This window comes from Flavobacterium suaedae (assembly GCF_014642915.1).
Classification (GTDB): domain Bacteria; phylum Bacteroidota; class Bacteroidia; order Flavobacteriales; family Flavobacteriaceae; genus Flavobacterium; species Flavobacterium suaedae.
The window spans coordinates 343,459-458,801 of record NZ_BMJE01000003.1 but is presented as its reverse complement, the minus strand read 5'-3'; the positions used below and the strand labels follow the sequence as shown (position 1 = coordinate 458,801).

The following is a 115,343-nucleotide window of genomic DNA, read 5'->3' as shown; positions in this document are numbered from 1 at the left end:
ACCTTCAAAGTAAGCTGGTAAACTATGCTGATACCACTTCTACACAAATAGTAATAGTGACTGTTGAAAGCCTTAAAGGAGAAAGCATTGGGCAATTGACTCCTGACTGGGCTCAAAAGTGGGGAATAGGGCAAAAAGGAAAAGATAATGGTGTACTGATACTATTAGCAGAGAAAGAAAGAGAAATATGGATTTCACCCGGTTATGGTTTAGATTCTAAACTTACAGCAGGTATACTGGGAGACCTTACTCGAAATGTAATAATACCTGAATTTAAAGCAGGTAGTTATTATAACGGGCTTGATAAAGGAACTGATGTTATTATTGAAATAATTAGAGGAACCTATAAAGGCGAGCGTAAATCTTCGGGTGTCCCGTTCGGTGCTATACTGTTTTTTATTATATTTTTTATAGTTATTATAGCGCTGCTTTCTCGCAGAGGTGGAGGAGGCGGTTCAGGAGGACGCAGAGGAAGAGGTGCTGACCTTGCTGATATTATTATTTTAAGCAGTTTAGGACGAGGCTTTGGCGGAGGTCATAGTTCCGGAGGCGGAGGCTTTGGCGGCGGTGGTTTCGGAGGAGGCTTCGGAGGCGGAGGCTTTAGCGGCGGCGGTGCCGGAGGAAGCTGGTAGCAAAAATTGAAATCAATTATATACGTAATAAAAAAGGCTGCAATTTGCAGCCTTTTTTATTTTTTCTATTAGTTGTTAAAACCACCAGAATGGGCTCCCGCCTTCGCGTTCTTTTTTACCGCCAAACTTTTCAAGCTTAAAGGTTAAAGAGAACATTACATAACGTTTTAATACAGTATTCTGTTGGTCATATACTGACGTTGGTGTTATACTTCTTGATGTACCAAGATTTTGGTTTAATAAGTCATATACTTTTACTTTAAACAGTAATTTATCATTAAGGAAATTATATCCTATACTGGTGTTCCATAAAAAGAAATCCTTTTTAAAGCCATCCCCTAAGTTAGAGTTATAGGTATAACCAAAATCATTACCAAATACTACATGCTTAGGCCAGTAGGAAGTAGTTTGCAGGTTTACATTATGTGTAAAGTATGACGTCTGGTCAATAGTATAATTAGTAAAATGTGTTTCGTTATAACTAAATCGGTAGGATGGATTAATTACTAATGCTTCACCATATTCCCAGGTAAAGTTTACACGTGGAGTAAGACTTATCTGGTTAGCTTCATAAAGTTCACCGTTTGTATATCCTTTATCAAGGTTAAAGCTACTGCCTATTCCCAGGTTAATTCTATAAGTATGTTCCTCCCTTTTTATAGATTTATTCCAGTAACCGCCAGCCCACATATTATAAGTATCGCTAACATTTGTAAATGATGTAACACGTTTAGCACTACTGTTTATGTCAGTTCTGCTAACTATTCTGCTGTCATATATATTACCGCCTAAATATATGTTATACCCCGAACGTGTAGCGAAGTCAAAATCTCTGAAACTCAGGTAAACATAACTTCTTTTATTTGGGTCCAGGTCAGGGTTACCTGTTCTTGTAGAAAGTGCATTACTTACATCTTCAATAGGTAATACCTGACTTGCCTGAGGGTAATCAATATTATAACGATAGTATAAACTTATTGATTTAGATTTTGAAAAACTATACCTGAAGTGTGCTCGGGCAGTAGGTAAAACATAATCTTTATTAACCGTATAGTCAATCCCTCTGTATGAGCCAAAATTGTCAAACTGAACAATATCAGTACCTGCTGAAACGCCAATGGTATAATCTTTTTTTCTTATTTCAAGTCCCATCATAGGGGTAAAGGTGTTTGTTTCGGAGGTAAGGTAATTGGTTAAAGAGTCATTACGTGTGGTAAAGTTACCGGTAGCTTCATCAAAGTTAAAACCATCACGATCATCAATACCTATTTCGTACTTATAGCCTGCACTAACATTTATGCTGATAGAGTCTGTAATTGGTTCACTATATTCAAGTTCACCATTGTATATATCGCTTATCTGTCTGTTATAGCGTACCTGATTTCTGTTATCGGTAGTGATGTCGGGTATGCCGTCTCCATTTTCATCATCTCCGTTATAGAAGGTAGTTGTAGACTGGTTGTAGTTAGCCCCGTCATTTCTGCTGTTTTCATTTTGAAACCTCAAGCTTAAGTAACGACCTTTTTTACCGAATGATTTATTAAAATCAATTTCATTTTCAAAATTATTAGTATCATTCTCGCTATATGTTGAACCACTGTTTTCATTTAGCAGTACACCATCTTGGTTCTCACTAAACTGAGATGAAGTATCACGTGATTTTGTTTTTAATTTTGAAAATTTAGGATAAAAATATAGGTTAGTAGTAGAATCTATTTCAATTTCAAAAGTGGTGTTTACGTTGTGTGCAAACTTTTCATTATCTGTTTTAGAAACAGACTCTGTAAGAATACTTCTTTCTTCATTTGCATCACCGTCATTGGTAAGGTAAGTAATTAGTTTTGTTCTGTTGTCATTCTCAGTATTAGCCTGATTGAAAAAGTAACTCACATTAGAGTCCAGTCCTTCTACCCATTCATCTGCATAATTAACTCCAACCATGTTAGACTTTGTTATCCCGTTTCCGCCACCAAAACGAATACCGTTTATACCAAAAGAGCCATCGCTGCTGGTATAGACAGAGTAGTTTCTTCCGCCTCCCATACTGTCAAATATTTCATCCATAGTAAAACCGGTGGAGTTTATATTGTTACTGGAGGCAAGTATGCTAATTCGTCTTTTGTCTTTAAAATAGTTTAGCATGGCACTGCTCTCATACCGGTCATCTGTACCGTAGCCACCCATAAACTTACCAAAGAGTCCTTTATTTTTATCTTTATCAATAGTAAGGTTTATGCTGGCATTATCACCACTTGCAGACTTACCTGTTAGTTCTTCTTTTTTTGTTTTAGTATCGGTAACCTGTACTTTATTAATTATTTCGGCAGGTAAGTTTTGTAATGCTACTTTACCGTCTTTATCAAAAAATGGCTTTCCGTTAACCAGTATTTGGTTTACTTCTTTACCATTTACAGTTATTTTACCTTCAGAGTCAATTTCTACGCCGGGTAATTGTTTTAATAGCGTTTGTACGTTAGCGTCCGGTCTTACTTTAAAAGAAGAAGCATTAAACTCCAATGTGTCCGATTTTATTCGGATGGGAGGAGCCTCACCTTCTATAACAACCTCATTAAGCTCAGTTGATTTATCAGCCATCTTTATTGCGCCAAAGTTACGATCCTCTGTTATTTTTTCAAGTTTTTGCCTATAGTCAGCAAACCCCATGTACGACGCTTTAAGAAACACAGGTTCTTCTTTGGTTCGGGTTTTTATTTCCCAGTTACCATTACTATCGGAAATAGTATATTCTAATACTGTTGAGGTAGAATCTTGTTCTGAAGTAAGATATATTGTTGCAGATTCTAAAGGAAAATCATCAGGGTCGGTTATTTTACCTTTAAGGGTAACGCTTTGGCTGAAACAAAAAGATGTAAACAGCAAAACCAGTAGGGTAAAGCCTTTTTGCATAATTGTTTTTAATTGGTTAAGTGGTGGTTATTTGTTTTACAAAAACTTTTTCCAGCTTCTGTAATGTATAATTATTTCTTCTTTAATGTGTGTTTCTAAACGATTTTATATTAAAAAAACAAACGTACAACTATTATTTTAGTTTAAAAACTATTTTTATAGTTAAATAACTAATTTAATAGTTAAAATGTAAAAAGCAACTGAGATACTACTATTAAATTTACATTGCTCATAAAAAGCTGATTAAGGTTATACCTCAGAGGAAATTATTTTCATTTTACAGCTTATTGTACTATTATCTATAAAAACAGCTAATAAACTGTTTTAGTGTGTTATATACAAATTATTTGGACTTATAAAGTATTGATATGGTGTTAATTAATTTGTAAATTGTTGATTTTTAAATTTTTATGCAGTATATTGTTAAGTGTTAAAATGTAAAAAAAGTAATACAATGAAAAGTCGTAGTATAGAACTGGTTTGGATTGCTACTATTTTTATAATTATTTTCACTGTTTTAACATATTACAGTATAAATACTGCTGTTTTACTTAGTTTAGGTATTACAGGGCAGGTATTTATTATATACATGGTTTATAAGGTGCTTACTGATAGTGTAAAAACAAATAAAACTTTTAAAGATTGGTATGAAGACCGACCGGTTAAAACATTAGAGGAATAAAAAAACCGAAGCATTTGCTTCGGTTTTTTACTATGTTATTTTTTACGGAAGTATATATCTATAGGTACACCTGAAAGATTAAAAATACTTCTCATTTTGTTTTCTATAAATCGCTTATACGGGTCTTTTACATATTGCGGTAAGTTACAGAAAAACACAAACTGCGGGGTAGGGGTAGGTAACTGCATGCAGAATTTAATTTTCACATACTTTCCTTTTAATGCAGGTGGTGGATTGTTTTCTATAATCGGCAACATAATTTCGTTTAGCTTAGATGTTGCTATACGCTGCTTTCTGTTTTCAAAGACTTCTACGGCTGTTTCCAGTGCTTTTAGTAACCTTTGCTTTGTAAGTGCCGATACGAATAGAATAGGCACATCAGTAAAAGGTTCCAGTTCTTCGCGTATACGGGCTTCGTAGTTTTTAGTAGTCATGGTATCCTTTTCTACAAGATCCCATTTGTTAACTAATATTACTACCCCTTTACGGTTTTTTTGTGCCAGCCAGAATATACTTTGGTCTTGTCCTTCAAACCCTCTGGTAGCATCAATTACCAGTATACAAATATCACTGTGCTCTATGGCTCTTACAGAGCGCATTACTGAGTAAAACTCTAAGTCTTCTTTTACTTTTGCTTTACGACGAATACCTGCGGTATCTACCAATTTAAAGTCAAAACCAAAACGGTTGTAAGTAGTATCAATAGCGTCGCGGGTAGTACCTGCAATGTCAGTAACCACAAAGCGGTCTTCTCCAATAAGCGCATTTATAAACGATGATTTACCTGCATTAGGTCTACCTACTACGGCAAAACGCGGTAAGCCATCTTCATCCTCTTCAGGGGCTTTGTCTTCAGGTAACAGTTCTACCAGTTTATCCAGTAAGTCCCCTGTTCCCGAACCATTCATCCCTGAGAAAGTATGGTAGTCGCCAAGACCTAAGTTGTAAAACTCTATAGCTTCCTTTTCACGCATGGCATTATCTACCTTGTTTACAGTAAGTAATATAGGTTTTGTAATTCTGCGTAATAACTTTGCAACCTCTTCATCCATTGGTGTAATGCCGTCTTCAACATCTACCACAAATACAATTACATCAGCTTCATCAATAGCCAGTTCTACCTGTCTGCGTATTTCTCCTTCAAATATATCGTCAGAGCCTTTTATATAACCGCCCGTATCAATAACTGAAAATTCTTTTCCGTTCCATTCGCTCTTTCCGTAATTCCTGTCGCGCGTAACACCGCTAACAGCATCTACAATAGCTTCCCTGCGCTTTATTAAACGGTTAAAAAAGGTAGATTTCCCAACATTGGGTCTACCTACTATGGCTACGATATTATTCATTAGCTTACTTTAAATTTTTTGCAAAAGTAAATATAAAAAGTGATTAGCCATTAGGTAACAGTCAATAGTTTAAATGAATATAAAAATATAACTGTTATGGCTACTGCCTTTTGCCTGTTTACTGGTAACTATTTATTATTATATCCGAAACGGCGTAACTGGTTAGCATTGCTTCGCCAGTTTTTATTCACTTTTACGTAAGTTTCTAGATGTATTTTTTTACCGAAGAATTTTTCTAAATCTTCTCTTGCTTGTATACCTACTTTTTTAAGAGCAGCGCCTTTATGCCCTATAATAATACCTTTTTGAGTATCACGCTCTACCATTATTACGGCTCTTATCCTTATTATATCATCATCTTCCAGAAATTCTTCCGTTTCAATTTCTACAGCATACGGTATTTCTTTCTGGTAATTTAGCAGTATTTTCTCTCTGATGGTTTCATTTACAAAAAAGCGTTCAGGCTTATCAGTAAGTGCATCTTTAGGGTAGAAGGGAGGAGAATCAGGTAAAAGTGCGACAATACGGTTAAATACTTCTGTAACATTAAAGTTTTCTAATGCCGATATAGGATAAAGCTCTGCGTTAGGTACTTTTTCTTTCCAAAGTTGTACTTGCTCTTCCAGTTGTTCCTGGCTGGATTTATCTATTTTATTTAATAGTAAAAGTACCGGTATTTTAGAATTGGTTATTTTTTTAAAGAAAGCTTCATCCTTAAGCTCCTTTTCTCCAATTTCTACCATATATATTAATATGTCAGCATCTTCAAAGGCAGATTTTACGAAATCCATCATGCTTGACTGGAGTTCGTATGCAGGTTTAATAATACCGGGAGTATCCGAAAGTACTACTTGGAAATCTTCACCGTTTACAATACCCAAAATCCTGTGGCGGGTTGTTTGTGCTTTTGATGTGATGATAGATAACCTTTCCCCAACAAAAGCATTCATAAGGGTTGATTTTCCTACGTTTGGGTTCCCGATAATGTTTACAAATCCTGCTTTGTGTGCCATATGCTACTGCTTATAAAATATAATAGTTTGCAAATTTACAGTTAAAAGTAATGCCATACATAATTTTGCCTATTTTTACTTTTAAAAAGTACTATTAAATATAATGAAAAAGAAAATTCTAGTTGCCTTTTTTGGCTTAAACCTTTTTGGTTTTGTTGCTTGCTTTAATTGTGAAGAATGGAAGTATATTGATTATAATGGGATTGAAGTGGAAGTGCGTAATCCTGTAGTTTCGGTAAATGATAGCCTTTCTTTCGGGTATAAAACTACCGGATCTGAATATTTGGCAATAACAAAATCTTTTTCACATTTTTCTAATACTGTCTATGCATTTGATTGTGATAAAGGCTATGGTGGAGATAAATATCCTCTGGTAAGTATATCTATTACCAGTGATACTGATTTTGATGAGACACACCCTGCAGGGACTGAGCTAAATGATATTATTTATACACGTGGAACTATTGAAGGTGAATATGGTGTTTATGGGACATTACCTGAGTTCGATCCGTCAACAATTAATACTTATTACATGTATTTAAAAGCTATACCTAATAATGACAATCCTCATAGATTTACTATCGAGATAGAAAGAGTAAATGGTGATGTTATGACTGCTACATCAGAAGAAATAGTTTGGGAATAAGCTTATGATTTTGGATTAAAGCATTTTCTCATCATTTTATAAAGTTCTGGGTGTTTTCTTTTTAATAAATGAGGGCGTTCAAAAAAGTATTCGCCTGCTACAGCAAAAAACTCAGCTTGCTTTGTCCCGGCATAAGCCCTTATGTCTGATTTATTATTGTTAATAGCTTCCATTTTTTTATGCATAAGGTCAAGCCATGGAACAGCATATTGGTGTTCCATTAATATTTCGGGAATACCGTCCACACTACCATCCATTTTATCTATTAAGTGTATGAACTCATGTATTCCGGTATTTTTTTTATCTGTTTTATTGCTAAAGCCATGGTAAAGTGCCTTTTTAGATAAAATCATTTTGTTTTCAAACCTGCCGGTACCTACAATTCCCCCTATGTTACGATTCTCGGCAGTATTAGTAAATTCCAAGTCTTTATTAAAGTAATCAGGATATAGTAATACCCCTGTAAGGTTAGTATAATGCCAGTTTTTAAAACCAAAAACAGGTATTACCGCACTCGATGCTACCAGAACTTTATCGAGATCGGTAACTTCAGTTTGCACCCCTTCAATATATACCTCGCTTAAAAACTGCATCATTTTTTTCTGAAATGAAATTTGCTTTCTTTTAGAGAGATTACGGTAAAACAGTACATTTTCAAGCAAAAGGTTATGCCATTCTTTTGGAAATGGCTGCGTCTTGCGCTTTCGGGTTTTTGTAAAAATATAAATGCCTATAAGTATAAATGCTGCCAGTGCTATATAGAAAGCCATAAAGGTAAAATTAGAGTAGTAAAAATACAATCTAGCTTTGCTTAATTATATTAATAATAACACAAAAATAGTATAAAATAAAAAAGCCTCTGATTATATCAGAGGCTTTTTACCTAGTAGCGGGAACTGGACTCGAACCAGTGACCTTCGGGTTATGAGCCCGACGAGCTACCTACTGCTCTATCCCGCGTTGTTTGTAGTGCAAATATATAACCATTATTTACAATTACAAAACATATAATAGAATTATTTTTATATAGTTTCTAGCAGCTTGAATGGTAGTATGTTGAGAGTTGTTTTTTTTAGAAAAAAGATATTTAGGGTTTAAAACAGCGTTTAAATACAATTCTTATAATGTTGTTTCTTTATATTTTAGTTATATTGTGAATAATCCGTATTAACATTTCTTTATACCTTACTATCTTTGTTAATAAATCGCAACACCAAATATTAACTTTAAATACATTTTCTATGGACAGAGTTGAAACAATTTTTTCGATGACAATGCAAGAAATAAAAGACAGCATTAACAAGTGGAAAGATATAATGGGCAACAGTGAAGCCCTGAATGAATATTTTGAGCAAGGCAATTGCTTTTTATATGACTTTCCTAAATATGCAGAGGACTCTGATTATATCCATGCGTACCCGGGGATACATGGAGATTTCCTTATTTTTATGTTTATACCCAGTAACTATGATAAGCCGGAAACAAAAGATATTCAGAGTTACGTAAAAGCAAGTTTAGCCATACAAGGGCAAAATACAGGCAGAATTACAAAAGAAGAAGCTGTAGTAAGGATATCAGATTGGGTTAACCATCATAAAACCTGGGTAAAAGAACAGGTAGACAGACCTGAAGGAATGTTTCAGGCTTTTCAAATTGACAGAGATGATTATGAATTATCAAATACAGAAAACTATTTAGGGCTTAAAAGGCACCTATTAAGCCACAAAACAGCAGACCTTATTGTGGCAAACCTTGATGGTAAAGATGAAGTGCAGTATTTTGATGATTTTTCTACACCTGTACCACCATACAGTAGTAGCTCAGCTCCTCAATCAAGTTTCTATTTATTGACATTATAGTGAATGACTTTTCTTGATTTCTCAAAAAAATTAAGCGAAGTAAGTCCTATTTTTCTTATTATAGGAATTATAGTAGGTAGTATATACTATAGAAAATTAGATACTCTGCATAAGAGTATCTTCTTTTATTTAGTATTGATGTTATTAGTGGACTTCTTAAGTAGATATTTTGGATTTATAAGTAATAAAAATAATAACCTGATTATTTTAATAGTGTATAGTTTAGTGGAAGTTATAGTGGTAAGCTATTTTTATTATAAATTTTTACTTAAAAAGGTGCACAAACTACTAAAGGCTATTTGCTTTGCTGCAATACTATACATAGCCTATGAGTTTATATATTACGCTTTCTTTGATACAAATGTTAAGAGTTTTCAGCCCTATGCCAAAGTAGCTGATAATTTTGTAATAATACTACTTGCACTAAGCTTTTTACAGGAAAAAATAGATGATTTTAAAGAGCAAAAATGGGATAATTTCAGGCTTAATATTGTGATTCTGGTTTTCTTTACATTTAATACGCTTATTTTTTTACCTATTAATTTTATAGTAAATGAAAATAGTGGTGTTAAATTCTATTTTTGGGCAGGCAATTCAATTTTGTTGTTGCTCTTTTATAGTTACTTAATAGGCAAAATATGGAAAAACGGAAAGCAGAATAAATTACAGGAAAAATAAATTATAGATATTTAATTTATAACTTATTGATTTTTAGTTTACTTTTAAGGATGTTAACCAGCTAAATATTTACTATGAATATAGATTATGTAATTGGAAGTCTTCAGAAATGGGAGCAAATACGTCAAAATAGCCCGGCATTGCTTAATTATTTAAATCAAGGTAACTGTTTTAAGTTTACTAATCATCATTATCCTGAATCATCAAATTATAGGCATGCCTATCCCGGTATCTATGAAGGAAAACTAAAAATGTTTGTAATACCTTCTGCTTATGATAATAAGTTGACTAAAGACATTGCTTCCTATATAGAAGTTTGTGATGTTTTTTATGACCCCATGCCTATTTATAATCCTATGCATAAGAATGATAGGATATCTTTTGTTACTGCCGAAAGGAGAGTGGATAGATGGGATGAAGACTATACTAAATGGGTGCCTAAAAAGGTAGCAACAAAGGAAGGGATATTTCAGGCTTTTGCAATACCCTCTCAAGATTTTGAAACTAACATAGTGAAAGTACGCTTTGGGTTACAGCAAGATAAAGGGATAGAAAATCCTGAAAATTTTAATGCTGATATGATAGTTGCTTGTGATGACGGAACCAAAGTGTATGAGGATTTTTCTACTCCTGTGCCACCTTATGGGAAAGATACTCCTGCATCCGGTTTTTATTTACTATCGCAGGCGTAAAGTTCTATATATATATAATTTTAAACAGCCAAATAGTTATAAACGTATAGCTTTTTGGCTGTTTTTGTACTTAGATGTAGACTAATATTAAACATGCTTTATCGTTATAAAGATTAGTTTTATTTCTTTTACTTTTGTGTTAAATTTATTCCTTTGTTTTTATGGAGAAATGGCAAGACCCGCAGGTAATTGCATTATGGATTGGTATAGCTTTAATGCTGTTTTTTACTATTTTAATTTTTGTGATTAAAATAGCACATGCGGGTTACAAAAAGATGACAGAGGCAAACTTACGGGAAGCACAAACTAAGTTAGAGCATCAAAAAAAGTTATTAGAAACCAACCTTAAAGCACAGGAAGAAGAGCGTATGCGTATAGCATCTGACCTTCATGATAGTTTGGTAGGAAAACTGACTACTATACGAATGCAGGGGCAGATGGGTTTACCATTAAATGAGATTGATAGACTATTAGGGGAAAGTATTACAGAGGCGAGAAGAATATCGCATGATTTAACACCACCACTATTAGAATATACCAGTTTAAGCGAGTTAATTGATGAGCAGATAACCCCGTGGCAAAAAAAGCTGGAAATTGATTATAATACAGATGTACGTGTTGAGGATAATTTGCCTGCCAATATAAAAATACAAGTTTTACGAGTATTGCAGGAGCTAATCACTAATACCATAAAACATGCCGAAGCAAATACTATATGCATTAACTTAAGGCATACAACACAGGGCTTAGCATTAATAGTAAAAGACAACGGTAAGGGGTTTGATACCACTGTTCTAAAAAAAGGTTTAGGTTTGCATAGTTTAGAAATGCGAATGCAATACTTAAACGCAACATATAAAGTTATATCGGCTCCGGGAAAAGGAACCAAAACAATAATAGCAGTGTCAACTAAAAATGTGTAAATATGGATACTAAAATACGAGTAGCAATTGTAGACGATGATGCCTTAATAACAAAGTTATTAGAGAGCTTTTTACAAAATTGTGAAGATATTGAAGTACTATTTACAGCCAATAACGGGCAGCAGCTATTAGAAAAATTACAGAATAAAAATAATATTCCTGATATTTTACTACTGGATTTAAAAATGGAAGGAATGGATGGTATTGGTATAACAGAATATTTAAAAGTAAACCATCCGGAAATAAAAGTTATAATTATTTCATCTCACTATAAAAAGTCATTTATGGGCTTTATGGTAAAAACAGGCGTTTCCGCTTTTTTACCAAAAGGAATTATGCCTAATGAACTTATAGAAATTATAAGAACAGTAAATAAACAGGGCTTCTACTTTAAAGATGATCAAATGGAAGTGCTTAGAGACCAAATAGCAGTAAAAGCACCTAAACCATCAGTAAGCGATGAGGAAAGTGCACTTTCAGAAAGAGAAACAGATGTACTACGATTAATCTGCCAGCAAAAAACAGCTAAAGAAATAGGGGAGATACTATTTATTACCCAGCGCACTGCCGAAGGTCATAAAAACAACCTATTTGTAAAAACAGGAGCTAAAAATATAGCCGGATTGGTTATATATGCTATTCAGCACGGTATAATAAAGGCGGAAGAACTTCCTCTTATTTAAGCGAAAATCACACTTTTTCAGGGTTGGTATTATTACCTGTTTTTACTAAACAGGTAATTTCTACCTGTTGCGGTATGTACAATTTGTGCAACTTTGTATCAGGATAACAGTTAATAATTGTTGTTCTGGCGTAAAAATTAAATCCTGAAAAAGAAGTCTGGCGGGAAATGTGATTCGCTTTTTATAGCCCCCCTAACGGTATATATTGCAGAGTCGCTAATAGGGAGCCCGCCTGCTTCTTTGAGAGATATAAAAGTTGAAATGAAATATGCCCCCAAGCGTAGTCCAACTAACTAAAAATTTTTACTGAACAGTGTCTATTTATTCAAATTTTTTAGATGTGTGAGTAGCGGGTTTTAATTAACTCGCTACTCTTCTTTTTTAAGTGTATTTTATATTTGATAAAAAAGAGCCCCACGTTATTACGCAGGGCTCACCCAAAATTACAATAAAACTAACTCAACTTAACTTTATGTATACCTTATTGTTTGTTTAGTTTTCTTAAGTATTCACGACTTTTTTTGCCGCTTTTCTTTAAATCACTTTCTTTCCAGTTACCTGTAGATGAAGCAGATTTTTCAAGCACACTACAGGTCTCATCTTTATCGGATACAGACCATGTAATCCAGCTTATTTTGCGGTTTTCCATCCAGTCTATCCAACGTTGCCATTCCTCTTCATTTAAAGGACCATCACCTGTAGCTTCCATTCCCGCACTTTCAGAAACAAAAACAGGTAATCCTTTTTCAATAGCTGCATCTGTACGGTCACGTAGCCATTTATCATGCGTAGCAGCATAAAAGTGTACGGTGTACATAAGGTTGTCAAATCCTGTTATAGGATCTTCGGCAGGTAAATGAATATCCTGATCCCAATGTGGGCAACCAACAAGAATTATATTATCCGGGTCATTTTTACGAATAACTTTAATAACTTCTTCACTATATGCTTTTACTTCAGACCAGCTTTCATCATCCGGCTCATTAAAAATCTCATATATAACATTAGGCTTATCGCCGTAAGTTTTAGACATTTCATCAAAAAAAATTTTAGCTTCTTCAAGATGTATGTTGTGGCTGTGAAAGTCTATAATTACATATATTCCGGCCTCTATAGCACCGTCAACTACTGTTTTTATTTTTTCTTTACTATCTTCAGGGCTTTCAATATAACAACGCTTATCAGCATCTACTCCCATAGCAGCACGTACTATGTTTACATTCCAGTCATTTTTTAGCCATTTAACGCTTTGTTTATTATAAAAGCGAGGCCAAAAGTTATGCCATCCATAGCTCATACCTCGTAGCATGGCAGCATTACCGTTTTCATCTGTTAATTGTGTACCTTCTACATGCAGTTGTCCATGTTTTTCAACAGCAGTGCTTGTTTGCGACTTTGTTTCGCAGGCAAAAGCTAGTAATACCGATGTTAATAGTATTAAGTACTTCTTCATCATCTAGTTCTTTTTAATAAGCCTAAGCGTTACTACATCGTGAGGTGCTATTTTAGATTTAAAATTCTTCTTAGTAGTACCTGCTTTTTTATCTTCCCATATATTTTTAATATTGTAAACTGTAGTATCAAAAGATGTCGAAATGTTGTTAAGCTCATCTTTTATAGCGTTTTCACTCCAGTCGAAGTTTATTTTTTTATCAGATTCGCTTCTGTTTAAAAATGTCATAGCCCAATCTCCGTTACTAAGTGGCTTAGCCCATACTTCAAGACCATCTTCCGCGCTGTAGCGGAAGCCCTGAATACCTAGCTTATCCTGATTGATAGCAATCATATCTTTATTGGTAAGTATTTCCAGTGTTTCATCAGTCATTTCACGGAAATCATTTCCTGCAATTAATGGAGAGGCAACCATACACCACATTGCAAAGTGAGAACGGTCTTCAGCTACTGTCATACCATTACCAACCTCAAGCATATCAAAATCGTTCCAGTGGTCTGGTCCTGAGTATTTACGTATTCCTTTACGCATATCTATTATCTTCATAAAGCCCCACGATGACCAGTTTTCAGGGTGTTTATGTTCACAGTCAAAACAAGGGTATATATCGCCTGATATTCTCCACATATTTCCTACAGGCTCTGCCCATTCCCAAGGGTCATTATCTCCCCATTCACATAAGCTAAACACAATTGGTCTGCCTGCTTTTTTTAGGGCATTACTCATAGTAGTGTAAGCCTCTTTTGCTGTTATTCCTTCGGTATTACACCAGTCATATTTTAGAAAATCAATACCCAGCGATGCATAAAAGCGGGCATCCTGATATTCGTAACCTCTCGTACCCGGATAACCTGCACACGTTTTTGTTCCTGCGCAATTGTATAGCCCAAACTTTAAACCTTTTGAGTGTACGTAATCTACTAAAGCTTTCATCCCATTAGGGAATTTCTCAGGGTCTGGCACTAAGTTTCCTTCTTCATCTCTTTCCCTTGTCATCCAGCCATCATCAAGTACTATATAGGTATATCCGGCATCTTTCATGCCCGATGCTACCATTATATCAGCTGTTTCTTTTACCAGTTCTTCGTCTATATCAGTTGCAAAAGTATTCCATGAGTTCCAGCCCATAGGCGGAGTCATAGCCATGCCTTCAAATTTTGTCGGCTCTTGTTTATATGTATTTCCTTGTGCTAAACCTGATACTGTATAGCCAATACAAAAAAGAGCACAAATTAATTTTTTCATGTGTTGTGATTAAATGTTGTGATTTTTAGAATAGATGCTGTTGTTAACGGTAAAAACATTCCCCAAACTTTTGGTTCGGGGAATGTTACACAAAACAACTCTATGAATTTTAAACGTGAACTTTATTCTTCAGCTACGGTAAACCCTATATTGTCAAAATAATAGTTATTGGTACTACCTGTAAATTCCTGGAAAGAAATGTTTTGTAAAGCTTCCGGCATACCACCAAGTTCTTCCCAAGTAAATGTGTACTCAGTCCATTCAGTACCTGTTTCAAAGGCAAAGTCTTCATCTCCCCAGTTAGCACCGTTAAAGATAAGTACAAGTTTGCCATCCTCATCTGAACGGGCGTAGAAGTGTATACCTGTGTACTGTGATAATTGGTCGTCCCAAGCCCAGTTTCCTTGTATATTGTCCCAACCGGCAATCTCTTTTTTAATAAAGGTAGTTCCTTGTGCTGCTTCTGCCTGATTAGTTATATATTCATGGTTATTCCAAGCTTCTATATCCCAAGGAGCATAAAATGCATCGTCATAAATTGCTGTACCTACAGCAGTTCCCCATTCAGAATCTCCTGAAATAGTTGTAACACTTACACGTTTGTACTGAGAGCCTGCAGGCATAATAGCTACAATTTCAGTTAATGTGCTTGAAACTATTTCTGCCTCAACATCTCCTACCATTACTACAGGATCTAAAAAATAAGAACCGTATATAGTAAACTCTTCACCTTCGGCAGCATTAACAGGGTTAAAGCTTGTAACTTCCGGTGCCGGTGGTGCTACTATAAAACTGTATACAGCTTCACCGCTATTAGTTACTACTCTAATTTCATCAACAGTATCTGCATACGGTGTATTTCTGTCAATAGTTACTAATATTACATCATCAGTAACAAAGGTAGAGTTGAAATAAGTATCTGTTTCATTAAAGTATATTTTTCTTGTTCCGGTAAAGTTATTACCACGTATAATATACATGTTACCTGCATAACCCTGTTCAACAAGTGAGTCGTTCTCTGCAAGACTTACACTTTCAATAACAGGGGCTGCACCACCGGAGCTATCATCATCACTGCTACAAGAAGCAGCAAACAGGATTATTGTCATTGCAGACAATACGCCTAGTATGTTTTTTACATTAAATGTTTTCATAGTAAATTTCTTTTTTAATTATTCTTCACCAAAATTATAAGGTACAGGGTCTTCTAATAAAAGAGGGTTTTTAGAAACATCGTTATCAGGATAAGGAAGTAAGAAATCAGACTCGTCCGGAGTAAAATATTCTTCAGTAAACATATTTCCTCTGTTTTGAGCTGATATAATTGCAATAGCCTGAGATCTTGGTAATCTTCCTAAGTCGAACCAGTAATCTCCTTCAAAGCAAAGTTCACGTCTTCTTTCAGTAAATAATTCGTCAAAAGTAATGCTTGTTACGGCAGACAATCCGGCTCTTGTTCTTACAGCATTAAATGATGCTAATGCAGCAGGGTCTGATGTGCTTCCGCTTCCACCCATAACAGCTTCTGCGTGTATAAGTAATAAGTCAGCATAACGCATAATGTAAGTGTTATTTTCCATCATTGCCCATGCGTCTATCGGTCCTGTTTCATTTCCGTTAACAATACCTATGCAGTATTTTTTAATAGCTGCACCGGCACCTTGTCCGCCAATTTCTTCGGCAGGAGGAACAGTAAACCCTACTTGTTCTTCATTATCAGCACCAACCAATACTTTTATTTCAGGGTATTCATCTCCGGGCAGCATTATTGTTGCTTTTCTTCTTAAATCTCCTGACGGATATAGATCTAATACATCTTGAGAAGGACCAAATACACCACCATACGAAGCGTTTGATGTAGTAACAGCAGCAGTGCTTATTCCAAACTGTGTATTACAGTTATTTGCAGAACCATAGTTACCATCTACAACCCATTGTAATGAGAAGATAGATTCCTCATTATTGTTGTTAGGGAATTTAAATAAGTCAGCAAAAGTTTTATCAGGAATTTGGTCGCCACCAAGAAGTTTAAACTCATTACTGTTTATAACCTCTTCCGCCATTGCTCTTGCTTCAGTATATTTTTCTTCGTATAAATATACTTTTGCCAGCATTGCTCTTGCAGAACCTTTTGATACTCTTGCATTTTCTGTATAATTAGAAGTTCTTGTTTTATCTTCTAATAAATCAATTGCTTTTTGATAATCACTTTCAATAAGTTGGTATATATCTTCAACTCTGTTAGTATTTATTTGTGGGTTATCAATATGGTCAAGGTTGTTTTCTATAATCGGAACAGGTCCCCATAGTCTTACTAAGTAAAAGTAAGCAGTTGCTCTCATAAAGTAAGCCTGCCCCACTGTGTTGTTTAAAACGTCTTCACTAACAGCAGGTCCAACTCTGTCAGGTAAAAAGTTTATTATAAGGTTGGCCTGTGCAACGTTAGCCCATAATGATGACCATCCGTTATTTAACTCAGGGTCACTACCGTTAAGAGAAAAATTACGCATAGCACTTACATCACTTGAACCGGAATACATATTACCAGAACCTACTTCTGCAACTGCATAAAAGAACTTGTTGTTAAATTGAAACCACGTTCTGGCATACATACCGTTGGTTGCTGATTCAACTTGTTCGTTAGTGCTGTAATAATTATCAAGACTTATCTGGTCTTCGGGAGGACGTACAGAAAACTCTTCAGAACATGAAGTTGTTAGAGCAAAGAATGCTGTAACGGCTAATATTTTATATACTCTTTTCATTTTCATTTTTTTTAGTTTAGAATTCTACATTAACACCAACAGAGTAAGTTCTTGGTGTAGGATACCTTCCGTTATCAATACCTGTAAGAAGCTGATTTTGGTTAAATGAACCAATTTCAGGGTCGTAACCGCTATAATTAGTGAATGTAAATAAGTTTTGTGCGCTTCCGTATATTCTTACTCTGGACATTTTTAGTTTTGATACTATGTCCTGCGGAAGTGAATAACCAAGTGTTACGTTTTGTATTCTTACATAAGAACCATCTTCTACATATCTTGTAGAAATTTGTATGTTGTTTGCACTTGTACTGTTTACCGGTCTTGGTACATCAGTGTTAGTGTTTTCAGGTGTCCAGTAATTTAATGCTTCGGTAAATGCATTTTGATATAGTTGTGCATTGGCGGTACCACTTCTCTTAGTAAGGTTTAAAATGTCGTTACCGTAAGACCCTTGTACAAATACAGAAAGGTCGAAGTTTTTATATTTAAAGTTGTTAGTGAAACCAAAAGTAAAGTCCGGGTGCGGGTTACCAATAAACGTTCTGTCATTAGCATCTATCACACCATCTTCATTAACATCTCTATATTTAACGTCACCTAAATATGTTTGTCCTGCACCTGTACCAACTGAATTACCAAATTGTGCAGGAGCGTTATTCAACTCGTCAAGGTCGTTAAATATACCTTCGGCAATGTAACCATAGAACATGCCAATAGGTGAACCTAACTCTGTATTAGTAACATCATACGAGATATAACCATTTAAATTTACAGGTTGTACAAGGCTTAAGTTATCTTGTATTTTAGTAAGTTCATTTTTATATTTAGAGAAAACAAGTGTTGAGTTCCAAGAGAAATCACCTGTTCCTTTTGTACCATAGTTAAGTGTAATATCTACCCCTCTGTTCTCCATTTCACCCAGGTTAGAATAAGGTGAATCAAGACCACCATACTGTCCTATACCACCTGTTAGGTAGCTTGGTAATGGTACCTGAAATAAGAAGCTGTCTGATACTTTTTTATAAAAGTCGAAGCTTGCTGATAGCCTTGAATTGAATAAAGTAAAGTCAATACCAAGGTTGGTTTGCTGCATAGATTCCCAAACAATATCAGGGTTAGGGAAGTTAGAAGGTAAGAAACCTGTACCTATACTTGAATTTTGTTGTACTAACAATGAGCTGTATCGGTTATTAGGTATTTGTTGGTTACCTGTTTCACCGTAACCAAGTCTAAACTTAATATTGTCAATATACTTACGTGTACCTTCCATAAAACTTTCGTTAGAAAGTTTCCATGATACTGCTACAGCAGGGAAGTATCCCCATTGATTATCGGTATTAGGGTCAAATTTAGAAGAACGGTCACCTCTGTATGAAGCAGAAAGTCCGTATTTGTTATCAAAATCATATATAATACGACCAAAAAGAGAGTAAAGAGATGCACTACCCTGGTAGCTTGTAACTGTACTTTGAGAAGGGTCTGCAAGGTTTAAACCATATACTGAATTGGTTTGGAAACCGGTAGCATATGCTGATATACCTTCCCAGTGATTATCATTAGCTTCTTGTCCTGCAAGAATTGTGAATGAATGCTTGCCTAAAACTTTATTATAAGTAAGTAGGTTTTTAATGTTTATAGAGTACCAGTTTTGTCTTCTTTCGTTAAGGTCTGCAGAAACATTTGTTTGTACACCCCAGTTGTATGATGGTGTAAATTCCGTATGCTCACTAAACTCAGTATTAGCACCTAATTCAACTCTGTATTTTAATCCTTTTACTATCTCAGCCTCAGCAAAAACATTTCCTAAAAAGTTTTTTCTTATTAGTTTGTTGTCTTTAGAAAGTGCTTCAGCAACAGGGTTAAAGTAAGTAGAGTTAAGTGCATTATCAGTAGGTCCTGCAAATGATCCGTCAGGGTTTCTAACAGGTATATCAGGAGCTTGTAATAAAGTGTTGCTTATTATACCGCCAAAACTTTGATTAATAGTTAGTGTCTCATTAGTAATACCGGTGTTAACATTAGCACCAACTTTCAGCCAGTCTTTAACTTGAGAGTCCAGGTTAAGACGCATTGTATATCTTTTATACCCTGAACCAAGTAATATACCTTCTTGGTCTAAGAAACCTCCTGAAAGGTAATAGTGGGTGTTTTCATCACCTCCTGAAAAAGATAATTGGTGGCTTGTTGAAACAGCAGTTCTGTATACTTCATCTTGCCAGTCTGTACCTTCTCCAAGTAATTCAGGGTTAGCGAATTCAGGTCTTAATTGGTCTTCAGAGAAACCATATGCAAGCCATAATTCATTTTGATGTTGTGCATACTGGCGTAAATTCATTACGTCTAGCTTTTTGTACAATGATTGTACTGATGTATACCCTTCGTAGCTTATTTTTCCAGTACCTTTTTTGCCTGATTTTGTAGTAATAATTACTACACCATTAGATCCGCGAGAACCGTAAATAGCTGTTGCAGAGGCATCTTTAAGTATGTCGATTGACAGGATATCGTTAGGGTTAATCATAGAAAGCGGGCTTACTGCATTATTACCTGCGCCACCGCTTGCAGAGAAATCATTCCCTGATATTGGTCTTCCGCTCATTGATTTTCCTGTAGCATCACCTGAAACAGGTACGCCATCTATAATATATAGCGGTTCGTTAGTACCTGAAATAGAAGTTGTACCACGTACTCTTATTGAAACAGCACTACCGGGCTGCCCTGAGTTGTTACTAACAGTAACCCCGGCAGCTTTACCCTGTATCATTTGGTCTACAGTGGTTTGCTTAAGGTTTTCTATGTCCTTAGTTCGTATAGTAGAAACGGCACTGTTAACATCATCTTTGCGTTGTGTACCATAACCTATTACTACAACTTCTTCAAGTGTTTGCGCATTTTCCTCAAGGGTTACATTTATAACCTCGCGTCCGTTTACTTTCACTTCCTGATTTGCAAAACCGATATAGCTGAATACTAATGTAGCTCCATCCGGTACGCTTATTGAATATTCTCCGTCTATATTGGTAGCTATGCCAGGTGCTGTACTACCTTTAATGGTAACATTTACCCCCGGGATGGTCATGCCTTGATCATCAGAGACAACCCCCGACACTGTGTTTTGCGCTTGTGCAGAGGCGAAGCTGCAAAACAACAACAGGTAAAAAAGGGTCCTTCCCTTAGTTAACCATGTAGTAAAATCATGTAGTGTGTTCCCCATAATAAATTTGTGTTTTGGTTAGTTACTAATTCCTAAATAAATGAGTTGTTAATTTTTACAATCAATAATTTTGGAGTTCATTTATTGACAAAAACAAATTTATATGAGATGTTAAGTGTTTGTTAATATTATTTTATCATTTAATGATAATATTTTCTCTAACGTTTGCGTAAATACTGTTTTGTAATCCTGTGTGTTGTGTTTTTGTCATTTTAAGGCGTTGTAAAACAGTTGTTTTTGTCGGTATTTAAATGTTGTGGTTAGAGAGGAGTTATGATATTTTTTTTACTACCCAATGCTATAAAAAGCGCTTCATTCCGTAAAATTCTTCTCTGTATTGACTGGGTGTGGTGTTTTTTATGCTTTTAAATATCCTGTTAAAGTTAGCGATGTTATTAAAACCGGACTTAAAAGCTATTTCGGAAATACTCAAATCTTTTTCAATAAGCCATCGTGCAGCATATCCTACTCTTATATCATTAAGGTAGTTTACAAATGTTTTACCTGTTCTCTTTTTTATAAACCTGTTAAAAGAAACAGGGCTCATACTGGCAACTTGCGAAACTTCATCAAGAGTTATTTTTTCAGAGAAATTTTTTTGTATGAACTCATATACAAGTTTCATTTTATCATCATCCTCAAAAGTGTCAAGGTCTACGGTATAGGTAGAAAGTAGTCTTTGGTTTCGGGAGTTTGCCATATCGTGCAGTATGGATATTATTTCTAAAAAATAATCCATACCATCCAGTTTAGATATGCTTATTAGTCTGTTAGCTAACTCTTCACCCGTTTTTTTAGAAAATAAAATGCCGTGGTTAGATCTGTTAAACATATCCTTAATAGGCATCATTATTCTTCGAGAAAGCAGTGTATCATCAAAAAGGTTATTATGAAACTGTATAGTAATTTCATGTACCTTTTTGTTTTTACAATTGTGTAATTCCCATCCGTGATGTAAATTAGGACCTACCAGCACCAGTTCTACATCGTCTATTTCTTCAATATGGTCGCCAACAATTCTTTTTACACCTTTACCGTTTAGTATAAAGTTAATTTCATATTCAGGGTGGTAATGTATGGGGAAGTCAAAACTATCTTTAACACGATCAAAAACTAAAAAACTGTCTCCTTTAGAAAGAGGGGGGACTTCTCTGTGAAAGTTTTGATTGTTCATTTTGTGTTTTTTGTTTGCAATTATAAGATATAATATTGATAAAATAATATTAACTTAAATTTAAGACTAAAATTATCTTTGACATTATCAATAAAGTACTACCAAAATTACGTACTTGAAAATTAATCACGAAATTATTTACCAATTTCACATAATATAGTTTGTTCTATATGAGATAGATGAAAATCATTATGGTTAAAAACGTTAAAATATTAATGCTGGTTGCTTTAGCAGCAATATCTTGTAAAGAAGCAGACAGCAGTAAAAAAGAAAATAAGTCTGAGGGAATAGAAGAGGTAAAAGAAATACAAAAAATAAGTTTGGCAGATAAAAATGCTACAACAGAAACACAAATTTTGTATAAAAATCTTTTTGACTTACAGGAGAAAGGTTACATGTTCGGTCATCAGGATGATTTAGCCTATGGTGTAAACTGGAAATATGAAGAGGGTAGGAGTGATATAAAAGATGTTGTAAGTGATTACCCTGCGGTATACGGATGGGATATAGGACGTATAGAAAATAAAGAAGAAAAAAATCTTGATGGAGTTCCTTTTGCTAAAATGCGCGAATATATACAGCAGGCTCACAGTAGGGGCGGGGTAAGTACTATAAGTTGGCATATAAATAACCCAATGACAGGAGGAGATTCCTGGGATAATGCCGAAGGTACAGTAGCATCTATACTGCCGGGTGGAGAATATCATGATAAATATAAAGGATGGCTGGATAATGCAGCTGACTTTTTACTTTCATTAAAAGATGATGAGGGTAAACTAATACCTATATTATATCGTCCTTACCATGAGTTTACAGGAAATTGGTTCTGGTGGTGTAAAAATACTACCAGTAAAGAGCAGTTTGTAGAATTATGGAAGTTTACAGTAAACTACTATATGGAAAAAGGAGTTCATAATCTTATATATGTTTATAACGTTTCTAACGCAAACGTTACCTCAAAAGCTGATTTTCTGGAATATTATCCGGGCGATGATATGGCGGACTATGTGAGTTTTGATATTTACCAAATGGGTGATGGAGAAAAGCAGGAACAGTTTATTAAAGATACTAAAAACCTTGTTGCTGTAATGACTGAAATAGCACAAGAGCGCAATAAGCTTTCTGCTATTGCGGAAACAGGTTATGAGCAAGTACCTGATAAAAATTGGTGGACTCAAACGCTGGATAAAGCAATAGGAGACGAAAAAATATCATTTGTTTTAGTATGGAGAAATCATGGCTGGAATGACTGGTTAAAACCCGCAAGAATGCATTACTATGCACCGTATAAAGATAATGTAAGTGTAGAGGATTTTAAAGAATTCTATAATCAGGAAAATACTTTATTCCAGAGTGATGTAACTAAGTTTAACCTTTACAGTACGGCTAAGCCTTAAACGAAATAAGCAAATGCAGGAAAAAATTAAATTAAAAGAAAAAATTGCTTACGGGTTTGGCGATGCAGCCTCATCAATGTATTGGAAAATATTCAGTATGTATTTGCTGTTTTTCTACACTGATGTATTTGGGTTGGCAGCAGCTACAGTAGGTACTATGTTTTTGGTAACCAAAGCGTGGGACTCGTTTTTTGACCCGTTTGTGGGTATATATTCTGACAGGGTACAATCACGCTGGGGGAAATTCAGACCATTTTTATTATGGATGGCTGTACCTTTCGCAGTAATAGGTATGCTTACCTTTTATACCCCTGATGTAGATACTAAAAGTAAACTGGTATACGCTTATGTAACCTATTCAATTATGATGATGGCATATTCCCTTATTAATGTGCCGTATGCATCACTTTTAGGAGTTATGACATCTAATGGTAAAGAACGTACAGCATTAGCAACTTTCCGTATGGTATTTGCTTTTGCAGGTAGTTTGGTAGCACTTGGGGCTATAGAACCATTGGTTATTTTCTTCGGTGGGAGTTTAACCTCATCAACAGGGTGGTTTTATACCCTTGTAGTATTCGGAATAGTAGCTACACTGTTGTTTTGGGGGTGTTTTGCAGGAACAAAAGAACGTATTAAACCAATTAAAGAAGAACAATCATCACTAAAACAAGATTTGTCTGACCTTATATCTAATAAAGCATGGCTTATTTTGGTAGGAGCGGGTATTGCTACTATACTTTTTAATACAATAAGAGACGGCGCTGCTATATATTATTTTAAGTATGTAGTAGGTGCTGCCGAAGATGAAAACTATTCTATTTTAGGAATAAGTATATCACTAACAGGAGTGTACTTGGTTTTAGGGCAGGCAGCTAATATTATTGGTGTAATAATCGCTACACCTGTAGCCAATACAATAGGTAAAAAGCGCACATTTTTAGGAGCAATGTTTCTTGCAGCCGTGTTGAGTGCTATATTCTACTTAATACCGCCCACAGGTATAGAAATTATAATGCTGTTTCAATTTTTAATAAGTATCTGTGCAGGATGCGTATTCCCGCTATTATGGTCTATGTATGCTGATACTGCGGATTTTGGCGAATGGAAAGATGGGCGCAGAGCTACAGGACTATTGTTCTCAGCATCATCCATGTCGCAAAAATTAGGCTGGGCAGTAGGTGGTGCCGTAACAGGTTGGTTACTTGCTTATTATGGCTTTAAAGCAAATGTTGTTCAAACAGCCTTTACCCAAACAGGCATACAGTTAATGCTGAGTTTCTTACCTGCGGCGGGAGCAGTTATATCTATGCTTTTCATGTTCTTATACCCGCTTAGCGAAGAAAAATTAAAGGTAATATCTAGAGAATTGGATGAGCGCAGAGCTACAAAAGAATCCAATTAACTAAAACAATAAGTTACACAAGAATAAAAATAAACTAATCAATGGAAGATACTACAATGGCAACGTTATTCGATACCCGTAGACAGGCAGTTCAGGCACAGCATGAAGAACTGCTAGGGAAGAAAAATACTCCGGTTGCAGAAGCAGGAAATGGTATTTTTAAACGTTATACAAATCCAGTGGTTACGGCTGCTCATACACCTTTAACCTGGAGATTTGATTTTAATGAAGAAACCAATCCGTTTTTTCAGGAACGTATAGGTATGAATGCTGCTTTTAATGCAGGTGCTATTAAGTGGAACGGAAAGTATATACTGGCTGTTCGTGTTGAAGGAGCAGACAGAAAATCATTTTTTGCAATAGCAGAAAGTCCTAACGGTGTAGATAACTTTAAGTTTTGGGAAAAACCATGTGTAATACCACAACTTGACGAGCCTGATACTAACGTATATGACATGAGGCTTACGCAGCACGAAGACGGATGGATTTATGGTGTATTTTGTACAGAGCGTAAAGACCCTAATGCTCCTGCCGGAGATACCAGCGCAGCAATTGCAAATGCAGGTATAGTACGTACTAAAGACCTTGTAAATTGGGAACGTTTACCGGATTTAATATCTAATACAGGGCAACAACGTAATGTAGTATTACATGCGGAGTTTGTAAATGGTAAATATGCTATGTATACACGTCCGCAGGATGGGTTTATTGATGTAGGTAGTGGCGGAGGGATCGGTCTTGGTTATATTGACGATATGACTAACCCGATAGTAAACGAGGAAAAAATTATTTTCGGTAAAGAATACCACACCGTATACGAACTTAAAAACGGTTTAGGTCCTGCACCTATAAAAACTGAAAAAGGTTGGTTACACCAAGCACACGGTGTACGTAATACCGCAGCAGGTTTACGTTATACTATATACCTTTTCATGACCGATTTAGAAGATATTACTAAAGTTACCCATAAACCGGCAGGTTATTTCCTTGCTCCTGAAAAAGAAGAGCGTGTAGGAGATGTATCAAACGTATTGTTTGGTAACGGTTGGATAGCTGATGAGGACGGTACAGTTTATATTTACTACGCCTCATCCGATACTCGTATGCATGTAGCAGTTTCATCAGTAGATAAATTAGTTGATTATGTTATCAACACACCTGAAGATACATTTACATCAGGAGGTTCGGTACAAACAATCATCAAACAAGTAGAAAACAACAAAAAAGTTTTATAATGGTCGGATTAAAATCGGACATGCACAGTGAGCTGCTATCTATTTTAGATTATTGGAGTGTCAATACCATTGATTTAAAAAACGGCGGTTTTATAGGCGCTATCGATTATAATGACAATAAAGATTATTCAGCAGATAAAGGTTCAGTATTAAATGCCCGCATATTGTGGGCATTTTCTGCTTCATACCCGTTTACCAAAAATCCAAAACATTTTGCAATTGCCGAAAGAGCATACAATTACATCAGGAAATTCTTTTATGATGAAGAGTATGGAGGCATCTTTTGGAGTCTTAATCATGATGGTACTCCTAAAGATACTAAGAACCAAATTTATGCTATAGCATTTGTTATATATGGCTTAGCGGAATACTATGCAATTACCAAAAGCGAAGAAGCTTTAGAGTTAGCAAAAGAGCTATATAAGGTAATAGAAGAGCATAGTTATGACCCTGAGTATAAAGGTTATTTTGAAGCCTTTACCCGTGACTGGCAGCCTATTGAGGATTTAAGACTGAGTGATAAAGATGCTAACGAAAAGAAAACCATGAACACCCACTTGCATATCGTAGAGGGGTATGCTAACCTTTATAAAGTATGGAAAGATGAAGGTTTAAAGCAAAGTATTCTTAGGCTTTTAACTACCATTGATGAGCATTTTATAAATACCGAAACGGGACATTTAAGACTGTTTTTTAGTGAAGATTGGGTAGAGAAAGAAGATGTTATTTCCTATGGGCATGATATTGAAGCTGCCTGGCTTTTATTGTGGTGTGCCGAGACAATACATGATGAAGTACTTATAGAAAAGTATAAAAAACATGCTATTAGCTTAACCAAAGGAGCAGAGGAAGGCTTTGATACAGATGGCGGGCTTTGGTATGAGTTAGAAATAGCAAACAACCACATGATTGCTGAAAAACACTGGTGGCCGCAATCAGAGTTTTTAATAGGTATGGTAAATGCCTGGCAATTAACAGGAGATAATGCCTATCTGCAAAAAGCACAGAAAAACTGGGAGTTTATACAAAACTATATTCTTGATAAAGATAATGGAGAATGGATATGGGGCGTAAACAAAGATTACTCTGAAATTGAGAAAGACAAAGCAGGATTCTGGAAATGTCCTTATCATAATTCCCGTGCATGTATAGAGTTATTACAACGCCTCTAAAAAAGTGTTGTATAATTAAAAGTTGATGACGATTATGAAAATGAAGTTTTTAAAAATAGCTGTTATAGCTATAGTAGCTACAATGATGAGTTGTTCATCATCGGATAATGGAGGAGGAAGTAATGATGACGGAGGAACTATTACAGATGATGATGGCGGAGTAGTAGTAAGCCCTGATATAGTAACACCTGAAAACGTTAGGAGTTATATGGTAGACCCTAACGCTACAGAAGAAACAGTAGCATTATTCTATAATCTGAAAAAACTGCAAAAAGAAAAGTTTTTAGTAGGACAACAGGATGCTTTTAATGCTTTTTATAATGATGCAGGAGGTGATTCTGATATTAAAAAAGCAACAGGTTACGACCCCGCTTTATTGGGTTCGGACTTTATGTTTATAACCGATGACCAGAATACGGAAGAACCGTCTAACTGGTTTTATCAGCAGGAAATTTTAATTACTGATGATGTTGAAGAAGCATACAATAAAGGAATGGTAAATGTTTTAGCCTGGCATTTTAGAGAGCCGTATGAAGGAGAACATTTCTACACATCTGAAATGACTGATTTCCAAAAATTCAATGCTTTCCCAAGCATATTACCGGGAGGTGAAAATCACGATTATTACAAAGAAAAACTGGATAAAGTAGCCGAAGTATTAAGTAATATTAAAGGAGCTAATAATGAATTGGTTCCGGTTATATTCCGCCCTTTCCATGAGTTTGACGGTAACTGGTTTTGGTGGGGTAGTGCTTACTGTACACCGGAACAATATAAAGAAGCGTGGCAGTTTACTGTAGAATACTTGCGAGACACTAAAAATGTACATAACGTTATTTACGCCTATTCGCCGGACAAGTCTTATACTACCGCTACAGCTTACCTGCAACGTTATCCTGGGGATGATTATATTGATGTTTTAAGTATGGATAATTATGGCGATTTTGACGGTAGTAGTGCTTCAGGGGTAAGTACTGCTAATGATAAATTAAAAATGGTTTCTGATTTAGCGATAGGAAAAGTTAAAGTAGCAGCACTTAGCGAAACGGGCTACAGAGTAACTGCAGATAACAGTCCTATAAGTGGCTTCTTTAATACCAATATATACAATGCCATGACTAATAATAATGTAGAGCTTGCATTTGTAATGTTTTGGTCTAATGGCGGGGGAGGTTACTATGTGCCACCAGCAGGGCAATCTAACACTCAGGATTTTGTAGACTTTACTCAAAGAGAAGAAACAGTGCTGCAAAATGATATTCCTGATATGTACACTATTTCAAAATAAAAAAAGATACGAAACAAACTATAACCAATCATGAAGACTAATAAACTATTTATATGTCTGGCAGCATTTCAAATGCTTGTTTCTTGTGGCGATAAAAAAACAAAAGAAGAAGCTACGTCTGAAGAAACTCAGCAAGACACTGTTGCTATAGAAAGAATCACTGTAAAAGGAACAGAATTTTATAAAGGCGATAAACCTTACCGTTATGTAGGTACTAACTATTGGTATGGGTCACTGTTAGGTGCTAAAGAAGGTGGAAACCGTGAGCGTTTAGCAGAAGAACTGGATATAATGAAAGCCAATGGTATTGACAACCTGAGAATAATGGTAGGGGCAGAATCAGGTGAACAAGATTATACTGTAACACCTGCTTTACAACCAAAGCAAGGCGAGTATGATGACAACTTGCTTGACGGGTTAGATTACTTACTTAATGAAATGCGTAAAAGAGATATGCACGCTGTTTTATACCTTACCAATAACTGGGAATGGAGTGGCGGTATGGCACAGTACCTTGAGTGGAATGGTAAGGGCAAACTGCCTAACCCGAACATTCCGCCAAATACATGGCCACAGTTTATGGAGTATACAAAGCAATTCCATAGTTGTGAGCCTTGTATGGAAGCATTTAATAATCATATTAAATTTATATTAAGCCGTACTAATGCATATAATGATGTAAAGTATACTGAAGATAATACCATTATGGCTTGGCAGGTAGCGAATGAACCACGTGTGTTTACTGCTGATAATGAAGAGAAGTTTACCAAATGGCTTACTGATGTAGTTGCTTTAATAGACAGTTTAGACAGCTACCACCTTATTTCAACAGGTAGTGAAGGAAAAGCAGGTTCGGCTGATGATATAGCTATTTTTGAGCGTACGCATGATAATCCTAAAATAGATCATTTAACAATGCATACATGGCCTAAAAACTGGAGTTGGTATGACCATGCTAATGCAGAAGAAACACTGCCGAAATCTATAGAAAAAGCCATTGCTTATATAGACGAACATATTGCATTAGCCGAAAAATTAAACAAACCAATAGTATTAGAAGAGTTTGGACTGCCAAGAGAAGGGGAGAGCTTAGATAAAGCATCATCTACAGCAGACAGAGATGCTTTTTATAAAGCTGTTTTTGAAAGATTGGAGCAAAGTAACAAAAACAATGAGCCATTTGCTGCGGTTAACTTTTGGGGCTTTGGCGGTACAGGTAAAAATGACCCTAGCGATGGTAAGTGGAATGAGGGAGAAGATTATACTACCGACCCACCACAAGAACCACAAGGATTAAATTCAGTGTTTGCTACAGATAAATCGACATTAGCTTTGATTAAAGAATATAACGACAAACTTGAAAATTAGAGAGTAGAGTAAGAAGAGAGAAACAAGAAAGGAGCGAAAGCTCCTTTTTTTATTTTTTAAACTATTTTAAAAGTTATATTTGGAGCTTATTAAAACATCAAAAAAATGAAAAAATTACTTTTAGCATGCATGCTAATATCAGGTTTTAACTTTTATGCGCAAAAGTCAGTAAAACTTGATATGAAATATAAAGAAAACACTGTTTATGAACAGGTTTTAACACAAACGGATAGTGTTGCAATGACCTATGGTGGTTCGAAAGATATGTTGGAGTATTTGGAATCAAGCGGTGTTGAAAACCCTACAATTCAGAAGAATATTTCTACAAGTAACTATACAATACAAATAGGTAAAAAAGAGTCAGGAAAAATGCCTATGTCAATAAAAGTGCATTTAGGTAAAGATATGACTGCTTCCGGTTTGATTCCTGAAGAACTGGTAGTATATGGAACTGTTGAAGAAGGTAAAACACCTACTTTTGAATCTATAGATGCTCCTGATATGGAACCATTGTTAAAAAATACATTTCTTTCTACAATGCAAACAATGCAAAAACAATTGTTTATCCCAAATAGGGAAGTTAAAGTGGGGGAATCATTTACACAGAATATGCCTCTGGAGATTCCTATGGGTGCAGGACAGCACTTAAAAATGGATAATGATATAACCTACAAATTGGTGAAAATAGAAAACGGAAAAGCTTATTTTGATGTATTGTATGATGTAGAAATGCAAATGGATTCTACGGAGGGAATAGCAGATGGCTCAGGCTCAGGAACAGGGACCTTTGTATATGATATTAAAAATAATTTTCCGGTTGAGGTAACAAGTAACATAACCCTTTCAATGCAAATGAAACAGGATATGTTTACTATTGAAGTAGTAAATAACAGTATATCTAGGCAGCAAGTAACTATTAAGTAAAATAGTTCAGGTTATATAATACAATTCAAAAGGGGCTTTAGCTCCTTTTTTTATTTTAAGAGCATACAGTTTTTCTGTAAATTTACCCGAGCCGTTTTTCAGGCTATAATCAGTAATCAATAATTTAATATGTATATCGACATTCTCGGGTTTGTAGTATGTGCAGCCATTATATTTTTTGCAGGTAAAAAGTTATCCTATTACGGTGACCTTTTAGCCGAACTTACCGGTATGGGCAAAGCCTGGATAGGTTTCATATTAATGTCAACGGTAACTTCACTGCCCGAGTTAATGGTAGGTATAAGTTCGGTGTCAATAGTAGGTTCTGCCGATTTAGCTGTGGGTAACATTGTAGGTAGTTGCGCCTTCAATCTTGGTATACTGTCTTTAATGGATGTATTTACACCCAAAAACAAACCACTTTTCAGTCAGGTATCGCAAAGTCACATACTGGCAGCCTCTTTTGGGGTTATTTTAATTGTTTTGGTAGGTTTGGGCTTATTCCTAGATGATATTATAATATCACCTTCTATGGGGCTTATTAGCCTTTCTTTTGGGGTTATATATTTACTTTCAGTGCGTTCTATATACAATTATCAAAAAATAAACCCTGTACAAGAGGAAGCTACAGCTATAGAACAATCACCTGAATTAACACTTCGGGGTGTAGGGTTAAAATATGGCTTTTTCGCATTGATTATAATAGCGGTAGCATTAGTAATACCATATTTCGCCGATAATATTGCAGCGCAAACAGGTTTAGGGGAATCATTTGTGGGAACATTGTTTTTAGCCACCTCAACCTCATTACCCGAAATAGCAATTTCAATGATAGCGATCCGTACAGGCTCTGCTGATATGGCGGTGGGTAATTTACTGGGGAGTAATATTTTTAACGTATTTATATTATTCTTTGGCGATATATTTTACACAAAAGGCTTGTTATTAAAAGATGCTTCCGATGCTAATTTGATTTCGGTCTTTGCAGTAGTGGTAATGACTGCTGTAGCCATAATTGGTTTTATAGCTCCGGGACGCAGCAAGAGAGTATTTTTAGCATGGGATACACTGGCTATATTTTTATTGTATGTATTGAATATGGTATTGCTTTATAAATTATCTTAATTTTACTGTAAGTGTAACAAAATACAAGAGTTTACAACTAATAAAGTATCAATCAAAAATCAATATTATATTATGACATCACACGAAATAGATTACGAGATATTTGGCGAAGAAATGCAGTACGTAGAAATAGAGCTTGACCCGCAGGAGGCTGTAGTAGCTGAAGCAGGCAGCTTTATGATGATGGATGATGGTATTAAAATGGAAACAATATTTGGAGATGGCTCGAACCAAAACCAAGGGGTAATGGGTAAACTATTCTCTGCCGGTAAAAGGTTGTTAACAGGTGAAAGCCTGTTTATGACAGCGTATTTAAACCAATTTCACGGTAAACGTAAAGTTAGTTTTGCATCACCATATCCGGGTAAAATAGTACCTATAGATTTAACCAATTACGGCGGACGTTTTATCTGCCAAAAAGATGCCTTTTTATGTGCAGCCAAAGGCGTTTCGGTAGGAATTGAGTTTTCCAGAAAACTTGGGCGCGGGTTCTTCGGAGGCGAAGGGTTTATTATGCAAAAACTGGAGGGCGACGGAATGGCATTTGTACACGCAGGGGGTACATTGGCGCGCCGGGAATTAGCAGCAGGAGAGGTGCTTAAAGTAGATACAGGTTGTATTGTAGGTTTTACTAAAGATGTAAATTATGATATAGAGTTTATAGGTGGTATAAGAAACTCACTATTTGGAGGCGAGGGATTATTCTATGCCACACTAAGAGGACCGGGGGTAGTTTACATACAATCGTTACCATTTAGCCGACTTGCCAGCAGGGTATTTGCTGCTGCTCCGCAAGGTGGCGGTAAAGACAAAGGAGAAGGAAGTGTGCTTGGCGGAATAGGTAGGCTGCTTGATGGAGATAACCGTTTTTAAAAAGACTTTAGATATAGTAACAGAAAAGACCTAATCGGGTCTTTTTCTTTTTTATAAGCGCTATACTTGTATATTTGATATATGAAATCAATACACCTTTTAAAAATCTATATCCCGATATTGTTGTTGTGCTTTGGCTGTGCTTCACAAAAAAAGCAATTAATAACTCCGAATAATCCGTTTGTAATTGAGGTTAAAAGTTTTAAAATTGATGGAGAAGCTTTTTACCAAACCCAAAAGAGTGATACGCTTAGGAATAATAGGTCGTTACCGGTTAAGTTATATGATATCTATTATTTACAGTTGGTAATTAATGAGCAAAAGGAAGAAGGTAATTCAGGTAAGGAATTGGAGTACTTGTTATATGAAACTAAAAATGGAGTTGCAACTGTTCTCTTGAAAAAGAAAATACCACTTAAAGAGAAAATAATTACTATTACTGAAAATAGTGATGAGAAAGCAAAAATACAACTTGAAATACTAGTTGAATTCAAATAAAAAGAGTGCTGATAATTTCAGCACTCTTTTCTTTTAAAGACTAGAATAGATGCGATTCGTTTTTATTTCAATTTAAATTCGGACTCCTGTACGTTATCAGAGCTTGTACCTACAAATACTTTAAATGTACCTGGTTCTACTAAATATTCACCTTCATTGTTATAGAAACCAAGTTCTTTATCGGTTAAAGTGAAAGTCACGGTTTTGGTTTCACCTTTTTTAAGTGTAACCATTTCAAATCCTTTTAATTCTTTAACAGGGCGAGAAAGGCTCGCAGCAATATCTCTTATATAAAGCTGTACAACCTCTTTACCGTCATAATTACCTGTGTTGGTAACATCTATGCTTACTTTTACAGGTTCTCCTTTTTGGTATTCTTTTTTGTCCAGTTTTATAGCACCGTATTCAAAAGTGGTATAACTTAACCCATGCCCGAACGCAAATAGAGGTGTTTTTTCTACATCAGTATAGTGTGACCAAAATACATTATCGTCAGTGTTAGTAGGTCTTCCTGTACTGTGGTGGTTGTAGTAAATAGGTGCTTGCCCAACCCTGCGAGGGAAACTCATAGGGAGCTTACCGCTTGGATTATAATCGCCATACAGCACCTGTGCTACTGCATTACCGGTTTGTGTACCCAAGTGCCAAGCCTCCACAATGGTAGGAATATTTTCGGCAGCCCAAGGTAATGCTAACGGACGCCCATTATTTAATACTAAAACAATATTAGGGTTTACTTTATATATTTCTTCTAAAAGTTCTTGTTGCAGTCCCGGTAAATCAAGTTCGGTACGGCTGCGTCCCTCACCACTTTGGAAACCATGTTCACCCAGTACCATAACTACAACATCAGCTTCTTTGGCTGCTTTTTTAGCTGCTTCAAAACCGCTTCTGTCTGTAGTATTGAAAACTAATTCATCAAGGAAGGTAGTTTTGCCTACGGTTAAGTCAGCACCTTTTTCATATACCAGTTCGTTGCCTTTGTACTTTTGCATACCTTCCAGTACTGAAACCGCTGTATTATCATCAGAGGCTATTCTCCAGCTTCCCAGCGGACTTGTTTTATCATCTGCCAAAGCACCGATAAGCGCAATTTTTTGCCCTTTTTTCTTTAATGGCAGTAATTGTGTTTCGTTTTTAAGCAATACAATAGATTTTTTAGCCATATCCAGTACCGCTTCGTTGTTTTCTTTACTGCCTATTACCTTTTTCTCGCGTTTCTCATCGCAATACTTGTAAGGGTCATCAAATAGGCCCAGTTCAAACTTAACACGTAATATACGGCGTACAGCATCATCCAGTAATGCCTCGTCAACTTTACCGTCTTGTACCAGTTGCACCAGTTCGTTTACATAAGCGTATGATTCCATATCCATATCGGCCCCTGCTTTAACTGCTTTTAAAGCAGCTTCGGCTCTGTCTTCTGCAAAGCCGTGAGGAATCATCTCTCTTATAGATGCCCAGTCAGTAATTACAAAACCGTCAAAGCCCCATCTGCCTTTTAAAATTTCACGTTGCAGGAACTCGTGCCCTGTAGCGGGAATACCGTTCAGAATGTTAAATGAGTTCATATACGTTCGTACACCTGCCTCATTAGCAGCTTTAAACGGTGGTAAAATAGTATTGAATAATGTAGCGTTACCTACATCAACAGTATTATAATCTAAACCTGCTTCGGCAAAGCCATAACCTGCAAAGTGCTTGGCACACGCAGCAATAGTTAACGGGTCGGATAAATCTTCCCCTTGGAAACCATTAACTCTTGCAATAGCTACTTGGCTGCCTAAAAATGGGTCTTCTCCTGCACCTTCCATAACACGCCCCCAACGAGCATCGCGTGATATATCTACATTAGGACCAAATGTCCAGTTAATACCCGATGCAGCAGCTTCCGATGCGGCTACTTTTGCTGAATTTTTTATAGCTTCCATATCCCAGCTGGCAGCTTCGGCCAGCGGTATAGGGCTTAGTGTTTTATAACCATGAATAACATCAAAACCAATAATAAGCGGGATACCTAATCGGGTTTCTTCCACTGCTATTTTTTGCACGGCGCGGACTTCATCTACACCTCTCACAGTAAGCATAGAACCTACAAGCCCTTTGCGAAGGTGCTCATATTTTAAGGCTGCATTACCTTCTTTTGGCGAAGGTCCTGTTACATCCCAAAACCCGTTATATTGATTCATCTGACCTACTTTTTCTTCTAAGGTCATTTTTTGAAGTAGTGCTTCTACTTTTTGTTCTATTTCTTGTTTTTTATTCATTGGTTTGCTTTTTTGTGCCTGTGCTGTACCCAGTGACAGTAAGGACAAAATCAGAATAGTTTTTTTCATATTTCAGTTATTCAATCGCTGCTTTAAATGATGAAGCAGGTAGTTTAGCTTTGTTAAAAAGATCAGCTTGTGCTGTATTATGCCATGCGTAGCGTATTTGCACCGGCTTTTTTACTTCGGGTGATGTAACAATTACTTTGTTCCCTTTTATTTTGGCTGTAGCAGAGTAAAAAGTTCCGTCTTCTCCCGCCAGTTCAAACATCTCTGATTTTTTATTGGTAAAGTATAAACCGTCATCATATTTAAAACTTACAGTAACAGACTTTCCATCAGCTTTAGCACTTTCAAAAAGCGGGCTGTCAACCAGTCCCATGTCTTTACCGTATACTTTTTTCAAAGCGATATTTCCTAAACGTACCCCAACAGGCTTTTTGTTTTGTGGGTGTATATCTTCTATAGTACTTACATCGCTAATAACAACCATATCGGTATTAGATACTTCATCAAGCATTTTGCGTTGCGCATCGCGTACGCCTACTCCCTGATAGTCGCCTCCTTCATACCTGTAAGGAGCTATTTGTACATAGTAGAAAGGAAAATCGTCATTCCATAAGGTTCTCCACGAATCTACAAGTCCGCCTAATGTTTTGTTGTAAACATCAGACCCGCAATTGCTTTCTCCCTGATACCATAGTACCCCTGCTATTTCGTAGCCTACTAATGGGTGTATCATAGCGTTATAAGTACTTCCCGGCTCTGTAGGGCACCATTCTGATTCCTGCGGAGCTTTTTTTGCAGCTTCAGTTAATACAGGGCTTAATTCGATGTATGGTTTAGGAATCCAAACCTCAGCAGCTGTACCACCCCAACTGGAATTCATAACGCCTATAGGTACATTTTTAAGTTCGTTTTTTAGTCGTTGTGCAAAAAAGTAAGCCACTGCACTAAAGTGCTTCATGGTTTCAGGAGTACATACCTGCCACTTACCTTTAAGGTCGAGCTGAGGGTACTCACTCGTCATTTTATTTACAGTAAACAGGCGTATGTTTGGGTAATTGGCAGCAGCAATTTCAGCTTCGGCATTGTCTATACCGGCACTGGGTGTCCATTCCATATTTGATTGCCCTGAGCATAACCATACTTCCCCAAGCATTACATTATTAAAGGTTACTTCGTCATATCCTTTTATGTTTATAGTGTAGGGTCCTCCTGCTTCGGTAGTAGGCACTTCTATTGCCCAGCGTCCGTTACTATTTGTTTTGGTGGTAAAGGTTTCATCTGTCCAGCTGGCAGTTAGCTTTATTTCCTCATTTGTAATTGCCCAACCCCATATTTTTACTGTGGTGTTACGCTGTAATACCATATTGTCAGTAAAGAAGGAAGGAAGCATTACATTAGCCATTACGTTATTAGTTAATAAACAAATTATTGCAATTAATAAACAGGAAAATTTATTCATTTTCATTTAAAACATTTTTAAGATAAGGGGCCAGTTGCGACGCCATTAATTTGTGGTCTTCTATATCAGGGTGATAACCACAACCGTGTGGCGTAACTGAACTGAAATGGAATATTTTAATTAGCTTATGTTGTTTGTTATTTTTAAATGCATCCTTTACACGATTAAGGCATGTATGGAACGTTTCCAGTTTTTCGCCGTTTACCATCGGGCTGTCCAGTAATACTATTTGTGTATCAGGATTATGGCTGTAAAGCATTTTTATAAAGGCTATGTAGTTGTTTACATATTTATCTTCATTAAACGGTAAGCGGGGTTTCTCGCCATCCCCATCAGAAAAGTCATTTGTACCCAATGCTATACAAGTAATGTCCGGTTGGAAACTAAAATCGTAAGGAATTGTATTTTCTCGGTTTAAGTATAAGTTTTCATATACATCAGGCATTATAGCTTCATCTTTATGCTCATCATTCCAGTTACGGTACATGCCAATACCCGAAACAGAGCTTAGCATATAGTCAACATCCAGTTTACGTGCTGTTATAGGACCATAGGCAAAGTAAGCATTGTGTTGGTCATACCATTCGGCAGTGTCACAAGGTATTTCTTCGGTGTCGTTACCCATACCGCAAGTGATTGAATCTCCTATAAATTCTATTTTTTTCTTAGAAACTACCTGGGTTGCCATAAGCTCAGCATCAACGCCGTTAAAAATAACGTTTCCGTTAGCTGCTTCGGTAGCTTTATAAACAGTAAGTGTATGGCTGTCGTTAGCATTACCTTTTACGGTTACAGGGTAAGTTCCTGCTCCGTTTTCTATACGTTGTCTGCCAATGTATTTACCATCTAAAACTAAGGAAACATAGTTATGATGTTCAAATGTATCCTGTGCTTCCAGTTTTAATACACATTTTTCACCGCTAAATGCAAATGATACTGATGAGGCTGAACCGATGAGTATAATTTTATCACCTTTTTTTTCGGTGCGACCTTTTACAACATAGGTTACTTTTTCTGAATTATCTTTCCCTGCGCAAGACAGTGATATAGCGCATGCTATAAAAAGAAGTGTGATTTTTTGTAGATAATGCATTTTAATGAACTTAAAAAAGTAAATGTATAGAAAAAGGTAATTGAGCTTTTGTATTATAATATCAAAAAGTTATAGCATTTTTTCGTTTTTACACTTTATAACTGTAGTACACCCTAATCCTTGCTAAGGTAGTGTTAAAGTAGCAGGCTTTTATTGATGGTTTTTTTAAATTTAAGTAATTGAAAATTAAACGTAATACTTAATAAAAGTAACCAAAATGAAACAGAATATAGGTAAAGCAGAAAGAATAATATCTGCATTGGGAGGTTGTTATTTGCTTTATGATTCGTTAAAGCGTAAAAAGAGCATACCTGAAATTGCAGCAGCAGGTTTTATGGTGTTTAGAGGTGTTAGTGGTTACTGTCCTGCCAGTGGTGCTATAGATTATATATCGGAAAAGAGGCATAAAACTCATAACTCTAATATAAACGTACATAACAGGCTTTTGGTAAAAAAGCCTTTAAAGGAAGTATATGAATTTTGGAGAAATTTAAGCAACCTTCCTTTGTTTATGGAGCATTTGGAAGAAGTAAGGGAAATTAGCGAAGTATATTCAGAATGGAAAGCTAAATTACCGGGAGGCTTTAAAACACTAAGTTGGAAGGCGCAAATAGTAGGAGAGGAGCCTTATCGTTATATTGGCTGGAGTTCTATGCCCAGTTCATCTGTAAGGCATTCGGGTAAAGTAGAGTTTAAAGATGCCGGAGAGCTGGGAACTTTAATTCATATAGTATTTTCTTATACTGCGCCGTTAGGTGATGCAGGTGAGGAGGTAGCAAGATTATTAAATCCTGTGTTCGAGAATATGGTACGTAAAGATGTATTAGGCTTTAAACGCTTTATAGAAACAGGCAGACCTGAAAAAATAAGTCAGGAAACACATAAAATATACAGTTAAAAAAAAACACTGCTTTAAGCAGTGTTTTTTTTTACTCTTTTTCTTCTTTACGCAGTATAGCTATAATTTTCATAAATAAAATTATTCCGCATAGCATTGCTGCTATTGCATTTGCAAAAATTATAGGAATATCCTTTTTTATTATTCCGTATACAAACCATAAAGTTAAGCCTAAAAATAACATAGAGTAAGTAACTACCGAAAGGCTTTTGGTAGACCGTGTTTTTATAACTTTTACAGCTTGCGGAACGTTGGCAATTGTGGTAAAAATTGCAGCTAACATGCCTATTATATCAATAAGGTTCATTTTTTCTTCTAAAAATTAAATTTCTATTTCCATTCAGGCAGTTGTTTAACTATTGTAATTACTACGTCATGCAATTTCCAGTGAAAGTTTTTTAAATCGTGAAGACTGTTTTCAGTATATTGTGGTAAAGGATAATTGCCATCTGCAACAATAAATATTTCACCATAATATACCTGTCCGTGTTCACGAAAGCGACTTTTTGCATCTTTAACCCATTCCCAAGATTTTACATACTCTTCAACTTTAGCTATTAATTCATCCTCTCCTGAGCTGTCAATATGCACAGGACGTCTGTCCATTAAATCTAATATAGCCGTTTTAAGATTAGTATAGCCATCTTTTAAAACAGAACCTGATATTATTATAGCAGCACAGGCATCTGCCCACCATAACCCTGCACCTATACCTATAATACCAACAATAGCTGCAAACGCAGTCATATAATCTGCTTTTTGTGCTGCAGCATCAGTATATAGTATTTTATTATGTAGTTTTTTTGCTATTGGCAGCTTCTTAAATCCTAATATCATTGCCGGTATTGCGCTATAAATAAGTACTCCTATCATTATCCACCCCATCCATATTTGCTGACCGAAAAGCATTATACTGCCAATGGAAGGATGCTCGGTATTTATTAAGCTGATAATTGAATCTACTATTAAAAAACATCCCATCCCGAATAAAGCTATTGACCCTGTTAAATAAGCAATGCTAAATACTTTATGATAGCCATATTGAAATTTATGATCCGGACCCTTGTCTGAAATTTTTAATGCAATTAAAAAGCTTATAGAAGGTACTATACCCAAAGCATCTTCCAGCCATGCCGTTTTCATCGCTTGCGATGACCCCATAACTAAATACATTAGTATAACTACACTAAGCTGGTATAGTATAGTTATATATTCCAGCCTTTTTGCCCTATTTAATTCGGGTTGTAAATGTTTTGGTAGTTCAAACTGCTTAATTTCCATCTTCTCTGTATTGGGTAAGGAAACTATCTAACTTAAACAGAAGTTTATTTTCTCCTTTGGATATTAAAAAACAGTTTTCATTATTATTGTAATTTGTGGTTAACCCGGCTTTTTCTTTCCACACGGTTTTATTATCAAAGCCACCTATTACTACATTTATATTGTAATTTTTTAGCTTTTCTACTAAGGTACTTTCAGAGCCTGATATATAATTTATTTTCAGCCCTTCTTTTTTTGTAAATCTTTCAATTAGCTTTACTTCTTTACCATAAGCTTTTCCCTCTTTATAGTATGAATAAGGAGGGTTGTTTATTACTCCCACCTTTAAGCCTTGTTCCTTTGTTTTATTAAAAGAATCTTCGGGGTCTTTTGGAAAAGAACACCCCACTACAATTAATAAAAAAAGGGTAATACGTTTCATTTTAAATTATTTTATAAATGAGACACCCAACTAACAGCATCCATGTACTCTTCCTTAGGGAAACCTTTATAATTGCCGGGAGCTAAGACGCTAAAAGCATCAACAGCTTTTTTAAGGTTTTCAGAGTCCGAAACAACAGCTACTCTGTTCCATTTTGTAAGCTCTTTAAAGCCCAAAAGCATATCTTGCAAAACTGCGCCTGCGGTATAATTTTCAATATCAGTATCCATCAGCATTAAAAAATTTACCTCATTATTTTGCTTTGCAATTTCTTTTACATGGGGCTCTATAACTGTTTTATAATCATCTTTAGTTACTTTTCCTGTAGCTCTAAATCCGGCTACATTATCAGGGGTATCTTTTAATGTCTCAATCATTTTATTTTTAGTGTTAAAGATTAATCTCTTATAAATTTAAGTATTGTCGCTCGTAATCCCTTTTAAATTAACGCTTGATTAACGCAGCAGGTTTTATTGACAGTTGTAAGCAATAAATAAAAAAAAGAGAGCGGATAGCTCTCTTTAGTAGAATTTATATTAGATTTATTTTTTACATGTAACCATACTTATCAGGATGGTTATCAGTACGTGTTATATTTCTTCCGTTCCTTACAGGTGATGTCATGTGCACATGGTGATGGTGATAGTGTGAATCACTATTACCTTTTACCTGCTTAGGAAAGGTGGCTAACTCATCTGGGTTGATGGTTGCCGGATCATCATATAGCGTATTGCTATATACTCTTTTTTGCTCCTGGCCGGGCTGACCGCTAAAGTTTTGATTGTTTTGGCGGTCATTAAATGTAAATTCAGTCATGACCTTGTAATTTAGTTTTATTAAATTTACTAAATTCTTAGCCAAGAAGCAAATATTTTATTAATTATTCAATATTAGTTCTCTTTTTAGCGATTTATAAAAAACCGTTATCATCGGGCTTAGTATCAGTATTAGTAATATTGGGTCTGTTACTTACTGATTTTGTTCTGTTAGCAAGATGGCTGCTACGCTCTTCTTCCAGGTCAGGGTTCTTTGTTTCTTTTTCTTCCGGGAATGTTGCCAATTCCACAGGATTTATTAGTGCGGGATCATCTTCAGGCACAGGTAATTCATTTTTTCTTTCTTCAGCCGCTGTTTTCTTGTCAGTTACATTTCTATTGATTTCTTTATCAATATCATCTCTTTTATTTTCATCATTAGTTATCATAGCTTTAGTTTTTATTAATTAATATTCAATTTTTCTTTTCTTCTGTAATAGCTACTTACATTTCGCCTTTTTTAACGTTAGTGCTGTCGCTTGCTGCTATTGTAGGAGCACTCATATCATTAACATTCCTTTCGTCTTCTTCTCCTTTGTCTTTATCTTCTTTTTCTTTGAGTCTGCTTATAAAAAACTGATTGTCGTGATTTCCTATATCTTCGCCTTGTATTTTATGGTTATATATTTTACCAACTTTAGCTTCTGCACGTTCTTCCATTTTTTCATGTTCACTTTTTTCGTGACACCCTGTTAAGCAAAGTGCTGAAATTATTAATGCAGAGATTCCTATAGTATGTTTTTTCATGGTTACAGTTTCTTAATTATTAGTAATATAAATTTACCAATATAAAAAAGGAATAGACAGATGTTTAACGCATGATTAACAGCATGTAACGGCTCTTCAGTGCAGCTTATCGAATAAAAATTGCTGTTTAACGTTTTTATTCGGGTACTCAATAATTAATTAATTCCTGCTTATAAATTTGTCTCATAATAACTAATTAGAATTACAAAAGGAGACAAATGAAAAAGATTTTTGCAGCATTATTTTTAGGTTTATTTTTTACATCGTGTTCTAATGATGACAGTACGATTTATGAAAATGCCGAAACAGCTCTTGAAGTAAATGAGATTGTTGCTGAAGAAATATATAGTGCCAGAGGAGTTTTTTTACCAGTACTTTATAGTAAATGTTTTGAATCAATAACAGGAACAATTCGGGCTAATGTTAGCGGAGGATTATCTAATGCCGTTTTGGAGTTTAGTGCAAATATAGGAAACGACTATTCAAGAACTAAAAAGCCTTATGTTTTAGAGTTACACATACAGCAAATTGAAGACTGCGAAGACCCGTTAAGCGATGTTGGGAACGCTGAGGTAATCCAATCTCCTGTATTTTTAAGTACAGCTTATGTACCTGTAATAAGTATACCATCAGAAAATTTACCGGATTACTGCTATAAATGGAAAGTAGTTGTCCATACACAAGATGGGTACTCGCCGTACTGTAGTTCTTCTTCACCATGGTATGAGGCACCATTATTTTAATATTTTAAGGAAATAATTGCACAGCAATATTTTTAACTAGAGGTTTAGTATTTTAAGTTTAAAACCACCGGAATTTTTCGGTGGTTTTTCTTTTTTGTTGTAACTTTAAGTTTGCTATAACAAAATCGCAGAAAACATAAAATGAAAAATATATTATTGTCTATTCCCTTTCTTTTTTGCTCGTGCAATAACACCGGGAAGTATTTAAAAGTAGTAGGGGAGTTAGATAAAAATGAAATATCCGGCATACAGTATATTACAAAAACTAATGATGTATGGGCGCTGGAAGACAGTGGTAATAAAAATGAAATATACAGGCTGGGAAAAAATGGAGGTATAGAACATACTGTTGAAATTGAAGGTGCAGAAAATGAAGACTGGGAAGACATGACTGCCGATAGTTCCGGAAACATCTACATAGGTGATTTTGGTAATAATGATAACGACAGGAAAAATTTAGTTATATATAAAGTAAACCAAGCTGATTTACGTAATGATGAGGTAAAGCCCGAGTATGAAATTACATTTAAATATGAAGATCAAAAAGAGTTTCCGCCTAAAAAATCAGAACGATATTTTGATGTAGAAGCCTTTTTTGAAAAAGACGGTTTCTTTTACCTATTTACTAAAAACAGAAGTGCAGGTTTTAATGGCGACTTTAGTGTTTATAAGTTGCCTAATAAAGCAGGGAATTATACTGCAAAACGTATTGCCACACTAAACAGTTGCGGTGCTTACCGTAAATGTGCTATTGCAGCAGCAGATATAAGCCCCGATGGTAAAACAATAGCATTACTTGGCGGTGACAAAATATGGCTTATAGAGCACTATAACGGTACTTTTATTCAAGACCGAATGCAGCAGTATGAGTTAGGGCATTATTCCGAAAAAGAGGGTATTACTTTTAAAGATAACAATACGTTGCTTATAGCCGATGAAAAGGATAAAGGAACAGGAGGACTGCTTTATGAAATTAAAATATCACAATTAAAAGCCGAACGTTAACCCAAAAGCAAACCTGCCCCCATCAGAACCATGAAAATAGGATACTTTTCCTGTAATTACTTTTATACTGTTAAACCATATACCGCCACCTACACTTTGGTGCCATTTATCTGAGTTTTCTCCATCAGCCCAAACTCTGCCATAGTCATAACCTCCTAATATACCATAGGTAATAGGAACAATATTTGTTTTTCGGTGCCCAATTGTAAACCTCAGGTCAGAACTTTGATAAAACGATTGTTTACCTGTAAAACGTTCTCTTCTGTATCCGCGAAGGTCATTATCTCCGCCAATAGTTGCTGCTTGGTAAAACTCGAAATTATTATTGAATAAAAGTCTTGATTTTAGCTTGGTATGGAATACCAATTTGTCATCAGATGTTATATTATGTACAAAATCAATAAGCCCTTCTGCATAAGGAAAATTTCTTTCCGTTTCATCAAGGCTGGCAGTCCACCCCCCTGTGAATGAAAAAGCCATACCCAGTGCCGGTAAAGAAACATTATCATAGTTGGCAAAGCTATAGGTAGCATTAATTCCTCCGTATAACCTATGCTCAAAAAGTTTAGGGTTAATAGTCCCGGGCTGTATTATAAAGCGGTTATTAGTTTCCTCTACTTCAATAGCTTCAAAAACAGATTGTATTTGTAAAAAACTACCATTTCTGCTTTCTCTGAATAATGAAGGGGCAACACTAAACGTTTGCAATTTTACCCTGTTATAATCCATACCCGTATCATCATCAAAATTAGGACTTTCATTACCAAAGCCAAAGTAATTAATACTGTAAGTGGGGCTTGTAAACCTTGCATCAAAAGCAAAGTTCCATTTAGAGGCAACATTCATAAATTCACCTCTGTATTCCAATTCCAGACCTTGTGTTGCAAAATAAAAGTTTGCTTTTACTTTGTGTTTTTGCGAGTACGGTCTGCGGTTAAAATTGTTCACAATATAGTTTAATGATGCTCCCAACTTAACACCATCATCCGGGTTATATCCCGCAGAAGGGTATACCATAGTATTATTGTACTTTGGTTTTTTTACATCATAACTATTTGTTTGGTAATCATCCGTTAAAATCAATCTTGTTTTACGGTCGGTATTAAATGTGTTTTTTTTGCTTTTAAAATCATAAACTTTAATTCGCTTACCGTTTTCTATGTTATAAATATCATGGTTTTGCCCACCTAAAAGCCTTATAAGTATTGGTTTTTCGGGTTTCCCTTTTACTACAAATTCATCATCATCATCAAGACCATAAATCCATATTTCTTTAGTTTGTTCTCTGCTATATGTTTTACTAAATAAAAATCGTTTTTTGTCTTTTTTAAGACTGTAAACTTTAATTTCAGTAATACCTTTAGGTTTTCGAGTTATTTCAAACCTTTCTTTATCATCTGTCCCTGTAATAATTACCCTTTTAAGTAGCAATTTTCTGTATGCTAAAGCATATTTTTTAAGGTCAGCACGTCGTGCTTTGAGTTTGGTTTTAATCTCTTCAGTAACGCTGTCATTAATTTCTTTAGGTAAATCCTCAAAGGCTTTATCAATAGCTTCATCAGTAAGATGTGTTTGAAGGTAAGTAACCTCATCAAGCCAGTCTTGCTCTGTAGTTTCTACTGTAAAAGCAATATCTAAAGGATTTCCTGATTTATTAAGCCATTTTATACTTTTTACCTCAGCCTCATAATTACGCATGTGGCGCAAAGCAGGTATTTTCATTAAAAAGGGTAAGAGGTTACCGCCATATTTAGCAAAAACCTGATCACGATCGCGTGGTATAGGGTGGTATATTACAGAGTCATTTTTTTCATATTTTGTCCAGCGCCACTGGTCAGAATGCCTGTCCCAGTCGCCAACCAGCATATCAAACAGTCTTGCTCTCACATACGCTTTTTGGTCAACCCTATATTTTCGGTCTTTTCTCAGGTCTTCCAGTACCTCACGCGTACTTTCAATATTTACAGCACTACCATCACTAAAATTAAGTAAGTCGCTATTTTCTTTGCTCGGGTGCTCTTCAATCATGTAAAGTTCATCGCCATAATTCTCGTTATACTCTTTCAAAGCGTTTTGCTTAGGTACGTAGAATAATTTTGGATTGGTGTGGTATATGCCAACACTTTCGGCTAAATCATCAGCTACAAAAGAGCCATATGGGTGTGATGAGGTATAGAAATCCAGCAGGAAATTTTCTGTAAAGGTATGATCTAGTTCATCGCCTATATATTGGTTTTGGAAAGCAGCTTTTTCTAGAAATTGTGTAGCACTTTTTTTAAGACCTCGCATTACGTATTGCCTCCCGTTTTTATCTTCTAAACGTAATGATTTAGACTGATGCCCGCCTCCTGCTTTTACAGGTTTAAGTCCGCCGTATAAAGTATCTATAGCAACTGTTTTAGCTTTTATAGTTGTACCGTAGTAAGAGCGGTAATGTTCTCCAAACAACCATTTATATGTTTTTCCTTTTTGGGTTAATTCTTTGGGGTATACTGATGCTTCAATATACGGAGGAAAACTATCAGGGTATTGTTTTATTACTGTATCAGGTTTTAAATCTATAGTTACATCGAACATCTTTTCTTCACCATTACCTTTAAGGGCAAAGTAATTTACTTTTGCTGTACCATCTTTATAAACATCGAGCACGGCGTAGCCTAAACCGCCATAAGAAAAATCATTAGGAAATATGGCGCGTGCGCCTTCTTCCTTAGAGCCTGCACCACTTATTACTTGATGGATATTATCATGCTCTATGTATTGCAGGTTGTGGTCGTGCCCGGATACTACTATAACATTTTCCTTACCCTGTATAAGTGCTTTAATACGATCAGTAAGTGCGCGGTAAACCCTGCTTTGTTTATCCTGTGTACTATAGCCTGAGGCTTTGCGTGCAAGACCAATTACAGAACCCAACACAGGTAACGGAATTTTATAATGCATAGGATATAGTTGCTTTTTAATAGTAAACTCACCACCGTGAGTTCCGTTAGTAAAAAGCGGGTGATGCATAGCAAGTATTACAATTTTGTCCTGGCTGTCTTTAAGTATATCCTCAAACTCAAGAAACATTGCTTCGCGTGTTTTTATATCGCAATCATCATTAATAGTGGGATAGTTATCCCAGTCTTCCAAAAACCATTCACTATCTATAGTTATCAGTACAATACTGTCGTTAACCTCAACGTCATCAATACCGCACCCATCTCCGGGTAAAAAAGAATCTTTGTCATCAAGCTTATCCGTAATATAATCTTCCTGTTCTTCCAGTCCTTTTAAACCATTGTACCAGTCGTGATTTCCCGGAATAAAATGAATTTGCCCGTTAAATAATTCAGCAAATGCTATTTGGCTGTCTAAACTTGCTTCGGCTTCTGCACGTTTCTTTTCTTTCTTTTTAGGAGGCATACCCAACGGGTAAATATTATCGCCTAAATATAAAAGTGTAGTGTTTTTGCCTGCTCCTTTAATTTTATTTTTAACTACAGATAATAGTTTTTGTGAGTTAGGCTGGCTGGCATAACCTGCATCACCTATTAAAAAGAAACGGTGGTGTAAATTATTGCTATTGAGTATGGTGTCAGTCTTATCTGCCGGGCCTGTTGCTTTTCCATACTGCGGATGAAAAGTAGCACAGGAAAATAACAACAAGGCAGTACAAACAATAAATATATACTTATTTACCCTTGCTGTACGTTTAACCCAAAAGAATTTCATAATTTGGTATAAGTTAATTTTGTTTTGTAAGATGTCAATTGTAAAAAAAGCAGAAAATTATTTATTCGGCTTATTCAAAGATAAGTTATCTCCCAGTTTTATCTACCATAATTTTAACCATACTTTACGTGTAGTTAACAGTGTTAAACTTTTAGCTGAGAAAAGCGAGGTTAATGAAGAAGATACTGAGATATTACTTTTAGCAGCTTGGTTTCACGATTCGGGTTACACTGAAGGGTGTAAAGACCATGAAGAAAAAAGCTGTTTGATAGCGGAGAAGTTTTTAAAAGAGAATAATTATCCGGAAGATAAAATAGCCAGAATTATTCAGCTTATAATGGTAACTAAGCTGGCGGCTAAACCTGATAATTTACTGGAATATATTATTCGTGATGCTGATTGCTCTCATTTTGCTGAAAAAAACTATAATAAACTTGCAGAGCTTTTGCGAGAAGAGTGGAGACTTACAATGGATAAAGAGTTTACTGATGTGGAGTGGGCTACTGCAAACAGAGACATATTGATGTATAAACATCGTTTTTATACCGATTATGCCAAAGAGAAAATGCAGCCTGTAAAGGAACGTAATATAGCAGTACTTCAGCAAACTATAAATGATATTGAAAGTTCTAAAGAAAAGACATCTAAGGATAAATTAAACAAAAAGAAACTTGAAAAATTAACCCGTCCTGACAGGGGTATTGATACCATGTTCAGGATTACGCTTAATAATCATACACGCCTTAGTCAAATCGCTGACAGTAAGGCGAATATTATGATATCGGTTAACGCAATTATTATATCAGTCGCATTAACGGCTTTAATACCAAAACTGGATAGCCCTGCTAATTCACACCTTATAGTACCTACATTGATATTAGTGCTTTTTAGCGTTACCTCAATAATATTTGCGATACTTTCTACGCGCCCAAAAGTAACAGGAGGGACTTTTACAAGAAGTGACATTGACGAAAGAAAAGTAAACCTGATGTTCTTCGGGAACTTTTACAAAATGCCTTTGGAAGAATACAACTGGGCTATGAATGAAATGATGAAAGACAGGAAATACCTGTATGACTCTTTAATTAAAGATTTATATTTCCTTGGGCTTGTATTGCATAGAAAATATAAGTTATTAAGGATAACCTATAATATTTTTATGGTGGGTATTATTATATCAGTAGCGGCATTTGTATATGCATTTAGCTTGATATAATAATAAAAAGCAAAGAGCAGGAGTTATTTACTCTCCAGCTCTTTTAATAAATCTTCGTAGCTATAGGTTTGAGATGATTCTATATTAGCATCATAAACTACAGATACCCGTAATGCTTTAAGCCCTGTAACACCTTGTAAGTCTTCAACATCAAAGTGTTCTATAACACTGCTTAGCATTTTTTTGTGTTGCAGGAACTTAATGTAACGTTTATACTCAATTTCTTCCTGCTTTTGCGTGTATACAATAGTAATTTTACCTTTCTCAGTAATGCGCTCTTTAGTATCTTTTATAAATGACTTATCGATACGTTTTTTTACTACTTCATATCGGGCATTATAAGTGCCGTCTACATCAAAACGTTTTTCATCCATCCTGAAACGTATAGAAATAGGGGAACTGAATACCAATATTAAAGAAGTTACATCAAGCTCGCATGGCAATGCAGGACGTATTTTGTAATACTCATTTTCCATTTCGCACATAGCTTGTAACTGCCATAGCCTTAAATTTTGAAGGTAAAGCGGGTTGTAAGGGTGCTTAGGAGCTATAGATGCACCTATGTACAAGTTGTGTTCTACACCATCAGTTTTAAAACGCTCATAGTAGTGCGGATAGAACTTTTGCGCTTCTGCCTGTTTTTTATCCAGTACATCGGCAAGATGTTTATTTATTATAGAAAGTGCTTCATCAAAATCTTTACGATTATCATATACCATTTTTACTCTTTCATCAAGAGTATCAAAATAGTCAGTTATGTGCTCATGTATTTTAGTATTCACAGTATCAAAATGTTCTAACACCGGATGTACTTCATGAAGAATATAGTTTTGTATTACAGCTTCAGAGTCTGCTTTAAACTCTTTTCGCACTTTAGTCTTCATATTCTTCAACTCAAACATGTGCTGCTCTATTACAGGCAATTGTTCATGTTTGTATATAAAACTGAATAAGTCCAGCAGCCTGTCTAGCTGTTTTATTAAATCCTGTTCAGTAGATTCATTCCTTGCAGTAGAAGAGCCTTTTACATCAATTTGCCCGTATAGCGGATAAATCTCTTTGAAAACAATTTCTTTATAAGCAAAGTTTTTATGGTTTCGTGCATTAATATGACGCAAGGCCTCAGCCCTAAATTTCCAGTAAACACTGTGGTGTATGGCTGTGTACTCTTTTTGTATTATGGCATCTACCTGATTTTGAAGTTCAGAATAATATCTGTCTATACTATCCGTTAAAAACGGCATTATATAGGATAGCTTATTGGCATTAATACTGTTTAGCTCTCCCGGTCTTGTTGAAACAAGCTCTATAATACCAAACAGCTTATCATTTTTAATAACTGGAGCCAGTATACAGCTTTTTATTCCCTGAGATAATAGATGTTTAGCAAAATCAGCATCTCCATGGCATTTATTAGCAAAATTCTCAATGTCCGATACTACGAAATATTTGCGTTTATCCATTAGCTTCTCTAAAGAGCCGTCACAAAATACAGAGTTACAGTTTATCTCTTTTTTTGTTTTTAAAATAAAACTCTTAACATCTTCAAAAGGAGAAAGCTGGAAAATATTATTTTCAATATTTGTTTCGGTAAAACCTATTCCTAAATCAGGGATATTATATATGGATTTAAATATATTTTCAAGACTGGACCTTGTTAGTTCGTCAAACTCATCAGTTTTTAACAAGTTCGTTTTAAGGTTAGATATAGCACTCTCGGTAGTAGCATCAAACAGCGACATAATAGCAAAACCCTTTAGCACCCAGCTTGTAGCAGGGAACTTTTCCTGCCATAGCTCAAGGTTATCAAAGCTGTCCATTAAAAGATTTACGTCTTCCTCAGTAATTTTAATAGCCTTGTCGGTAGGTATAATATCAATAAAATCGGCATTATACATTATCCTGTAATGCTTTATTACTCCCGCAGCATCAGGTATATCATAAAACATCGGACGTTTAAAATCAAAATGGTAACCGTAATACTTGTTTAATATCAGGCAACAGCAAAGTACATAAAATTCATGGTCGCTTAAGTCCCTGATGTTCATATCGAAACTATCACCGGCTTCGTCCAGTATTTCTTTAAACCTGTCAGTAAAGTTGAAGGTTATATTGTAAAAAGGTATTGTTGCAGCTTTTATTTCGTTACTGCTTAGAGCTGTTGGAAAAAGGTCTGCTAAAAGATTTTTTATTAAACTTTTATGCTTCTCCATATCAGCAGGATCAGTAATCCCTTGCCTTATTTCAGGATGTTCCGAAGCATGTTTCAATAAAGCTTTAGCATAATCAGACCTGTAGTCTATATCAGACGCAGCAATCTTTTCCAGTTTTTCCAATACTTTGTGAAAGGAAATCTGTACCTGAAACGGACTACTGTTAAACAATTGCTCAAGGTTCATTTTGTTTGTGGTGTTTTATAGAGCACAAAGTTACGAAAAATCGAATTGAACCTAAGTTACATAAAATAAACTTGAAACGAGGGTTTTTAAAAGGATTTTAGGTAATAATTATACTATTTTTGCGATAATGCTACTAATATGAACCATCTTTTAAATTTAAACCTGCCCAATAATATAAAACTTACAATTAAGCGTGAGGATTTACTACATCCGCATATATCAGGAAATAAGTTTAGAAAGCTGAAGTATAATGTTATAGAAGCTCAAAAACAGAAAGCTGATACATTACTTACGTTTGGTGGGGCATACTCAAACCATATAGCGGCAACAGCAGCAGCAGGAAAAGAGTATGGTATTGCTACCATAGGTGTTATCAGGGGAGAGGAAATAGCGGATAAAATTGATGCGAACCCTACGCTTAGCTTTGCCAGAGATTGCGGAATGCAATTTGAATTTATATCACGCGAAGCGTACAGAAATAAAACAGCACTTGACTATACAGAAACATTGCATAAACAGTTCGGAGCATTTTATTTACTGCCCGAAGGCGGAACAAACGACTTGGCAGTTAAGGGTTGCGAAGAGATATTAACAGAAGAGGATAAAGCATTTACCCATATTACCTGTGCCATAGGTACAGGAGGGACTATCTCAGGTATAATAAATAGTGCTTTGCCAAACCAAAAAATTTTAGGTTTTCCAGCACTTAAACATGCAGCTTTATCAGCTGATATTGCTAAATTTGCAAAGCAGGATAACTGGGAGCTTATTGAGGACTATCACTTTGGTGGCTACGGAAAAATAAACGAAGCACTGGTGAATTTTATAAATGAGTTTCGTGATGAAACAAATGTTCCCTTAGACCCTGTATATACTGGAAAGATGGTTTTTGGCGTTATAGATATGGTGAATAACGGGTATTTTCCCGAAAGTTCTAATATCCTGATGATTCATACCGGTGGCTTGCAGGGAATTGCAGGGATGAATCGGGAATTGAAACGAAAAAAACTACCTTTAATAAAAACCTGAAATTAATGATAAGAAAGATTTTAGCCCTTGTGGTTTTAAGTTTACTGGTAAGTTGTGGCTCTTCCTACACAAGCAGAAAGAAAAGTGGTACTAAAACAACAAATACCCGTAAGGATAGAAATACTTCGCGAAACAGAACACGTACTGCAAGTTCCGGTAATAACCGTAACGATTCAAGGAGCAAACAATCCGAAACCTTAGAATCTACTTCTAAAACAGTAGTATATGCTGATGTTGTTAAACAGTATATAATGGACTATAAAGAAGTAGCTAAAAGCAACATGGCAAACTACGGTGTGCCGGCAAGTATTACCTTGGCGCAAGGTATATTAGAGTCTGGTGCGGGTAGGGGAACACTGTGTGTTTCTGCAAATAACCATTTTGGTATAAAATGCCATACAGGATGGGAAGGCGATAAAGTATACCATGATGACGATGCTGCTCAGGAGTGTTTCAGAAAATATGATGATCCTGCGGACTCTTACAGGGATCACTCTTTATTCCTAACAGGAAGAGGAAGATATGCTTCATTATTTAAACTGGACAGAGATGATTACAAAGGCTGGGCACGCGGGCTTAAAGCTGCCGGTTACGCTACAGACCCAAGATACCCTAATAAACTTATAAGCCTTATAGAACGTTATGACCTTGCACAGTATGATGCTGAGGTGCTTGGTAAATCATATACTCCGAAACAGGATGACCCTGTAAAACAGCAGCCTGTAGCACAAACACAACAGGCAGGAGGTGCAGGTACTTATACTGTAGAAAAAGGTGATACACTTTACTCAATATCTAAAAAACATAACCTAACAGTAGATGAATTAATGCGCCTGAACAGGCTTTCAGGTACAGCATTGTCTATAGGTCAGGTTTTAAAAGTAAAATAAAATGTTATACCAAAGAAGTAGTGCCCTGTTTAAAGAGGCAGAGCAGGTAATACCCGGAGGGGTAAACTCACCTGTGCGTGCTTTTAAGGCAGTGGGCGGAACTCCTCTTTTTATTAAAGAGGCAAAAGGAGCGTATCTTTTTGATGAAGATGACAACAAATTAATAGATTACATTAACTCATGGGGACCTATGATATTAGGTCATGCATATGAACCTGTAGTTGAAGCGGTAATTGAAAGAGCTAAAAAAGGAACATCATTCGGTACACCTACTGCGTTGGAAAATAAAATAGCAGAGTTGGCAGTAAGTATGGTTCCTAATATTGATAAAATACGTTTTGTAAACTCAGGTACAGAGGCGTGTATGAGTGCTATTCGTTTAGCAAGAGGGTATACAAAGCGCGATAAAATAATAAAGTTTGCAGGCTGCTATCACGGGCACTCTGATTCATTCCTTATACAAGCCGGTAGCGGAGCCGTAACTTTTGGTACGCCTAACAGTCCCGGTGTGACCGAAGGCACAGCAAAAGATACCCTGTTAGCTACTTATAACGACCTTAAAAGCGTTGAAGATTTATTCGCTGCCAATCCTGATGGTATAGCCGCTATTATTATAGAACCTGTAGCCGGTAATATGGGGTGTATACCACCGCAGGAGGGCTTTTTAGAAGGTTTACGCAAACTTTGTGATGTTAATAATACATTGCTGATATTTGATGAGGTAATGACAGGTTTCAGGCTTGCTAAGGGCGGAGCACAGGAAGTTTTTGGCATTAAAGCTGATATTGTAACGTTTGGTAAAGTTATTGGCGGTGGGCTGCCTGTAGGTGCTTTTGCAGGACGTAGTGAAATTATGGATTATCTTGCTCCTGCAGGACCAGTATATCAGGCAGGAACATTATCCGGTAACCCGTTGGCAATGGCAGCAGGTTATGAAATGCTTAAAGCTTTAAATGCCGATGAAGAGGTATATGATAGACTGGAAAAAAAGACTGCCTACCTTGAAAAAGGTTTAAGAGAGGTACTTGAAGCTTCGGGAGTTAATTATACTGTTAATAGGAAAGGTTCTATGATTTCAATACACTTTAGTAAAACTGAAGTGAAAGATTTTAGTACAGCAGGAGAAGGTGATAATGATAACTTTAAAAAGTTCTTTCATGGTATGCTGGCAGAAGGAGTTTATATAGCACCGTCAGCTTACGAAACATGGTTTATTACAGATGCTTTAACGTATGAAGATTTAGACTTTACTATAAAAGCAGCAGAAAAAACATTACAGCAATTAAAATAACTAATTAATCTAAATAAAAAAAGCTCCCAATTTTGGGAGCTTTTTTTATTTATAAATTTTACTCTTAGTGAGTAAGTATATTCATTAACTGTGGGTTGTCATCAAGTTTAGCAACTTGGTCTTGAGGAACATTTCCTCTGATTTTAGCTTCAATAGCATCAGCAAGAATATCTTTACGCTCTTGGCTTAAGTTTTTATCAGCTAATATTCTGTGCTTATTTTCAAATAAACCTTTAAAATTTTTCTTCTGATCTTCTGATAATTCAATAAATTCAGAAAGAGCAGTAACATCTTTAAGAGCTGCTTTTTTTATAGCTGCTTCATCAACACCTTGTTGCTGTGTAGTCGTAGCTTTTGTAGCTCTCTGCTGAGCATTAGCAGCATAGCTAAAACCAAGCATAATAACGAGAATAGCAATTATTTTTTTCATGATTGTTTAATATGTGTTTAGTGTTTAATAAAATCAAATCTAATTAAATTTTAAAACAACACAAAACTTTAACATTAAAAAGTTAGCCTCTTCGGTGTTTTTTAATTTTTTTTGCTCTTTTTGTTATTTTTTCTTTGCGCTCCATTTCCATCTTTTCAAATTTTTCATATTGCTCAGGAGTTAATATTTTTTTCATTTCTCGCTTCATTGCAATCTTGTTGTCCAGTCTTTGGCTTTGCATTGCAAATCGTTCATCTTTGGTAGGTTTCTTACCGTCTTCCTTTTTTGCTTTTACAGTTGCTCTAAACGCCTCTCTTTTTTTGCTTTCTGCAAGAAGTAATTTTTTTATTTCCTTTTGCTGATTGTCATTTAGATCAAGCTCCAGTGTTAAATGCTTTACATGAAGTTCCGTTCTTTGTTCCGGGCTAAGTTGTTCTCTTCCTTCACCACCTCTTCCTTCAAAATGTTGTGCCGAAGCAGCCAAACCAAATAGCATTGCAGCTACTAAAATTAACTTTCTCATAATTCTGAATTTTTAAAGTTTATAGTGTTAAGACATGAAATAGACAAAAAGGTTTAATTTTAATTGATTATTTTATTTCATAAGTGGTTTTTGAGTGGTATTTTTGCGGTGTGAAAAAACTCATATTCATATTCGCAATATTTATGCTGGCAAAGCCTGTACTACCGGTATTGGAATATGTATTAAACTATGAGTATATAGCTACTGAACTTTGTGAAAATAAAGATGAGCCTGAACTTAAATGTAACGGTAAATGTCACTTGATGAAAGAACTTGCAAAGGCTTCTGAAGATGAAAAACCTATCTCTAAAGGTAAAACATTACATCAGGAAACAGAAGTTTTATTTTACGAGCCTATAGCCGGTTTTACTTTTGATAACTACAATTTTTTATATAATAAAAAGCAAATAAAAGGGTATAGTAACTTATATACTCACCTTGCCGAAGTTTCATTTTTTCACCCTCCCGCTTTAGTATAATTAAAATTTTTCAGATTACTTTTTTACACATAACTCAATAATTGTTAGAGGTATAGTGTAAGTTATTTATGTGCAATAATTACTCCGTAAAATAGTATTTGGAGGAGGTATTGTACCCAAAAATCAATTTTAATTTACTATAAAACAAACTAATAAAAATGAAATTTAATTATATAAAAACTGTAGCTCTTGCAGCTATAGCAACTGCTTTTATTTCTTGTTCAAGTGATGATGATGCAACCGGTGAGGTAATTGGCGATACTTATGGCGATGTGGAGTTCTATTTTGATAATGGCGCTGCCGGAAATTCACTTATATTAGGTGTTCCTTTTACTAACTCAATGGATGAGGCACTAACGGTTAATAAGCTAAACTACATTGTAAGTAATTTTGTGCTTATTGATGCAGATGGTAATGAAGTAGTATACCCTAAAGAGGAAAGTTACTTTATTACTAACCAGCAAGATGAAGTTAAAACAGTTCACCTTGAAAATGTACCTGCCGGAGATTATAAAGCGGTACGATTTGGTATTGGTGTAGATGAGCAACGTTACCTGCAAGGGGAAACTGCTCAGCAAAGTTTCTGGGATTTAGCAGCCGCTAATGACCTTACATGGACTTGGAGTACAGGTTACCGTTTTGTAGTTTTTGAAGGTACATTTACTTCTCCTGAAAATGCAGAGCCGTTACTATTTAAAGTACACCAGGGTAGTAATACCGAGACAGATAATTACAGAGAAGTTACCCTTACACTGCCTACTACTGCACGCGTACGCGAAGGAGAAACACCTAGCATTCACTTAATAACAGATGTTAACAAGTTATTGGATGGTGAAACTAAAATTTCTTTACACGATAACCTAAATCAGGCAGGTACAGCAGCAGCAATTATGGGAGGTGAAAACCTTATAAAAATTGCTGATAATTCTACTGAAATGTTTACGGTAGACCACGTTCATAACGGAGCGGGTCACCATCATGAATAATTTTTAATAATCCTGCTCTTTATATTCGTTAAGAGCAGGGTTCTAAATCAATTTTAGTATGAAAAAGATTTTCATGATAGGCTTACTGGCATTGTCTTTTATATCATGTAATAAAGATGATGGCTATGAAGCTGTAGTAAACGAAAGGTTAGATTTTGTTGTTCCGGCAAACTTTCCAGCTCCTGCACAGGATATTGAGCATAACTATCCTACACAGAAAGGTTTTGAACTGGGTAGAAAATTGTTTTACGATACTCGCCTTTCTGCTAATAATACCATTTCATGCTCTTTTTGCCATGAGCAGGAAAATGCATTTACCCACCACGGGCATACGTTTAGCCATGGTATATATGATCAGGAAGGAACACGAAATGCCCCTGCGGTACAAAATATGGCTTTCCAGTCGCAGTATTTTTATGACGGAGCATCCGATGCTATAGATATGCTTTCTATAGCGCCAATACACAACCCTGTGGAAATGGATGAAACGTTGGAGAACATAGCTGTAAAACTAAAGCAAGATAAAGAATATGTAAAGTTGTTTAATCAGGCTTTTGAGGGCGGACAAATAACATCAGGTAATATATTGAAGGCTTTAGGGCAGTTTATGACAATGATGGTATCGGCTAACTCAAAGTATGACAAATTTGTGCGTAGCGAACCGCCGGGAAATAATTTTAACCAAAAGGAAATGCAGGGGTTGGAATTATTCAGGCAAAAATGTGCGTCGTGCCATGCTACCGATATATTTACAGACAGTAGTTTCCGTAACAACGGTTTACCACCAAACCCAAACCTTAACGACTTGGGCAGGGAAACAGTAACAGGTTTTAAGCGGGACAGATACAAGTTTAAAGTGCCAAGCCTTAGAAATGTTGAGCTGACAGCGCCTTACATGCACGACGGGCGTTTTGGTTCATTAGAATCTGTATTGAACTTTTACAGGAACGGAATGACAGATTCTGAAACGCTTGATGAACAATTAAGAGCAGAAGATGGGACATTGGGGATTCCGCTTACTGATGAAGAAAAAGAAGCACTTATAGCTTTCCTGAAAACACTTACAGATGAGGAGTATATAAATAACCCGCTGTTTTACTATCAAACATAGATACAAATGAAGAAATATATAATAGTACTGGTTTTAGTATCAGTACAAAACCTGTTTGCGAGTAACCCACCGTACGATTTTAAACAATATTTAGCGATGCTTGAAGATTGTGATGCTTGCGGTTGCTCGGCAAGTGGCGGCGGAATGGGTTTTAGCTCTATGCTTAACCAAAACTTTATAGGTGTACGGTACTTTTACCAAAGCTATTCCAGTAGAGATGGGGTTTTTAATAACTCCCCCTGGATAGATGAAAACTTTAATACCGTTCAGTTATGGGGTCGTGTGCCGATAACCGAAAAGTTTCAGGTTACTGTTTTAGCACCCTATCATTTTCATAACAGAGAATTAAGCACAGGGGAACAAACTATAGACGGATTGGGCGATATAACTTTGCTGGGACTTTATACCGTTTATAAAACAGAGAAGGACTCCGCTAAATATTACCATACACTTCGTGCAGGAGGAGGGGTTAAAATGCCTACAGGAGATTATAATGGTCAAAATAACGGCAGTGTAAACCCAAGTTTTCAACTGGGAACAGGTAGTTGGGACTACCTGCTCGCAGCGGAATACATTATTACAAAAAATAATTTTGGGTTGAACACTATGCTGAATTACGCTATTAAAACGGAGAATAGCGAGGAGTATCAGTTTGGTAACCAGTGGAATTATGGCGCTACTTTGTTTTATATGGTAGAGCAACCAAAATATACCCTTGTACCGCAACTTGGATTGTCAGGCGAAGTATACGACTCCAATAAACAATATGGTGAAAACTTGCCAGATACCAAAGGGAATATACTGTTTGGTAAAGCGGGAATTGAAGCCGGAATGGGTAATTTTTCAGTTGGGCTTAATGCCATGCTACCGCTAAGTCAGGATTTAACAGGTGGTAAGGTAGAGGCCAATTATCGCTGGTCGGTTAACCTTAATTATAGTTTGTAATGATTCTTAAAAAAATAGACTCATTAAATAACATATTATAAAAAATCACATTCTGTATAGCGTTGTAAATGTAAATAATTAAAAAAGAGGTATTTAGTGAATGGTAGATGTTAAAGTAGTATTAATATTTTATAGATTTGTACGAAAGATTATTATAAATATAAACTCTTCTTACTGATGAAATCGAAATTGTTACTATTGACTTTCCTGCTTTTTGTTGTCCATGTTTTTTCGCAATCACATTTAACTGAGGACTATAAAGTATATGTATGCTTTAAAGATAACCAGTTTCATGCTACAGAGGAGTTTCAAACCTTTCTTATCTCAAATAATGCTGTAATAGAAAAGGGTATAAAAATTCCTGAAGATCATATAGAGTATTTAAAAAAACAATCTCGAAAGTTAAGGGGTAACAGCAATTCAATTGAAAAGCTGGATAGGATTTATAAAATCACTTTCTCTTACGAAGACGAGGCTTTGCTAGACAAAACATTAGAACAATTATCACATTTTGATGCAGTAGAGTATTCTGTTGAAATTACTAAGCAATCGCCAATACAGCCGCCTACAGATATTCTTCCTGTTACCCCTAGTTATTTTCTTTCACAGGAATATATACAAAGTGATCCGGGAGTAAATATGCAATATGCGTGGGATTTAGGGTACGCAGGTGAAGGAATAAGACTTTTCGATATTGAATATGGTATAAACCTTGAACATGAGGAGTTTAACTCAACTAATGCATCTGTGGCTGAGGGAATGACAGTTTCTGCCGATGTTACCCCCGCTTATTCAGAACATGGAACAGCTTCTATAGGTATAGCATATGCCGATAATGGTTTATATGGTATAACAGGAATGGCAAATGAACTTGAGGAAGTCGTTTTATTTCCCGAATGGACAGAACAAAATGGTTATGACCGCTTTTTTGCTATTGCACAGGCTATAAATAACTCGGTAGCCGGAGACATTATAATGTATGAAATGCAATCGCCGGCATTTACACAGGAGGACTTTGTACCTGCCGAATATAATCAGTTAGCATGGGATTTAACCAAAGCAGCTACTGATGCCGGTATTGTTATAGTGGCAGCAGCAGGAAACGGAAGCCAAAATTTAGACTTGGAACAATTTTCGGCATATATAGACAGAGGTGACAGTGGTGCTATTATAGTAGGAGGAGGATCTTCTGATGCTAATCATGAGCGAATGTATTTCAGTACCTATGGCAATAGAGTAGATGTGCAGGGGTGGGGACAAAATGTTATTTCTACCGGATATGGAAATTTATACTCTATAGGAGGTGATTTTAATCAAAATTATACAATGTTTAGCGGAACAAGTTCTGCAACACCTATAGTAGCATCTTGTGCAGCTGTTTTGCAGGCTTATTATCATGACAGAAGTGGAGGGGAGTACCTAACAAGCCAGCAGATAAGGGAAGTTTTAAAGCAAACAGGAGTGCCGCAGGGTATGGTTACTATACTTGAGCCTATTGGTCCACTTCCTGACATGGAAGCGGCAATACAATATATTGAGGCTAATATATTGAACAATCAGTCTTATTCAATAGCTCATAAAAAATTGAGTTTATTTCCAAACCCTGCAAATGAAAAAATTACACTTTTACTCGAGAATGTTACTGATGAATTTGAAATCAATATTTTTAATGCTTTAGGGCAGTTAGTACATGCTGAAAAGGCTGTACTTGGCAGAAAAGAAATTGATATTTCGAATATAGAAAATGGGGTTTACTTTATTGAAGTAAAAAATAATAGTACTAAACAGTATTTAAAGAAGTTTATAAAGAAATAAAAAAGGCTGCCATATGGCAGCCTTTTTTATTTTTATCCTTTATATTCTACATTTTTAGCGTCACCATTCACAATTACTTTTACAAGACCATGTTTGGTTAAGCCCTTCATAGCAGTATCCCATTTTTTACCGCTAAGCCCTGCTTCCGCTTTTAGTGCGTCTAGTGCTAAGTTATTGCTGTTTGCTTTAAGTATCTCTGCAATAGCTTTTTCCTGCTCTGTAAGTTCAGGGCCTTTCTTTTCAGGGCGCATTTGCGGGAAAAATAATACTTCCTGTATAGACTGGTTGTTAGTAAGGAACATAATAAGCCTGTCCATACCAATACCAAGCCCCGATGTAGGGGGCATACCGTATTCCAGCGCACGAAGGAAGTCGTTGTCTATAAATTCTCCTGCTTCGTCATCACCACGTTCGCTTAGTTTAAGCTGTGCTTCAAAACGCTCCCTTTGGTCTATAGGGTCATTAAGTTCGCTGTAAGCATTTGCAATTTCTTTACCACATACCATAAGTTCAAAACGCTCTGTAAGTTCCGGGTTATCACGGTGTTCTTTACATAGCGGACTCATTTCCTTAGGGTAATCAGTAATAAAGGTTGGTTGTATAAAGTTACCTTCACACTTTTCACCGAATATTTCATCTATCAGTTTACCTTTACCCATAGTATCATTTACCTCGATACCCATGCCTTTGGCAGCTTCAAATATTTCTTCTTCAGTTTTGTCTGTAATATCAAAACCTGTAAACTGCTTTATCGCATCCGTCATGGTTACTCGTGCATACGGTGCTTTAAAGTTTACTTTGTGTTCCCCAAATGTAGCTTCGGTAGTACCGTTAACTGCTACTGCACAATGCTCAAGTAGTTTTTCGGTAAACTCCATCATCCAGTTGTAGTCTTTATAGGCTACATATATTTCCATTGCGGTAAACTCAGGGTTATGCGTTCTGTCCATCCCTTCATTACGGAAGTTTTTAGAGAACTCATAAACACCATCAAAACCGCCTACAATAAGTCTTTTTAAGTATAACTCATTTGCTATCCGCATGTATAATGGTATATCAAGCGAGTTATGGTGTGTTACAAACGGTCTTGCTGCTGCACCACCCGGTATAGGTTGCAATATTGGGGTTTCAACTTCAAAATACCCTTTGTCGTTAAAAAAGTTACGCATAGCGTTAAATAGCTTAGTACGCTTTACAAATACTTCTTTAACCTGTGGGTTAACTACAAGGTCTACATAACGCATGCGGTAACGTAGCTCTTCATCAGTAAAGCCGTCGTGTACCTTACCATCAGCATCCGTTTTAGGTAATGGTAATGGGCGCAGTGCTTTACTCAGTAGTTTAAAGTCAGTTACTTTTATGGTTTTTTCCCCTACTTTGGTAGTAAAAAGTTCACCTTCTATACCTACAAAATCACCAAGGTCGGTTAGTTTTTTAAATACTTCGTTATAAAGTGTTTTGTCTTCTCCCGGGCATATTTCATCACGGTTAATATAAAGTTGTATACGTCCTTCACTATCCTGTAACTCAGCGAAAGATGCTTTACCTTGTATACGGAAAGACATTATGCGTCCTGCTACGATAACCTGTTTACCTTCAGCAAAATCATTCTTTACCTGTTTACTTGTGTGGTTTACAGGAAAGAGGTTAGCAGGATAAGGATTGATGCCTAATTTGCGTAGTGCATCCAGTTTTTCTCTACGAATGATTTCTTGTTCTGAAAGCTGCATGATTATTTAAGTTTTATAAGCCCGCAAAGATAATTGATTATTACTAAACTGACAATTATTGCTTTCTTGTAATAGAGGTAATAAATAGTTTGCTAAAATCAGTATATTTGGCAGCATATCAATAAAAATTACTTATGAAAACAAGATTATTTTTACTTGTCGTTGTAATGATGACATTTTTTACCACATCGTGCAGTTTTAAAGAAAAGATGGTACTTAAAGAAGATGGTACAGGTACTATGCATATGGAAATGGACGGCTCTATGCTTATGATGATGGCAGGGGATAAAATGGAAAAAGAGGGTGAGGGTCCTACTAAAATTGATTCTATCATTTCGTTCGGAGAGTTGTTTAAAGAGAAAAAAGATAGTATAGCGCAGTTGCCTAAAGATAAACAAGAGCTTATAAAAAATCTTGAGAAATGGGATATGCATATGCTTATGGATACAGAAACTAAAGAGATGATTATTGGGATGGAAACCAGTTTTGATGATGTATCCGGATTAGAAAATACATTAAATGCTTTTAGCGAGCTGAAAAAACTTAATGATAAAGAAGGTGCTCCGGCGCAAGGACCGGGGTTAGGAGTAGGGAATGAGAATACAGAGGTTAAGTATTTTTATAATGGTAAAACTTTTAAAAAGGAAGTTATTTATAACAAGCCTGAAACTGATGAAGAGGAGGATGATTCTATGGAAATGTATAAACAAATGTTTGCTGAATCTACTTATGTGGTAGATTATACTTTCCCTAAAAGAATAAAATCGGTTTCTAATAAAGATGCTGTTATTAGTGCAGACAGAAAAAATGTAGTTATAACATATAGCTTTATGGAGTATATAGAAAATCCTGAAATATTAAGTATGACTATAAAATTTGAATAAATATAAAAGTAAATAATATCGCAAGTAGCCACGCATTCGCGTGGCTACTTGTTTTTTAATAAATAGGAGATTGGGTAATAAGTTTTGTAAATTTGTAATTCAATTGTAGGTAAAGCGATATGAACAAAGAAGTAAGGTTAACCGATTTAGGTAAGAAAGATTATAAAGATACCTGGGATTTACAGGAACAACTTTTTAAAGGGATACTTGACTTAAAAATAAAAAACAGAAGAGAGGAAACTAATATCCCTACCCCAAATTACTTTTTATATGTAGAACACCCGCATGTATATACGCTTGGTAAAAGTGGTGATATTGAAAATCTATTACTAAATGAAAAGCAATTAACAGAAAAAGGAGCAACATTTTATAAAATAAACAGAGGGGGAGATATAACATATCATGGACCCGGACAAATTGTGGGTTATCCTATATTAGATTTGGAAAATTTCTTTACAGATATACACAAATATCTCCGTTTCCTTGAAGAAGCTATTATTCTTACTATGAAGGAATATGGTCTTTCCGCCACAAGAAGTGAAGGTGAAACCGGAGTTTGGTTAGATGTTGGTACACCTTTTGCTAGAAAAATATGTGCGATGGGCGTTAGAGCATCCCGATGGGTAACCATGCACGGTTTTGCTTTTAATGTAAATGCTGATTTAGGTTATTTTGATAATATTATACCGTGTGGTATAAGAGATAAAAGTGTTACTTCTCTAAATGTGGAGCTTGGAGTTGATAGAGTAGATGAAGAAGAAGTGAAAGAAAAAATATTGAAGCATTTCACTTCTCTATTTGAAGCAAATATAATTATTGATAAAAAAGAAGAATCAGTATAAGTTTTATTCAAAACTTATTTCAAGTTGTTCAGGCAGTAACCGGAAAGATTTACGGTGGTACTTAGTTATACCATATTTACGAATGGCTTCACGGTGTTCCTTTGTGGGGTAACCTTTATTTTTTTTCCAATTGTACATGGGGAACTCTTCATGGATTTTATTCATGTACTCATCTCTGTATGTTTTAGCTAAAACAGAGGCTGCAGCTATACTTAGATATTTGCCGTCGCCTTTTATAATACATTCGTGGGGAATATTATTAACAGGTTTAAATCGGTTACCGTCTACAATTATATATTCAGGAATAGGGTTAAGTTGCACTATGCAATCCTGCATCGCCTTTATTGATGCGTTGAGTATGTTTATGTCGTCTATAACAACTGGTTCAATATGGGTTACGTGGTAACAAATAGCTTGCTGTTCAATTATAGGACGAAGTAAATCCCGGTTTTTTTCTGTGAGTTGCTTTGAGTCGTTTAACAACTCAATTTTAAAATTTTCAGGTAATATAACAGCAGCAGCAGTTACGGGTCCTGCAAGGCACCCTCTTCCTGCTTCATCTGTTCCTGTTTCAAAAATTTTACCTGAATGATTAGATAATAACATGTAAACCAAATTATGTTAATTAACGTACAAATCTATAGGATAGGGGTTAAAATAAAAAATTAACATCTGTCAATAGATAATAATTTATATTTTTGCTAATCTTTTTTGTAGAAAATGTTATTAATTTAATTTTTCTCATTAAACTTGCTATTAACTATTAATTTATTTAAGAAATGAAAAAAAATAATGTAAGGCTATTTGCTTTGGCTTTGGCATTTAGTGGAAGTGTTTCCGCTTTTGCCCAAACCCCCGAGCAGAGAGCTGAGATTGTAAAACATTATGATCAAAAGAAAAATCAAGAGCTATATGAAAGGTTGAAGAGGCAGGAAGATGAAAGCTATAAGAAAGCACTTCAATTAGCTGAAGAAAAAGGCTGGCCTCTTGAAATAGAAAAAGAAAATGGAATTAAGTCCTTACTTGTAGGGGTTACAAAAAATAATGATCCTGTTTATATAATGCCATATAATGAAGGCGCTGCTGTTACAGCAAGAGTTACTCCTGTAAGATCAGGAGGGCCATTATTATTGGATTTAAATGGTCAGGATATGGTTATTGGTATATGGGAGCCTGGAAATGTAAGAAAAAATCATATTGACTTAACTGGCAGAGTTACCGTTATGGATGGTGCTAATTTCACTTCTCATGATAGTAATAATGGTCATGCTACACACGTGTCGGGTACTATGATTGGTTCGGGTTTAGGAGATGCAGATGCTAAAGGTTTAGCATATCAAGCCACTCTTCTTGCTCATAATTCTTTTAACGATGTATCTGAAGCTTCTGCCAGAGCAAGTAATGGTTTGCTAGTTTCTAACCATTCTTACGGGCTAGATTTTGATGTGCAACCAGAATGGGTTAAAGGGGCTTATACAGATTTTGCAGCAGCTTGGGATCAGGTCACATATAATCATGAATACTATCTTCCTGTATTTGCTGCAGGTAATGATCGTGTTGCAAATGAAAAAGATATACTTGTGGGAGATGTAGTTTCAAAAAATACGGTTGGGGTTGCAGCTACTTTACAAGTGAATAATTATATAGGACCTTCTTCTGTTCAGATTACTTCGTTTAGTAGTTATGGTCCTACAGATGATCATAGGGTTAAACCTGATATTGCAACTAAGGGTCAGGGAGTTTTCTCTTGTTATTCTGAAAGTAATACAAGTTATGCTACATTACAGGGTACTTCAATGGCTGCTCCTGGTGTTACTGCTTCTTTAGCGTTAATGCAGCAGCATCACGGAAATCTGCACGAGGGTAGTTTTATGAGAGCGGCTACACTTAAAGCGCTTATGATTCATACTGCTGATGAAGCAGGTACCTCTGATGGTCCTGATTACCGTTTTGGATGGGGGCTAATTAATACGGCTGCTGCTGTGGGGCTTTTAACTGCGGATAAAAATCAAACAACTGCAATAGTTGAAGAGAATACTTTAACTCAAAGTGGAACTTATCAAAAAACAGTAAAAGCGGGTCCCGGAGGAGAGATTAAAGTTACTATTTCTTGGACTGATCGTCCGGGTAATGTTAATAATGGAGTGGAAGATTTAGAGACTCCTGTTTTGGTTAATGATTTAGATGTTAGAGTTAGTGATGGGACCAATACTTATTTGCCTTGGAGATTAAATACTATTACCTCTATTGCTGAAAAAGGAGATAATTATGTTGATAATGTTGAGGTTATAGAGATTGATAATGCAGATCCCGGTGCTTCATACACTGTTACGGTTAGTCATAAAGGAAATCTTCAAAGTTTTGCACCTCAAAAATATTCTCTGATTATTAGCGGTATTACAGATATAAATTCTGTAAGTAATAGTGAATTTTCAAAGTTTGGTGTTTATCCAAACCCAGCTAACGATGTTTTAAATATAACTTTAGATGGTTCTTTAGAAGGACAAAGTACTAAAACTGTTCTTTATGATGTTCAGGGTAGGTTTGTGAAAAACTTTGGGGGGTCTAAAAATAACTTAGATGTTTCAGGTGTAGCTCCTGGGATATATTTACTTACTGTTGATGTTAACAATGGTGCTTACACAGAGTCTAAAAAGATTGTAATTAAATAACTTTAATTATATTTTTAAATAAAAATCAATTTTATACGCAACCTTCTTAATAATTTGTATCTACATAAAAAAGAGTTTTATATTTTGTGATAATTTATATAATAGATGTGACTATTATTCCTGTATAATGCTTGTTTTATTGATAAATTATTAAGAAGTTTGCGGTTAACTAACTCAAATTAATAAAGTATGAGATCGAAGTTTACTTGGATTATGACGCTCTTATTAGCGTTTTCATTTACGTTCTCTTATGCACAAGAGAAAACAATCACAGGTACCGTTTCAGATCCTTTGGGTCCGATTCCGGGAGCTAATGTTTTTGTTAAAGGAACACAAATAGGTGTGCAAACAGATATTGATGGAAAATATTCCATTAATGCAAGTGTAGGTGACGTTTTAGAGTTCTCCTTTGTAGGGTTTGCAACTCAAACAGTCCCTGTAGGTCAAACTAATGTTATCAATGTTACTTTGGAGGAAAAAGCCAAGGTGCTTGAAGGGGTTGTTGTGGATAAGTATAGGAATATTACTCCTGTTACTTCGGCTTCAGCAATGGCAACTGTATCTGTTGAAGAGGTAGAAGATAGAGCAAATGCTTCTATTATTCAAAACCTTCAAGGACAGGTAGCAGGTTTGAATATTGGTACAGGTTCTGGGCAACCAGGGGCGGATAGTACTATTATTCTTCGTGGTGTAGGTTCTATTAACGGTAATATTGAGCCTTTGTTCATCGTGGATGGTATTCCTGTAGATGAGGATGGTTTTAGAAGTATTAGTCAAAACGATATTGCTTCTTACAGTATTTTAAAGGATGCCGCTGCTACTTCGATATATGGTAACAGAGGTGCGAATGGTGTAATTGTAATTACTACTAAGAGAGGTAGATATAATCAGAAACTTTCTTTCAGATATACTACACAATTTGGTTACACTAAACTTCAGAATTTAAATATGGAACTTATGAATAGTAGAGAGCTACTTGAGTTCCAAAAAGCAAATGGAGTGGGGCTTGGTGCTTCACTTACTGATGCTGAACTTGATTTAAGAGCTCGTCAGGCTAACACCTCTTGGAAAGATGTGTTCTTTAGAACAGGTGTTACTAAATCTCATGATTTATCTATTACTTCAGGTTCTGAAAACAGTACTAACTTTACTTCATTAAGTTATTTTGAACAAGATGGTACTTTCTTAAATACTAATTTTAAGCGTTTTACTGTAAGGAATAACTTTGCAGGTAAATCTGACAACGAGAAGTTTAATTACTCTATGAACTTAAACATTAACTTCTCAAGATCAAACGGTATAGATGGTGCAGGCTCAAATGCAATTTTCTTTGCTCCGTTTAGAGCTGCTTTACATGGTCTTCCTTATCTATCTCCATACGATCCTGATGGAAGTATAACAAACGATGGTGGTGTTGTGCCGGGAGACCCTAATTCGGTTACTCCAAATGTAGTGCCATACGTTCTGTTAAATTCAGTTAATATGAATACAGATCAGGAAGATGAACTTAAAATATTAGGTAGTTTCTCTGCTGATTATAATTTTGCTGATAACCTTACTGCAGCAATTCAGTTAGGTGTTGATTACTCAGCTTTCAAATTGTTAGAAATACTTCACCCTAATAGTATATTAGGTCCTTTCCAAGTTGATCAGAATGCTGAATATGGTGGTATTCAAAGTGAAGATGCTACAAGAGATTTCAGATTTAACTCTACTGTTAGCTTAAACTATAATAATACATTTGCTGAAAAGCACAATATTGATGCTTCGGTATTTGTTGAATACTATAAAGCTCATTATGATGGTATTAGTTTTGATCAATTCGGTCTTGACCCTAGATTAGTAGGTACAGGTTCTGGTTTCATAGATTCAGGTATATTTGAAGATCTTGATGATAATGTAAATACACCTGATACACAGCCATATATTCCTTCAATAGGATCATTCAAGGTTGAGGAAGGTTTATTCTCGTATTTTGCAAACCTAGATTATGATTATGACAGAAGATTTGGTATTTCTGCAACAGTAAGAAGAGATGCTTCTTTCAGGTTTGTTGACGATAACCAATGGGGTACATTCTGGTCTGTAGGTGGTAGATGGAATCTTGAAGCTGAATCATTTATGGAAAACTCAAGAGATGTTGTTGATATGTTAAAGTTAAGAGCTTCTTTTGGTACATCAGGTAACCAACGTGTTAACAATGCTCAGTACTCAATTCTTAACCAATATCTTAATCTATATGGTGCAGGGAGCGGATATAATGGTACAAGTTCTACAGTTCCTACTCAAATTGCATATAGAGGTTTAAGATGGGAAGAGATGGAGCAATCAAATATCGGTATTGATTTCGGTTTTTGGGGTAATAAACTTTCAGGTAGTATAGATGTATATAAAAAGTTAACAACTGACTTGTTCCAAGATACACCAATATCTCCTATTAATGCTACTTCAAGTATTGATACTAACATTGGTGCAATGCAAAACCAAGGTTTAGAGGTTACTTTAAAGTATGTAGTATTTAAAAATGATGAATGGAGAGTTTCTGTGAATGGTAATACTTCGTATAATAAAAATGAAATAAGAGAATTACCTGCTTCTTATGACGGTATAGTGTTTGGAGGAGGTTCAAGTGCTTTAATCGAAGGATCTCAAATTAACACATTCTACGTTGTTAAATATGCAGGAGTTAATCCTTCAAATGGTAACCCATTGTTTTATACTGCTGATGGTGGTCTTACAGAAACATTATCAGATGCAGATAGAGTTGATACAGGTAAGTCAATTTATCCTGTATGGCAAGGTGGTTTCGGTACAAGCGTTAACTATAAAGGATTTGAGTTTAATACTCAATGGAGTTATTTTGCAGACCTTTACAGAAACAACTTAGACTATGCAGAATTAGAGGAAACAAATGTTGTAGATGATGGGTCTAACAGGGTAGTTTCTACAGCTAATGCATGGCAACAGCCTGGAGATATAACAAGTGTTCCTCGCGTAGGAAATCCTTTTGGAGCAGTTGATTATATTAACTCTACAGACAGATATTTAGAAGATGCTTCTTTCTTAAGATTAAGAAATATTCAGTTAGGATATACCTTTAGTGATAAAGTATTAGAAGATTTACCGATTACAGGATTAAGATTCTACGTACAGGGCGAAAACCTTTTAACTTTCAGTTCATGGAGAGGATGGGATGCTGAAGGAGGATTCAGATCTACTGATAGAGGTAATTATCCTACACCTAGAATATACACTTTAGGAGCAGTTGTTAATTTCTAAAAAAAAATGAAAATGAAAAAAATATTTAAATTTAGTTTACTTGCTTTATTTGTAGGAGCTGTTTCTTGTGATGATGCAATAGATATTAACCAAGAAAATGAGCTGACTGAGGAAAATGCATACCAAACTGTTGCAGATTTACAGACAGGTTTAAATGGGGTGTATGCTGCTTATGTTCCTGATGCTGGTTCTAATGGTACTGGGGATGTCATATTGTTTAATGATCTTTTTACTGATAACATTAAAAGAGGTCTTAGCAGTAGTGGTCAAGGTAATCAGGTATATAACTTTATTCTTCAGCCTGGTAGCCAGTTCCCTGCAACATTATGGTCTAACAGATATGCGTTAATTAATTATTCTAACAGACTTTTAAAAGCATGGGACAGGATATTCCCTACATTAGAAAGTGGTCCAGATATTGAAACTGCAAATCAAATAAAAGCTCAGGCACTTGCGTTAAGAGCGATAGGTCACTTTGAACTTCTTCAATATTTCACAGTAAATTATGAAGATCCTAGTGCTCCGTCTATAATACTTTTAGACTTTGTTCCTGAAGTAACAGATGTATTCCCTAGAAATACAGTTGGCGAGTCATTTGAGTTTATTAATAATGATTTAAATGAAGCAGCTGATTTAGTGGGTGATTTTTATGCTAAAGATGTAGCCTCTCCTTTTAACGCATACTATATAAATGGGGACGTTATAAAAGCTCTTCAGGCTAGAGTAGCTTTATTTCAAGGAGATTATACTTCTGCAGGTACTTATGTTGATGCTATAGAAGATAATTATACTTTATCAGATACTGAAACCGGTACCTATCAAGCTATGTATAACGATGATACTACGACTGAAGAGAATATATGGACGTTAGCAAGAAAAGATGGTGATAACGGAGTTGTTGCTCTATTCTATGCGAACAGTGCAGAAATAGATGGAAGCCCGTTCTTTGAAGCTTCATATGATTTATATGATAGCTTTGAGGCAAATGATTTAAGAACATCTGTTGTTTTTAATGAAGAAGATGGTGAAACAACTTCTCCTGGCGATATATTACTTATAGGTAAGTATCCTGGTGGTTCATTTGGTGTTCAGGTAAATGATGTAAAATGGATAAGATGGGCAGAAATGCTATTAATCCGTGCTGAAGTTCAGGCTCGTGCAGGTATGCTTACTGAAGCTGCAGCTACAATTGAAACATTAAGAGACTCGAGATATCAAGGTAATGCACCTTCTGTTTCTTATGGTTCACTAAATGCAGCATTAGCAGATATCTTACTAGAAAGAAGAAGAGAGCTTTGTTTTGAAGGACACAGATATTTAGACCTTAAAAGACTTGGTGCTGACATAGGAGAAGGAATTGATCGTGATGATAGAGATTGTGCATCATTCTCTGCTCCATGTAATTTACCAGCAGGTGACTATAGATTTACATTGCCTATACCTACTGTTGAAATTAATGCTAACCCTGGTATAGAGCAAAACCCGAATTATAATTAAAAAAAATGCTTATGAAAACTATTTTTAAACTATTAGCGGTAGCACTTCTTTTTGCTTCGTGTGATGATGTTGAGCCTACTATATACAATGGTAATATAGGGCAAAACGATACTTTTCTTAGTTTTTCAAGATCAGTATACCTTTTACCTGTAGTTCAGAATCAAACGGGAGAAGTTAAAGTTGTATTTAACTCGAGTACAGTTTCTGATGTAGATAGAGTTTATAATATAGAGGTTGGTTTCCCTGAGGCTTCACCTGCAAACCCTGAAACATTTACTGTTCCTGCTTCAGTAACAATACCTGCAGGAGAGTATCAAGGTTCTTTCACAATACCAGGTGTTGATAATGGTCTTGTTGATGAAGTTGTAAAAAGATTTACTTTAACTGTTACTAACCTTAGTGACAATGAGTATATGGATAATGATACAACAACTATTAACATATATGAGGTGTGTCCTTTACAAGCTGACTTTTTAGGTACTTATACTATACAGGTAGCTTCTGAACCTTTAGGTATTTCTGCTTTTGAAGCAGGAGAAGTTACTCTTGTTGAGGGAGATAGTCAATATGAGAGAGTGTTTAATGCTACTGTATACCCTGGTTATGGCGGTAATCAACAAGTAACTCTTGCATTTGCTTGTAACTTCCTAAACTTAGGTCAATCTATTGATACAAATGTAACGTGTGATGTTGAGGATGATACTAAATCATTAGTTCATGCTCCTGCAGAATTAGCTGACAGATCAGCTTACGATACAAATGATGATTCTTATTTTGAATTAACTTTTATAGAAGACTCTCAATCTGATTGCGGCTCTCCTGCAAATACTGTTCTTACTTTCACTAAAGTGGAGTAGTAGTAAATTTTAAAAAGATATATTTATGAAAAAAATATTTTATAGTTTATTAGCTCTTGCAACTCTATCTTTAGTAGGTTGTAGTGGAGATAACAATCCGAACGAAGGCAAATTTCATGCAGATCCCGAAGCTGGTTATGTGTATTTTAGTAACCCTGGTATGACAGTAAACATACCTGTTGGATGTGCAGAAGAAGCAGGTGAGGTTTCTATACCTTTCTTACTTAATGCTTATGTAAATAAAAATGGACTTAATGTTCAATATTCAATAACTGAAATTGAAGGCAGTTCTGATGTTGCTACTGTTGAGGCTATGGTTCCTGCTGGTTCTCTTGAAGGTAATATTACAGTTGCTTATCCGGCAGGTTTAACTTCTACTGTAGCTTTTGATGTAGTATTTACAGGTACTAGTAATAACAGTGTTGAAATAGGTGCTCCTGAGAGTACTGTTGAACAAAAAGTAACAGTTAGGTTAAATGTTGATACAAGGGATTTATTACTTGGTAACTACGATGTTATTGAAACAGTTGGTGGAGATCAAGAAACTCATACATCAACTATCCTTCCTGGATCAGCAGACGATGAGATTTTGATTACTGGTTTAGGGTATTTTTATGCTGCTGACTTGGATGATGCTCTTGAGAATTCTACTGTTCGTGCCTTTGTAAATGCTGACGGTACATTAAGTTTCCCTGATGCTATTGATAACTATGCATTTGACAACGAAAGTGTAGGTCCACTATATTTCGAAGGAAATTCTGGTGAATATACTGCTTGTCCGGGTGATTTAAGTATAAACTATACTTTCCGCTTTGGTGCTAATTTAGCTAGTGCTGTTAACCCAATAGATGTTGTATTGGTTAGACAATAATTTATGCAGATTATTATATATAGAAAACCCGCTCTTAGCGGGTTTTTTTTATGCTTTGTTGTTTTTAAAAATTATCTTTGTCAATTATTATACAGCTTTATATGCATAAGAAAATTGTTTATATACTATTAATTTGTTTTGTTCCGCTTTTTACATTTGCTCAGGTTCTGAAAAAAAGTAATTCAAACAAGTCTACATTAAATCAGTATTCATCTAAAAGGAGTAGTTCTGTAAGTAATCAATCTTCCACTAAAGTTTCTGACAGTATTGCTACAATTGATATGTATAAAATAATAAGTATTGACAGAGATACTACTTATGTTGATACATCACTAACTATATCGCAGCATTATAAAGCTAACTATTTGCGTAAAGATTTATTTGGTCTTCTGCCTTTTAATAATATAGGTCATACATATAATACTTTGGATTATGGCTTAACTGATTATAATCCTTTCCCCGAGTTTGGCTTTAAAGCTAAACACTTCCCATATATAGAAGTAGAGGATATTAAATATTATAATGTTGCTACACCTTATACAGACTTATTTTATAAATCAGTACTGGAACAAGGGCAAATATTAGATGCATCTATTGCTGTAAATACTTCCAAAAATTTAAGTTTTGCAATAGGTTATAAAGGTATTCGCTCGGTAGGGAAATATATTAATTCAATTACCAGTAATGGGAATTTCAGATTTATTACAAGCTATAATACGACCGATAGAAGATATAAATTAAAACTTCATTTTACAGGTCAGGACTTTTCTAACGGAGAAAATGGAGGGATAGTTAATCTTCAAAATTTCGAAAGTGGCGTGAGTCCTTATGACGAAAGAGGCAGGCTTGAAGTTTTTTTAAATGATGCTAAATCGATATTAAAAGGTAACAGATATTTTATTGATCACTCTTTTAAATTAAAAAAGGAGGCGGTAAATAACTTAGTTATTAAACATAGATTTACTTATGAGAATAAATTTTTTGAATATAACCAACCTACAATAACGGAGTATTTTGGTGATGCTTATACAACGTCATCAGTACGTGATAAAACCCGATATAATAAAATGTATAATAAGGTAGGGGTAGCTTATTCAAATAAAAATATAGGCGATTTAGAGTTTTATTTAGAAGACTACAATTACAATTATTATTATAATAGAGTTGTTCTTGATAGTGTAGGAGATATAAAAATACCAAACTCTTTAAGTGACCGGATAAATACATATGGGGTCAGTTATACTTATGAAATAGGTAAATGGAGAGCAAAAGCACTTCTTTCAAACTCTATTACAAACCAGTCTTTAGCTAATATTGATGTTTCGGCTAAGTATAAACTTAACAATAAAAATCAATTTTCATTCCGATATCAAAAGATGAATAAGTTACCGGATTTGAATTATAGACTATATCAAAGTGATTTTATTGATTATAACTGGTATGAGGAAGATTTAAAGAATGAGAAAATAAATAATTTTGAAATAGAGGCGAACACCCAGTGGCTTGCACTTTCTGCTAAGTATACAGTTCTTAATGACCTTTTATATTTTTCTAACACATCAGGTGAAGTAAATGAATATAGTGTAGAAAGTTTATTAAAAGTAGAGCCAAAGCAATATGATGGTACTATAAACTATTTCTCTGTAAAGGCAAGGAAAGAATTCAAATACTGGAATTTTGCACTCGATAATACAGTACTATATCAAAATGTTGAACAAGGTTCTAATATATTAAATGTGCCTCAGCTTGTTACTCGTAACACGCTTTATTATTCGGACTATTTCTTTAAAAAGGCATTATATCTACAGACAGGTTTCACCTTAAACTATTTTACAGATTATTATGCTAATAATTATAATCCGTTGGTAGGTGAGTTTTATATACAAAATAATAGAAAAATAGGAGGCTACCCTTTAATGGATTTCTTTATTAACGCCAAAATAGATCAGTTTAGAGTATTTATAAAAGCAGAACATTTTAATACTATGTTCACTAATACAGCCGATTACTATTCAGCTCCTAATTATCCATATCGCGACTTTACGTTTAGATTGGGGGTTATATGGGTGTTTTTTACTTAAAAATCACTTTTATTTCTTTAGTTAATAATTAACTTAAAAATCATATTTTATTTTTAAGTTATTGTTAAATATCTTTTTTTTATTAAAACACTTATGTTAATCAGAGCTGTTATTATTTTTGTGTTTTGTTGGTTTTGTAACAAAAATTTTGAGGTATGTTGTAATTTCATCGTTTAGTGGTTACTTTTATGAAAAATAATAACCTCTATTTAATAATTTATGAAAAAAAGTACCTATTGCTGTGGTTACAATAGGATAAGACAGACAAAATTGTCATCTTATTTTATTTTAGCCTTGTTTTTCTTTTTATCATTTCCTGTATTAGCTCAGGCTCCCGCAAATGATGACTGCGAAGGAGCTATTGCACTCACAGTGAATAATGATTTATTATGCGGAGTTGTAACTTCTGCAACTAATGCAGAAGCAACTGAATCAACAGTAAATGCTGATTCATGCTTAGGAACTCCCAATGACGATGTTTGGTTTTCGTTTGTTGCACAAGGACCAAACCACCAAGTTACAATCTCTAATATTGTAGCAGTATCCGGCTCTTCAACAGATATGTATATCCAAGTATTATCCGGTACTTGTGGTGATATGACTAGTCTTTTCTGTTCAGACCCTAATTCAAGAATAATATCAGGTCTTACAGCAGGAGAAACATACTATGTAAGAGTATATAGTTATGGAACAAGTTCAAGACAAACATTTGATATTTGTTTGAATACTATACCCGAAGGTCCTGCAAATGATGATTGTACTAATGCTGTTGTCCTAACACCAAGTCCTGGTGAAGATTGTGTAAGTACAACTGCAGGAACTACCGTAGGAGCTACCCAATCGATGGAAGCAGATCCTTGCAGTGGAAACCCTAATGATGATGTATGGTTTAGTTTTACAGCTACTAGTGTAGTACATACTATAACTTTATCGGATGTTGAAAGTGTAATTGGTTCATCGGTTGATATGTATTTTCAAGTGCTTTCAAGTACTTGTGGAGATATGTCAAGCATAATTTGTTCAGACCCAAATACAAATATAGCTACAGGTTTAGCAGCCGGAGAAACATACTATGTAAGAGTATATAGTTATTCTTCAACTTCAATGCAAGACTTTAATATTTGTGTAACGACACCACCAGCCCCACCTGTAAATGATGAGTGTAACGGTGCAATTGCACTTACGGTAAATCCGGATTTTTCATGTGGTAATGTAACTGCCGCTACTACGGTAAACGCGACACAGTCAGAAGGATCGGGTCCTTGTTATGGAAGTCCTGATGATGATGTTTGGTTTACTTTCGTTGCAGAACAAACAACACACAGAATATCAATAACAGATGTTGAAGCTATTGAAGGTTCTGATACGGACATGTATTTCCAAATATTTAGCGGAAACTGCGAAAGTAAAGAAAGCCTATTATGCTCAGATCCTGAATCTGATGAAATAGAAGACCTAACAGTAGGCGAAACGTACTATGTAAGAGTTTATAGCTACTACAGTTCTTCAAGACAAAATTTTAATATATGTGTAGGAACATTCCCTCCACCACCAGCAAACGATGATTGTGAAGGTGCAATAGCTCTTGCAATAAATAACGACCTTTCTTGTGACAATGTTACTGCCGGCACTACAGTAAGTGCCACAGAATCTATGGAATCAGGAGAATGTAATGGCACACCAAATGACGATGTATGGTTTAGCTTTACAGCTACTAAAACCTCTCATTTAGTTAGTATCACTGATGTAACTATAGTTAATGGTTGGAGTAGTGATATGTATTTTCAAGTATTAAGTGGTACATGTGGTGATATGGAAAGTATAAAATGTTCCGATCCTAATAGTGTAATAGTTAGTAATTTAACAGTAGGCGAAACATACTATATAAGAGTATATAGCTATTCATCAACTTCAAGACAAAACTTTAATATATGTGTTGGTACTCTTCCTGAAGCTCCTGCTAATGACGAATGTGAAAATGCAGTTGTACTTACAGTAAGTGCTAATGAAGATTGTACTGATACTACCGAAGGAACTACTTTAGGAGCAACACAATCAATGGAAGCAGAGCCATGTGAGGGAGAGTCAAATGATGATGTTTGGTATTCGTTTGTTGCAACAAGTGAATTCCATACAGTAACACTTTCTGATGTTGAAGCTGTTTTAGGAACAAGCTCTAATATGTATATGCAAATATTAGGCGGTACATGCAATAATTTAGAGAGTGTATTATGTTCTAATATTGATGTCACTTCATTTGGCAACTTAACAGTAGGCGAAACATATTATGTAAGAGTATACAGCTATTCCGATACATCAAGCCAAAACTTTAATATATGTGTAACAACACCACCTGCACCACCTGCAAATGATGAGTGTACAGGAGCAGTTGCACTTATAGTAAATCCTGATGAAGAATGTACAAATGTAACAGCAGGTTCAACGCAAAATGCTTTACAATCACCTGCACCAGATTCTTGTTCAGGCACACCAAATGACGATGTATGGTATTCTTTCGTAGCAACAGGTTCAGCACATATAGTTACACTTTCTGATGTTGAAGCTATTGAAGGATCAAGTACAGATATGTACTTCGAGGTACTGGGTGGAGAATGTGATAACTTAGAAAGCATACTATGTTCAGACCCAAATAGTAATGATGTAATAGGTTTAACAACAGGAGAAACCTATTATGTAAGAGTTTATAGTTATGGTTCAACATCACGCCAAAACTTTAATATTTGTATAGGTACGCCACCACCGCCACCTGCAAATGATGAGTGTGATGGTGCTACTGCACTTACGGTAAACCCGGACTTTTCTTGTGGCAATGTTACTGCCGGTACTACGGTAAGTGCTACAGAATCTATGGAGGCAGGAGAATGTAATGGGACACCGAATGATGATGTGTGGTTTTATTTTGTGGCTGAAAATACACAACACAGAGTTAGTATTACAGATGTAGATGCAGTGGAAGGTTGGAGTACAGATATGTATTTTCAGGTATTAAGTGGGGCGTGTGGAACTATGGAAAGCATTGTATGTTCAGACTTTAACAGTAATGATGTAACAGGGTTAACAGTCGGAGAAACATACTATGTAAGAGTATACAGTTATTCTGATACGTCAAGACAAAACTTTAATATTTGTATAGGTACGACACCGCCGCCGCCTGCAAATGATGAATGCGAAAATGCTACTGCACTTACAGTAAATACAGATCTTTCTTGTGACAATGTCACTGCCGGGACTACATTAAGTGCTACAGAATCTATGGAGGCAGGAGAGTGTAGCGGTACACCAAATGATGATGTTTGGTATTCTTTCGTAGCTCAAGATACAAGGCACCAAATTACTATTTCAGATGTAGATGCAGTTGATGGTTCGAGTACAGATATGTATTTCCAAGTATTAAGCGGTACATGCGGAACTATGGAAAACCTAGTATGTTCAGATCTAAATTCAGCAGAAGTTGAAGATTTAACAGTCGGAGAAACATACTATGTAAGAGTATACAGTTATTCTGATACGTCAAGACAAAACTTTAATATTTGTATAGGTACACTACCGCCACCACCGGCAAATGATATGTGTGCTGATGCAATAGAGTTAACAGTAGGACTTGATTTTGAAACAGCAGCAGTTGCAACTACTAATGAAGGCGGAAGTCATGATGACAGTGACCCTTTACCAAGCTGTGATGCTACAGGTTTTGCAGCACAAGGAGCAGATATATGGTTTACCGTTACTGTACCTCCTACAGGTGAGATAAGCCTTGAAACAAGAAGTAACGATAATTCTGAAATTACAGATACAGGTCTTTCTGCATATACAGGTACTTGTGGTGATTTATCGCTTATTGAGTGTGATAGTGATGATGGAGATGGAAATTTCTCTTTATTAGAATTATCAGGACTAGAACCGGGTACAATATTATATGTAAGAACTTGGGGTTATAATGGAACTACAGGTCAGTTTGATATCGCTGCTTACGCAGAACCATGTGACGTAGCAGCACCGGCAGGAGATGCAGCTCAGGAGTTAACTCTTGGTGATACATTAGAAGATTTAGATGTTGACGGTGATAACCTGACATGGTATTCAGATGCTGAATTAACTACAGAAATTGATGCTACAACAGTAGCGGTTGACGGAACTACTTATTATGTAACACAAACTGAAGTAGCATGTGTAAGTGAAGCACTAGCTATTACAGTAACAGTAACAGACCCTTGTGAAGGTGTGACTGCACCAACAGCAGAAGCAACTCAGGAATTAACTTTAGGAGACACACTTGAAGCTATAGTTGTGACTGGTATGGATGGAGCTGATTATACATGGTATTCAGATGTTGAATTAACTACAGAAATTGATGCTACAACAGTAGCAGTTGACGGAACTACATACTATGTAGTACAAACATTTGAAGACTGTGTGAGTGATGCACTAGCTATTACAGTAACAGTAACAGACCCTTGTGAAGGTGTGACTGCACCAACAGCAGAAGCAACTCAGGAATTAACTTTAGGAGATACACTTGAAGCTATAGTTGTGACGGGTATGGCAGGAGCTGACTATACATGGTATTCAGATGCTGAATTAACTACAGAAATTGATGTTACAACAGAAGCAGTTGACGGAACTACTTACTATGTAGTACAAACATTTGAAGACTGTGTGAGTGATGCACTAGCTATTACAGTAACGGTAACAGACCCTTGTGAAGGTGTAACTGCACCAACAGCAGAAGCAACTCAGGAATTAACTTTAGGTGACACACTTGAAGCTATAGTTGTGACTGGTATGGCAGGAGCTGATTACACATGGTATTCAGATGCTGAATTGACTACAGAAATAGATGCTACAACAGCAGCAGTTGACGGAACTACATACTATGTAGTACAAACATTTGAAGATTGTGTGAGTGATGCACTAGCTATTACAGTAACAGTAATAGACCCTTGTGAAGGTATTACAGCGCCTACAGGTGATGCAGTTCAAGACTTTACCGAAGGGCAAACATTAGCAGACCTTGAAGTAACAGGTGACAACCTGACTTGGTATTCGGATGCTGAATTAACTACAGAAATTGACGCTACTACAGTATTAACTGATGAAGCTACTTACTATGTAACACAAACTATAGGTGAGTGTACCAGTGAAGCTCTAGCAGTAACTGTTAACCAAGTTGCTAATACAGATGTATTTGGTAAAAATAACTTTACTTATTACCCTAACCCTGTAACTGATGTATTTACACTATCAGCTCAGGAAGAAATTAAGAAAGTAACAATATTTAATATGCTTGGCCAGGAAGTATACACTAACGGCTTCCAGTCAAACACTGTTGAATTAGACCTTTCTCAACTTTCAGCAGGAAGCTATTTTGTAAACGTTAGCACAGCTAATGCAAGCAAAGTAGTTAAAATACTTAAGAACTAATTCTAAGTAAGTATATTTTAAAAGGCTGCCAAAGGCAGCCTTTTTTATTGATTATAAAGCAAATCAGTTGTTTTGCTTAATATAAATTATCAGGATATGGAATGTTAACTGTTTTTTTAACTTATAACCAATATCTTTGTACCGTTTTTATAAAACAATAAAAGTAACAGAATGAAATACGCTAAAAATATACTTGAAACTATTGGTAACACCCCTTTAGTACAACTTAATAAAATAGCTGAGAGTATCGATGCAATGGTTTTGGCAAAAGTAGAAACCTTCAATCCGGGTAACTCTGTAAAGGATAGAATGGCAGTCAAAATGATTGAAGATGCCGAAGCCGATGGGAGACTAAAACCGGGCGGTACAATAATAGAAGGTACATCAGGAAATACAGGTATGGGCTTGGCACTTGGTGCGATAGTAAAAGGATACAAGCTAATATGTGTAATATCAGATAAACAATCCAAAGAAAAAATAGATATACTAAGAGCGGTTGGTGCTGAAGTTGTAGTATGCCCTACAGATGTAGAACCTACAGATCCACGTTCTTATTATTCAGTATCTAAAAGACTGGCGGAAGAAACACCAAATGCATGGTATGTTAACCAGTATGATAACCCATCGAATGCGATAGCACATTACGAACAAACAGGACCTGAAATTTGGGAACAAACAGAAGGTAAAATAACCCACTTTGTTGTAGGTGTTGGTACAGGAGGTACAATTTCAGGAGTGTCTAAATACCTTAAAGAAAAGAACCCTAATGTGAAAGTTTGGGGTATAGATACCTATGGTTCTGTATTTAAAAAATATCATGAAACAGGTATATTCGATGAAAACGAAGTGTACTCCTACATCACCGAAGGTATAGGTGAAGATATTTTACCCAAAAACGTTGATTTCAGTTTAATTGATGGCTTTACAAAAGTAACGGATAAAGATGCTGCGGTATATACCCGTAAACTGGCACTGGAAGAAGGTATATTTGTTGGTAACTCAGCAGGAGCAGCAGTAAAAGGTTTGTTACAGTTAAAAGATGAATTTAAACCTGGCGATGTAGTAGTAGTGCTTTTCCACGATAGCGGTAGCCGTTATGTGGGTAAAATGTTTAATGATGACTGGATGCGTGAGCGTGGTTTCCTTGATGAAGAAATTACCAAAGCAGGAGACCTTATTAAGAATCATGCTGATAGACCATTAGTAATGGCTCGTACTGAAGAATTGGTTTCGCATGCTATAGAGCGTATGCGTAAACATAAAATATCACAAATACCTGTTGCAGATACTACTGGCTTTGTAGGTTCGGTTAATGAAACAGTACTTTTCCATGCTTATATGGAAGATAAAGATATTGCCGATAAGCCTATAAAGGATTTTATGGGAGCACCTTACCCACTAGTAAATGCAAATACTTCTTTAGAAGAAGTATCAAAACTGATTGATAAAGACAATCAGGCAGTATTGGTTGACTTAGGCGACGGCAAACATCATATAATAACAAAGCACGATATTATAGGTGCTATCAAATAAATAAGAAACCGGCTTTATGCCGGTTTTTTTATGCTTTCATTTTAAATGGTGATAAATAGGTAACATTAGCGTTAGTCAATTTTTTTATTTTAGCTCCAATTCCAACTAAAAATGAAAGAAGACTTTCTGTACTACATCTGGCAGTTTAAAAAGTTTACAACTTTAGACTTAACTACTACACAAGGCGAAAAGCTGCAAATACTAAATAGTGGGCAGCGACTGCAACAGTCAGGTCCTGATTTCTTTAATGCACGAATTCTTATCGGGGAGCAAAAATGGGCGGGTAATGTGGAGATTCATGTAAAATCATCTGACTGGTATTTACATGGTCATGAGCAGGACAGAGCCTATGATAATGTAATATTGCATGTAGTTTGGGAATACGACACCGAAGTACTACGCAAAGACCAAGCTGAAATTCCAGTTTTGGAACTCAAAAAATTTGTTGAGGCTAATTTGCTGAAAAGCTATACTGCATTGACTGCTGCCAAAACTTGGATTAATTGCGAGAACGAACTTAAAGACCTTAACAGTTTTGTGTTAGAAAACTGGAAAGAGCGTTTGTTTTTTGAAAGGTTAGAGCGAAAAGCAATACCAATGCTAGAGTTAGCTAAGGAAACTAATAATGACTGGGAAGCGGTATTGTTTCGTTTTCTGGCTAAGAATTTCGGCTTAAAAAACAATGGTGAATCGTTTTTTGAAATAGCAAGGTCATTACCTTTTACTGTAGTACGTAAAGAAGCATTTGAAGCAGAAAACCTTGAAGCCTTATTAATGGGCAGAGCGGGTTTCCTAAATAGGGAGTATGAAGATGTATATGCGAAAGACCTGCAACACAGATATGCATATATGGCTGTAAAGCATACTATAAAGTCTGTTTATATAGCACCTCCTGAGTTTTTCCGCCACAGACCGGATAACTTTCCTACTATTCGGCTTTCACAATTAGCACAATTATACCATACACATCAAAACCTGTTTAATAAACTTGTGCAGAGTAAGTCTGTAGAAGCTATTTACGATTTGCTGCAAACAGCAACCTCTCCGTATTGGGAAACACATTACAAGTTTGATAAGGAGAGTAACAAGAAACGAAAAAAGCTTACAAAATCGTTTATAGATTTACTTATCATAAATACAGTCATTCCCTTACGGTTTGCTTATGCTAAAAGCACGGGCACTGAAGTAGGGGAGGAACTTTTGCAATTAATAAGGAACATACAGCCTGAGAAGAACACCATAATTGATAAATTCAGGCAATTTAAAATGCCTGTTGATTCGGCTTATGATACCCAGTCATTACTGCAATTAAAAAACGAATATTGTAATCATCATAAATGTATGCAATGTGCTATTGGTATAGAAGTACTTAAAAAGTAATATTTTTTAACTGCTATTATATCGGTAATTATTAAATTTGAAACTCAAAATAAAAAAATGTCATTAGTAACTAAAATACGCCACTTTTTTGAAAGGAACGGTTTTCACGTATCAGCCCGCTTAGCGGACAGGTTGGGTATGCGAGCTACTAATGTACGTTTGTTTTTTATTTATATCTCCTTTGTTACGGTAGGACTTTGGTTTGGGGTGTACTTAACACTCGCATTTTGGCTAAAGCTAAAAGATATGGTTTATACCAAACGAACATCGGTATTCGACCTGTAGTTAAAAGCTATGAAACTGCCTTACACTTTCTATCGGTATACTAAAACCCAGCGTAAAGGCATACTTTCCCTATTTATCCTTATTATACTTATCCAAGTTGCTTATTTTGTAGTAACCTCACAGCAGGGAGGTAAAATAGCATCCTCGCCACAAGAAGAAAAAGAGTGGTTGGCGCTTCAGGAAGTAATTGATTCCATTAAAGTAGAAAAGTCAAAAAGTAAGCAATATAAAATTTATCCGTTTAACCCCAACTACATAACCGACTATAAAGGGTATGTGTTGGGTATGACTCCCGAGGAAATAAACCGTCTGCATAAATTCAGAGAAACGAATAAGTATATAAATACTCCTCAGGACTTCCAAAAAGTTACCAAGGTATCTGATAGTTTACTGGCTGCGATATCGCCTTATTTTAAATTCCCTGACTGGGTTAATAAAAAGTATGGGAATAAAAGGAGTAAGAAAGCTAAAATATACCCTTTCAATCCTAATTATATAAGTGACTATAAAGCAGAGCTTATAGGGTTATCTAAAACGGAGTTAAAGCGACTTCGTGAATTCAGAAAAACAAAAAAGTATATAAACACACCGGAAGACTTCCAGCGCGTAACTAAAATATCCGATAGTAGACTGGCAGCGATATCGCCTTACTTTAAGTTCCCCGATTGGGTGGTAGAAAAGTACGGCAAAGGTGCTAAAAACAAAAAAGTTGAGATATACCCTTTTAACCCTAATTATATAAGTGATTATAAAGCGAAGCTAATAGGGCTTTCAAAAGCAGAGTTAAACCGTATTCGAAAATTCAGGGGAACAGGAAAGTATGTAAACAGTCCCGAAGATTTCCAGAAAGTCACTAAGGTGTCCGATAGTTTACTCAATGCCATATCACCATACTTTAAATTTCCTGATTGGGTAGTCGCAAAAAATAAAGTAATGAAATCAGTTAAAGCAGGTAAACGCTTAGATATTAATACTGCCACTCAAGAGGAACTAAAAGTTGTTTATGGTATAGGTCCTGTATTTTCTGAAAGGATTTTAGATAAGAAGAAAAAACTGGGCGCTTATGTAAATATGGAGCAACTGGATGAATTTGAAGAATTCTCTCCAAGAGCAAAAAAGGAGTTGCATGAAATGTTTGAGGTAAAAGAAAACCCAAAAGTGAAGAAGGTAAATATTAATACAGCTTCATTAAATACATTAATAGATTTTCCTTATTTTGATAAACACTTAGCCGAAGCAATTGTTACTAAAAGAGAACAATCAGGAAAGATTAAGAATGTTGAGGAATTAATAGAAATTAATAGATTTTCTGTTGAAAAATTAAAAATAATTGCATTATATTTGGAATTCTAAAAAATACAATCAAAAAATGAATTTCGAATATAACGAAACACAGTCAATGATTGCACAGTCAATCAGAGATTTTGCAGAGCAACACATTCGCCCTTATGTAAAAGAATGGGATGAAGCACAACACTTTCCTGTAGACTTATTTAAAAAACTGGGAGAAATGGGCTTTATGGGAGTTCTTGTTCCGGAAGAATTAGGAGGTTCAGGATTAGGCTACCACGAATATATTACTGTAATAGAAGAAATATCTAAAGTAGATCCATCAATAGGGCTGTCAGTAGCAGCACATAATTCACTTTGTACTAACCATATTCTTACTTTTGGTAATGAGGAACAAAAGAAAAAGTGGATACCTAAACTTGCGACTGCCGAACATATAGGTGCTTGGGGACTTACTGAGCACAATACAGGGTCTGATGCGGGAGGTATGAATACCACTGCTGTTAAAGATGGAGACCACTGGGTTATAAACGGTGCTAAAAATTTTATTACGCATGCTAAATCAGGAGATATAGCAGTAGTTATAGTACGCACAGGAGAAAAAGGAGATTCTCGTGGTATGACAGCATTTGTTTTTGAAAAAGGAATGGAAGGTTTTACCAGCGGTAAAAAAGAAGATAAATTAGGTATGCGCGCCAGCGAAACTGCCGAACTTATTTTTGATAACTGCCGTGTGCCGGATGCTAACCGACTTGGAGAAGTTGGAGAAGGTTTTATTCAGGCAATGAAAATACTTGATGGCGGTAGAATATCAATAGGTGCATTATCACTAGGTATAGCAAAAGGAGCTTATGAAGCAGCTTTACAATACTCTAAAGAAAGACACCAGTTTGGGCAACCAATTGGTAGTTTCCAGGGAATAGGATTTAAGCTTGCTGATATGGCTACCGAAATTGAAGCGTCAGAACTGCTTTTACATAAAGCGGCTTACCTTAAAAATAACAATAAGCCTGTTACAGTAGCGGGAGCTATGGGTAAAATGTATTCATCAGAAGTGTGTGTTAGTGTTTCTAACGAAGCAGTACAAATACACGGCGGTTATGGTTATACTAAAGATTACCCTGTAGAGAAGTTTTACAGAGACTCTAAACTATGTACAATAGGTGAAGGTACTACAGAAATACAAAAATTGGTTATATCAAGAAATTTATTGAAGGAATAAAGCTATTCGAAAAATAAATTATTAGAAAAGAGCGACTTAACAAGTCGCTCTTTTTATTTCAAAGTTGTTAACACTATAACGTTATAGTTTACCGTGTTATGTGGATTCGATAATTTATGTGTTATTATTTTGTATTTTTCTTTGAATCCAAAACTAATAATTATGAATCGAATAATTACCATGGCTATTTCTGCATTGTTATTGTGTAGTTGTAGTGAAGAAGCAAATGAACTTCAGGAAGAAAATCAACAGTCTGCAAATGAACTTCAAAATCAGGAGAATCAGGTTGTTACTAAATCAGTAGGAAGTAAAGTAATGATGCAGGCTTTCTATTGGGATGTTCCCGGTAACGGAGTGTGGTGGAATACGGTTTCATCAAAAATACCGTCATGGTCAAGTGCAGGGATAGATGCTATTTGGCTGCCGCCGGCTACTAAGGCAGCAGGAGGAGGCTACTCTATGGGGTATGACCCCTTTGACTATTTTGATTTTGGCAGCTATAACCAAATGGGGAATACCGAAACCCGTTTTGGATCGCTAAGTGAAATTCAATCATTAATAAGTACTGCACACAGTAACAATATAAGCGTAATAGCAGATATTGTTGTTAACCATTGTAGTGGAGGTGCTTCTGAATACAACCCCTATACGGGAGGATATACTTATACTGATTTCCAGCCCGCATCAGGTATGTTTGCCCGTTCTTACCATGATTTTCATCCTAATGATGTACATAGTTCGGATGCAGGAGCTTTTGGCGGATATCCTGATTTGTGCCATGACAAGGTATATGTACAGAACTGGTTGTATAACAACAGTAACTCTATAGCCAAGTACTATAAAAATGTAATGGGCTTTGATGGTTGGCGATTTGATTATGTAAAAGGTTTTGAGCCGTGGGTGGTTAAAAACTTTAAAAATGCAGTAGGAGGATTTACAGTAGGGGAGTACTGGGATGGTAATGCAGCCACACTAGACTGGTGGACTGAACAGGCGGAAGCTAGTGCTTTTGATTTTGCCTGTTATTACAGAATGCGAGATGCATTTGCTAATAATGACCTTACTTACCTTAACGGCGATATGCTGCTTAAACGTAATTCATACAGAGCAGTTACCTTTGTGGCTAACCATGATACGGATGAAATATACAGTAATAAATTATTAGCATACGCTTTTATACTTACTCATGAAGGGTACCCTTGTCTTTTTTACAGAGATTACGAGGACTGGTTAGATAAAAGTAAATTAAATAACCTGATATGGGTACATAACAATTTAGCATCAGGAGGAACATCCTATCTTTATGCAGATAATGATGAGTATGTAGCAAGGCGAAACGGAAGCCCGGGTTTAGTAGTTTATATTAATAATAGTGATTCTTGGCAAGAACGCTGGGTAGACACTAACTGGTCTAACACTGTAATTAAAGATTATACAGGGCACTCCGGTTGGGAACCTACCACGCAAGGCGATAGCTGGGTAAAAATACAGGCACCTCCACATGGGTACACGGTATGGTCAGTAAAATAATTAAATAATTGCTTGCCATGTAAATAGGATTGATTACATTTGCACCCTTAACGAGAGGAGGTGTTATGTATGTTAATTATACCTATTAAAGACGGAGAAAATATAGATAGAGCGTTAAAACGCTATAAGAGAAAATTTGACAGAACAGGTGTAGTGCGTCAGCTAAGAAGCCGTCAGCAGTTCACTAAACCTTCAGTTGTTAGAAGAGCTCAAATACAAAAAGCAGCTTATATCCAAGGATTAAGAGACGCTGAAGAAAACTAGTCGATAATTTTCGATACTAAATAGTATAAACCGTTAGCAGTAAAATAGTAATTTTGCTGTTAACGGTTTTTTTATGGTAGACAGTAAACAGGCTTTTGCGGATTATTTAATTAAAGAGAAAAATTATTCTCCGTTAACGCTGCGCGCCTATACGGATGATGTCACTGCTTTTGAGGTGTTTATACAAAAAGATGATGAAGGTGCTGTTCTGGAAGAGGTTGTATACAGTCAAATACGTAGTTGGATTGTAGAATTGGTAGAAAGCGGAATTTCTAATACATCAGTAAACAGGAAAGTAGCGTCATTAAAATCATTTTATAAATTTTTACTTCGTTCAAAACAAATAAAGTCCAATCCCTTACAGCGACATAAAGCCCTTAAAACAGAAAAAAAGGTGCAAGTTCCTTTCTCAGAAAAAGAACTTAAAGATGTTATTGAAAAAAATGACTATCCTGATGATTTTGAAGGCGTTCGAAACAGATTGATAATAGAGTTGTTTTATACTACCGGTATAAGGCGTGCAGAACTTATTAATTTAAAACTTAATAGTTTTGATAAATCGACTAACACCCTTCGTGTATTAGGGAAGAGAAATAAAGAACGTATTTTGCCTGTTTTGGGCTGTACTATGGAGTTGCTGCATAATTATTTGCTAAAACGCAATACGCTTAATGAGGTGAATGATTCGGCTATTTTACTGCTCAATAATAAGGGAAATAAATTAAGCGAATCTTTTGTTTATAGGTTAATAAATTGTTACTTTAGTGTTGTCTCCGGGAAGGTTAAAAAGAGTCCGCATGTGCTTAGGCATACTTTCGCAACGCATCTTCTTAACAACGGGGCAGATTTAAACTCAGTAAAAGAATTATTAGGGCACGCGAGTTTAGCATCTACACAAGTTTATACACACAGCAGTTTGGCTGAACTTAAAAAAGTGTATGGGAAGGCGCACCCTCGAAACCGTAATAATTCATAATGTTTAACTATAAACGATTTATGATTATGAAAGTAAATGTTCATGCAGTCAACTTTAGTGCTGACAGAAAGTTAGTTGGTTTTGTTCAGGCAAGATTAGATAAGCTGGAAAAGTATTATGATAAAGTTGTAAATTCTGATGTTTTTTTTAAAGTTGATAATACCAATGGTAAAGAGAACAAAATAGCGGAAGTTAAGGTAAATGTGCCGGGCAATGAATTTATTGTAAAAAAGCAATGTAAAACATTTGAAGAAGCAGTGGACTTGGCTGCGGAATCTATGGAGCGTTTATTAGTTAAAAGAAAACAGAAGATAAGAGCTAAAGCATAATGATAAAAATTTTATAAAAAATGTTTTGATTAAAAAATAAAATCTATACATTTGCAGTCCGTTAGAAATAGCGGGCTTTTTTTATATTCTAGTTGCCGGTGTAGCTCAGCTGGCTAGAGCAGCTGATTTGTAATCAGCAGGTCGTGGGTTCGAGTCCCTCCATCGGCTCAAGGTTTTTTGACAGTAACAGAATATTTTAAAGGTTTGGGGAGATACTCAAGCGGCCAACGAGGGCAGACTGTAAATCTGCTGGTTTTCACCTTCGCAGGTTCGAATCCTGCTCTCCCCACAAATCTTTAAGAAAAAGAAAAGCTAAATGGCATTGCCGGTGTAGCTCAGGGGTAGAGTGCTTCCTTGGTAAGGAAGAGGTCACGGGTTCAAATCCCGTCATTGGCTCAAGTTTAGTAAAATTTGAACACTAATTATATAACTAAGATTAAATTATTAAATCATGGCAAAGGAAACTTTTGATCGTTCCAAACCCCACTTGAATATTGGTACTATTGGACACGTTGACCACGGAAAAACAACTTTGACTGCTGCTATTACTAAAGTATTAGCTGATGCTGGTCTTTCTGAGGTGAAATCATTTGATCAGATTGATAACGCTCCTGAAGAGAAAGAAAGAGGTATTACAATTAATACATCACACGTAGAATATTCAACTGCTAACCGTCACTATGCACACGTTGACTGTCCAGGTCACGCCGATTACGTTAAGAACATGGTAACTGGTGCTGCTCAGATGGATGGTGCAATTCTTGTTGTTGCTGCTACTGATGGACCAATGCCACAAACTCGTGAGCACATACTTTTAGGTCGTCAGGTAGGTGTACCTAGAATTGTTGTGTTTATGAACAAAGTGGATATGGTTGATGATGCTGAGCTTCTTGAGCTAGTTGAAATGGAAATCAGAGATCTACTTTCATTCTATCAGTATGACGGTGATAACGGTCCTGTTGTTCAAGGTTCTGCACTAGGTGCACTTAACGGAGAGCAAAAATGGGTTGACACTGTAATGGAGCTTATGGAAGCAGTTGATAACTGGATTGAACTTCCTAAGCGTGATGTTGATAAAGACTTCCTTATGCCGATAGAAGATGTGTTTACTATTACTGGTCGTGGTACTGTTGCTACAGGTCGTATAGAAACAGGTGTTGCTAACACAGGTGATGCTGTTGATATCATTGGTATGGGTGCTGAGAAATTAACATCTACTATTACTGGTGTTGAGATGTTCCGTAAAATACTTGACAGAGGTGAAGCTGGAGATAACGTTGGTCTACTTCTTCGTGGTATCGATAAGTCTGATATCCGTCGTGGTATGGTAATCTGTAAGCCAGGTTCAGTTAAGCCACACGCTAAATTTAAAGCTGAGGTTTATATCCTTAAGAAAGAAGAAGGTGGACGTCACACTCCATTCCATAATAACTACCGTCCTCAGTTCTACGTACGTACAACTGACGTAACAGGTACTATTTCTCTACCTTCAGGTGTTGAGATGGTAATGCCAGGTGATAACCTTACTATTGAGGTTGAATTACTTAGCCCGGTTGCACTTAGTGTAGGTCTACGTTTCGCTATCCGTGAAGGTGGTAGAACTGTAGGTGCAGGTCAGGTAACTGAAATCTTAGACTAATCTCATAGATTTATATAAATATAAAAGCCAGTATTTTTTACTGGCTTTTAATAAACGGGTGTAGTTCAAGGGTAGAATAGCGGTCTCCAAAACCGTTGATGGGGGTTCGAATCCCTCCACCCGTGCAAAAAAGGTAATACAATGAAGGTTACTAGTTATATATCGGAGGCTTTTACAGAGTTGAAAGATAATGTTACATGGCCAGAATGGTCTGAGGTGCAGCGTTTAACAATAATCGTTGCTGTATTTTCAATTATATTTGCTTTGCTTACCTTCGGTGTAGACCGTGGGTTTGAGGTAATAATTGAAAAGGTATATGCTTTCTTAAATAAATAATTTTATTGAAATGACTGATAATAGTGTGAAAAAATGGTACGTGGTAAGAGCAGTAAGCGGTCAGGAAAATAAAGTTAAAAATTACATAGAAACAGAAATAAGTAGACTTGGTATGTCTGATTATTTATCTCAGGTACTTGTTCCTACAGAAAAAGTAGTTCAAGTTCGTGACGGTAAAAAAATCAGTAAAGACAGGGTTTACTTTCCTGGCTATGTAATGGTTGAAGCTAACTTAACTGGTGAAGTTCCTCACGTTATAAAATCTGTTTCTGGTGTAATTGGTTTCCTTGGTGAGACTAAGGGAGGGGATCCTGTACCTCTTCGTGAATCAGAAGTGAACAGGATGCTTGGTAAAGTAGATGAATTGTCTGTTAAAACAGATAATGTTGCTATACCATATACTGCTGGCGAAACAGTAAAAGTTATAGATGGTCCGTTTAACGGATTTAACGGTACTGTTGAGAAAGTAAATGATGAAAAACGTAAGCTTGAAGTAATGGTGAAAATATTTGGAAGAAAAACACCACTTGAGCTAAGTTTTATGCAGGTAGAAAAAGTTTAAAATTTATTTGTTACATATATAAATCACATCGTTTGCTTCCATTGATGATGTGCTAAATCTTTTAAAGAAATGGCTAAAGAAGTTAGTAAAGTAGTTAAACTACAAGTTAAGGGAGGTGCTGCGAATCCATCGCCACCGGTTGGACCTGCTTTGGGGGCTGCTGGGGTTAATATCATGGAGTTCTGTAAGCAATTTAATGCCAGAACCCAAGATAAAGCCGGCAAAGTATTACCAGTACAAATTACTGTGTATTCAGACAAATCTTTTGATTTTGTTATTAAAACGCCTCCGGCTGCTGTACAGTTGCTGGAAGCTGCCAAGCTAAAGTCAGGTTCAGGAGAACCAAACCGTAAAAAAGTAGCAAGTGTTACTTGGGATCAAATCAAGACTATTGCAGAAGACAAAATGCCAGACTTAAACGCTTTCACTATTGAAAGTGCTATGAGTATGGTTGCCGGTACAGCAAGGTCTATGGGTATAACAGTTTCAGGGACATCTCCTTTCGAATCGTAAAAAGACAAAGTAGAAATGGCAAAATTGACAAAAAAACAAAAAGAGGCTGCTTCAAAAATTGACAAGAACAAGTTATACTCATTGAAAGATGCTTCTGCATTAATCAAAGAGGTTGCTTCTGCAAAATTTGATGAGTCTATAGATATCGCTGTTCGTTTGGGTGTAGATCCTAGAAAAGCGAACCAAATGGTAAGGGGTGTTGTAACACTTCCTCACGGTACAGGTAAGGATGTTAAAGTTCTTGCTCTTGTAACTCCGGATAAAGAAGAAGAGGCTAAGGCTGCTGGTGCTGACTATGTAGGTCTTGATGAGTATCTTCAGAAAATAAAAGACGGTTGGACAGATGTTGATGTTATCATCACTATGCCAAGCGTTATGGGTAAGCTAGGTCCTTTAGGTAGAATATTAGGTCCTCGTGGTTTAATGCCAAACCCTAAAACAGGTACAGTTACTATGGATGTAGCTAAAGCTGTAGGTGAAGTTAAAGCTGGTAAAATTGACTTTAAAGTTGATAAAACCGGTATCGTTCATGCTGCAATCGGTAAAGTATCATTTGATGCTGAAAAAATTGCTGATAATGCAAATGAGATAATTCAAACATTGATTAAATTAAAACCAACTGCTGCAAAAGGTACTTACATAAAGAGTATGTATATGGCAAGTACCATGAGTCCGGCTATTGCTTTAGACCCTAAAGCGGTATAATTGGTAGTTAAAATTATATATTATGACAAGAGAAGAAAAATCTAACGTTATTGAAGATTTAACTGCACGACTAGCCGCTACTAATGTTATATACATAGCAGATATATCTGGTCTTGATGCAGAAGCTACTTCAAACCTTAGAAGAGCTTGTTTTAAAGCTAATGTAAAGTTAGAAGTAGTTAAGAATACTTTGCTAAGCAAAGCAATGGAGTCTTCTGAAAATAATTACGGAGAGCTACCATCTATTCTTAAAGGAAACACTTCTATTATGATTGCAGATACAGGTAATGTTCCTGCAAAAGTTATAAAAGAATTCCGTAAAAAATCTGATAAGCCTCTATTAAAAGGAGCTTATATTGATGAGGCTGTTTTCATTGGTGATAACCAACTTGAAACTCTTGCAAGCATCAAGTCTAAGGAAGAAGTTATTGGCGATATTGTTACTATACTACAATCTCCTGCTAAAAACGTTGTTTCTGCACTTAAGTCTGGTGGTGGTAAAATTGCAGGTCTTATTAAAACATTATCTGAGAGAGAAGGATAATAACAAAGCGAGTACGCACTTAATAAATTATATATTACAAACTATTTAAATCGATAGAAAAATGGCAGATTTGAAACAATTCGCAGAGCAGTTGGTTAACCTAACAGTTAAAGAAGTTAACGAACTAGCTGAAATATTAAAAGAAGAATATGGTATTGAGCCTGCAGCTGCTGCTGTAGCTATGGCTGGTCCTGCTGCTGGCGGAGAAGCCGGTGCAGCTGAAGAGCAAACTGAATTTACAGTTGTTCTTAAAGAAGCTGGTTCTTCTAAACTAGCTGTTGTAAAAGCAGTTAAAGAACTTACAGGTGTAGGTCTTAAAGAAGCTAAAGACTTAGTAGACGGAGCTCCAACAAACATCAAAGAAGGTGTATCTAAAGATGAGGCTGAAGGTCTTAAAAAATCTCTAGAAGAAGCTGGAGCTGTAGTTGAGCTTAAATAAGCTTTTTATAGTTAAAAATTACAGGTTTAGGCCTTGAGAAGACTCTCAAAGGCCTAAACCATTTTTCGTATAATAATATTTTATACGTTTTCTTTATTATTATTTTAATCAAAATTTTGTCCATTGATGATAACAAATCAGACTGAAAGATTAAATTTTGCCTCGACAAAAAATATCCCTGATTATCCGGACTTTCTTGACATTCAAGTAAAATCGTTTAAGGATTTTTTCCAGCTTGAAACAAAATCGGATGAGAGAGGCAACGAAGGTCTATACAATACCTTCATGGAAAACTTTCCGATTACTGATACCAGAAATCAGTTTGTACTGGAGTTTCTAGATTATTTTGTAGATCCGCCTCGTTATACAATTGAAGAGTGTATAGATAGGGGGCTTACATATAGTGTACCGCTTAAAGCAAGGCTAAAACTATACTGTACAGACCCTGAACATGAGGATTTTGAAACAATTGTACAGGATGTATATTTAGGAACAATTCCATACATGACTCCTAGTGGTACCTTTGTTATCAATGGTGCAGAACGTGTAGTTGTATCTCAGCTTCACAGATCTCCGGGTGTATTCTTCGGTCAGTCTTTCCACGCAAACGGGACAAAATTATACTCAGCCAGGGTAATACCTTTTAAAGGTTCTTGGATAGAATTTGCCACGGATATTAATAGTGTAATGTATGCGTATATTGACAGGAAAAAGAAACTTCCTGTTACAACATTATTCAGGGCTATCGGTTTTGAAAGGGATAAGGATATCCTTGAAATATTTGACCTTGCTGAGGAGGTAAAAGTTTCTAAAACAGGACTAAAAAAATATATAGGCAGAAGACTTGCTGCACGTGTTCTTAACACTTGGCACGAAGACTTTGTTGATGAAGATACCGGAGAGGTAGTATCTATAGAGCGTAATGAGATTATATTAGACAGGGATACATTAATTGACAAAGACAATGTGGAGGAAATCCTTGAAGCTAATGTAAAAACAATACTGCTTCATAAAGAAGATAACAATCAGGCAGATTATGCCATTATCCATAATACATTACAAAAAGACCCTACTAACTCTGAAAAAGAAGCAGTAGAGCATATTTACCGTCAGCTTCGTAATGCAGAACCGCCAGATGAGGAAACGGCTCGCGGTATTATAGATAAACTGTTCTTTTCAGACCAACGTTATAACCTTGGCGAAGTAGGACGTTACAGAATGAATAAAAAACTTGGTCTTGATATTACTATGGATAAGCAAGTGCTTACCAAAGAAGATATCATTACCATTGTAAAATATTTAATTGAGCTAATTAACTCAAAAGCTGAAATTGATGATATTGACCACTTATCTAACCGTCGTGTAAGAACAGTAGGTGAACAATTATCAGCTCAGTTTGGTGTAGGTTTAGCACGTATGGCAAGAACCATCCGTGAGCGTATGAATGTTAGAGATAATGAGGTATTTACCCCAATTGACCTGATTAACGCAAAAACCCTGTCATCAGTAATTAACTCATTCTTTGGTACAAACCAGTTATCACAGTTTATGGATCAAACCAATCCACTTGCTGAGATAACACACAAAAGAAGATTATCAGCATTAGGTCCCGGTGGTCTTTCGAGAGAGAGAGCAGGTTTCGAGGTTCGTGACGTTCACTATACACACTATGGTCGTTTATGTCCTATCGAAACACCTGAAGGTCCGAACATTGGTCTTATATCATCTCTTGGGGTTTACGCTAAAGTAAATAATATGGGCTTCATCGAAACACCATACCGTAAGGTAACAGAAGGTGTAGTAGATTTAAAATCTGAGCCTATTTACTTAAGTGCAGAGGAAGAAGAAGGTAAGATGATTGCTCAAGCAAACATTGAGCTGAATGGTGAAGGAAAGATAGATTCAGACAGAGTTATTGTTCGTGAAGAAGGTGACTTCCCTGTAGTTGAACCAACCGACGTACATTATACAGACGTTGCACCTAACCAGATTGCTTCGATATCAGCATCACTTATTCCATTCCTGGAACACGATGATGCGAACCGTGCACTGATGGGATCGAACATGATGCGCCAGGCAGTACCATTATTACGTCCTGATGCACCAATTGTAGGTACAGGTCTTGAGCGTCAGGTAGCTTCAGATTCAAGAGTACTTATAAATGCTGAAGGTGATGGTGTTGTTGAGTATGTTGATGCGAACAAGGTTACTATAAAATATGACAGAACTGATCGTGAAAGAGCTGTAAGCTTTGACAATGATGATAAAACATATCAACTAATCAAGTTCAGAAAAACCAACCAGGGTACAAGTATTAACCTTAAGCCTGTTGTAAGAAAAGGTGACAGAGTTAAGAAAGGACAAGTGCTTTGTGAGGGTTATGCAACTGAAAACGGAGAACTTGCTCTTGGTCGTAACCTGCAAGTGGCATTCATGCCTTGGAAAGGTTATAACTTTGAGGATGCGATTGTAATTTCTGAAAAAGTAGTTAGAGATGATATCTTTACTTCTATTCACGTTGATGATTATACACTTGAAGTAAGAGATACAAAACTTGGTAACGAAGAACTTACTAACGATATACCAAACGTAAGTGAGGAAGCTACTAAAGATCTTGATGAGAACGGTATGATTAGAATAGGTGCCGAGGTTAAGCCCGGCGATATTCTAATTGGTAAGATTACTCCAAAAGGAGAATCTGACCCAACGCCGGAAGAAAAATTACTTCGTGCAATATTTGGTGATAAAGCCGGTGATGTAAAAGATGCATCATTAAAAGCATCTCCATCATTACGCGGTGTAGTATTAGATAAAAAATTATTTGCTCGTGCTGTGAAAGATAAGCGCAAGCGTACTAAAGATAAAGATGATTTAGCGAAGCTTGAAATGGAGTTTGAAGTTAAGTTTAATGAACTTAAGGACAGACTTATTGAAAAGTTATTTGTTATTATAAACGGTAAAACATCTCAGGGTGTACTTAACGACCTTGGTGAAGAAATACTTCCAAAAGGTAAGAAGTTCACTCAAAAAATGCTTTATGCAGTTGAAGATTTCGCTCACTTAACGAAAGGACAGTGGACAACGGATGACGAAACCAATGCAATGGTTAACGACCTTATCCACAACTATAAAATTAAGCTGAACGACCTTCAGGGAGCATTAAGAAGAGAGAAGTTTACTATTACAGTAGGAGATGAACTTCCGTCAGGAATATTAAAACTTGCTAAAGTTTACATTGCTAAAAAACGTAAACTGAGAGTGGGTGATAAAATGGCGGGTCGTCACGGTAATAAAGGTATTGTTGCAAAAATTGTTCGTCAGGAAGATATGCCGTTCCTTGAGGATGGAACTCCTGTAGATATTGTACTTAACCCACTAGGGGTACCATCTCGTATGAACATCGGTCAGATATACGAAACCGTATTAGGTTGGGCAGGTCTTAAATTAGGGAAGAAATTTGCTACCCCAATTTTTGATGGTGCTTCACTTGACCAGATAAATGAATTAACTGATGAGGCAGGTATACCAAGATTTGGGCATACTTACCTATATGATGGAGGTACAGGAGAACGTTTCCACCAGGCGGCTACAGTAGGTGTAATTTATATGCTTAAACTGGGTCACATGGTAGATGATAAGATGCACGCACGTTCTATTGGTCCTTACTCACTTATTACGCAGCAACCTCTTGGTGGTAAAGCACAATTTGGTGGTCAGCGTTTCGGAGAGATGGAGGTTTGGGCTCTTGAAGCTTATGGTGCATCCAGCACGCTTAGAGAGATACTTACCGTTAAATCGGATGACGTTATTGGTAGAGCTAAAACTTACGAGTCTATCGTTAAGGGTGAAACTATGCCGGAACCAGGGCTTCCGGAATCTTTCAACGTGTTAATGCACGAACTGAAAGGTCTTGGCCTTGACATCAGATTAGAAGAATAAAATTTCCACACAGGATTGGCGCTTATTGTGCTAATCCTCTTTATAGTGTTTTAATAAATCGATAGATCTATATCATGACTAGATTAAAAGATAAGAATACCGTTAAAAGATTTAACCAAATCTCTATAGGCCTTGCGTCTCCGGAGTCTATTTTGGCTGAGTCAAGAGGTGAGGTTCTTAAACCGGAAACCATTAACTATCGTACCCATAAACCGGAGAGAGATGGCTTATTTTGTGAGCGTATCTTTGGTCCGGTAAAAGATTTTGAATGTGCCTGTGGTAAGTATAAAAGAATCCGTTATAAAGGGATTGTTTGTGACCGATGTGGTGTTGAAGTTACGGAGAAGAAAGTTCGTCGTGACAGAGTAGGGCATATTAACCTTGTTGTACCTATTGCACATATATGGTACTTCCGTTCGTTACCAAACAAAATTGGTTATATACTAGGACTTCCGTCTAAAAAACTGGATATGATTATATACTATGAAAGGTATGTAGTTATACAGCCGGGTATTGCTAAAAACCCTGACGGTGAAGAACTAAACAGATTAGACTTTTTAACAGAAGAAGAATATTTAAATATACTTGATACACTACCAATGGAAAACCAGTATCTTGATGATACTGACCCTAACAAGTTTATAGCTAAGATGGGTGCGGAGTGTATTATGGAGTTATTACAGCGAATTGATTTAGATCAACTTTCGTATGACCTTCGTCACAGTGCTAATACTGAAACGTCTAAACAACGTAAAACAGAAGCACTTAAAAGACTACAGGTTGTAGAAGCATTCCGTGAGTCTAACATGAACAGAGAGAACCGTCCTGAGTGGATGATTCTTAAAGTTATACCTGTTATACCACCGGAACTTCGCCCATTAGTACCACTTGACGGTGGACGTTTTGCAACGTCTGACCTTAATGACCTTTACAGAAGGGTTATTATACGTAACAACCGTTTAAAGCGATTAATGGAAATTAAAGCGCCGGAAGTAATTCTTCGTAATGAGAAGCGTATGCTACAGGAATCTGTAGATTCACTTTTCGATAATACAAGAAAAGCTTCTGCGGTTAAAACAGAATCAAATAGACCATTAAAATCATTATCTGATTCATTAAAAGGTAAGCAAGGACGTTTCCGTCAAAACCTTCTGGGTAAACGTGTGGATTATTCAGCACGTTCGGTAATTGTTGTTGGACCTGAAATGAAACTTTATGAATGTGGTCTTCCAAAAGATATGGCTGCTGAGCTGTATAAACCATTCGTTATCCGTAAACTGATAGAGCGTGGTATTGTAAAAACAGTTAAGTCGGCTAAGAAAATTATAGACAAGAAAGAGCCTGTAGTTTGGGATATCCTTGAAAATGTAATTAAAGGACACCCTGTACTACTTAACCGTGCTCCTACGCTTCACCGTTTAGGTATTCAGGCATTCCAGCCTAAACTTATAGAAGGTAAAGCTATCCAGTTACACCCATTGGCATGTACGGCATTTAACGCCGACTTTGATGGTGACCAGATGGCGGTACACCTTCCGTTAGGACCTGAAGCCATATTAGAGACGCAGTTATTAATGCTGGCTTCGCACAACATACTTAACCCTGCAAATGGTGCTCCTATTACGGTACCATCTCAGGACATGGTGCTTGGTCTTTATTATATGACTAAAGAGCGTTTATCTACAGATGAAGTTAAAATTAAAGGAGAAGGGCTTACATTCTACTCAGCAGAAGAGGTTAACATTGCTATTAACGAAGGCAGACTGGACCTTAATGCACGTGTAAAAATCAGAGCTAAAGACTTTAATGATAAAGGAGAGCTTGTATACCAAATTATAGAAACTACAGCGGGTAGAGTACTATTTAACGAAGTAGTACCGGAAGCTGCAGGGTATATAAACGCAGTACTTACTAAAAAATCATTAAGAGATATTATCGGTAATATATTAGGTGCTACAGATGTACCTACTACCGCTGCATTCCTTGATAACATTAAGGATATGGGATACCACTTTGCATTCCGCGGTGGTCTTTCATTCAGTTTAGGTGATATTATTATACCGGGAAGAAAACAAGAACTTATTGAAAGCGCAAATGAGCAGGTAGAAGGTATTACCATGAACTATAACATGGGGCTTATTACCAACAACGAGCGTTATAATCAGGTTATTGACGTTTGGACTTCTACTAATGCAATGCTTACAGAGCTTGCAATGAAGAACATTCGCGAAGACCAGCAAGGATTTAACTCGGTGTTCATGATGCTTGACTCGGGTGCGAGGGGTAGTAAAGAGCAGATACGTCAGCTTACAGGTATGCGTGGTCTGATGGCGAAACCTAAAAAATCGACTGCCGGTGGTGGTGAGATTATTGAAAACCCAATTCTTTCTAACTTTAAAGAAGGTCTTTCAATTCTTGAATACTTTATCTCTACTCACGGTGCTCGTAAAGGTCTTGCGGATACGGCTCTTAAAACTGCCGATGCAGGTTACTTAACAAGAAGGCTTCATGATGTAGCACAAGATGTTATTGTAAACGAGGAGGATTGTGGTACATTACGTGGTATAGAAGTTACAGCGCTTAAAAAGAACGAAGAGATTGTTGAAACTCTTGGTGAGAGAATTTTAGGACGTGTAGCGTTACATGATATTGTAAACCCATTAACTTCAGAAGTAATTGTACGTTCTGGAGAGCATATAACTGAAGCTGCAGTAAAAGCGGTAAACAAAGCTCCACTTGAAAAAGTAGAAGTACGTTCGCCACTTACTTGTGAGGCTACTAAAGGTATTTGTGCTAAGTGTTACGGGCGTAACCTTGCAACAGCTAAAATGACACAAAGAGGTGAGGCTGTTGGTGTAATTGCAGCACAATCTATTGGTGAGCCGGGTACACAGCTTACACTACGTACCTTCCACGTTGGGGGTACTGCAGGTAACATTTCAGAAGAGTCTAGTATCATCACTAAATTTAAAGGTAGACTGGAAATAGAAGACCTTAAAACAGTAGTAGGTGAAGACAGCGAGGGTAAAAAAGTAGATATTGTTATTTCTCGTTCTACTGAATTGAAACTTGTTGATGAAAATACAGGAATTGTACTAAATACACACAATATACCTTACGGTTCTAATATTTATGTTAAGAATGGAGAGGTGGTTAGTGAAGGTACTACTATATGTAAGTGGGACCCTTATAACGGTGTAATTATATCTGAGTTTACAGGTAAGATTGCTTATGAAGATATCGAACAAGGACAATCGTTTATTGTTGAAATTGATGAGCAAACAGGATTCCAGGAAAAAGTAATCTCAGAATCAAGAGCTAAGAAATTAATACCTACGTTATTAATCTACGGTAAAGATGGAGAGCTTATCCGTTCATACAACTTACCGGTAGGTGCTCACCTTATGGTAGATGACGGAGAGAAAATTAAAGCAGGTAAAGTACTTGTTAAAATACCAAGACGTTCATCTAAAGCAGGTGATATTACTGGTGGTTTACCAAGAATTACAGAGCTTCTTGAAGCACGTAACCCAAGTAACCCGGCAGTAGTATCAGAAATTGATGGTGTAGTATCATTCGGTAAAATTAAGAGAGGTAACCGCGAAATCATTATCGAATCTAAGTTTGGTGAAATCAAGAAATATCTTGTAAAACTATCTAACCAGATATTAGTACAGGAAAATGACTACGTAAAAGCAGGTATGCCACTTTCTGATGGTGCTATTACTCCTGAAGATATATTAAGAATACAAGGACCATCTGCAGTACAGCAGTATCTTGTAAACGAAATTCAGGAAGTATACCGATTACAAGGTGTGAAAATTAACGATAAGCACTTTGAAGTTGTTATCCGCCAGATGATGCGTAAAGTAAAAGTACAAGATCCGGGAGATACAATTTTCCTAGAAGACCAGCTAATACATACCAGAGACTTTATTGTTGAAAACGACAGGTTATACGGTATGAAAGTAGTTGAAGATGCAGGAGATTCTGATAACCTGAAAGCAGGGCAAATTATTTCGCCACGTGAACTTAGAGATGAAAACTCTATGCTTAAGCGAAATGACAGAAACCTTGTTGTAGCAAGAGATGTTATTGCTGCTACAGCAACGCCAATGCTACAAGGTATTACAAGAGCATCGCTTCAAACTAAGTCATTCATATCGGCAGCATCGTTCCAGGAAACTACTAAGGTTCTTAACGAAGCAGCAGTAGCCGGTAAGATTGATACACTTGAAGGTCTTAAGGAAAATGTTATTGTAGGACACAGAATACCTGCAGGTACAGGTATGAGGGATTATGATAACATTATTGTAAGCTCTAATGATGAATTAACAGATTTATTAACTCCTTCAACAGAGGAAGTAAACTTTCAATAACAATGAGTGATAATAAACAGCAGCCGGGACAAATTAATATTGAACTGGACGAAAAAACAGCAGAAGGGACATATTCTAACCTTGCAATTATAAACCACTCTGCCTCAGAATTTGTGGTAGATTTCGTGGCGATGATGCCGGGAGCACCAAAGGCTAAAGTTAAATCGCGAATTGTTTTAACGCCGCAGCATGCAAAAAGGCTGCTAAAAGCACTAAATGATAACATCAGTCGTTACGAGAGTAACCACGGTGCTATAAGTGACACTGAACAGCCTTCAATGCCATTAAGTTTCGGTCCTGCCGGACAGGCGTAATATAAAAAGTAAAACCCACTCATTTGAGTGGGTTTTTTTATACTACAAAATTGTAATATCTATAATATTGTCCAGCCAATAGCCGTGTTAACTGTGTTTCGGGCTATGTCTATCATTGAGTTTATTGCTGATTGTACAGCAAGTAAGCCCAGTCCTTCAATAGTTAAAAATACCATTCGCATAGAGTTAATCTGTAAATTCATATGTAATTTAGCTTGTTCCTCGTTTATGGTATTTTTTAGTTTTAATTTGGCTATCAGTTTAACGTTGTCCAAAAAAGATTTTAACTCTTTTTCAGCATAAGGTTTTACTTCTTTCCAATAATCAGAAAACTCTGTTTTTGCTACTCCCAGCATATCTTTGAGCATTTTTTTAAAATCGACTTGTTCCATATCTTTTTAGTTTGTTTTACCTTGTTTCTTTGCCATTTGTAATTTAACTAATGCAATAAATGATGTGTTAAATGCAGACTTTATAATATTTAATTCTTCTAAACTGTTAATTTTTTGTTTGTGTAGTGACTCCAATGTATCATACGAACTTTTCAGAATTGCTATATGATTAATTGTAATTTGATTTTTATCAATAGCATTAGCTCGTATTTCTAAGGTATTAAGGTCAGCCCTTACTTCCTGATAAAACTTTTTGTAGTTTTCATAGTTATCTTTTCCAATCTCATCTTCAAGTTGAGATAGAACAGTTGATGTCTTTTCTTGTAATTCGGTTATTTTTTTGTCAGTGATTTCATCATATTCACTGATTAGTGTGACTTTGCATGAAAAGAGAATACCTAAGGATAGTACAAGAAGCCATCGTTTTTTAAATAGTACTAGTTTTTTCATAATTTATGTTTTACGTTGATTATGATAAACTTACAAAAAATGTGTTGAGTCAAGTAGCGTATTTTCCGCAATAATCCAAAGCAAGTATTTTCCCCATTCCATAATATTTATGTAATTTTGAGGTTCACTAAAAACGACTTCAATTCTAATTTATGTCCGGTATAATTCAGTTACTTCCTGACCATGTTGCCAACCAAATAGCTGCCGGAGAAGTAGTACAACGTCCCGCTTCGGTAGTAAAAGAGTTATTAGAAAATGCTGTTGATGCACGTTCTACCGAAATTAAACTGGTAGTAAAAGAAGCAGGGAAAACTCTTATACAGGTTATTGATAATGGTATAGGAATGGGCGTTACCGATGCCCGCCTGTGTTTTGAGCGCCATGCTACCAGTAAAATACGCCATGCAGAGGATTTATTTGCATTACACACCAAAGGTTTCAGAGGGGAAGCGTTGGCTAGTATTGCCGCTATTGCCCATGTGGAGCTAAAAACCAGACAGGAACAGGAGGAACTGGGTACACATATAGTAATTGAAGGTAGTAAATTTGTAAGTCAGGATGTGGCAGTAGTGCCGAAAGGAACATCATTTTCGGTAAAAAACCTATTTTTTAATATTCCCGCCCGCCGTAACTTTTTAAAGTCAGATAATGTAGAGTTTCGCCATATAGTCGATGAGTTTGAACGGGTAGCATTGGCACATCCTAATATATCTTTCATACTATATCACAACGGTAGCGAAATGTTCAATTTACCTGCTGCAAACTATCGTCAGCGAATTGTTGGTATATTCGGTTCGCGTACTAATGAGAAACTTGTACCTATAGAGGAAACTACCGAGATAGTAAAGCTTCACGGGTTTGTGCTAAAACCTGAGTTTGCTAAAAAGAGTAAAGGGGAGCAGTTCTTTTTTGTAAATAACCGATTTATAAAAAGTGGCTACCTGCACCATGCCGTTATGGCAGCTTATGAAGGCTTACTGAAAGATGGTTGTCAGCCGGGCTATTTTATTTATCTCGACTTACCACCAAATAATATTGATATTAATATACACCCTACTAAAACTGAAATTAAGTTTGATGATGAGCATGCGCTATATGCCATATTGCGCTCTGCAGTAAAGCATAGCTTAGGGCAGTTTAATGTAGCGCCTGTACTTGATTTTGATAGGGATGCCACGCTTGATACGCCGTATGACTACCAAAGTAAAGGGGTAAGCATGCCTACAGTAGAGGTAGACCGTACGTTTAATCCGTTTGCAGATGATAATGATGCCCCACAATCGAAAAGGTCTTCATCATCGGGTGGCGGTAATAGTTTTTCAAGAAGGCAGGAAAAAAATGCTTCTTGGGAAAGCCTTTACACAGGACTAATGCCTGCCAAAGAGGATATTGAAGGCATGAATTTTGAGATGGAAGAAGTTACCGGTTCGTTGTTTAATGAAAATGAAGTGGAGCACCCGGAGCATAAAACCTATCAGATACATAAAAAGTATATTGTAAGCCCTATAAAATCGGGTATGATTATAATTAATCAGGAAAGAGCGCATCAGCGTATTTTGTATGAGCAATTCCTGAGAAATATAACAGTACAGCAAGAAGCGAGTCAGCAATTGTTATTTCCTTTAGTATTGGAGTATAATAAAACAGAAATTGACTTGATTACTGAAATGCAACCTGCTTTAGAAAATACAGGTTTCGTATTCGATGCTGTTAAAGATGATGAGATTGTGATTTCAGGTTTGCCAATAAATGTATCTGAAGGCGAAGTTACTGTACTGCTGGAAGAGTTAATACGCGATTTACAGCAGGAAGTACCTGATAGTAGTTTTAGCCAGAATGACAGTATAGCAAAATCGATGGCCAAAAGCCTGTCTGTAAAAACAGGAACATTATTAACTGAAAGAGAGCAGGAGGGTATTGTAAATTCGTTATTTGCATGTAAAGAGCCTGATGTGTCGCCTTTTAATAAACCCACTTTTATAACAATGAGTGTGGAAGATTTAGATAAACGCTTTTCTATATGATGCGAGTTACAGAAACTGTTAAGCAGTTGATTATTATAAATATTATTTTCTTTATAGGGACTTATATTATAGGTCCTGAAATAGCTTATAAATATTTAGCACTACATTTTCCTAAAAACCCGGACTTCAAACCCTGGCAAATAGTAACGCATATGTTTATGCATGGCGGTATTATGCATATTCTTTTTAATATGCTTGGTATATGGATGTTTGGTAGTGCTTTAGAGCAGCTTTGGGGTACAAAAAAGTTTTTATTTTTTTATTTTTCGTGTGGGCTAGGAGCTGCACTATTACATATAGGAGTAAACTATTACTCGTATTATCAAGCTATTGAAGCACTTACACAAAATGGATTTATAGAAAGTGATATACTTTCGATTTTAAACCAAGGAAAGTTTGATACACGTTGGGAAGAATACTTATCTCAGGGAAGGTTAAATAATTTTATAGACACTTATATAGGTCCTATGTTGGGTGCATCAGGAGCATTATATGGTATACTTGTTGCGTTTGCTTTTATGTTCCCCAACGCTTCATTAATGTTAATATTTTTACCAATACCTATTAAAGCTAAATATTTTGTGCCTGGACTGTTATTAATGGATTTATTTTCAGGTTTACGCGGTCAGTCTATATTTAGTAGTGGAAGTGGAGACGGTATTGCACATTTTGCACACTTGGGTGGAGCATTAATAGGCTTTTTAATGATGTGGTATTGGAAGAAAAATCAGTTTAATAATAATCGTTGGAATTAATAATGGGACTTTTAGACGATTTAAAATTACAGTATAAAGCAGGTGGAATAACCCAAAAACTTATATTTTGGAATGTGGGACTTTTTATAATCCCTCTTGTTATATTTAGTCTGCTGTCATTATTTAATGTAAATGTACTTTTCCTGAGATGGGATATAGCAGGGACTGATGACTGGTTAAGCCTTTCTTCTGTTCCGGCTGATTTATTATGGAAACCTTGGTCGCTTATTACATATTCTTTTTTACATGCAGGGTTCTTACATCTTTTATTTAATATGATGGTATTGTACTTTTCAGGGCGACTTTTCCTTACATTTTTTACCCAAAAACAAATGTTTGGGTTGTATATACTTTCTGCTGTTTTTGCAGGTCTTGTATATATAGTTAGCTATAATACTATTCCTTTATTTACCCATTTAGGCTACGGTAAAATGGTAGGGGCATCAGCAGCTATAATGGCTATACTGGTAGCTACAGCAGTATATTCACCCCACTATCAGGTAAGGTTAATGCTTATAGGTACTGTAAAGTTGTGGCATATAGCAATAGTATTTATACTACTGGACTTAATTAATGTTTCTGTAGAAAATCAAGGAGGACATATGGCGCACCTTGCCGGGGCTTTATTTGGGTATTTATATATTAAAGCGCTACAAAATGATAAGGATTTAAGCAAAATAGTGTCAAACGTTATCTTATTTTTTGAAAATTTATTTAAGCCCGGAAAGAAGACTTCGCATAACTTTAAAGTACACAGAAATACTAAGAAGAAGAAAACTGTTACAAACCCTACAAGCAGAGGAACACAGGCAAAAAATGTAACACAACGACGCATAGATGATATACTTGATAAAATAAGTAAATCAGGGTATGAAAGCTTAACAAAAGAAGAAAAAGAATTTTTGTTTAAAGTTGGCAAATAATAAATAGCTTTGATGCGTTATAAAGCAAAATTGCTGTAAGGTGTTATGAAAAAACTATCTTGGTTTAATAAGCTAATGTTCTTTTTCAATATGGTGTTAACCATACTTACTTTCATTGCTTATATTTTACCTTTTTTGGCACCAAAGCTTTTCCCTATACTGTCTGTATTTACTTTAGGCTTACCCTTACTGTTAGTGTTTAACTTTCTGTTTTTTACATACTGGTTACTACAGTTTAAAAGGCAGATGTTACTTTCCGGCATAGTCTTATTATTAGGAATTACTTTTATCAATAAGTTTTATAAGTTTTCTGAAACAGTATTGCCTCAGGATAAGGAAGATTTTACATTAATGAGTTACAATGTACGTTTGTTTAATTTGTACAGGTGGTTGCCCGGAGATGCACTGGAAAATATAAAACTGTTTGTAAAAGATAATGAGCCGGATATAATATGCTTTCAGGAATATAAAACTTCGGATGAAGCTCATTTTAATGAGTATAAATACTCATTTTTAAAAGAGAATGAGTATAAAATGGCACAGGCTATTTATTCTAAATATCCTATAATTAATACAGGAGATTTAAAATTTCCTAATTCTAATAATAATGCTATTTATGCAGATATAAGGAAAGGTAATGACACTATTAGAGTGTATAGTATACACATGCAGTCTATTAGGATAAGTCCTGATATTAATGAAACTATAGATGAAGAAAAATCAAAAGTTATTTTTAACAGGCTTAGTAAAGCTTTTGCCAAACAACAACTACAGGCGGAAATGATAGAAAAACACAGAAGTGCATGTAGTTATCCGGTTATTATTTGTGGTGATTTAAATAACAGTGCATTTTCTTATGTGTATCGTGTTATAAGGGGGGATATGAATGATGCCTTTGAAGAAGTAGGGGGCGGTTTCGGAAAATCATATAACTATAAATATTATCCTGCCAGAATAGATTATGTTTTCGCAGATGAACAATTTACAGTAAAAGAGTTTACTACTTTTAACTCTTTTGTAAATTCAGATCATTTTCCCGTAATAACCCGCCTTTCTATTGAGGCTGAAAAACAAGAATAATTAATTACGGTAGTTTTTGTTCTTTAAGGTAGTCTAAAGCATAACGCCCTTCATTAAAAAGTAAATCCAGTATACTCAGGTTATTTAAGTAACCATGCTTATCATTAAATACTTGGGTGTAAGCATCAAATTCAGAAGTGTCTTTTTTACCATTAGTTAAAAAGCGATAGTCTTTCATGTTCTCCACTTCATGGAAATATTCTTCAGTTTTATCAAAAGAAATACTAGTTCCTAAACACTCGGCTACAATATCAAGGATTTCAAAATTTAAATCCATCATAAAAGTGTGCTTTTTCTCAAAAATAGGGCGTATATCGTCTTCAAAATATTCAAAGAAGGGCGAGGTTCGGTAAGCAGCTTCAAGTGACTTAAAATGCTGTTTTTGCCAGTCAAAAGCCCACTCTATTTTAGTATCCTTAAACTTTTGTCTTTCACCTTTACTATGCTTAACAGGAATATTAAGCAATTGTATACCGTTAGGGCTATATATGTACATCCTGTTCCTATTAGTTTGCTTTTGAAAGTTGTCTTCAACCTCAAAAGTTATTTTTTCTGCTTGCACCATTGCGACAAAGTGACTAATAGAAGGGAAGTAAGTAGGGTGTAGTAGAATGTGCATTTGTAAAAGCGTTTAAAATTATTCAAAAATAAAAAAAGGCAACTTAATGTTGCCCTTTTATTATAGTTAAGCATTTTCTTTCTTCTTTTTCTTTCTGAAATAATCAAATCCGAACCAAAGCGCTAATGCGATTAAAAAGTATTTGAGGTAAGATACAGGCTCTCCGTCTCCACCTACAGTGGTAAAGAACCTATCCCAGCGAGGTTTATTGTTTTTATCTAAACTCATCCAGATAAACACAGGCTTACCTACTATATGGGTTTCCGGTACATATCCCCAAAAACGACTGTCTTCTGAGTTATGTCTGTTATCACCCATCATCCAGTAGTAATTGTACCGGAAGGTGTAACTATCCGTTATTTTACCATTTATTCTTATTTCATCACCGTTTACCTGTAAGTCATTGTTTTCATAATCGGTAATAATAGCTTTATAGAAAGGTAGACTTTCAGTATCAAGTTTTACGGTTTTACCAGCTTCTGGTATGTAAATAGATCCCATATTATCAACACTCCAGTTTTTTGTATATGGGAAAATTTCTCCACCGCCGGTCTCATATTTATTACGAGTTACCGATACAACACGTGAGTTAGCTTTTAACTTATTAGCACTTTCTTCTGTAAGTGCTTTAAATATATAAGTGTCTTTTGCGGTTCTGCCATACTGGTCAGTTATTTCCAATTCATTTTGCAAATACATGTCATTTAAAGCATTTCCATCGGTTACTACAGTATAAGAGTACTGAGGCTTAGCCCTATCAGAAAGGATTAATTTTTTACCGTTTACGTAAATTTTACCATCTTTTATAGAGAGAGAATCCCCTGGTGTACCTACACAACGTTTTACATAGTTCGATTTTTTATCAATCGGTTTTTTATGTACACCGGCCGAATAGTTCCTGAAACCAATACTATCAACAGGCCAGTTAAATACTACAATGTCATTCTTTTCAACATTTTCAAAACCGGGTAACCTAAAGTAAGGCAGCTGTGGCCATTTTAGATAAGACTTTTGTTTTGTAAGCGGTACACTATCGTGTATCATAGGTGCCGCAACCGTAGTCATAGGCGTCCTTGCACCGTAATGGAACTTACTTACAAATAAGAAATCGCCAACTAATAATGTTTTCTCTAATGATGAGGTAGGTATGGTAAATGGCTGAATTACATAAGTATGCACTATAGTGGCTACTACAATAGCAAATAGTAATGAACTTACAGTATCGCCCGATTTACTTTTAGCCTTTAATTCTCTTTCAGGTCTGTAATCAACATCCTGAGTATAGTTAATATAATATATGTATAAACCTAAAGTAAATATCCCCAGTAAAGTATCGGTAGTAGAAGTTTTACCGAAAGATCTTAATGTTTCTACCCATACCACAGGGAACATAATAAGGTTTACAATAGGTATAAAAAGTAACAGTGTCCACCAGCGTGGGCGGTTAATAATACGCATTAATACTACAGCATTATAAATAGGTACACCTGCTTCCCAAGGTTTTCTGCCTGCTTTTTGGTATAATTTCCAAGTTCCTAAAAAGTGAACTACTTGTACAGCCAGAAAAAATATAAACCATTCAAATAAAGTCATTTCTGTAAGTTTTTCTATATAAGTATGTTTTTATTGCTATTTGTTACGGTTAGGTAAGGTTTAAAACATCTTTCATGCTGTAAACCCCTCTTTTATTAGCTAACCACTCGGCTGCAACAACAGCACCAAGAGCAAAACCATCTCGGCTGTGTGCAGTATGTTTTATTTCGACGCTGTCAACATCCGAATCATATTTTATAATATGCGTACCAGGTACATTTTCTTCTCGCTTGGCATCAATAAAAATTTCATTCTCTTTAGGGTTGCCTATAGACCAGCTTGAATAATCAGAATGATTAATAATATCATTAGCCAAAGTAATCGCGGTACCACTGGGAGCATCCAGTTTTTGAGTATGATGAATTTCTTCCATCGAAACATTATATTCTTTTAGTTTCGACATCATTTTAGCCAGTTGCAGATTAAGTTCGAAAAAAACATTTACCCCAAGGCTAAAATTAGAGGCATATATAAAAGCACCGTTTTTTTCTTCGCAAAGCTTTGCCATATTGTGGTATTGCTCCAGCCACCCTGTAGTACCGCTTACTACCGGTATATTTTGGTTTAAGCATTCTGTAATGTTATTTACAGCAGCATCCGGCACACTAAATTCTATAGCGGCATCAGCCTGTTCAAGACCATCAAAGTTGTCTGAACTTTTTTTGCGAAGTACAATTTCATGACCACGTTCCTGAGCAATACGTTCTATTACTTTACCCATTTTACCGTAACCTACAAGTGCTATTTTCATAATTGTATTTAAAATTTATAGCTCATGGTCATCCCAACCTGAAAACCGGTATTGTATAACCCTGTGTTATACATTCCTGTTTGCTCTATAGTTGGGTGAAAAGAAAGATTTTCGTTTACATTAAACTGAGCCAAGTGAGCATCAACATTTGCTTCAACAATATTAAGTATGTAAAGCCCGACGGTAATTAATAACGATAAATCGCGATTACGTTGGTGAAAACGCTGACCGCTTATAAGCCTGTCGTTACTAAGTTCGGCAAGTTCTCCTGTTACAGGTCGCCCTGCAAGCCTGTCACGATATGCATCCCTGTATCGATGATATTCGGTGTTATTAAAGCTATAATAGTACATGCTAAGCCCCATGCTACCATATACAATAGGCACTTTCCAATAACTTTTATTATAAACCTGACCTAAGCCGGGCACTATAGCAGAATAAAAAGCTGCTTTTGAGGGCGCTAACGGGTCTATAACATACGATGAGGAAGCGACAATAGAGTCAGTTGTAACAGCATTGGTAGTCTTTAAATCATCATCTGCATCCTGATTTTGAGCAAAAAGGGATGCGGAAGAGAATGCAAGGAATGCTGTATATATAAAAAGCCTTTTTTTCACTAACTCTTGAAAAGTTTAATAATTCTGTTGAAGTCTTCTTCGGAGTGGAATGGTATTGTGATTTTACCTTTCCCTTTAGCGTCAACTTTTACATCAACTTTACTGCCAAAAAAGTTTGTAATTGTTTTCTGCTGTTTATCATCTACTTCAAAAGAAGCTGTTTTTGATTTTGTATCTTTAGCAGCAGCAGGGTTCAGGCTTTCCTGATATTTTTTAACTAATGCTTCGGTATCTCTAACAGAAAGATTTTCACTTACAATTTTCTGATATATATCCGCCTGAGCATCTAAGTCTTCAATATTTATTATAGCACGACCATGTCCCATACTTATAAAACCATCGCGAATACCGGTTTGGATAATCGGGTCCAGTTTTAAAAGACGAAGGTAATTGGCTATGGTGGAGCGTTTTTTACCAACACGGTCACTCATCTGTTCCTGAGTTAGCTGTACTTCATCCATAAGCCTTTGGTAAGAAAGTGCTATTTCAATAGGGTCTAAGTCATGGCGTTGAATGTTTTCAACCAATGCCATTGTAAGCGATTCATTATCATCAGCCAGCCTTATGTATGCAGGGACTTGTGTAAGTCCTGCCATTTTAGAGGCTCTTAATCTACGCTCTCCTGATATTAACTGGTATTTGTTGTAATCCAGTTTTCTGACAGTAATAGGCTGTATTACTCCCAGTTCTTTAATAGAGGTGCTAAGTTCTGTCAGCGATTCTTCATTAAAGTTTGTTCTGGGCTGAAAAGGGTTTATTTCTATAGCTTCAATATCAAGCTCAATAATATTGCCTACTACTTTATCAGCATTTTTATCTTCAACCGATTTAATATCATTATCAGGGTCTTTTAATAATGCAGATAGTCCTCTTCCCAGTGCTTGTTTTTTTACAGCTTTTGTCATAAACCTACAGTACTATTTTTCTTTATTATTTCTTCTGCTAATTTCAGGTAGTTACTGGCGCCTTTACTGGTAGCATCATAATTAATAATGCTTTCGCCGTAACTAGGTGCTTCACTAAGTTTAACGTTACGCTGTATAAGCGTATCGAAAACCATATCATTAAAATGTTTTTGTACTTCTTCCACAACTTGGTTGCTAAGCCTTAAACGGGCATCGTACATGGTTAAAAGCAAACCTTCTATATCTAACGCAGGATTGTGTATTCTTTGTACACTTTTTATGGTGTTTAATAATTTTCCTAAACCTTCCAGCGCGAAATATTCACATTGAATAGGTATAATAACCGAATCGGCTGCTGTTAGGGCATTAAGTGTAAGTAAACCTAATGACGGAGCACAGTCTATCAGGATATAATCATAATTATCCTTTACACTTTCTAATGCTGTTTTAAGCATGTATTCCCTCTTTTCCTGGTCTACCAACTCAATTTCTATAGCTACAAGATCTATATGTGCAGGTATAATAGATACATTAGGCGCACTGGACTCTATTATAGCTTCCTGTGGGGTACTACTGTGTTCCAGTATTTGATATGTGCCTTTTTCTACCGATTCCACATCAATACCAAGTCCTGAACTGGCATTTGCCTGAGGGTCAGCATCTATAAGTAGTACCTTCTTTTCCAGTACTCCCAGCGATGCCGCCAGGTTTACCGAAGTTGTTGTTTTCCCTACACCTCCCTTTTGGTTGGCAATAGCAATAATTTTACCCATTCGTACCTTGTGATTTAGAACCGTAAAAATACAATTATTTATGGTTTCTAAAAATGGAAATTGTTAACAATGGTAAATAAAAAAGCCGAAGGAAATTCCCTTCGGCTCTATAAAATGTGCTGTAAAATATACTTATTTTATTACAAGTTTTTTAGCTTGTGTATAATCGCCTGATTGTATCTGAACAATGTATATTCCACTGTTAAGGCTAGAAAGGTTTAGTTCTTTTGTGTAGAAACCTGCATTATTTGTTATTGCTGTTTCAAAAACTTTAGCCCCTGTTAAAGAGTAGATGCTTACAGTGTTCTTTTCGTTAGAATTATTTTTTAAATCGTATATAAGCGTTATTCTTTTATCTAAAGCCGGGTTAGGGTAGAAACCGAAATTAACATCAGCATTTACATTATCAAGTCCTGCTGTAGCAGTTACATTTTTGTAATTAAATTTTAACTCACCCGTTGAAGAACCTCCAAATGCAGTAAAGTACATTCTGTATATGTTACCGTCTTCATTTTTAACGTAGTATGTTAATTCAGTATCAATGTCATATACAAACTCACCCATGTTGAACTCTTTCCAGTCACTACCTATAGTGTTAATGTCAGTTGAATATGCGCTATTTTCAGGAAGTGTTATTTCATTTTCTGTATTACCTGTTTCGTCAACCTGAGCAACTGTAACTGTAGCTGAATTGTGAAGCCCACCGCTAACTAAGTACATCATAGGCTCTTCCGCAGTACCAACATTATCATAATATCTTCCGAAAGCAAGGTCCCAATCAGCATCAGCAGGCGCAACCGATACTACTTCATCAGTAGTTAGGGAATAGAAGTTAAATGTGTAAGAAGTATCTCCGTTTGGTATAGTAGCTGTTTCGTCTTCAGCCCATTCAGTTCCGGTCCAGTCTGCATATTTTATGGTATAGCCACCAAAGTAATCTTCTATTACCAGTTTTTTATAACTTTCATCAGCGTACTTTAGTACAAAAACAACAGAACCTGTTACGTGGTGATTACCGGGATTATAATCTCCCCAACCATATTCACCTGAACCTGTATCAAAAGCACCTGTTAACCAGGTTGTAGCAGAGTTAAATAGCTCTGTCCAGGTTCCTTCATTTGCTAAATCAATGTTATCCCAGTCGTTTACATCACTTGATGCCTCAAATACTTGTATTCCTGCGCTGTCATTAATTCTTACTCCGGTTTCCATTTGAGATATTCTTAAAAAAGCGATGTCCCAATTTGCAGCGGTTACAGCAGTTTGAGTTTCAGTAGAGAAATCAAAAAATACCTGATCGGTATATGATGGTTGTAGTGGTATTGTTACCTCAGTATAATCCTCTTGGGCAACAGTAATAG

The 115,343-nt window shown here is 35.9% G+C and carries 97 protein-coding genes and 5 tRNA genes (2 of these 102 only partly in view); 66 read left to right on the top strand and 36 right to left on the bottom strand.

The window, feature by feature from the left end; translation table 11 throughout:
• Nucleotides 1-632: the 3' portion of a TPM domain-containing protein gene (locus IEW45_RS08005; protein WP_188620703.1), read on the top strand. The gene continues 139 nt to the left of window position 1, outside the view; 632 of the gene's 771 nt are visible here — the last part of the coding sequence; its start codon lies beyond the left edge, outside the window; its stop codon occupies nt 630-632.
• A 75-nt stretch (nt 633-707) separates the two neighbouring features.
• Here IEW45_RS08005 and IEW45_RS08000 read toward each other — a convergent pair whose 3' ends face one another.
• Entirely contained in the window at nt 708-3,539 is a 2,832-nt protein-coding gene (locus tag IEW45_RS08000; RefSeq protein WP_188620702.1) for an outer membrane beta-barrel protein, read from the bottom strand.
• A gap of 454 nt (nt 3,540-3,993) precedes the next feature.
• Here IEW45_RS08000 and IEW45_RS07995 point away from each other — a divergent pair, with 454 nt between their 5' ends.
• Nucleotides 3,994-4,221 carry a hypothetical protein gene (locus tag IEW45_RS07995; protein ID WP_188620701.1) on the top strand — a complete coding sequence of 76 codons (228 nt, stop codon included), beginning with the start codon at nt 3,994-3,996 and terminating at the stop codon, nt 4,219-4,221.
• A 35-nt stretch (nt 4,222-4,256) separates the two neighbouring features.
• Here the strand turns inward: IEW45_RS07995 and der are convergent, their stop codons facing one another.
• Both der and era read right to left on the bottom strand, forming a co-directional pair.
• On the bottom strand, nt 4,257-5,567 hold the full coding sequence (gene der / locus IEW45_RS07990) for a ribosome biogenesis GTPase Der (protein WP_188620700.1): 1,311 nt from the start codon (nt 5,565-5,567) through the stop codon (nt 4,257-4,259).
• A gap of 128 nt (nt 5,568-5,695) precedes the next feature.
• Complete coding sequence (gene era, locus IEW45_RS07985) at nt 5,696-6,580, bottom strand: GTPase Era (RefSeq protein WP_188620699.1); 885 nt, start codon at nt 6,578-6,580, stop codon at nt 5,696-5,698.
• 103 nt (nt 6,581-6,683) lie between these two features.
• Between era and IEW45_RS07980 the strand changes: the two genes are divergently transcribed.
• On the top strand, nt 6,684-7,226 hold the full coding sequence (locus IEW45_RS07980; RefSeq protein WP_188620698.1) for a DUF5034 domain-containing protein: 543 nt from the start codon (nt 6,684-6,686) through the stop codon (nt 7,224-7,226).
• A gap of 2 nt (nt 7,227-7,228) precedes the next feature.
• Here the strand turns inward: IEW45_RS07980 and IEW45_RS07975 are convergent, their stop codons facing one another.
• Nucleotides 7,229-7,996 (bottom strand): M90 family metallopeptidase, encoded by a 768-nt coding sequence (locus IEW45_RS07975; RefSeq protein ID WP_188620697.1) that lies wholly within the window; start codon nt 7,994-7,996, stop codon nt 7,229-7,231.
• 117 nt (nt 7,997-8,113) lie between these two features.
• Nucleotides 8,114-8,186 (bottom strand) — tRNA-Met (locus IEW45_RS07970).
• Nucleotides 8,187-8,467: 281 nt separating this feature from the next.
• Here IEW45_RS07970 and IEW45_RS07965 point away from each other — a divergent pair.
• The 5 genes from IEW45_RS07965 to IEW45_RS07945 all read left to right on the top strand — a co-directional run bounded on the left by IEW45_RS07965 (nt 8,468) and on the right by IEW45_RS07945 (nt 12,061).
• Nucleotides 8,468-9,085 carry a hypothetical protein gene (locus IEW45_RS07965; protein WP_188620696.1) on the top strand — a complete coding sequence of 206 codons (618 nt, stop codon included), beginning with the start codon at nt 8,468-8,470 and terminating at the stop codon, nt 9,083-9,085.
• Nucleotides 9,086-9,361: 276 nt separating this feature from the next.
• Complete coding sequence (locus tag IEW45_RS07960) at nt 9,362-9,763, top strand: hypothetical protein (protein ID WP_188620695.1); 402 nt, start codon at nt 9,362-9,364, stop codon at nt 9,761-9,763.
• 74 nt (nt 9,764-9,837) lie between these two features.
• Complete coding sequence (locus IEW45_RS07955) at nt 9,838-10,455, top strand: hypothetical protein (RefSeq protein ID WP_188620694.1); 618 nt, start codon at nt 9,838-9,840, stop codon at nt 10,453-10,455.
• 161 nt (nt 10,456-10,616) lie between these two features.
• Nucleotides 10,617-11,378, top strand: a complete 762-nt coding sequence (locus tag IEW45_RS07950; RefSeq protein WP_188620693.1) for a sensor histidine kinase — start codon at nt 10,617-10,619, stop codon at nt 11,376-11,378.
• Between the two features lie 2 nt (nt 11,379-11,380).
• Nucleotides 11,381-12,061, top strand: a complete 681-nt coding sequence (locus tag IEW45_RS07945) for a response regulator transcription factor (protein WP_188620692.1) — start codon at nt 11,381-11,383, stop codon at nt 12,059-12,061.
• Nucleotides 12,062-12,542: 481 nt separating this feature from the next.
• On the opposite strand, the gene IEW45_RS07940 is transcribed toward IEW45_RS07945, so the two are convergent.
• From IEW45_RS07940 to IEW45_RS07915, 6 genes are all read right to left on the bottom strand, one after another.
• Entirely contained in the window at nt 12,543-13,517 is a 975-nt protein-coding gene (locus IEW45_RS07940; RefSeq protein WP_188620691.1) for a glycoside hydrolase family 5 protein, read from the bottom strand.
• Nucleotides 13,518-14,759 (bottom strand): glycoside hydrolase family 27 protein, encoded by a 1,242-nt coding sequence (locus tag IEW45_RS07935; protein ID WP_188620690.1) that lies wholly within the window; start codon nt 14,757-14,759, stop codon nt 13,518-13,520.
• Between the two features lie 122 nt (nt 14,760-14,881).
• Nucleotides 14,882-15,913 carry an IPT/TIG domain-containing protein gene (locus tag IEW45_RS07930; RefSeq protein ID WP_188620689.1) on the bottom strand — a complete coding sequence of 344 codons (1,032 nt, stop codon included), beginning with the start codon at nt 15,911-15,913 and terminating at the stop codon, nt 14,882-14,884.
• Nucleotides 15,914-15,931: 18 nt separating this feature from the next.
• Nucleotides 15,932-17,530 (bottom strand): RagB/SusD family nutrient uptake outer membrane protein, encoded by a 1,599-nt coding sequence (locus IEW45_RS07925; RefSeq protein WP_188620688.1) that lies wholly within the window; start codon nt 17,528-17,530, stop codon nt 15,932-15,934.
• A 10-nt stretch (nt 17,531-17,540) separates the two neighbouring features.
• The gene (locus IEW45_RS07920) at nt 17,541-20,738 is read right to left on the bottom strand and encodes a SusC/RagA family TonB-linked outer membrane protein (RefSeq protein ID WP_188620687.1); all 3,198 of its coding nucleotides are present in this window, start codon (nt 20,736-20,738) and stop codon (nt 17,541-17,543) included.
• A 298-nt stretch (nt 20,739-21,036) separates the two neighbouring features.
• Nucleotides 21,037-21,912 (bottom strand): AraC family transcriptional regulator, encoded by an 876-nt coding sequence (locus tag IEW45_RS07915; protein ID WP_188620686.1) that lies wholly within the window; start codon nt 21,910-21,912, stop codon nt 21,037-21,039.
• Nucleotides 21,913-22,091: 179 nt separating this feature from the next.
• Between IEW45_RS07915 and IEW45_RS07910 the strand changes: the two genes are divergently transcribed.
• The 10 genes from IEW45_RS07910 (at nt 22,092) to IEW45_RS07865 (ending at nt 33,197) form a co-directional block, all read left to right on the top strand.
• Nucleotides 22,092-23,309 carry a glycoside hydrolase family 26 protein gene (locus tag IEW45_RS07910; RefSeq protein WP_229665922.1) on the top strand — a complete coding sequence of 406 codons (1,218 nt, stop codon included), beginning with the start codon at nt 22,092-22,094 and terminating at the stop codon, nt 23,307-23,309.
• Nucleotides 23,310-23,322: 13 nt separating this feature from the next.
• The gene (locus tag IEW45_RS07905; RefSeq protein ID WP_188620685.1) at nt 23,323-24,714 is read left to right on the top strand and encodes an MFS transporter; all 1,392 of its coding nucleotides are present in this window, start codon (nt 23,323-23,325) and stop codon (nt 24,712-24,714) included.
• 41 nt (nt 24,715-24,755) lie between these two features.
• Nucleotides 24,756-25,949 carry a glycoside hydrolase family 130 protein gene (locus tag IEW45_RS07900; protein ID WP_308421039.1) on the top strand — a complete coding sequence of 398 codons (1,194 nt, stop codon included), beginning with the start codon at nt 24,756-24,758 and terminating at the stop codon, nt 25,947-25,949.
• Complete coding sequence (locus tag IEW45_RS07895) at nt 25,949-27,121, top strand: AGE family epimerase/isomerase (RefSeq protein ID WP_188620684.1); 1,173 nt, start codon at nt 25,949-25,951, stop codon at nt 27,119-27,121. Before IEW45_RS07900 ends, IEW45_RS07895 begins: the two co-directional genes overlap by 1 nt.
• 34 nt (nt 27,122-27,155) lie before the next feature.
• The gene (locus IEW45_RS07890) at nt 27,156-28,409 is read left to right on the top strand and encodes a glycoside hydrolase family 26 protein (RefSeq protein WP_188620683.1); all 1,254 of its coding nucleotides are present in this window, start codon (nt 27,156-27,158) and stop codon (nt 28,407-28,409) included.
• A 30-nt stretch (nt 28,410-28,439) separates the two neighbouring features.
• Nucleotides 28,440-29,777: a glycoside hydrolase 5 family protein gene (locus IEW45_RS07885; protein ID WP_229665921.1), complete on the top strand. Its 1,338-nt coding sequence runs from the start codon at nt 28,440-28,442 to the stop codon at nt 29,775-29,777.
• 105 nt (nt 29,778-29,882) lie between these two features.
• Entirely contained in the window at nt 29,883-30,701 is an 819-nt protein-coding gene (locus tag IEW45_RS07880; protein WP_188620682.1) for a hypothetical protein, read from the top strand.
• Nucleotides 30,702-30,830: 129 nt separating this feature from the next.
• Nucleotides 30,831-31,826, top strand: coding sequence for a sodium:calcium antiporter (locus IEW45_RS07875; protein ID WP_188620681.1), 996 nt, complete (start codon nt 30,831-30,833; stop codon nt 31,824-31,826).
• 72 nt (nt 31,827-31,898) lie between these two features.
• Nucleotides 31,899-32,699, top strand: coding sequence for a TIGR00266 family protein (locus IEW45_RS07870; RefSeq protein WP_188620680.1), 801 nt, complete (start codon nt 31,899-31,901; stop codon nt 32,697-32,699).
• Nucleotides 32,700-32,780: 81 nt separating this feature from the next.
• Nucleotides 32,781-33,197 (top strand): hypothetical protein, encoded by a 417-nt coding sequence (locus IEW45_RS07865; protein ID WP_188620679.1) that lies wholly within the window; start codon nt 32,781-32,783, stop codon nt 33,195-33,197.
• Nucleotides 33,198-33,259: 62 nt separating this feature from the next.
• Here the strand turns inward: IEW45_RS07865 and bglX are convergent, their stop codons facing one another.
• From bglX to IEW45_RS07850, 3 genes are read right to left on the bottom strand one after another with little or no spacing between them, the layout of a single operon-like run.
• Nucleotides 33,260-35,533, bottom strand: a complete 2,274-nt coding sequence (gene bglX, locus IEW45_RS07860; RefSeq protein WP_188620678.1) for a beta-glucosidase BglX — start codon at nt 35,531-35,533, stop codon at nt 33,260-33,262.
• A gap of 7 nt (nt 35,534-35,540) precedes the next feature.
• The gene (locus tag IEW45_RS07855) at nt 35,541-36,938 is read right to left on the bottom strand and encodes a sialate O-acetylesterase (protein WP_229665920.1); all 1,398 of its coding nucleotides are present in this window, start codon (nt 36,936-36,938) and stop codon (nt 35,541-35,543) included.
• Nucleotides 36,925-38,025: an SGNH/GDSL hydrolase family protein gene (locus tag IEW45_RS07850; RefSeq protein ID WP_188620677.1), complete on the bottom strand. Its 1,101-nt coding sequence runs from the start codon at nt 38,023-38,025 to the stop codon at nt 36,925-36,927. Before IEW45_RS07850 ends, IEW45_RS07855 begins: the two co-directional genes overlap by 14 nt.
• A 217-nt stretch (nt 38,026-38,242) precedes the next feature.
• On the opposite strand from IEW45_RS07850, the gene IEW45_RS07845 reads away from it, so the two are divergent.
• The gene (locus IEW45_RS07845; protein WP_188620676.1) at nt 38,243-38,923 is read left to right on the top strand and encodes an SRPBCC family protein; all 681 of its coding nucleotides are present in this window, start codon (nt 38,243-38,245) and stop codon (nt 38,921-38,923) included.
• 31 nt (nt 38,924-38,954) lie between these two features.
• On the opposite strand, the gene IEW45_RS07840 is transcribed toward IEW45_RS07845, so the two are convergent.
• From IEW45_RS07840 to IEW45_RS07810, 7 genes are all read right to left on the bottom strand, one after another.
• Nucleotides 38,955-39,230, bottom strand: coding sequence for a SemiSWEET family sugar transporter (locus IEW45_RS07840; protein WP_188620675.1), 276 nt, complete (start codon nt 39,228-39,230; stop codon nt 38,955-38,957).
• A gap of 23 nt (nt 39,231-39,253) precedes the next feature.
• Nucleotides 39,254-40,204, bottom strand: coding sequence for a cation diffusion facilitator family transporter (locus tag IEW45_RS07835; protein ID WP_188620674.1), 951 nt, complete (start codon nt 40,202-40,204; stop codon nt 39,254-39,256).
• Nucleotides 40,194-40,625 (bottom strand): transporter substrate-binding domain-containing protein, encoded by a 432-nt coding sequence (locus IEW45_RS07830; protein ID WP_188620673.1) that lies wholly within the window; start codon nt 40,623-40,625, stop codon nt 40,194-40,196. Before IEW45_RS07830 ends, IEW45_RS07835 begins: the two co-directional genes overlap by 11 nt.
• An 11-nt stretch (nt 40,626-40,636) precedes the next feature.
• Entirely contained in the window at nt 40,637-41,002 is a 366-nt protein-coding gene (locus tag IEW45_RS07825; RefSeq protein ID WP_188620672.1) for a SpoIIAA family protein, read from the bottom strand.
• 172 nt (nt 41,003-41,174) lie between these two features.
• A complete protein-coding gene (locus IEW45_RS07820) occupies nt 41,175-41,441 on the bottom strand; it encodes a hypothetical protein (protein WP_188620671.1) in 267 nt (88 codons plus the stop codon).
• Nucleotides 41,442-41,535: 94 nt separating this feature from the next.
• A complete protein-coding gene (locus IEW45_RS07815) occupies nt 41,536-41,829 on the bottom strand; it encodes a hypothetical protein (RefSeq protein ID WP_188620670.1) in 294 nt (97 codons plus the stop codon).
• 55 nt (nt 41,830-41,884) lie between these two features.
• Nucleotides 41,885-42,187, bottom strand: a complete 303-nt coding sequence (locus IEW45_RS07810; protein ID WP_188620669.1) for a hypothetical protein — start codon at nt 42,185-42,187, stop codon at nt 41,885-41,887.
• Nucleotides 42,188-42,405: 218 nt separating this feature from the next.
• Between IEW45_RS07810 and IEW45_RS07805 the strand changes: the two genes are divergently transcribed.
• Complete coding sequence (locus tag IEW45_RS07805; protein WP_188620668.1) at nt 42,406-42,930, top strand: hypothetical protein; 525 nt, start codon at nt 42,406-42,408, stop codon at nt 42,928-42,930.
• A 141-nt stretch (nt 42,931-43,071) separates the two neighbouring features.
• Nucleotides 43,072-43,935 (top strand): NHL repeat-containing protein, encoded by an 864-nt coding sequence (locus IEW45_RS07800; protein WP_188620667.1) that lies wholly within the window; start codon nt 43,072-43,074, stop codon nt 43,933-43,935.
• Here the strand turns inward: IEW45_RS07800 and IEW45_RS07795 are convergent.
• The gene (locus IEW45_RS07795; RefSeq protein WP_188620666.1) at nt 43,918-47,652 is read right to left on the bottom strand and encodes a metallophosphoesterase; all 3,735 of its coding nucleotides are present in this window, start codon (nt 47,650-47,652) and stop codon (nt 43,918-43,920) included. The two genes, IEW45_RS07800 and IEW45_RS07795, sit on opposite strands and share 18 nt — an antisense overlap.
• A gap of 31 nt (nt 47,653-47,683) precedes the next feature.
• Between IEW45_RS07795 and IEW45_RS07790 the strand changes: the two genes are divergently transcribed.
• Complete coding sequence (locus IEW45_RS07790) at nt 47,684-48,868, top strand: Pycsar system effector family protein (RefSeq protein ID WP_188620665.1); 1,185 nt, start codon at nt 47,684-47,686, stop codon at nt 48,866-48,868.
• Nucleotides 48,869-48,891: 23 nt separating this feature from the next.
• On the opposite strand, the gene IEW45_RS07785 is transcribed toward IEW45_RS07790, so the two are convergent.
• Nucleotides 48,892-51,267 carry a GAF domain-containing protein gene (locus IEW45_RS07785; RefSeq protein ID WP_188620664.1) on the bottom strand — a complete coding sequence of 792 codons (2,376 nt, stop codon included), beginning with the start codon at nt 51,265-51,267 and terminating at the stop codon, nt 48,892-48,894.
• Between the two features lie 138 nt (nt 51,268-51,405).
• Between IEW45_RS07785 and IEW45_RS07780 the strand changes: the two genes are divergently transcribed.
• The 3 genes from IEW45_RS07780 to hemL are packed head-to-tail and all read left to right on the top strand — an operon-like array spanning nt 51,406 to nt 54,477.
• Nucleotides 51,406-52,296 (top strand): 1-aminocyclopropane-1-carboxylate deaminase/D-cysteine desulfhydrase, encoded by an 891-nt coding sequence (locus tag IEW45_RS07780; protein WP_188620663.1) that lies wholly within the window; start codon nt 51,406-51,408, stop codon nt 52,294-52,296.
• Nucleotides 52,297-52,301: 5 nt separating this feature from the next.
• A complete protein-coding gene (locus IEW45_RS07775; RefSeq protein WP_188620662.1) occupies nt 52,302-53,186 on the top strand; it encodes a glucosaminidase domain-containing protein in 885 nt (294 codons plus the stop codon).
• 1 nt (nt 53,187) lies between these two features.
• Nucleotides 53,188-54,477, top strand: coding sequence for a glutamate-1-semialdehyde 2,1-aminomutase (hemL, locus tag IEW45_RS07770; protein WP_188620661.1), 1,290 nt, complete (start codon nt 53,188-53,190; stop codon nt 54,475-54,477).
• Between the two features lie 64 nt (nt 54,478-54,541).
• Here hemL and IEW45_RS07765 read toward each other — a convergent pair whose 3' ends face one another.
• Entirely contained in the window at nt 54,542-54,907 is a 366-nt protein-coding gene (locus tag IEW45_RS07765; RefSeq protein WP_188620660.1) for a hypothetical protein, read from the bottom strand.
• Between the two features lie 82 nt (nt 54,908-54,989).
• The gene (locus tag IEW45_RS07760; protein WP_188620659.1) at nt 54,990-55,430 is read right to left on the bottom strand and encodes a Spy/CpxP family protein refolding chaperone; all 441 of its coding nucleotides are present in this window, start codon (nt 55,428-55,430) and stop codon (nt 54,990-54,992) included.
• Nucleotides 55,431-55,540: 110 nt separating this feature from the next.
• On the opposite strand from IEW45_RS07760, the gene IEW45_RS07755 reads away from it, so the two are divergent.
• The 5 genes from IEW45_RS07755 (at nt 55,541) to IEW45_RS07735 (ending at nt 60,766) form a co-directional block, all read left to right on the top strand.
• Entirely contained in the window at nt 55,541-55,909 is a 369-nt protein-coding gene (locus IEW45_RS07755; protein ID WP_373283175.1) for a hypothetical protein, read from the top strand.
• 158 nt (nt 55,910-56,067) lie between these two features.
• On the top strand, nt 56,068-56,895 hold the full coding sequence (locus tag IEW45_RS07750; RefSeq protein WP_188620657.1) for an MbnP family protein: 828 nt from the start codon (nt 56,068-56,070) through the stop codon (nt 56,893-56,895).
• 58 nt (nt 56,896-56,953) lie between these two features.
• Nucleotides 56,954-58,006, top strand: a complete 1,053-nt coding sequence (locus IEW45_RS07745) for a cytochrome-c peroxidase (RefSeq protein ID WP_188620656.1) — start codon at nt 56,954-56,956, stop codon at nt 58,004-58,006.
• 6 nt (nt 58,007-58,012) lie between these two features.
• Entirely contained in the window at nt 58,013-58,951 is a 939-nt protein-coding gene (locus IEW45_RS07740; RefSeq protein WP_188620655.1) for a transporter family protein, read from the top strand.
• A 177-nt stretch (nt 58,952-59,128) separates the two neighbouring features.
• Nucleotides 59,129-60,766, top strand: coding sequence for a S8/S53 family peptidase (locus tag IEW45_RS07735; RefSeq protein WP_188620654.1), 1,638 nt, complete (start codon nt 59,129-59,131; stop codon nt 60,764-60,766).
• 32 nt (nt 60,767-60,798) lie between these two features.
• On the opposite strand, the gene lysS is transcribed toward IEW45_RS07735, so the two are convergent.
• On the bottom strand, nt 60,799-62,496 hold the full coding sequence (lysS, locus tag IEW45_RS07730; RefSeq protein WP_188620653.1) for a lysine--tRNA ligase: 1,698 nt from the start codon (nt 62,494-62,496) through the stop codon (nt 60,799-60,801).
• A gap of 134 nt (nt 62,497-62,630) precedes the next feature.
• On the opposite strand from lysS, the gene IEW45_RS07725 reads away from it, so the two are divergent.
• Together IEW45_RS07725 and lipB are read left to right on the top strand one after the other, a co-directional pair.
• On the top strand, nt 62,631-63,380 hold the full coding sequence (locus tag IEW45_RS07725; RefSeq protein ID WP_188620652.1) for a hypothetical protein: 750 nt from the start codon (nt 62,631-62,633) through the stop codon (nt 63,378-63,380).
• 119 nt (nt 63,381-63,499) lie between these two features.
• Nucleotides 63,500-64,222, top strand: coding sequence for a lipoyl(octanoyl) transferase LipB (gene lipB, locus IEW45_RS07720; protein ID WP_188620651.1), 723 nt, complete (start codon nt 63,500-63,502; stop codon nt 64,220-64,222).
• A 3-nt stretch (nt 64,223-64,225) separates the two neighbouring features.
• Here lipB and rnhB read toward each other — a convergent pair whose 3' ends face one another.
• The gene (rnhB, locus tag IEW45_RS07715) at nt 64,226-64,828 is read right to left on the bottom strand and encodes a ribonuclease HII (RefSeq protein WP_188620650.1); all 603 of its coding nucleotides are present in this window, start codon (nt 64,826-64,828) and stop codon (nt 64,226-64,228) included.
• A gap of 173 nt (nt 64,829-65,001) precedes the next feature.
• Between rnhB and IEW45_RS07710 the strand changes: the two genes are divergently transcribed.
• The 30 genes from IEW45_RS07710 (at nt 65,002) to IEW45_RS07565 (ending at nt 103,100) form a co-directional block, all read left to right on the top strand.
• Entirely contained in the window at nt 65,002-66,894 is a 1,893-nt protein-coding gene (locus tag IEW45_RS07710) for a S8 family serine peptidase (protein ID WP_188620649.1), read from the top strand.
• A gap of 189 nt (nt 66,895-67,083) precedes the next feature.
• Nucleotides 67,084-70,173 (top strand): SusC/RagA family TonB-linked outer membrane protein, encoded by a 3,090-nt coding sequence (locus tag IEW45_RS07705; RefSeq protein WP_188620648.1) that lies wholly within the window; start codon nt 67,084-67,086, stop codon nt 70,171-70,173.
• A gap of 12 nt (nt 70,174-70,185) precedes the next feature.
• Entirely contained in the window at nt 70,186-71,670 is a 1,485-nt protein-coding gene (locus IEW45_RS07700; RefSeq protein WP_188620647.1) for a RagB/SusD family nutrient uptake outer membrane protein, read from the top strand.
• Nucleotides 71,671-71,681: 11 nt separating this feature from the next.
• The gene (locus tag IEW45_RS07695) at nt 71,682-72,527 is read left to right on the top strand and encodes a hypothetical protein (RefSeq protein WP_188620646.1); all 846 of its coding nucleotides are present in this window, start codon (nt 71,682-71,684) and stop codon (nt 72,525-72,527) included.
• A 25-nt stretch (nt 72,528-72,552) separates the two neighbouring features.
• On the top strand, nt 72,553-73,398 hold the full coding sequence (locus tag IEW45_RS07690) for a hypothetical protein (protein ID WP_188620645.1): 846 nt from the start codon (nt 72,553-72,555) through the stop codon (nt 73,396-73,398).
• A gap of 101 nt (nt 73,399-73,499) precedes the next feature.
• Nucleotides 73,500-75,479 carry a putative porin gene (locus IEW45_RS07685; protein ID WP_188620644.1) on the top strand — a complete coding sequence of 660 codons (1,980 nt, stop codon included), beginning with the start codon at nt 73,500-73,502 and terminating at the stop codon, nt 75,477-75,479.
• A gap of 219 nt (nt 75,480-75,698) precedes the next feature.
• A complete protein-coding gene (locus tag IEW45_RS07680; RefSeq protein ID WP_188620643.1) occupies nt 75,699-80,921 on the top strand; it encodes a T9SS type A sorting domain-containing protein in 5,223 nt (1,740 codons plus the stop codon).
• Nucleotides 80,922-81,092: 171 nt separating this feature from the next.
• A complete protein-coding gene (locus IEW45_RS07675; RefSeq protein WP_188620642.1) occupies nt 81,093-82,454 on the top strand; it encodes a pyridoxal-phosphate dependent enzyme in 1,362 nt (453 codons plus the stop codon).
• Nucleotides 82,455-82,565: 111 nt separating this feature from the next.
• Complete coding sequence (locus IEW45_RS07670) at nt 82,566-83,834, top strand: DUF2851 family protein (protein WP_188620641.1); 1,269 nt, start codon at nt 82,566-82,568, stop codon at nt 83,832-83,834.
• 57 nt (nt 83,835-83,891) lie between these two features.
• Complete coding sequence (locus IEW45_RS07665; protein ID WP_188620640.1) at nt 83,892-84,119, top strand: PspC domain-containing protein; 228 nt, start codon at nt 83,892-83,894, stop codon at nt 84,117-84,119.
• Between the two features lie 9 nt (nt 84,120-84,128).
• Nucleotides 84,129-85,472, top strand: coding sequence for a ComEA family DNA-binding protein (locus IEW45_RS07660; protein ID WP_188620639.1), 1,344 nt, complete (start codon nt 84,129-84,131; stop codon nt 85,470-85,472).
• Nucleotides 85,473-85,488: 16 nt separating this feature from the next.
• Nucleotides 85,489-86,631 (top strand): acyl-CoA dehydrogenase family protein, encoded by a 1,143-nt coding sequence (locus IEW45_RS07655; RefSeq protein ID WP_188620638.1) that lies wholly within the window; start codon nt 85,489-85,491, stop codon nt 86,629-86,631.
• A gap of 162 nt (nt 86,632-86,793) precedes the next feature.
• The gene (locus IEW45_RS07650) at nt 86,794-88,161 is read left to right on the top strand and encodes an alpha-amylase (protein ID WP_188620637.1); all 1,368 of its coding nucleotides are present in this window, start codon (nt 86,794-86,796) and stop codon (nt 88,159-88,161) included.
• 69 nt (nt 88,162-88,230) lie between these two features.
• The gene (gene rpsU / locus IEW45_RS07645) at nt 88,231-88,425 is read left to right on the top strand and encodes a 30S ribosomal protein S21 (protein WP_188620772.1); all 195 of its coding nucleotides are present in this window, start codon (nt 88,231-88,233) and stop codon (nt 88,423-88,425) included.
• 73 nt (nt 88,426-88,498) lie between these two features.
• Nucleotides 88,499-89,401, top strand: coding sequence for a tyrosine-type recombinase/integrase (locus IEW45_RS07640; RefSeq protein ID WP_188620636.1), 903 nt, complete (start codon nt 88,499-88,501; stop codon nt 89,399-89,401).
• 26 nt (nt 89,402-89,427) lie between these two features.
• Nucleotides 89,428-89,730 carry a ribosome hibernation-promoting factor, HPF/YfiA family gene (gene hpf, locus IEW45_RS07635; RefSeq protein WP_188620635.1) on the top strand — a complete coding sequence of 101 codons (303 nt, stop codon included), beginning with the start codon at nt 89,428-89,430 and terminating at the stop codon, nt 89,728-89,730.
• A gap of 94 nt (nt 89,731-89,824) precedes the next feature.
• Nucleotides 89,825-89,898, top strand: a tRNA-Thr gene (locus IEW45_RS07630).
• A gap of 38 nt (nt 89,899-89,936) precedes the next feature.
• Nucleotides 89,937-90,019, top strand: a tRNA-Tyr gene (locus IEW45_RS07625).
• A 35-nt stretch (nt 90,020-90,054) separates the two neighbouring features.
• Nucleotides 90,055-90,126: transfer RNA gene (locus IEW45_RS07620), tRNA-Thr, on the top strand.
• Nucleotides 90,127-90,181: 55 nt separating this feature from the next.
• Complete coding sequence (gene tuf / locus IEW45_RS07615; protein WP_188620634.1) at nt 90,182-91,369, top strand: elongation factor Tu; 1,188 nt, start codon at nt 90,182-90,184, stop codon at nt 91,367-91,369.
• Nucleotides 91,370-91,423: 54 nt separating this feature from the next.
• Nucleotides 91,424-91,494: transfer RNA gene (locus tag IEW45_RS07610), tRNA-Trp, on the top strand.
• 16 nt (nt 91,495-91,510) lie between these two features.
• Nucleotides 91,511-91,705: a preprotein translocase subunit SecE gene (secE, locus tag IEW45_RS07605; protein ID WP_188620633.1), complete on the top strand. Its 195-nt coding sequence runs from the start codon at nt 91,511-91,513 to the stop codon at nt 91,703-91,705.
• Nucleotides 91,706-91,715: 10 nt separating this feature from the next.
• Entirely contained in the window at nt 91,716-92,267 is a 552-nt protein-coding gene (gene nusG, locus IEW45_RS07600) for a transcription termination/antitermination protein NusG (protein ID WP_188620632.1), read from the top strand.
• 69 nt (nt 92,268-92,336) lie between these two features.
• Nucleotides 92,337-92,780, top strand: a complete 444-nt coding sequence (gene rplK / locus IEW45_RS07595) for a 50S ribosomal protein L11 (RefSeq protein ID WP_188620631.1) — start codon at nt 92,337-92,339, stop codon at nt 92,778-92,780.
• A gap of 15 nt (nt 92,781-92,795) precedes the next feature.
• Nucleotides 92,796-93,485: a 50S ribosomal protein L1 gene (gene rplA, locus IEW45_RS07590; protein ID WP_188620630.1), complete on the top strand. Its 690-nt coding sequence runs from the start codon at nt 92,796-92,798 to the stop codon at nt 93,483-93,485.
• Between the two features lie 22 nt (nt 93,486-93,507).
• Nucleotides 93,508-94,029 carry a 50S ribosomal protein L10 gene (gene rplJ, locus IEW45_RS07585; RefSeq protein ID WP_188620629.1) on the top strand — a complete coding sequence of 174 codons (522 nt, stop codon included), beginning with the start codon at nt 93,508-93,510 and terminating at the stop codon, nt 94,027-94,029.
• Between the two features lie 61 nt (nt 94,030-94,090).
• A complete protein-coding gene (gene rplL / locus IEW45_RS07580) occupies nt 94,091-94,468 on the top strand; it encodes a 50S ribosomal protein L7/L12 (protein WP_188620628.1) in 378 nt (125 codons plus the stop codon).
• Between the two features lie 126 nt (nt 94,469-94,594).
• Complete coding sequence (rpoB, locus tag IEW45_RS07575) at nt 94,595-98,407, top strand: DNA-directed RNA polymerase subunit beta (protein WP_188620627.1); 3,813 nt, start codon at nt 94,595-94,597, stop codon at nt 98,405-98,407.
• A 74-nt stretch (nt 98,408-98,481) separates the two neighbouring features.
• Complete coding sequence (rpoC, locus tag IEW45_RS07570) at nt 98,482-102,786, top strand: DNA-directed RNA polymerase subunit beta' (RefSeq protein ID WP_188620626.1); 4,305 nt, start codon at nt 98,482-98,484, stop codon at nt 102,784-102,786.
• A gap of 2 nt (nt 102,787-102,788) precedes the next feature.
• Nucleotides 102,789-103,100, top strand: coding sequence for a DUF3467 domain-containing protein (locus IEW45_RS07565; protein WP_188620625.1), 312 nt, complete (start codon nt 102,789-102,791; stop codon nt 103,098-103,100).
• A gap of 59 nt (nt 103,101-103,159) precedes the next feature.
• Here IEW45_RS07565 and IEW45_RS07560 read toward each other — a convergent pair whose 3' ends face one another.
• Nucleotides 103,160-103,492 carry a hypothetical protein gene (locus IEW45_RS07560; RefSeq protein ID WP_188620624.1) on the bottom strand — a complete coding sequence of 111 codons (333 nt, stop codon included), beginning with the start codon at nt 103,490-103,492 and terminating at the stop codon, nt 103,160-103,162.
• A 6-nt stretch (nt 103,493-103,498) separates the two neighbouring features.
• A complete protein-coding gene (locus IEW45_RS07555) occupies nt 103,499-103,942 on the bottom strand; it encodes a hypothetical protein (RefSeq protein WP_188620623.1) in 444 nt (147 codons plus the stop codon).
• 152 nt (nt 103,943-104,094) lie between these two features.
• Here IEW45_RS07555 and mutL point away from each other — a divergent pair, with 152 nt between their 5' ends.
• Genes mutL through IEW45_RS07535 form a run of 4 tightly spaced genes read left to right on the top strand, consistent with a single transcriptional unit; the run spans nt 104,095 to nt 108,724 of the window.
• Nucleotides 104,095-105,966, top strand: a complete 1,872-nt coding sequence (mutL, locus tag IEW45_RS07550) for a DNA mismatch repair endonuclease MutL (protein WP_188620622.1) — start codon at nt 104,095-104,097, stop codon at nt 105,964-105,966.
• Nucleotides 105,963-106,721, top strand: coding sequence for a rhomboid family intramembrane serine protease (locus IEW45_RS07545; protein ID WP_188620621.1), 759 nt, complete (start codon nt 105,963-105,965; stop codon nt 106,719-106,721). Before mutL ends, IEW45_RS07545 begins: the two co-directional genes overlap by 4 nt.
• A 2-nt stretch (nt 106,722-106,723) precedes the next feature.
• Entirely contained in the window at nt 106,724-107,644 is a 921-nt protein-coding gene (locus IEW45_RS07540; protein ID WP_188620620.1) for a rhomboid family intramembrane serine protease, read from the top strand.
• Nucleotides 107,645-107,689: 45 nt separating this feature from the next.
• Nucleotides 107,690-108,724: an endonuclease/exonuclease/phosphatase family protein gene (locus tag IEW45_RS07535; protein WP_188620619.1), complete on the top strand. Its 1,035-nt coding sequence runs from the start codon at nt 107,690-107,692 to the stop codon at nt 108,722-108,724.
• A gap of 4 nt (nt 108,725-108,728) precedes the next feature.
• Here IEW45_RS07535 and IEW45_RS07530 read toward each other — a convergent pair whose 3' ends face one another.
• The 7 genes from IEW45_RS07530 to IEW45_RS07500 all read right to left on the bottom strand — a co-directional run.
• On the bottom strand, nt 108,729-109,343 hold the full coding sequence (locus tag IEW45_RS07530) for a WbqC family protein (RefSeq protein WP_188620618.1): 615 nt from the start codon (nt 109,341-109,343) through the stop codon (nt 108,729-108,731).
• 66 nt (nt 109,344-109,409) lie between these two features.
• A complete protein-coding gene (lepB, locus tag IEW45_RS07525; protein WP_188620617.1) occupies nt 109,410-110,936 on the bottom strand; it encodes a signal peptidase I in 1,527 nt (508 codons plus the stop codon).
• A 49-nt stretch (nt 110,937-110,985) separates the two neighbouring features.
• Nucleotides 110,986-111,687: a 4-hydroxy-tetrahydrodipicolinate reductase gene (gene dapB, locus IEW45_RS07520; protein ID WP_188620616.1), complete on the bottom strand. Its 702-nt coding sequence runs from the start codon at nt 111,685-111,687 to the stop codon at nt 110,986-110,988.
• 8 nt (nt 111,688-111,695) lie between these two features.
• The gene (locus tag IEW45_RS07515) at nt 111,696-112,304 is read right to left on the bottom strand and encodes a DUF5683 domain-containing protein (protein WP_188620615.1); all 609 of its coding nucleotides are present in this window, start codon (nt 112,302-112,304) and stop codon (nt 111,696-111,698) included.
• Nucleotides 112,304-113,209, bottom strand: coding sequence for a ParB/RepB/Spo0J family partition protein (locus tag IEW45_RS07510; protein ID WP_188620614.1), 906 nt, complete (start codon nt 113,207-113,209; stop codon nt 112,304-112,306). Before IEW45_RS07510 ends, IEW45_RS07515 begins: the two co-directional genes overlap by 1 nt.
• Nucleotides 113,206-113,982: a ParA family protein gene (locus IEW45_RS07505; RefSeq protein ID WP_188620613.1), complete on the bottom strand. Its 777-nt coding sequence runs from the start codon at nt 113,980-113,982 to the stop codon at nt 113,206-113,208. The genes IEW45_RS07510 and IEW45_RS07505 overlap by 4 nt, the downstream gene beginning before the upstream one ends.
• 132 nt (nt 113,983-114,114) lie before the next feature.
• On the bottom strand, nt 114,115-115,343 hold the 3' portion of the coding sequence (locus IEW45_RS07500; protein WP_188620612.1) for an HmuY family protein. It continues 43 nt past the right edge of the window; only the last 1,229 of its 1,272 coding nucleotides appear in the window; its start codon lies beyond the right edge, outside the window — the gene reads right to left on this strand; the stop codon is at nt 114,115-114,117.

What these genes read in the sequence shown, in the direction of transcription:
- IEW45_RS08000 (WP_188620702.1), bottom strand. Translation starts at nt 3,539, where the DNA reads ATGCAAAAAGGCTTTACCCTACTGGTTTTGCTGTTTACATCTTTTTGT.
- IEW45_RS07995 (WP_188620701.1), top strand. Translation starts at nt 3,994, where the DNA reads ATGAAAAGTCGTAGTATAGAACTGGTTTGGATTGCTACTATTTTTATA.
- der (WP_188620700.1), bottom strand. Translation starts at nt 5,567, where the DNA reads ATGAATAATATCGTAGCCATAGTAGGTAGACCCAATGTTGGGAAATCT.
- era (WP_188620699.1), bottom strand. Translation starts at nt 6,580, where the DNA reads ATGGCACACAAAGCAGGATTTGTAAACATTATCGGGAACCCAAACGTA.
- IEW45_RS07980 (WP_188620698.1), top strand. Translation starts at nt 6,684, where the DNA reads ATGAAAAAGAAAATTCTAGTTGCCTTTTTTGGCTTAAACCTTTTTGGT.
- IEW45_RS07975 (WP_188620697.1), bottom strand. Translation starts at nt 7,996, where the DNA reads ATGGCTTTCTATATAGCACTGGCAGCATTTATACTTATAGGCATTTAT.
- IEW45_RS07965 (WP_188620696.1), top strand. Translation starts at nt 8,468, where the DNA reads ATGGACAGAGTTGAAACAATTTTTTCGATGACAATGCAAGAAATAAAA.
- IEW45_RS07955 (WP_188620694.1), top strand. Translation starts at nt 9,838, where the DNA reads ATGAATATAGATTATGTAATTGGAAGTCTTCAGAAATGGGAGCAAATA.
- IEW45_RS07950 (WP_188620693.1), top strand. Translation starts at nt 10,617, where the DNA reads ATGGAGAAATGGCAAGACCCGCAGGTAATTGCATTATGGATTGGTATA.
- IEW45_RS07945 (WP_188620692.1), top strand. Translation starts at nt 11,381, where the DNA reads ATGGATACTAAAATACGAGTAGCAATTGTAGACGATGATGCCTTAATA.
- IEW45_RS07940 (WP_188620691.1), bottom strand. Translation starts at nt 13,517, where the DNA reads ATGATGAAGAAGTACTTAATACTATTAACATCGGTATTACTAGCTTTT.
- IEW45_RS07935 (WP_188620690.1), bottom strand. Translation starts at nt 14,759, where the DNA reads ATGAAAAAATTAATTTGTGCTCTTTTTTGTATTGGCTATACAGTATCA.
- IEW45_RS07930 (WP_188620689.1), bottom strand. Translation starts at nt 15,913, where the DNA reads ATGAAAACATTTAATGTAAAAAACATACTAGGCGTATTGTCTGCAATG.
- IEW45_RS07925 (WP_188620688.1), bottom strand. Translation starts at nt 17,530, where the DNA reads ATGAAAATGAAAAGAGTATATAAAATATTAGCCGTTACAGCATTCTTT.
- IEW45_RS07920 (WP_188620687.1), bottom strand. Translation starts at nt 20,738, where the DNA reads ATGGGGAACACACTACATGATTTTACTACATGGTTAACTAAGGGAAGG.
- IEW45_RS07915 (WP_188620686.1), bottom strand. Translation starts at nt 21,912, where the DNA reads ATGAACAATCAAAACTTTCACAGAGAAGTCCCCCCTCTTTCTAAAGGA.
- IEW45_RS07910 (WP_229665922.1), top strand. Translation starts at nt 22,092, where the DNA reads ATGAAAATCATTATGGTTAAAAACGTTAAAATATTAATGCTGGTTGCT.
- IEW45_RS07905 (WP_188620685.1), top strand. Translation starts at nt 23,323, where the DNA reads ATGCAGGAAAAAATTAAATTAAAAGAAAAAATTGCTTACGGGTTTGGC.
- IEW45_RS07900 (WP_308421039.1), top strand. Translation starts at nt 24,756, where the DNA reads ATGGAAGATACTACAATGGCAACGTTATTCGATACCCGTAGACAGGCA.
- IEW45_RS07895 (WP_188620684.1), top strand. Translation starts at nt 25,949, where the DNA reads ATGGTCGGATTAAAATCGGACATGCACAGTGAGCTGCTATCTATTTTA.
- IEW45_RS07890 (WP_188620683.1), top strand. Translation starts at nt 27,156, where the DNA reads ATGAAAATGAAGTTTTTAAAAATAGCTGTTATAGCTATAGTAGCTACA.
- IEW45_RS07885 (WP_229665921.1), top strand. Translation starts at nt 28,440, where the DNA reads ATGAAGACTAATAAACTATTTATATGTCTGGCAGCATTTCAAATGCTT.
- IEW45_RS07880 (WP_188620682.1), top strand. Translation starts at nt 29,883, where the DNA reads ATGAAAAAATTACTTTTAGCATGCATGCTAATATCAGGTTTTAACTTT.
- IEW45_RS07875 (WP_188620681.1), top strand. Translation starts at nt 30,831, where the DNA reads ATGTATATCGACATTCTCGGGTTTGTAGTATGTGCAGCCATTATATTT.
- IEW45_RS07870 (WP_188620680.1), top strand. Translation starts at nt 31,899, where the DNA reads ATGACATCACACGAAATAGATTACGAGATATTTGGCGAAGAAATGCAG.
- IEW45_RS07865 (WP_188620679.1), top strand. Translation starts at nt 32,781, where the DNA reads ATGAAATCAATACACCTTTTAAAAATCTATATCCCGATATTGTTGTTG.
- bglX (WP_188620678.1), bottom strand. Translation starts at nt 35,533, where the DNA reads ATGAAAAAAACTATTCTGATTTTGTCCTTACTGTCACTGGGTACAGCA.
- IEW45_RS07855 (WP_229665920.1), bottom strand. Translation starts at nt 36,938, where the DNA reads ATGAAAATGAATAAATTTTCCTGTTTATTAATTGCAATAATTTGTTTA.
- IEW45_RS07850 (WP_188620677.1), bottom strand. Translation starts at nt 38,025, where the DNA reads ATGCATTATCTACAAAAAATCACACTTCTTTTTATAGCATGCGCTATA.
- IEW45_RS07845 (WP_188620676.1), top strand. Translation starts at nt 38,243, where the DNA reads ATGAAACAGAATATAGGTAAAGCAGAAAGAATAATATCTGCATTGGGA.
- IEW45_RS07840 (WP_188620675.1), bottom strand. Translation starts at nt 39,230, where the DNA reads ATGAACCTTATTGATATAATAGGCATGTTAGCTGCAATTTTTACCACA.
- IEW45_RS07835 (WP_188620674.1), bottom strand. Translation starts at nt 40,204, where the DNA reads ATGGAAATTAAGCAGTTTGAACTACCAAAACATTTACAACCCGAATTA.
- IEW45_RS07830 (WP_188620673.1), bottom strand. Translation starts at nt 40,625, where the DNA reads ATGAAACGTATTACCCTTTTTTTATTAATTGTAGTGGGGTGTTCTTTT.
- IEW45_RS07825 (WP_188620672.1), bottom strand. Translation starts at nt 41,002, where the DNA reads ATGATTGAGACATTAAAAGATACCCCTGATAATGTAGCCGGATTTAGA.
- IEW45_RS07820 (WP_188620671.1), bottom strand. Translation starts at nt 41,441, where the DNA reads ATGACTGAATTTACATTTAATGACCGCCAAAACAATCAAAACTTTAGC.
- IEW45_RS07815 (WP_188620670.1), bottom strand. Translation starts at nt 41,829, where the DNA reads ATGATAACTAATGATGAAAATAAAAGAGATGATATTGATAAAGAAATC.
- IEW45_RS07810 (WP_188620669.1), bottom strand. Translation starts at nt 42,187, where the DNA reads ATGAAAAAACATACTATAGGAATCTCTGCATTAATAATTTCAGCACTT.
- IEW45_RS07805 (WP_188620668.1), top strand. Translation starts at nt 42,406, where the DNA reads ATGAAAAAGATTTTTGCAGCATTATTTTTAGGTTTATTTTTTACATCG.
- IEW45_RS07800 (WP_188620667.1), top strand. Translation starts at nt 43,072, where the DNA reads ATGAAAAATATATTATTGTCTATTCCCTTTCTTTTTTGCTCGTGCAAT.
- IEW45_RS07795 (WP_188620666.1), bottom strand. Translation starts at nt 47,652, where the DNA reads ATGAAATTCTTTTGGGTTAAACGTACAGCAAGGGTAAATAAGTATATA.
- IEW45_RS07790 (WP_188620665.1), top strand. Translation starts at nt 47,684, where the DNA reads ATGTCAATTGTAAAAAAAGCAGAAAATTATTTATTCGGCTTATTCAAA.
- IEW45_RS07785 (WP_188620664.1), bottom strand. Translation starts at nt 51,267, where the DNA reads ATGAACCTTGAGCAATTGTTTAACAGTAGTCCGTTTCAGGTACAGATT.
- IEW45_RS07780 (WP_188620663.1), top strand. Translation starts at nt 51,406, where the DNA reads ATGAACCATCTTTTAAATTTAAACCTGCCCAATAATATAAAACTTACA.
- IEW45_RS07775 (WP_188620662.1), top strand. Translation starts at nt 52,302, where the DNA reads ATGATAAGAAAGATTTTAGCCCTTGTGGTTTTAAGTTTACTGGTAAGT.
- hemL (WP_188620661.1), top strand. Translation starts at nt 53,188, where the DNA reads ATGTTATACCAAAGAAGTAGTGCCCTGTTTAAAGAGGCAGAGCAGGTA.
- IEW45_RS07765 (WP_188620660.1), bottom strand. Translation starts at nt 54,907, where the DNA reads ATGAAAAAAATAATTGCTATTCTCGTTATTATGCTTGGTTTTAGCTAT.
- IEW45_RS07760 (WP_188620659.1), bottom strand. Translation starts at nt 55,430, where the DNA reads ATGAGAAAGTTAATTTTAGTAGCTGCAATGCTATTTGGTTTGGCTGCT.
- IEW45_RS07750 (WP_188620657.1), top strand. Translation starts at nt 56,068, where the DNA reads ATGAAATTTAATTATATAAAAACTGTAGCTCTTGCAGCTATAGCAACT.
- IEW45_RS07745 (WP_188620656.1), top strand. Translation starts at nt 56,954, where the DNA reads ATGAAAAAGATTTTCATGATAGGCTTACTGGCATTGTCTTTTATATCA.
- IEW45_RS07740 (WP_188620655.1), top strand. Translation starts at nt 58,013, where the DNA reads ATGAAGAAATATATAATAGTACTGGTTTTAGTATCAGTACAAAACCTG.
- IEW45_RS07735 (WP_188620654.1), top strand. Translation starts at nt 59,129, where the DNA reads ATGAAATCGAAATTGTTACTATTGACTTTCCTGCTTTTTGTTGTCCAT.
- lysS (WP_188620653.1), bottom strand. Translation starts at nt 62,496, where the DNA reads ATGCAGCTTTCAGAACAAGAAATCATTCGTAGAGAAAAACTGGATGCA.
- IEW45_RS07725 (WP_188620652.1), top strand. Translation starts at nt 62,631, where the DNA reads ATGAAAACAAGATTATTTTTACTTGTCGTTGTAATGATGACATTTTTT.
- lipB (WP_188620651.1), top strand. Translation starts at nt 63,500, where the DNA reads ATGAACAAAGAAGTAAGGTTAACCGATTTAGGTAAGAAAGATTATAAA.
- rnhB (WP_188620650.1), bottom strand. Translation starts at nt 64,828, where the DNA reads ATGTTATTATCTAATCATTCAGGTAAAATTTTTGAAACAGGAACAGAT.
- IEW45_RS07710 (WP_188620649.1), top strand. Translation starts at nt 65,002, where the DNA reads ATGAAAAAAAATAATGTAAGGCTATTTGCTTTGGCTTTGGCATTTAGT.
- IEW45_RS07705 (WP_188620648.1), top strand. Translation starts at nt 67,084, where the DNA reads ATGAGATCGAAGTTTACTTGGATTATGACGCTCTTATTAGCGTTTTCA.
- IEW45_RS07700 (WP_188620647.1), top strand. Translation starts at nt 70,186, where the DNA reads ATGAAAAAAATATTTAAATTTAGTTTACTTGCTTTATTTGTAGGAGCT.
- IEW45_RS07695 (WP_188620646.1), top strand. Translation starts at nt 71,682, where the DNA reads ATGAAAACTATTTTTAAACTATTAGCGGTAGCACTTCTTTTTGCTTCG.
- IEW45_RS07690 (WP_188620645.1), top strand. Translation starts at nt 72,553, where the DNA reads ATGAAAAAAATATTTTATAGTTTATTAGCTCTTGCAACTCTATCTTTA.
- IEW45_RS07685 (WP_188620644.1), top strand. Translation starts at nt 73,500, where the DNA reads ATGCATAAGAAAATTGTTTATATACTATTAATTTGTTTTGTTCCGCTT.
- IEW45_RS07680 (WP_188620643.1), top strand. Translation starts at nt 75,699, where the DNA reads ATGAAAAAAAGTACCTATTGCTGTGGTTACAATAGGATAAGACAGACA.
- IEW45_RS07675 (WP_188620642.1), top strand. Translation starts at nt 81,093, where the DNA reads ATGAAATACGCTAAAAATATACTTGAAACTATTGGTAACACCCCTTTA.
- IEW45_RS07670 (WP_188620641.1), top strand. Translation starts at nt 82,566, where the DNA reads ATGAAAGAAGACTTTCTGTACTACATCTGGCAGTTTAAAAAGTTTACA.
- IEW45_RS07665 (WP_188620640.1), top strand. Translation starts at nt 83,892, where the DNA reads ATGTCATTAGTAACTAAAATACGCCACTTTTTTGAAAGGAACGGTTTT.
- IEW45_RS07660 (WP_188620639.1), top strand. Translation starts at nt 84,129, where the DNA reads ATGAAACTGCCTTACACTTTCTATCGGTATACTAAAACCCAGCGTAAA.
- IEW45_RS07655 (WP_188620638.1), top strand. Translation starts at nt 85,489, where the DNA reads ATGAATTTCGAATATAACGAAACACAGTCAATGATTGCACAGTCAATC.
- IEW45_RS07650 (WP_188620637.1), top strand. Translation starts at nt 86,794, where the DNA reads ATGAATCGAATAATTACCATGGCTATTTCTGCATTGTTATTGTGTAGT.
- rpsU (WP_188620772.1), top strand. Translation starts at nt 88,231, where the DNA reads ATGTTAATTATACCTATTAAAGACGGAGAAAATATAGATAGAGCGTTA.
- IEW45_RS07640 (WP_188620636.1), top strand. Translation starts at nt 88,499, where the DNA reads ATGGTAGACAGTAAACAGGCTTTTGCGGATTATTTAATTAAAGAGAAA.
- hpf (WP_188620635.1), top strand. Translation starts at nt 89,428, where the DNA reads ATGAAAGTAAATGTTCATGCAGTCAACTTTAGTGCTGACAGAAAGTTA.
- tuf (WP_188620634.1), top strand. Translation starts at nt 90,182, where the DNA reads ATGGCAAAGGAAACTTTTGATCGTTCCAAACCCCACTTGAATATTGGT.
- secE (WP_188620633.1), top strand. Translation starts at nt 91,511, where the DNA reads ATGAAGGTTACTAGTTATATATCGGAGGCTTTTACAGAGTTGAAAGAT.
- nusG (WP_188620632.1), top strand. Translation starts at nt 91,716, where the DNA reads ATGACTGATAATAGTGTGAAAAAATGGTACGTGGTAAGAGCAGTAAGC.
- rplK (WP_188620631.1), top strand. Translation starts at nt 92,337, where the DNA reads ATGGCTAAAGAAGTTAGTAAAGTAGTTAAACTACAAGTTAAGGGAGGT.
- rplA (WP_188620630.1), top strand. Translation starts at nt 92,796, where the DNA reads ATGGCAAAATTGACAAAAAAACAAAAAGAGGCTGCTTCAAAAATTGAC.
- rplJ (WP_188620629.1), top strand. Translation starts at nt 93,508, where the DNA reads ATGACAAGAGAAGAAAAATCTAACGTTATTGAAGATTTAACTGCACGA.
- rplL (WP_188620628.1), top strand. Translation starts at nt 94,091, where the DNA reads ATGGCAGATTTGAAACAATTCGCAGAGCAGTTGGTTAACCTAACAGTT.
- rpoB (WP_188620627.1), top strand. Translation starts at nt 94,595, where the DNA reads ATGATAACAAATCAGACTGAAAGATTAAATTTTGCCTCGACAAAAAAT.
- rpoC (WP_188620626.1), top strand. Translation starts at nt 98,482, where the DNA reads ATGACTAGATTAAAAGATAAGAATACCGTTAAAAGATTTAACCAAATC.
- IEW45_RS07565 (WP_188620625.1), top strand. Translation starts at nt 102,789, where the DNA reads ATGAGTGATAATAAACAGCAGCCGGGACAAATTAATATTGAACTGGAC.
- IEW45_RS07560 (WP_188620624.1), bottom strand. Translation starts at nt 103,492, where the DNA reads ATGGAACAAGTCGATTTTAAAAAAATGCTCAAAGATATGCTGGGAGTA.
- IEW45_RS07555 (WP_188620623.1), bottom strand. Translation starts at nt 103,942, where the DNA reads ATGAAAAAACTAGTACTATTTAAAAAACGATGGCTTCTTGTACTATCC.
- mutL (WP_188620622.1), top strand. Translation starts at nt 104,095, where the DNA reads ATGTCCGGTATAATTCAGTTACTTCCTGACCATGTTGCCAACCAAATA.
- IEW45_RS07545 (WP_188620621.1), top strand. Translation starts at nt 105,963, where the DNA reads ATGATGCGAGTTACAGAAACTGTTAAGCAGTTGATTATTATAAATATT.
- IEW45_RS07540 (WP_188620620.1), top strand. Translation starts at nt 106,724, where the DNA reads ATGGGACTTTTAGACGATTTAAAATTACAGTATAAAGCAGGTGGAATA.
- IEW45_RS07535 (WP_188620619.1), top strand. Translation starts at nt 107,690, where the DNA reads ATGAAAAAACTATCTTGGTTTAATAAGCTAATGTTCTTTTTCAATATG.
- IEW45_RS07530 (WP_188620618.1), bottom strand. Translation starts at nt 109,343, where the DNA reads ATGCACATTCTACTACACCCTACTTACTTCCCTTCTATTAGTCACTTT.
- lepB (WP_188620617.1), bottom strand. Translation starts at nt 110,936, where the DNA reads ATGACTTTATTTGAATGGTTTATATTTTTTCTGGCTGTACAAGTAGTT.
- dapB (WP_188620616.1), bottom strand. Translation starts at nt 111,687, where the DNA reads ATGAAAATAGCACTTGTAGGTTACGGTAAAATGGGTAAAGTAATAGAA.
- IEW45_RS07510 (WP_188620614.1), bottom strand. Translation starts at nt 113,209, where the DNA reads ATGACAAAAGCTGTAAAAAAACAAGCACTGGGAAGAGGACTATCTGCA.
- IEW45_RS07505 (WP_188620613.1), bottom strand. Translation starts at nt 113,982, where the DNA reads ATGGGTAAAATTATTGCTATTGCCAACCAAAAGGGAGGTGTAGGGAAA.